Below are 113,845 nucleotides of genomic sequence, written 5' to 3' on the forward strand. Positions count from 1 at the left end.
ACGTGCTGCACTGCCCGTACTGCCATGGCTGGGAGGTCCGCGACCAGGCCATCGGCGTGCTGGCCACCGGGCCGCTGGCCGTGCACCAGGCGCTGCTGTGGCGGCAGTGGAGCGACCAGGTGACCCTCTTCCTGCACACCGGGCCTGAGCCCGACGCGGAGCAGCGCGAGCAGCTGGCCGCCAGGGACGTCGCGGTGGTCGAGGGGCGGGTGGCCGGCCTGGAGGTGACCGGGGATCGGCTCGCCGGAGTGCGGCTGGCCGACGGCACCGTCGTGGAGTGCCGGGCGCTGGCCGTCGCCACCCGTCTGACCGCCCGCGAGGACCTGCTCGCCGGGCTGGGGCTGGAGACCGAGGAGCAGGAGATGGGCGGCCACGTGATCGGCACCCGCATCCCGGCCGACGCGATGGGCGCCACGAACGTCCCCGGAGTGTGGGTCGTGGGGAACGCGGCCAGCGTGACCGACCAGGTCATCGTCGCCGCCGCGGGTGCCGTGCGGGTGGCGGCGGCCATCAACGCCGATCTGATCGCCGAGGAGACCCGCCGCGCCGTCACCGCCCGCCGCGCCGGCTCCGCGGCCGCCGAGTCCCACGGCGGGTCCCACGCCCAGTCCCACGGCGAGTCCCACGGCGAGTCCCACGGCGGGTCCGGATGGCATGGGACGGCGCTTCCCCCGGAGGAGTTCTGGGACGCCTTCTACGCCGAGAAGGCGCAGGTCTGGAGCGGCAACCCCAATGTCGCGCTCGTCCGCGAGGCCGCGGGCCTCGAGCCCGGCACCGCGCTCGACCTGGGCTGCGGCGAGGGCGCCGACGCGATCTGGCTCGCCCGCCGCGGCTGGCGGGTCACCGCCGCCGACATCTCCCACGTGGCCCTCGAACGGGCGGCCGAGCACGCCAGGGACGCCGAGGTCGCCGGCCGCATCGACTGGCAGCGCCACGACCTGGGCATGTCCTTCCCCGAGGGCTCCTACGACCTCGTCTCCGCCTGCTACCTGCACGCTCCCACGGACCTGCCGCGGGAGAAGATCCTGCGGGCCGCCGCCGCGGCCGTCGCGCCCGGCGGGGTGCTGCTCGTCGTGGGGCACGCGGGCTGGCCGTCCTGGGAGCACAACCCGCCCGCGGAGGTGCATCTCCCGACTCCGCAGGAGGTCCTCGACGCGTTGGAGCCTGCGGAGGGGGAGTGGGAGGTGCTCCGCAGCGAGGAGTTCGAGCGCACGCAGGACGGCCCCGACGGCCGGGCGGGCGCACGGAAGGACAACCTGCTCAAGCTCCGCAGGCTCCCCTGATCGATATCCGCGCCACGAGACGCGCTCCCGGGGGCCCGCGCTATGCGCAGCCTCCCGGGAGTGCGCGCAATGCGGAGTCTCCCGGGAGTGCGCGGTAGGCGGTGCCCTTGCCGCCGAGCCGCGTCGAAGGCACGCTCGCCGGGATGAAGGCGGACTCTCCCGGCCGCAGCGTCAGCGCGTCGCCCAGCAGGGCCTCGCCCTCGACGCACACGACGATCTGCGGCAGGCCGCCCGGCAGCTCATGCGTGCTCTCCCCGTCGAGATCGTGGCGGCTGAGGGCGAACTCGGGGGCGGGCGCCCGGTAGTGGTAAGCGCCGGGTTCGCCGGGCTCCGGCCGGACCAGGAACGGCTCGCCCGGCGTGAAGTCCACGACCCGCATCAGCTCGGGTACGTCCACATGCTTGGTGGTGAGCCCGCACCGCAGCACGTTGTCGGAGTTGGCCATGATCTCCACGCCGACGCCGCCGAGATAGGCGTGCGGCACCCCGGCGCCGAGGTAGAGGGCCTCGCCGGGGCGCAGGCTCACGTGATGGAGCAGGAGCGCCGCGACCACGCCCCGGTCGCCCGGGCAGGCGCGGGCGAGGCCGGCGTAGACCGCGAGATCGGCGTCGTCCGCGTCGAGCAGGGCCGCCTCGACCTCCGCGCGCAGCGGCAGAGAGGCGTCGTCGAGCATCTCGGCGAACACACGGCGCAACGCGTCCCCGGGCTCCGCGCTCCTCAGCGTGTCGATCCAGGACCGCAGGCCGGGCACCGCGAGCCGGTCGAGGAGATCGGCGGTGGCGGCGGGGGAGCGGAAGCCGCACAACCCGTGGAACGGGGTGACCGCGCAGACCATCTCGGGTTTGTGCGAGGCGTCCCTATACGTACGGGCGAAGTCGTCGAGGGGGATGCCGCGCGCCGTCTCGTCGGCGAACCCGGCCCGCGCCTGCTCGGTGGTGGGGTGGACCTGCAGCGACAGGGGCCGCGCGACGGCCAGGATCTTGAGCAGGTAGGGCAGCGCGGGACCGAAGCGGGCGGCGGACGGCTCGCCGAGCGTGCCGGCCGGGTCGGCGGCGATGAGCTCGCCGAGCGGGACGCCGCCGACGGTGGAGGGAGCGCCCGGGTGGGCGCCCATCCAGAGTTCGGCCTGCGGCTGTCCGGTCGGCTCTGTTCCGAACAGTTCCGGCAGGGCGGTCACCGAGCCCCAGTCATAGGGGCGGATGGTGGTGGCCAGGCGCGCGGGGGTGCGCAGGTCGGGCTGTGGCACGGCGTATGACTCCAATCGTGGTGAGTTGGAGCCTAGAACGGGAGGCGATGTCACGCGTAGCCGGGTCCCGCACCTCGGGTGAACAGCAGGCGTGGACTGACGACCATACCGGATGGCGACGGGCTCGACCAGCTCGGCCGGCCCAGCGGACCGGCCGCCCGAGCTGGAAGAGCAGTTCCTGCGGCCTTGCGACGGGAGTGCGAGCTAGCGGGCCCGCGGGCCGAGAATGACGGGCATGCTGCGAGTGCTGTTGCCCAGCAGATTGTCCAGCGGGCTCAGCTCCTCGGGCCGGGCCGCGGCCCTGATGGCGGGAAACGCCGCGAACAACGCCTCCAGCGCCACCTCGGCCTCGACCCGCGCCAGAGGCGCGCCGAGGCAGAAGTGCGGCCCGTGCCCGAATGCCAGATGCGAGGCCGGCGGACGGCTGATGTCGAACCGGTCCGCGTCCGGCCCGTACTGGTCGGGATCGCGCCCGGCCGAGGCGAAGCAGGCCAGCACCGGCTCCCCGGCCCGCAGGTGCACGCCGTCGATTTCGACATCGCGCATGGCGTACCGGAACGGGAAGTAGGCGATGGGCGAGTCCCAGCGCAGCGTCTCCTCGACGGCGGCGCTGAACGGGCACCGGCCCGAGCGCAGCAGATCGAGTTGCCCCCGCACGTTGAGCAGGGCGCCGATGGCGTTGGTGATGAGGTTGACGGTGGTGACGTGCCCGGCGATGAACAGCAGGTCGATGGTGGCGAGCAGCTCCGACTCCGACAACCGGCCACCGTCCTGCTCCCGCAGCGTGATCAGATCGGTGATCAGGTCCTCTCCAGGCGTCTGCCGGCGCTCCTCGATGATCTGGTGGAGCAACGCGTGCAGAGTGCCGCGTACCTCCGGGCCGTCCTCGAGGTCGCCGCTGACCTGCGCGACCGCATCGGTGAGCTCGTGCAGCCTGTCCTGGTGAGCGCGCGGGATGCCGATCATCTCGGAGATCACCTCGCGCGGCAGCGGGTAGGCGAAGTCGCGCCGCAGGTCCACCGGCTGGTCGGGCGGCAGCTCCGCGAGCCGGTCGATCAGCTCGGCGGTGATCGCGGCGATCTTGGGCCGCAGCTGCTCGATCCGGCGCGGGCTGAACCCGGCGGCCAGCGGCGCGCGGAGCCGCCGGTGATCCTCACCTTCGGCGTTCAGCATGGAGATGTCGGTGACGATGCGGAAGATCGCGCTCCCTGGCCGGGCGCTGCCGCGTTCCGCGGGGTCCCAATAGCGGATCTCCCTGGTCATGTCCGGATGGGTCAGCACGGACAGCAGGGTCGCGTGCCGGGTGGCGGCCCAGGCGTCCACGCCCTCGGCCGTCACGGGCACGAGCGGCCCCGCGTGCCGCAGCCGCTCGTTGTCGGCGTGCAGCTCGCGGGTCGCCGGGTCGATGACGAATCGGATCAGCTCGGTCATGGGTCACCCCGTTCGTTGCCGGCCGACCGACAGCGCGGCGATGTCGATGCCGGGGTCCTTGCCGAGGTAGAGATCGCGGACCAGCTCGCCGGCGGCCGGCGCGTTGCACAGGCCGTGGCCCGAGAACCCGGTCGCGTACAGGAACGCCGGAGGCCCCGGCTGGTGGCCGATGAAGGCCGTCTTGTCCGGGCTGGCATCCCGCAGGCCGGTGACGGCCGTGTGCAGGGCCACGCCGGCCAGGCTCGGGTACGTCACCGCGAGCTGAGCGGCCACCCCGCGCCGCCAGGCCGCCCGATCGGGGCCCGGATAGCCCATGCCGATGAGCAGGCGGTCGCCGCGCACCCGTACCAGCAGGCCGCTGGCGGCGTGCAGGGTGACCGGGATGTCCGGCGTGCCCGGCGGCAGCAGGTCGGTGACCAGCAGCTCCTGCTCGGTCGGCTCGACCAGCGGAAGGTCCACGCCCGCGCAGCGCACGAGCGAGGCCGACCACGCGCCGGCGGCGCACACGATCGCGTCGGCGGTGATCTCGTCGTCCGCCGTGAACACCCGGCCGCCCAGCGCGTCGAGCCCGGTGACCGGGCAGCCGGTACGCAGCGTGGCGCCCGCCAGCTCGGCCGCCTCGGCGTAGGCGGTGACGATGGCGGTGGTGTCGGAGACGTAGGCCTGCGGCGAGTACGCGGCGGCCAGCAGCGGCAGGTCGCCGATGAGCGGATTGTGCTCCCTGGCCTCCTCCACGCTGATCAGGCCCACGTCCACACCGGCGTCCAGCTGGGCGGGCAGGTCGGCCTCGAAGGCCGTCACCTGCTCAGGCTCGCTGAACAAGACCAGGTAGCCGACCTGCCGCAGCGGCAGCTCGGTGCCCGGCCTGGCCGGGAACGCGCGGTAGGCGTCGAGGCTGCGCACGGCCAGCGCCGAGCTGACGGCGTTGCCGGCGAAGTACGACCGGACCACGTCGGCGGTGGCGCGCGAGGCGCCGGAGCCGAGCGCGCCGCGTTCCAGCAGCATGGTCTCGACCCCGGCCTCCGCCAGGTGGAAGGCGATCGACAGCCCGATCACGCCGCCGCCGATCACCGCCACTTCCGTGTCGCTCATGCGCCCTCCCCCTCTTTCGTCGGTCGCGCGCTCATACCGTCGCCTCCACGCGGCGCAGGCGGTCGCCGGCGTGCCACGGGAACAGGTGCAGGTTCCAGCCGCCGAGGCAGTTGCAGTAGAGCGCCATGTGAGCCATGGCCGAGATGTAATCGGCATGGCTGTTGAGGCGATCCAGCCCGTCCATGAGCCGCTTGGTGAAGCCCCACAGCGTGTCCAGGCCGCAGTAGCCGAGGAACTCCGCCGGGGTGTGGGCGAGCTGCCGGGTCATCTGGCGCAGCCACGGCAGCGGCATGCCGTCCAGGGCGGCGCGCACGAGGCCGCCGTAGCAGCTGTAGCCGAGCGGACGGGTCTCGCCGTTGACGAACAGCAGCGTGGTCAGGACCGTCTCGTAGCTGCCGGCCTGCGACGGGATCCGGCCCGCGTGCAGGTCGACCAGCTCGCGCGGCGGGTGGAGCCAGATGCGCTCGGTCTCGGCGTGCACGTCGGCGATCAGGCTGTTGAGCTCCGGGTCGCCGACGGGCAGCCGGGGCAGATCGTGGCCGCCTGGCTCGCCGGCCCGGCGCACCTCGGCGATGATCGGCTCCTTGGTGGTGTAGACGGACTGCCACACCTCGCGACCGGCCTCGACGAGAGCGTCGAGATCCTCCGGGACGACCTGGCCGATCGGCGTGGCGGTCATCGGTTCGGTCAGCCGGCCGTACTTGATGCCGAGGTGCTGCAGCCGCGAGCAGAACAGTGTCCCGTCAGGGACGGTGCGCCGGTCCACGCGGTAGGCCGCGGGCGCGTGCAGCAGCGAATGGACCGGTGCGACGTGGTACAGGTGATTGCCCGCGACCAGGGCGTGGCCTTGCAGGCTGCGGTACGGCAACGCGTCCCAGAAGCACTGGGCCAGGGCCGGGTTGCGCTGGTCGAGTTCGGCCGCCACGGTGATCCCGAGGGCGGGCCAGGCTATTTCCACACGCTTCGAGTCGTTCACAATGTGTCACTCTAACGTCACGTTTTGTGTCGATTCGGGCGGGGGTGGGCGCTTTACCGGGTCATGACCGCGTCTGGGGGAGCGGTTCAGCCGCCGTCCACCGGTGCCTGGGCCATGGTGTGACGGCCGGGCCGGACGTCGCGCCGGCGGTGGGCGGAGGGTCGTTAGGGGGCGAGGGCGGAGGGTAGCCGACCTGCTCAAAAGGCGATGACGAGGGGTGGATCCCGATGCGTGCGAGAAAGGTTTACATGACGGCCGGGGAGCGGCAGACGCACCTGGCCGGGAAAGCGGCCGCGGCCGGGATGGGCTTCTGCGCCGGAGCCGCGATCGCCTACCTGTTCGATCCTGCGCGGGGACGCTCCCGCCGGGCCAAGAGCCGCGACAAGGCGGCGCATGCGAGGCACGAGCTGCGTGACAGCCTGGGCGTCCTCCGCCGGGACCTGGCCAATCGCAGCCGCGGCTCGGCCGCCGCCGTGCGCTACCGTGTCGCCGGCCGGTCGGTCGACGACCGCGTGCTCTACGAGCGCGTACGGGCCGAGCTGGGCCGCCACGTCAGCTACCCGCACGCGGTGGAGGTCCACGTCCAGGACCGCGTCGTGAGGCTCGACGGCGACGTGCTCGCCACAGAGGACGAGCGGACCAGGCGGGCGCTCCGGCACATCCCCGGCGTCAAAGGCGTCGAGGCGCACTGGACTCCCTACGATGACGCGGCGCAGTCGCCGCGGCTCCAGGGCGCGGGCAGGCGCCGCGAACCGGTGCCCGAGCTGCTGCAGCAGCAGTGGTCGCCGACCACCAGGTTCCTGGCCGGCACGGCCGCCGCCGGCATGATGGCGCTGCCGGGCGGCCTGCCCCGGCCGGTCGCCTGGGCCGTCCGCGGCGCCGGCGCGCTGCTGGCCGCCCGCGCGGCGACGAACCTGCCGCTGCGGCGCCTGACCGGGCTCAAAGCCGGCCGGCACGCCGTCGACATCACGGAGGGCATCTCGATCGACGCGCCTGCCGCGACCGTGTGGTCGCTGGTGAGCGACTACTCGGCCTTCCCCCGCTTCATGCCGGACGTGCTCGAGGTACGCCGCTCCGCCGACGGCCGGACGTCCCACTGGACGATCAGCGGGCCCGCCGGGACGCCGATCCGGTTCGACGCCACCGAGATCAGGCGCGAGGAGGGCCGGGAGATCGCCTGGCAGTCGGCCGAAGGCGAACTCATCGCCCACACCGGCTCGCTGTGCCTGGACGAGCAGCCCGACGGCAGGACCCGCGTCCAGGTGCGGCTCGCCTACAACCCGGTGGCGGGCGCGGCAGGCCACGCCGTGGCGCGGCTGCTGGGCGCGAACCCGGCACGCAAGCTGCGGCAGGACCTGATGCGGCTGCGGTCGTACGCCGAGAGCCGGCGGCAACCGGCCGGCTCGCGCTAGGAGGACGGTTGTGATACGGATCTGAGCGATCGGCGCGCACCCGCAGGGAGTCCGCATGTCCCACCGCAAGACCCGGCTGCCCGGCCTGCTGCCCGAGCACCTGGACGAGGAGCAGGCCGAGGTCTACCGCGCCATCGCGGCCGGGCCGCGGGCGGCGGGGCCGCAGGCGTTCGCCCTCGCCGACGAGCGGGGACGGCTGCGGGGGCCGTTCAACGCGATGTTGCTGAGCCCGCCCGTCGGCCTGGCGTTGCAGGCGGTGGGCACGGCGGTGCGGTACGGCTCGGTCCTGAGCGCCCGGATCAGGGAGATGGCGATCCTCACCGTGGCCGCGCACTGGGGCAGCGACTTCGAGCGTGAGGCGCACGAGGCCGTGGGCCGTACGTGCGGCCTCACCGAGTCCGAGCTCGCCGCGCTGCGCGAGGGCCGCTTGGCCGGCCTGGACGACCCCGCGGAGCAGGCCGCCGTGCGCGCCGCGGCCGCGCTGGCCGGCGCGGGCGAGCTGACCGACGAAGAATACGCCGGCGCGGTCGCGGCGCTGGGGGAGCGGGGCCTGTTCGAGCTGACGACCCTGGTGGGCTACTACGCCACGCTGGCCATGCAGCTGAGGGTTTTCGCGGGCGAGCACAAGGAGAGCGAGCCGAGCGACCGCTCAGGGGGCGAACCAGACCTCGCCCCCCGTTCTGACGTGCGGCGGCCGGCCGGATGAACGCGCCCCGGGCGGCTACAGTTCGATGCTGGCGTTGAAGTGCGCCAGGCCCTCGGCGAAGGATGCCAGCTCCTGCCGGCTCCAGTCCTTCAGCACCGTGGCCAGGCCGCCGAGCCGGACGTCGCGCTCCGCCGCCACCCGCCGCAGTCCCTCGTCGGTGATGCGGAGCTTGCGCGCCATGCCACCCTCAGGGTCGGGGATGCGCTCGGCCAGGCCGCCGCGCAGCAGCACGGCCGTCTGCCGATTGACCGTGGAGGTGTCGAGCACGAACGCCTGCGCGAGCTGGCCGATCGACATCGGCCCCTCGGCCTCGAGCCGCCTGAGCAGGATGTAGCTGCTGCGTTCGAGCCGTTGCTCGGCGGGGCCGGCGGCGTACACATTGCGGGCGTCGCGGGCCGGACCCATCACGCCGCCGGGTGGCAGGAGGCGGCGGGGGAGCCCGCCAGGACGTCGCTGTAGTGGCCGAGCAGCTCCTCGCAGACGCTCACCCAGTCGCGCTCGCGCACGGACTGCCTGGCCTGCCGCGCCATGCGGGCACGCAGACCGGCGTCGGCGGCGAGCGCGGCGACGGCGGCGCGGAGCGCCGACGGCTCGCCGTGCGGATAGAGCAGGCCGTTGACGCCGGGTTCGACGAGGTCGAGCGGCCCGCCCGAGTCAGGCGCGACCACGGGCACGCCGGAGGCGAGCGCTTCCTGCACGGCCTGGCAGAAGGTCTCGTTGCTGCCGGTGTGCACGAAGACGTCGAGCGAGGCGAGGACGCGGGACAACTCGGCCCCGGTGCGCAGGCCGAAGAACTCCGCCTGCGGCAGCAGCCGCCGCAGCCGCCCCTCCATGGGGCCCGCCCCCACGACGGCCAGCCGGACTCCCGGCAGGTCGGCCAGCGCGGCCAGCAGCTGGGGCTGCTTCTCGGCGGCCAGGCGGCCCATGTAGCCGACGATGGTCTCGCCGCCAGGGGCGAGCCGGTCGCGCAGACGCCGGCAGCGATGGCCGGGGTGGAAGAGGCCGAGGTCGACGCCGCGCCCCCACAACGCCAGCCGGGGGATGCCGCGGCCGGCCAGCTCGTGCAGGGTCGGCGTGGACGGGACGAGGGTCCGGGCGGCACCGCGGTGCATGCGGCGCAGCCAGGACCAGATGATCGCGTCCCCGCAGCGTAGGCCGTACTGGCGGGCGAACCCCGCCAGATCGGTCTGGAACACGGCGACCGTCGGCACGCCGAGGCGGCGCGCGGCGGCCAGCCCGGCCCCGCCGAGCACGGCGGGCGAGGCGAGATGGACGAGGTCGGGCTTGAAGCCGGCCAGCGTGCGCGCGATGCCGCGGCCGGGCAGGCCGACCCTGACGGAGCGGTAGAACGGCAGCGTGAGGCTGGGGACCGGGTGGACGGGGAAGCCGGCGTACGCAGGGGGAGCGGGATCCGGGGCGATCACCAGGGCGTCGTGCCCGGTGGCGGCCAGGTGGTCAAGGATGCGGCACACCGAGTTCGTGACCCCGTTCACCTGGGGCAGGAACGACTCGGCCACGATGGCGACCCTCATGTCCTGTTTCATCCCGTTCCAGAGCGACGTGCAGGTCACCGGCAGTCGCCCGTTGGGCGAATTCCCCGGCAACCCCATCCCTGTCGACCTGCGCCCAGAGCTCCCTCGCGATGAGCACCGTGAAGGCGGGCAGGAAGTCCCAGCTGCGCCGCGCCAGCCAGGCGGTGCCCGCGGTGGCCAGCCAGAACGCGCTCGCCCACGCGCTCGGCTCGGCGCCGGTCGGCTCCGGGGCGGGCGGCCGCACGGCGAGGCCGCGTGCGCCTAACTCGGCGGCGGCGAGCCGGGCGAGACTGCGGTGGCCGCGTTCGCTGGGGTGCATGCGGTCGACGCTCCACATGCCCGGCTCGTACAACGCGGGATGCCGGGCGAGGTCCAGGTGCGCGGTCCCGTGGCCGTGGGACAGGCCCGCCACGATCGTGTTGATGACGTGGATGCGGCGGGCGAGGGGGCGGCGCAGCAACGCCGGGATCCGCAACATCAGGCCCGGATCGGGCAGGGTGGCGGTCACCACGGTGATCCGGTCCGCGCTCAGCCGTGTCACCAGGTGCTCCAGATCGGCGGCGATCTCCGCGGGCCGGAAGTCGCCGCGCAGCGTGTCGTTCACGCCGACCAGCACGGTGACGACGGACGGGCGCAGGGCCAGAGCGCGCGGCAGCTGGTCGTGCACGACGTCGTGGACGCGGGCGCCGCAGGCGGCGAGGTTGGTCAACTCGGCGGGGGCCAGCGACTCGGCCAGCAGGCCGGCCCAGCCGCGCCCGGGCACGGAGTCGCCCAGGCCGACCGTGACGGAGTCGCCCAGGGCGGCGATGCGGATCATCGCACCTCCGTGTCGATCACGCTGTGCGCCCGCAGGAATCCCTGGACCGCCGCGGGCCAGCCGTACCGTTCGGCCTGAGCACGCGCCATCGAGCGCCGGGCCGGATCGGACAGGAGGGTCTCGATCGCGTCCGCGTAAGCGGCCGGGTCGTCGCGTACCGCCGCTCCCGCCGGGCCGACGACCTCCGGCAGGGCGCTGTCGCGGGACACCACGACCGGGGTCCCGCTGGCGAGCGCCTCCAGCGCGGCCAGGCCGAAGGTCTCCACCGGCCCGGGCGCGACGGACAGGTCTGCGGTGGCGAGCAGCGCGGACAGCTCCTGCCGGTCGGCCACGTGGCCGAGGAAGCGCACCGGCAGCCCCTCCGCCTGGCGCGCCAGCCGGGGCCGCAGTGGCCCGTCCCCGGCCACCACGAGCACCGCGGGCAGGCCCCGGCGGCGCAGCTCCGCCAGGGCCCGGATGGAGCGGTCCGGCCGTTTCTCCGGCGACAGCCGCCCGCAGTGGACCAGCAGCGGCTGACCGGGCGCGGCCAGGCGCGCACGCAGGCCGCGGTCGAAGCGCCCCGGGCCGAACGTGGTGAGGTCCACCCCGAGCGGCACGCGGACCAGGTTCGGCACGCCGAGCCTGGTGAACTCGGCCGCGGCCCAGCCGGTCGTGCACACCACGGTGTCGAAGGCGGCGGCCGTCGCGCGGTTGAGCGGGTCGGCGAGCCGGCCGAGGGGGCCGTACATGCGCAGCAACGCCGACAGGCTCTCGTGCGAGACCATGACCGAGCGCACGCCGGCGGCCCGCGCCCACGCGCCCGTCCACCGCAGCGTGGTGCGGTCGGACACCTCCAGCCGGTCGGGCGCCAGCTCCTCCAGCAGCCGGCGCAGCCTCCGCCGGCCGGTGATGACCCGGTAGCCGCCGAGACCCGGCACCACCGGGCCGGGCAGGGTGATCACCCTCCCGGCAGGGGTGAGCTCGTCGCCGGCGCTCGCTCCCGGCGTGATCAGAACGGGCTCGTGGCCCGCCGCCGCGTATCCGGCGCCGAGCTCGTGCAGGGCGGTACGCAGCCCGCCCGACGTAGAAGTGACGAAGTTCGCTACCCGAACGATGCGCACACCGGATTGCTTGCCGGGCACCCGTCCTAACGCGCTAATTCAGCATGAACCTGTCCATAATGGTGTTCAACGGACGCTCCGCGACCTTGTCGATGACCATCGCGGCGCCTACCGAGAACAGCGCGATCGGCCACGCCACCGGGCCGAGCGGCGTGGAGCCGAAGAAGTGGCTGAGGCCGGGCGTCTGCACGATCGCGGCCAGCGCCACCGCCGAGCCCACGGCGCTCAGCAGCACGGTCCGGTCCCGTCCCGCGGTCTGCACCGTCTGGGCCAGCTGGGTGCCGACGAGCGCGACCAGCCCGACCGTGCGCGCTCGCGCCGGTGTGCCGGTGAACTTGGCCAGCGTCCACCCGATCCCCGCGCCGAGCGACGTGATCACGGCACGCCGGGCGATGTCACGCGTGAGCGCCTGGCCCAGCGAGCTTTCCGGACCCTCCTGCAACAGGTTCGCCGCCTCCTCGGGCGAGGGGGCGCGCAGCGCGATGGCCAGCGCGGGCGCCAGGTCCGTGAGCATGTTGACCAGCAGCAGCTGGCGGGCCGACAGCGGGGAGGAGCCGGCGGCAAGCGCGCCGAGCAGGGTGAAGCCGATCTCGCCCAGGTTGCCGCCCACCAGGATGGCCAGCGCCTCGCGGACCGAGGCCCACATGGCGCGGCCCTCCGCCAGCGCCGAGACGATGGTCTCCAGCCGGTCGTCGCTCACGATGATGTCGGCGGCGGCCCGCGCCGCCGGGGTGCCGGTGAGGCCCAGCGCGATGCCGACGTCGGCCAGCCGGATCCCGGCGGCGTCGTTCGCGCCGTCGCCGGTCATCGCCACCACCTTGCCGATCCGCTGGAACGAGCGCACGACCCGGACCTTCTGCTCCGGCGTGCAGCGGGCCACCACGTCGACGGAGGGCAGCCGCTCGTCCAGCTCCGTGTCGTCCAGGGCGTCCAGCTCCGCGCCGGTGAGCACCCGTGGCTCGGCCTCGATCAGCTCGGCGGCGATGGCGCTGGCCGTGCTGGGATGATCTCCGGTGATCATGACGATCTGCACGCCGGCCGCGCGCAGGCGGGTCACGGCCGGGCTGGCGGTGTGCCGCACCACGTCGGCCAGGCCGAGCAGCCCGGCGAAGGTCAGGTCGGCCACGTCGCCGTCGTCGAGATCGTCGCGCCCCGTCACCGGGCGTTCGGCCACGGCCAGCACGCGGTGCCCGGAGGCGGCCAGACGCTCGACGTGTTCCTCGACGCGGTGCCGTTCCTTGTCGTCCAGAGGGCGCTCCTGGCCGTTCACCCGTACGCGGGTGCAGCGCGGCAGCACGGTCTCGGGCGCGCCCTTGACGCTGAGCAGCCTGGTCCGCCCGTTCTTGCCGAGGGTGGCGTGGAAACCCCTGGACGGCTCGAACGGCAGCGCCGCCAGCTCACGCCAGCCGTGCACCCCCGTTCTGCGGCTCACCCCGGCGGCCTCGGCGCCGGCGGCGACGGCCGCGTCGGTCAGGTGGCTGTGCTCGCCGTTGCCCTCCCGGCGGGGCGTCGCGCGCAGTCCGGTGGCCAGGACCGTGTCGAGATCGCCCAGCCTCCGCACGGACACCTCGCGGCGGGCGTCGCAGACGCGGGTCAGCCGGATCTCGCCCGCGGTCAGCGTGCCCGTCTTGTCGAAGCACAGCACCTGGACCCGGCCGAGCGCCTCGATGGTCCGCGGATCGCGTACGTGCACGCCGTGCGCCGACAGCCGGCGGGTCGCCGCCAGCTGCGCCGCGCTGACCAGCAGCGGAAGCCCTTCGGGCACCGCGGCCACGGCGAGGCTGACGCCCTCGGCGAGCGCCTGGCGCAGAGGCCGGCCGCGCACCAGGCCGGCCAGCGTCAGCACCGCCGCCGCACCGCCGGCGATCGGCGTGGTGGCCCGGGTGATCCGCGCCAGCCGGTCGGCCACCCCGCTGCGCGGGGCGCGCTCCTCGGCGGCGGCCAGGGCGCGGCCCGTCTCCGTGGCCTCACCCACGGCCACCACCACGGCCGTGGCCGTGCCGGCCGCGATCGAGGTTCCCTCGTACAGCATGGAGCGCCGATCGGCCACGTCCCTGGCGAAGACCGGCGCGGCGTTCTTGGCCACGGGGAGGGACTCCCCGGTCAACGCCGACTCGTCGGCCTCGAGCCCGACCGCCGCCACGATCCGGCAGTCGGCGGGCACCACCTGGCCCGCCGAGAGCACCACCACGTCGCCGGGGACCAGGTCGCGGGCGTCGGCGTCGTGTTCCTCGCCGTGACGCAGGACCCGCGCGCGGACGCGTACGTGCCCGGCCAGCTCGGCCAGCGTGCGCGCGGTGGCCACCCGCTGCACGCCGCCGGCCAGCGCCGACAGCCCCATCACGCCGGAGACCAGGGCCGCGTCCACGACAGAGCCCACCGCGGCCGAGCCCACCGCGCCGGCCGCGAGCACGGGCGTGAACGGGTTGGCCAGCTCCGCCGCCGTCTCGCGCAGCAGCGACGGCCGCCTGCCGTTGGCGGCGACCGGTGTCCGCCTGCGCGCCGCCTCCCCTTCGCTCAGCCCGCCAGGGCCGGTGTCCAGCTCGCGCAGCACCGTCTCGACCGGCATCGCGTGCCACGGCCGCGGATCGGCCGGAGTGAGGGCGGGCGTCAGCGTGGTACGCCAGGCACGCCAGGCGCCGTGGCCCATCGACAGGCAGGTCGCGACGTGCATCGCCGTCAGGGCGTTGCCCGCAGAGCGCGGGGCGGGAGAGGTGAGGGCGAACAGGGCGCCCACGCCGGTGCCGCCGCGGGCCAGCCGCACCCCGCCGGCGGCCACCTCGCGTGCCGCCGGGATGGCGGCGATCAGCGCGACCAGAGGCCGCAGATCGTCGTCGAGCAGCAGATGGGCGCCCCAGGGAGGCGGGGCCGGGGCGCCGGCCGCCGAGCCGGTGCGGGCCCCCGGGGTGACCCCGGCTCCGCAGTCGGCCTGCGCCAGGGCCTGGGGGTCGGAGGACACCAGCAGCACGCCCGCCCCGCCGGCCTGCAGCTCCCGCACCCGCTCCGCGCCCGCACCGGGCCGCACGATCACGCGCAGCCCGGCCTTGCGCGCGGCCGCCACGGCCGCCTCCGCGTCCGGCGAGCGCTGCCGCACGGTCTCGGCGCTCGCCTGCTTCTCGCCGTCGCGGGTCAGGGTGAGCCGCCGGCCGCGGGCCCGCAGCCGCCACGGCCCCTCCTCCTGCGCGGCCTCCGGCCGGTCGGGGTCGAACAGCCGGTAGAGCCACGTGGCGATCTCCTCATGGTCGGCGCCGGGCGCGGGCCGCACCTCGCCGATCGCACTGCGTGGCGACAGCAGGACGTCCTCGTCGAACACGACCGTGTCGATCCGGTCCAGGCGCCGCAGCGCCGCGCGGTCGGCGATCACCACGCCGCGGCGCGACAACACGAAGCCCAGCTCGGCCGCGAACGTTTCGCGTCCCGCGAACGCCGGCTTGGGCGTGCAGATCATCGCCGTCTGCAGGCCGCGCCGGGCGTTCATGCTCAGCAGCGAGCCGACCAGGCCGCCCAGCGGCGCACCGGCGAGCAACTGGTCGGCGTAGCGGTCGGCGGGGCCGGGCGGCAGCGGGACGGGCCGCTCGGCGGGGACCGCGGAGGCGGCGGCCTGCTCCGGCGTCCCGGTCAGGCGCTCGTGCACCGCCTGCCACGCGCTGTCCACGGCGTGGTTCTCCCTGATCTGCACCAGACGCTGGGCCGTGTCGACCACCAGCCCCGTCAGGCCGGGCGCCAGCCCTTTCACGGCGGCGCTCGCCACCGGCAGCCACGTCCTCAGCGCGGGAAGGGGGATCGCGTCGTCGATCGCGTCGCGGAGCCGCGGCAGGTTGTCGACCAACGACACCAGGCCGGCGACCTCCCCGGGCAGCGGGGTGCGGTGGAGGAGCCACTCCACGCCGGTCGCCGCGATGCCGCCCAGGTCCGCCGCCAGGACCAGCCCGGGCGGCGGTTCGGCGGCCACCCGCGACCCGGCCTTGGCCTCCGCCTCCTCCAGCGCCCTCATCAGCTCGGCGGTGTCGGCGGGCGGGTCGTCCAGCGCCACGATCGCCCGGCTCAGCGGCACGTTGACCCGGGCCCACCGCACGCCCGGGACCGCCTGCAGCCTGCCCTCGATCTCGGCCGCCAGGACCGGCTCGCGCAGCAGCTCCAGATGGATGCGGCCCGGATATGTCCAGGTCGAGCGCCCGCCGAGAGCGCCGACCGCGTCCGTCACACGGCGCAGGGTACGAGTGAGGTGTCCGAGCATGGGTGTCCCCGTACCCCGCCAGCCGGGATCAGTCGAGGACGTTCATTAAATCTCCATGAACAACGCCTTTACCGCACGCCCCTGCAGCCCGCTCCGTGCCCAGGCGGAAGCGATCACGCAGATCACTCCCGCCACTATTTAGGTTTGCCTAATTTTTGTGTACTTTGTACGCATGACTCAGCCTCCGAAGGCCGGGTGGACGCTGGCCGTGGTCTGCCTGGCCGCGGTTCTGCTCACCCTGGACATCACGATCGTCAACGTCGCGCTCCCGGAGATCGCGGGTGAGCTGCAGGCCCGTCTGGACGGCCTGCAGTGGGCCATCAACGGCTACACGCTCGCCTTCGCCGCCTTGTTGCTCACCGCGGGATCGGTCTCCGACCGCGTCGGCCGCCGCGCGATCTTCACGGCCGGGGTCGCGCTGTTCACCGCCGCCTCCGCGGCCTGCGGGGCGGCCTGGAGCCCGGGCGCGCTGACGGCCTTCCGCATCGCGCAGGGGGTCGGCGGCGCGATGATCATGGGCACCGCGATGGCGCTCATCGCCGGCGCCTATCCGGCGGGCCGCGCCCGGCAGGGCGCCATCGGGGCGTTCTCCGCCGCGGGCGGCGCGGCCGCCGGGCTCGGGCCGCTGGTCGGCGGCCTGATGGTGGACACGCTCGGCTGGCGGTGGATCTTCTGGATCAACCTGCCCGTGGGGGCGATCCTGCTGGCCGGGACGCTGCTGCGGCTGCGCGAGCCGGCCAGGGAGGCACCCGCCGGCCGGATCGACGTGGCCGGCGCCGTGCTGGCCGTCACCATGCTCTTCGCCCTCAACTACGCGCTGATCGCCGGTCCCGGCCAGGGCTGGGGCTCACCCGGGGTGCTGGCGGCGCTGCTCGCCGGTCTGGTGCTGCTCGGCCTGTTCGTCGCGGTGCAGGCCCGCCGCCCGCACGCCGTGCTGGACGTGCGCTTGTTCCGGATGCCGACGTTCACCGGCGCGGTGCTGCTGACGTTCCTGGCCAGGATCACCAGTTTCGGCATCCTGCCGTACCTGATCCTGTGGCTGCAGGGCATGCTCGGGCACTCTCCGCTGGAGACCGGGCTGCGGCTGCTGGCCCTGACCCTGCCCATCCTGATCGTCGCCCCGCTGGCCGGTCGGCTGGGGGAGCGGATCCCCGCGTCCCGGCTGCTGGCCGGGGGCTTCGCGCTGATCGCCATCGCCTTCGTCCTGATGGCCAGGGTGGGGCCGGACAGCTCGTGGCTCGTCGCGCTGCCCGGCTTCGTGCTGCTCGGCGCCGGCGGGGCCTTGGCCTTCCCACCGCTGCTGGGCGTCACGCTCGACGTCGTGCCCGGCGAACGGGCGGGCATGGCCTCGGGCCTGTCCAACACCTTCTTCCCGCTGGGCACGGCCACCGGTGTGGCCGCGTTCGGGGCGATCTTCACGACCCGGATCGAGGCCGAGCTCCCCGGGCAGGCCGCGGTGGTGGCCGGCGGCCGGTTCGACCTGGTGAGCCAGTCCGCCCAGGAGACGGCCAGGAACGCCTTCACCGGCGCGCTGGCCACCACCTGCCTGGTGGCCGCGGCCGCGGGGCTGGCCGGCGTGGCGATCTCACTGCTGCTCATCCGGGCTCGCGACAGGCGGCCGGTCCCCGTGGGGTGAAACCTAGGGAAAGCCCTAGGGCGTCCCCGGAGGCGGCCGCTGCCCGTTCCGTGCCAACCTGCGGGAATTCGATCCGCGCGGCCGCCCGGGCCCCTTCCGGCCGACAGGGCCGCGCCACGACGCCTGGGGGTGGGCAAGGCATGACCGAGGCATCAGAGACGATGGCGAAGCGGCTGGCCGACGCGGTGGAGTTGCCGGACTTCCTGCGCACCGCGGGCACGTTGACGCTCGCCGACCGGCGCACGCTGGTCCAGCAGGCGCTCGTGCTCATCGAGCAGAACTACGTGCACCTGCCGCTCAAGGCCGCGATGCACGCCGTGAACCCGGTCCAGCGGCTCAGGCTGCTGGCCCAGCGACTCGGCCGGCAGAGCGAGACGGGCATGGACCCGGAGTGGCGCTTCCACCAGGAGCTGTCAGAGATCTTCCACTCGATGCGCGACCTGCACACCAACTACCTGCTGCCGGTGCCGTTCTCCGGCAAGATCGCGTACCTGCCGTACCAGATCGAGGAGTACTTCGAGGGCGACGAGCCGCACTACGTGGTGACCAGGGTCGTCGAGGGCTTCTCCGCTCCCGGGTTCGGCCCCGGCGTGGAGGTGACGCATTGGAACGGGGTGCCGATCGAGCGGGCGGTGGCGCTCAACGCGGTACGCTTCGCCGGCAGCAACGCGGCGGCGCGGCACTCGCGCGGCCTGCAGTCGCTCACCCTCCGGCCGCTGCGCATCCACGTGCCGCCCGACGAGGACTGGGTGGTGCTCACCTACGTCAACGGCGACGGGATCTCCCGGGAGCTGCGGGAGAAGTGGCGCATCACCGAGAACGTGCCGCCCTTCGTCGACGCCGACGAGCTCAGCACCGCGGCCGTGGCTCAAGGGCTCGACCTCGGCACGGACGAGATCGGCCGCGCCGTCACGATGTTGTACGTGCCCACGTCGGTCACGGCGCGGGAGTCGCTGGCCTTCGCGGACCTGACGACCGAGCCCGCGGCGCCGGGCGCGGACGTCCCGACGTCCATGCCGGCGGTGTTCCGGGCCAGGAGCGTGGTCACCGCGTCCGGCACGTACGGCCACATCCGCGTGTTCACGTTCAACGTCAACAACCCCGACGGGTTCGTACGGGAGTTCGTCCGGCTCATCGAGCTGCTGCCGCAGAACGGGCTCATCGTGGACGTACGCGGCAACGGCGGCGGGCACATCTTCGCCAGCGAGTTCCTCCTGCAGACGCTCACCCCCCACCCGATCTCCCCGGAGCCGACGCAGTTCATCGCGACGCCGCTCAACCTGCGGATCTGCGGGCAGCACAAGAACAACCCGACCGGCCAGATCGACCTCACGCCGTGGTGCAGGTCGATGGAGCAGGCGCTGGAGACGGGCGCCGTCTACTCCGGCGGCTTCACCATCACGCCCGCCGACGGGGCCAACGCCATCGGCCAGCGCTACCACGGCCCCGTCGTGCTGATCACCGACGCCCGCTGTTACTCGGCGACCGACATCTTCGCCGCCGGTTTCCAGGACCACAAGATCGGCCCCGTCCTCGGCGTGGACGGCAACACCGGCGCCGGCGGCGCCAACGTGTGGACGCACCAGCTGCTCAGCACGCTGCTGGAGCTGCCGGAACCGGCCGCGGACACGCCGTACAGGCCGCTGCCGGGGCAGGCGAACATGCGGGTGTCGATCCGGCGCACCCTGCGCGTGCACGACCTCGCGGGCACCCCCGTCGAGGACCTCGGCGTCGTGCCCGACCAGCGGCACCGCATGACGCGCAGGGACGTGCTCCAGGGCAACACGGACCTGCTCGAACGGGCCGGGCAGCTGCTGGCCGGCCGGTCGGTGCGCCGCCTCGAGGCGCAGGTGGCCGCGGCGAGCGGCGAGCTGACCCTGCGGAGCCGGCTCGTGGACCGGGCCGACGTCTACCTCGACGGTCGGCCGCGACTGTCGGTGGACCTGGCGCAGGAGTCCGTGACGTTCCCCGTCCCGGGGATCGGCGCCGCCCAGGTGGTCCGGGTGGAGGGTTTCAAGGAAGGGGAGCTCGTCGCGGCCCGCACGATCGTCCGCTGACCCCGCTCACACGCGCAGCAGCGACGGCCAGGTCTTGGGCCCGACGACGCCGTCCTCGTCGAGGCCCTCGGCCTGCTGGAACCCGCGGACGAGCTCGACCAGGCCGGTGTCGCAGCGGGTGGACGTCAACCAGCCCTCGAGCCCGTCCTGGACGCCGGTGTAGGCGGCCCGCGGCACGTGACCGCGGGCGAACAGGCAGCCTCTGACCGTCTTGACGTCGGCGTTGTCGTCACCGAGGCGGATCAGCGGCAGGTTCTTCACGATGGTCTCCGTCCAGGATGGGTCCGGGTCGCCCTTGATGATGGCGGCGACGGACGCCCGGAAGTCGTTCATATCGAGGGAGTGCGGGTCCGGTTTGGCGGTGTTGACCTCCCGGTGCGCCTTCACCCGGGAGGCCGGCAGCCCGAACTCGCGGCACAGCTCCGCGCACAGCCGGATGTAGGCCTCGACCTGCGCCGCGGGCCAGGGCTGGAAGCCGTTGTTCTCCGCCTCGATGCCGATCGAGCTGGAGTTGTCGTGCCGCGGGGAGGTCGACGGGGCGTTGTGCCAGCACCGTCCGGCGGCGATGACGTAGATCCGCCCGGACCTGCCGAGCCCGAAGTGCGACAGCGGCCCGTCCAGTCCGGGGCGGCCGTCGCGCACCACAGCCAGCGACGGGTAGTCGCCGCCGGCCGGCGGGCCCGCGGTGTGGTGACAGACGATGCCCTGCACCTCGGGCTGCGGCCCGTGACCGCGGGTCTTCCATCCGGCCACTTCGGTCACCGGTCCGCCGGTGCGGCGGGCGACGTCGGCGAGCTGGGTCAGGAACGGCATGATCAGGAACCTTCATCGCAATCGTCGCGGGCAGTTGCTTACAGATCTTTAGCATGCCCTATCTCTGCGTGATCGCGAGAATCGGGGCGATCTTACGCCGACACCGTGATGACGACCTTGCCCGGGGCGCGGCCCTCTTCCTGATACCTGATGGCCGCGGGGATCTCCTCGAACGGGTACTTCCGGTCGATGACCGGGCTGACCTGGCCGTCCTCGATGAGTCCGGTCAGCGTGAGAAGGTTGCGCCTGTTCTGCTCCGCCGTGCACCCGACCACGTCTGTCAGCACCACCTTGTGGGGCAGGAACATACCGGCCGCCAGCGTGGCGAACATCCGCCCGGCCGGCTGGAACCAGCGGCCGGCGGGCCCGCCGACCAGGACGTGGATGCCCTTGGGCTTCAGGACCCGCCGGTAGGCCGACGCGCGCCGGCTGCACGCGTTGTCCACCACGAGGTCGAAGCGGCGGCCGAGCCGGGTGAAGTCCTCCTTGGTGTAGTCGACGACCTCGTCAGCGCCGAGTGAGCGGACCAGGTCCACGTTCCTGTGGCTGCAGACGCCGGTGACGTGCGCGCCGAAGGCCTTGGCGAGCTGCACGGCGAACGTCCCCACGCCGCCCGAGGCCCCGTTGACCAGGACCCGCTGCCCGGGCTGCAGCCTGCCGTCGTCGCGGACGGCCAGCAGCGCGGTGCCGGCCGCCAGCGGGACCGCGGCCGCCTCCTCGAACGACAGGTTCCGCGGCTTCGGCGCCAGCTCGGCCGCCTCGACGCGGACGTACTCGCCGAACCCGCCCTGCTTGGACATCGCGAACACCTCGTCGCCTGGCGCGAACTCGGTGACGTTCTTCCCGACCGCCTCGACCTCACCGGCCACGTCGGCGCCGAGGATCGGGATCGACGGCTTGCGCAGCCCGAGGCCGCCGGGCATGACCCGCGCGACGTACGGCTCCCCGCGCATCCCGTGCCAGTCGTAGGGCTGGACGGACGTGGCGCGCACCCGCACCAGCACCTCGCCGGGGCCGGGCTCGGGCCGGTCGACGTCCATGAGCTTGAGCGCGGCGGGCGGGCCGTACGTGCGTAGAACGAAAGCCTTCATCACATTCCTCCTCCGGGAGCGGTTGAACGTCAGTGTCGCCAAGACCCGCCCCCGGTCCAACGGCCGAAAGTACGACCTCCTCGGTGGCCGATAGGCCGGGCCGGCCGAGCCGTTCCGCCGATGAACCGCGACCGCCCCGGCGGTCACGATCGAGGCATGACCCTCCAGACCACCAGGACACGCCGCCCGGCCACCAGGGCAGGATGGCTCCTTCCCGCCGGGCTCATCGTTCTCAGCTTCGTTCCCGTGCTCGCCGGCGCCGTCCGGCTGACCGAGCTGGCCGCCGGCGCCGACGTCACGCCCGCGAACGCGCGGTTCGTCGCCATGCCGCTGCCGGTGATGCTGCACATCGTCGCCGCCAGCCTGTACAGCGTCCTGGGGGCGTTCCAGTTCGGCCGCGTCCGGCGGCGCTGGCACCGCGCGGCGGGGCGGATCCTCATCCCCGCCGGGCTCGTCACGGCGCTGTCCGGCCTGTGGATGACCCTGTTCCTGGCCCGCCCGCCCGGCGACGGCGATCTGCTGGCCGCCTTCCGGCTCGTGTTCGGCACGACGATGGCCGTCTCCCTCGTGCTCGGCCTGGCCGCGATCCTGCGCCGGGACATCGCCGGGCACCGCGCCTGGATGACCCGCGCCTACGCGATCGGCATGGGCGCCGGCACGCAGGCGGTGACCCAGGCCGTCTGGCTCATCGTGCACGGCGGTGAGCAGGACGAGGTCACCCGTGCGCTGCTCCTGGCCGCCGGCTGGGTGATCAACCTCGCCGTCGCCGAAGGGATCATCAGCCGGCGGCGGAGGTCCCGGGTCAGTGCTTGACGCGGTTGGTCTCGTACGCCCACATCGCGATCTCCACGCGGTTGCGCACGCCGAGCTTGGTCATCAGGCTCGCGACGTGGCTCTTGACCGTGCTGAGCGAGATGTGCAGCTCGGCGGCTATCTCGCTGTTGGTCCGCCCGCGTGCCACAGTGAGCAGGATCTGCTCCTCCCGGTCCGTGAGCGCCTCGATGGGCTGCGCGAGCGGCGCGGCCGGCCCGGCGCCGGCGAAGGCGCCCAGCAGCCGCGCGGTGATGCTCGGTGCGATCAGCGCGTCGCCGCCCGCGGCCGCCCGGATGGCCTGGGCCAGCAGCTGCGGACCCGCGTCCTTGAGCAGGAAGCCCCGGGCGCCGGCCCGCAGCGCCTCGTAGACGTATTCGTCCAGGTCGAACGTGGTGATGACCACCACGGCGAGCGGGTCGCCGACGTCCGGGCCCGCCAGCAGGCGGGTGGCGTCGATGCCGTTGAGGTGAGGCATGCGGATGTCGAACAGGCACACGTCGGGACGCAGCCGCCGGGCGAGCTCGACGGCCCGCCGCCCGTCGCCGGCCTCGCCGACGACCTCGATGTCCGGCTGGGCGTCGAGGATCATCCTGAGTCCGGTGCGGGCGATCTCCTGGTCGTCGGCCACGACCACCGTGATGTTCCTGTCGGGGATGGTGTTGCTCATGTCACCGCCCCGGTGCGGGGCAGCACGGCCGTCACGGTCCAGCCCCGGCCCGGGTTCGGGCCCGCCTCGCAGCTGCCGCCGAGCAGGCCGGCGCGTTCGATCATGCCGATGAGCCCGTATCCCGCCGACGAGATCGTGCGCGTGGAGCTGTTGTCGCCGTCGTCGCTCACCCGCAGGCGCACCGAGGTGTCGTCGGCGGCCACGCTCACCTCGATGCGCGTGGCGTGCCGCGCGTGCCGCCTGGCGTTGGTGACCGACTCCTGCGCGATGCGGTAGATCGCGGCGCCGACCGACGGCGGCAGGCCGTCGAGGTCGCCGCGGATCTCCACGTCGACGGACGGGCCGACGCGGGCCTGGCCGGCGAGCTGGGCGAGATCGGCGATGTGCTTGCCGGGGGCCAGCTCCGCGGGCTCGTGCCTGCGCAGGACCCGGACCATGGCCCGCATCTCGGCCAGCGTGCGCGACGCCTCGGCCTCGATCACGCGCAGCGCCTCGGTGGCGGCGCCGGGATGCGTGGCCGACGTCGCCAGGCCCGCCTGGGCGCGGATGGCCATCGCCGAGACGTGATGGGCGACGGTGTCGTGCAGGTCGCGGGCCAGCTGTTCGCGTTCGAGCAGTTTGACCTGGTCGAGCTCGCGCATCCTGGCCCGCGACCGGAACCGGAAGGCCACGCCCAGCGCGAAGGAGGAGAACATCACGGCGAACGCGCCGATCATGTCGGCGGGGGCGGCGATGCGGCCGGCGGCCACCGACATGGAGACGGCGGCCAGCATGACGGCGAACCCGATCGCGACCTCGCGTCCCGACCCCCACCGGAACAACGCGTACAGCACCACCAGCACGTAGGCCATCGTGTACATCTCGATGGCCGCGCCACCGGTGAACAACGGCGCCAGGCTCGTGGCGGCGAAAATGATCAGGACCATCAGCAGCGGCCTGGTGCGGCGCCACAACAACGTGAACGCCAGCCCGACGGTGACGGTCACCGACAGGGCCCGCCACGAAAGGTCCGGCCGCATGACCCCTTCGAGCACCGCGACCGGCACGAGCACTCCTACGAGCGCCCAGTCCCGCCACACCCGCCGTGGAGGGTTGGGGGCACGTGGCTCGTTCCATAAGGAGCGGAGAAGACCGTGCACCCCATCATGCTATCGAGACCCCGCACCTGCCTACGCGTGCTGGGCGGTGCTCTCGCGGCCACAGGCGTAGGCCACGGCGCGGTCCGGGCCGAGCCGCTCACCGGCGCGGAACGCCCCTGAGAACGCCCGCCTGCCCAGTGCCAGGCACGCCTGCTGCTCGCAGCGCTCGTGCCAGACGGCGTGGTAACTCAGCCGCTCCGGCGCGGCGCCCATCACCCGCCACAACACATGAGCGGCACCCAGCAGCTCCGCCGCCCGCTCATGCTCCCCGCGTCCGCCCGCCGCCCACGCCAGCACCTCCAGGCACTGGGTGAGGCACCATCGGTCGCCGATCTCGCCGGCGAACTCGGTGGCCGCCGTCACCAGCTCCTCCGCCCGCGAGCAGTCGCCCAGATTCCACCGCGCGACGCCGAGCGACATCTGGGCGTAGGCGCGGGAGACCAGCGCGTGGTGCCGCTCGCACAGGTCCAGCAGCTCCTCGCCGAACTCGGCGGCCTGGCGGGGGTCCTCGCTGGAGCCGTACGCGGCGGCGAAGTACAGGCTGTACAGCACGCCGTCCAGGTCCTTCATGGCCTGGTGGAGCACCAGGGACTCGCGCAGCAACTCCAGACCCCGGCGGCCGTCGCCGGTGGAGAACGCGGCCACGCCCTCGGCCATGAGCGCGCGCGGCAGGATCCGGTCGTTCCCGGCTCGACATGCGAGGTCACGGCACTCCCCGAGCCACGGCCCGGCCGCCGCCACGTCGCCCTGGCGCAGCGCGAGCAGGCCGCACGCCCACAGCGCCTGCCCCCGCGTGCTGGTGCTGTCCTGCACCAGCCTCAGGCCGCGTTCCAGCCAGTAGCGGCCCTCGGTGAGCGAGCCGGCCAGCAGCCAGTAGCACCACATCGCCGAGGCGGTGCCCAGGCCGAGGGGGGCGAGCGCGGGCTCGCACATGCACGCGTCGAGCGCCGCCCGCAGGTTGGGCAGCTCCCCGCGCAGCAGGTGGTAACGCTCGAGCTGGTCGGGAACCAGCCGGTCGATGCGGTGCCGCTCCACCAGCTCCCGGTAGTGGCGGACGTAGCGGGAGCGCAGGAGCCGCCGGTCGGCGGCCGGCAGCCGCTCGCTCCCGTACGCGCGCAGGCTCTCCAGCATGCGGTACCTGAGCCTGCCCTCCCGCAGTTCGCCGGCCACGACGGACTTGTCCACCAACCCGGCCAGCAGGTCGAGCACCTCCATGTCGTCGATGCCGTCGCCGGCGCACACCGACTCGGCGGTGTCCAGATCGACCCCGCCGGGGAACATCGACAGCCGCGACCACAACCGCCGCTCCCCGGCCGAGCACAGGCCGAAGCTCCAGTCCATGGTGGCGCGCAGTGTGCGATGGCGCGGCGGCGCGGAGGGGGCGTCGGCCGCCAGCACGTCGAGGCGCTCGTCGAGCTCGCGCGCCAGGTCCTCCAGCGTCGAGGTGCGCAGCCGGGCCGCGGCCAGCTCGATGGCGAGGGGGATGCCCTCCAGCCGCCTGGCCAGCCGCACCACCCACGCCTTGTTGCCCGGGTGCAGCGAGAAGCCGGGCACGGCCCGCGCCGCGCGCTCCACGAACAGGCGGACGGCGTCGTGGCGGGCGGTCTCCCGCAACCCGTGCCCGGGGTCGGGCACGGGGAGCGTGGGGACGGGCAGCACCTGCTCGCCGTACACGCCCAGGGTCCGCCTGCTGGTCGCCAGGATGCGCAGCCGGGGAGCGGAGCGCAGCAGCCGGTCGACGAGGCGGGCGCAGGCCTCGTGCACGTGCTCGCAGTTGTCGAGCACGAGCAGCATCCGCCGGTCCGACAGGTAGTCGATGATCACCTTCACCGGATCGGGCCCGGCGTCGCGCAGCCCCAGTGCCGCGGCGACCGTCGGCTCGAGAAGCTCGCCGGTCTCCAGGGAGGCCAGCTCCACGACCTCCACCCCGTCACGGAAACTGCCCCGGAGAACCTCGGCGAGCTTGAGCGCCAGCCGGGTCTTGCCGACGCCGCCCGGGCCGGTCAGGGTGAGCAGCCGGCTCGAGGCCAGCATGCGCCGGGATTCCGACAATTCACGCCTGCGCCCGACAAAGCTGGATTTGTCCGTCACGAGGCCGGCGGTCATGACGAGCTCCCGGAACGGTCCTGCTCGTAGACCCAGGCGGCGATCTGGGTCCGCGAGGTGAACCCCAGCTTGCACAGGATGTGCTCCACGTGCGCCTCGGCGGTGCGCTGCGCGATCACCAGGTGGGCCGCGATCTCCTTGTTGCTCATGCCCTGGGCGACGAGCGCGGCGATCTCCCGCTCCCGCCGGGTCAGCGGCGAGGTCTCGCGCGCCTGCTTGTCCCGCGGGGCGGCGCGGCCTATGGCGTAGGCGAGCGCCTCGGCGCAGCTCATCTCGGTGCCCTTGTGGAAGGCCGCGTCGAAGTCGCGCGCGCCCAGGCGTTCGCGCGCCACCGTCTCGGCGCTCTCGTGGAAGGCGGAGAGGTAGCCGAACAGCGGCCCGCCGAACGAGCGCCAGCTCTCCTGGGAGGCCCCGAGCAGCACCGCGGCCCGCTCGGCCTCGTCCTCGGCGGCCATCCAGGCCAGCGCCTCCATGCACAGCGCGATGCCCAGGCGGTCGTCGAAGGGCTGCTTGAGCTGGATGGCCTCGCGCTCCATCTCGACCGCCCGCGCCGTGTCGCCCTGCTTCCACGTCTCGATCCCGAACACCCACAGCGTGTACGACCGGAACCAGTGCTCGTTCTGGACCTCGCAGATCGTCAGGCACTCCTTGTAGAGGTCCGCGGCCTGCTCGGGGTGGCCCAGCAGGGAGTGCGCGGTGGCCAGGTACATCATCGCGTTGACCACGCCCATCTGGTCGTCCGCGGCGCGATGGGCCTCGATGGCCTCGCCCAGGAGGGTCACGGCCCCGGACGGGTCGCGCTGGATCAGGGCCGCGAGGCCGCAGACGTAGGCCGCGCCGGCGAGGACCAGCGGGTCCCCGTGCCGGTGACCCAGCTCCTTGCTCTCCTCCAGCATCGCTGTGGCCACGCCGAAGTCGCTCTGCAGGACCGCGAGCCTGGCGTTGACCAGCAGGGCCCTGGCGCGTGCGGCGGTGGGCGCCGGCTCGGCCGCGAGCAGCCGGTCGAGCCAGCTGCGCCCCTCGCGCAGCGCGCCGGCCGCGATCCAGTAGAACCGCAGCGCCGCGGCGATGACCAGGCCGGCCTCCGCCTCTCCGGGCGTGGTGAGGCAGTAGTCCATCGCCGTGCGGAGGTTGCCGTGCTCGGCACGCAGGCGGGCGAACCAGGCCACCTGGTCGGGCCCGTACCATCCCTCCTGCGCGCGGAGGGCGAGGTCCCGGCACCAGTCGCGGTGGCGGGCCTTCAGCTCCGCCTCTTCGCCCGACTCCCGCAGCCGCTCGCGGCCGTACTGGCGGATCGTCTCCAGCAGCCGGTACCTGACGCCGTTCTGCTGTTCCTCGCGCGCCAGCACGGACTTGTCCACCAGGCCGTTCACCAGGTCGATGATCTCCTCGACGGCGATGCCGTTCCCGCCGCAGACCTGCTCGGCCGCCTCCAGGTCCAGGCCGCCGGAGAACACCGAGAGCCGGCTCCAGAGCAGCTGCTCCTGCTCGGTGCACAGAGTGTGGCTCCAGTCGATCAGCGCCCGCAGCGTCTGCTGGCGTGGCAGCGCGGTTCGCGCCCCCGTCGTGAGCAGGCGGAAGCGGTCGTCCAGCCGGGCCAGCAGCTGCTGTACGGAGATGGCCCGCAGCCGGACGGCGGCCAGCTCGATCGCCAGCGGCATGCCGTCCAGCCGCCGGCAGATCCACGCCACGCTCTCCCTGTTGGCGTCGGTGACCTCGAAGCCGGGCAGCACGGCCTTGGCCCGCTCGGCGAACAGCCGCACCGCGTCGGACCGCCCCATCGCCTCGGCTGACGGCCCCGACGGCCCCGCCCCGTCGGCGTCCGGCACCGACATCGTCGGCAACGGCATCGTCCGCTCGCCGGCGACGCCCAGCGCCTGCCGGCTGGTGGCCAGGATCCGCAGGCCGGGGGCCGCGCGCATCAGCGTGTCGACCATGGCCGCGCACTCGTCCAGGAGGTGCTCGCAATTGTCCAGGAGCACGAGCATCTCCTTGTCCCGCAGGTGGTCGACGAGCACCTCGATCGGGGGGCGTACGGAACGGTCCTGGATCTCCAGCTTCTCCATGACGGCCGGGACGAGAAGCATGGGGCTCTCCAGCGCGGCGAGCTCGATCAGCCATACGCCCGCGTGGAAGGCGCGCCGCAGGTCGGACCCGACGCGCAGGGCCAGCCGGGACTTGCCGACGCCTCCCACGCCGACCAGCGTCACCAGCCTGGCCTCGGACAGCAGCCGTTTGACCTCGGCTATTTCGTGCCGGCGGCCCACGAAGGTGTTGAGCTCCGCCGGCAGACCGCCCGAGACGTGCGGCGCGGCCATGGTCATGATTGCTCCAACGACTCAGGCGCCCGGGTCACCATGCCGTGTGCCGAGCCCCACAACCCAGATTATGTCCGGGCCGTTTTACGGATCTCTCCCCTCGGTAAAACCCTGGTCGTGGTCAGGTATTGAGCGCGGAATGACGGCGGCTGTACGCGAAGTAGATGATCAGCCCCAGCGCGAACCACACGGCGAAGCGCAGCCAGGTCACCGGGTCCAGAAAGGTGATCAGCCAGAGGGAGAAGAGCACACCGATGCCGGGCACCACGGGCATGCCGGGCGTGCGGAACTCCCGGTGCAGGTCGGGACGGCGGTAGCGGAGCACGATCACGGCCGCGCACACCACCACGAAGGCCAGCAGGATGCCGATGTTGGTCAGCTCGGCCGCCTCCCTGATGGGCAGGAACCCGGCGATCAGCGCCGAGGCGACGCCCACGATCCAGGTGACGCGCGTGGGCACCCGCCGTACGGGATGCAGCCGGGCGAACCACAGAGGCAGCAGCCCGTCCCTGCTCATGGAGAACCACACCCGGGTGACGCCCAGCATGAACGTGAACATGACGGTCAGGATGCCGATGACGGCGCCCGCCGCGATCAGCGTGGCCAGGCCGGACAGCCCGGCGGCGGCGAACGCCGAGGAGAATCCGCTCTCCGGGTCGATGTCCCGGTAGTTCTGCATGCCGGTGAGGACGAGCGTCGCGAGCACGTACAGGACCATGGAGATGGCCAGGGAGTAGACGATGGCCTTGGGCATGTGCCGCCGGGCGTCCTTGGACTCCTCGGCGGCGGTGCTCATCGCGTCGTAGCCGAAAACGGCGAAGAACACGGTGGCCGCGCCGGTGATGGCCCCGCTGACGCCGAAGGGGAAGAACGGCGTGTAGTTGGCCGGGTCGATGAAGAAGAAACCGACCCCGATCACGAGCAGCACCACGGCCACCTTGATCGCGACCACGAACGTCTCGAACCTGGCGGCCGCCTTGATGCCCAGGTTCAGCAGGAAGGCGATCAGCAGGCAGAGCAGCACCGCGAACAGGTCCACCACGCGCCCGTCTCCGGTTCCCGGCGCGCCGAGCATCCACGGCGGCAGGGTGATGCCCAACTGTTGCACCAGAAAGCCGAAATATCCGGATATGCCGATGCCGACGACGGCGACGATGGCCGTGTACTCCAGCAACAGATCCCATCCGATGAACCACCCCACGACCTCGCCGAGCACCGCGTAGCCGTAGGTGTAGGCGGACCCGGCCTTCGGGATCATGCCGGCGAACTCGGCGTAGGAGAAGGCCGCCGCCGCGCTGGCCACCCCGGCCAGGAGGAACGACACGAGCACGGCCGGCCCCGCCGTCTGATTGGCCACCGCCCCGGCCAGGGCGAAGATGCCCGCGCCGATGATGCCGCCGATGCCGATCGCGGTGAGCTGCCACAACCCGAGCGCCCGGGACAGCTCACCCTCGTGCTCCTCCGCGATCTGCTCGACCGGCTTGCGGCGGAACACGCTCTGCGACGAAACCATCACGGCCTCCTTGTTCCCGCAGGTCTCCTCTCCGGCCCCTTTCCTGTACGGCCCGCGCCATACTGCCCGCGCTCGGGATTTGACGACTTCCAGAACGTGGTTTCGCGGCCCTCCGGCGGGCACCTGTGAACGCATGGATCGCACGGATCTGGAACGGCGGACCGTCACGGCTGCCGGCAGGTGGCCCATGACCGGCTGGCGGCGCGTCCCTCCGGGAGGGCGGCACAGCACACCGGTCGTCTGCGTGCACGGCGCCGGCGTGTCCAGCAGGGAGCTGCGGCCGCTGGTGGCGGCGCTGGGGGAGCACCTGCCGGCCTGGACCGTGGACCTGCCGGGTTTCGGGGAGAGCGCGAAACCGCCTCACCCGCTCGACCTGCCCGGGCTCGCCGACGCCCTGGTCTCCTGGCTCGAGGCCGAGGAGCTGCCGCCCGCCTGCCTGGTGGGCTGTTCGTTCGGCTGCCAGCTCGCCGTGGACGCGGCGGTGCGCCATCCGGAGCGGGTGCGCTCGCTCGTCCTCGTCGGGCCGACCGTGGATCCCCGGGCGCGTTCCTGGCCGCGCATGATCGGCAGGTGGCTGCGCAACTCCGTGCGGGAGAGCCCGCGCATGGCGCCGCTCAATGTCGCCGACTACCGGGACGCGGGGCTCCGGCGGGTCGTCGCCACGTTCCAGGAGGCGATGCGCGACCGCCCCGAGGACAAGATGCCCCGCGTCGCCGTGCCCGTGCTCGTGGTCAGAGGTGAGTACGATCGGATGGTGTCGCAGGACTGGGCCGAGCAGGTCACCCGGCTGATCCCGCGGGCCAGGCTGGTCGTCGTGCCGGGCATGCCGCACATGATCCCGTTCCGCGGGCCGCAGGCCCTGGTGCCGGTCATCACGGACTTCGCGTGAGGCTCGCGGGGAGCGGCCGGCCGCTCGCCAGGGCGGCGAACAGCTCCTTCCAGAGCGGCATCACGACCTGCGGGGTGTAGGCGTGCGCCGTCTCCGCCGCGGCGGCGCCCAGGCGCGCGCGCAACTCGCGGTCGCCCATCAGCCGGGCGAGGGCCTCGCCCAGCTTCTCGACGTCGCGCGGCGGCACCAGCAGCCCGTCCCGGCCGGGCGTCAGCACGTCCGCGGGTCCCGTGGGGCAGTCGAAGGCGACGATCGGCAGGGCGTGGCCCATCGCCTCGATCATCGCCATCGGCAGCCCTTCGATCCGCGAGCTGAGGGCGTAGATGGACGCTTTGGCCAGCTCCTCGTGGATGCGGTCGGTGCGGCCCATGAGCCGGATCCGCCCGCCCATGCCGTGCTCGTCGATCTGCTCCTGCAGGCGCTGCTGCGACGGTCCGGTGCCGAAGATCCGCACGGTCCACTCCGGGTAGGCGTCCGCGACCGCGGCGAACGCCGGGATGAGCATGTCGAAGCCCTTCTGCGGCACCAGGCGGCCGACCGCGATCACGGCCGGGTTGCTCTGGTCGGAGTGCTTGCGGTGCTCCATGTGCACGGCGTTCGGGATGCGCACGATCGGCGCTCCGGGGCTCAGCAGCGCCCGGTACTCGGCCCGGCTGGTCTCGGTCAGCACCGTGATCGCGTCGAAGCGGCCGTAGTGGCGGGCGATCTGCTCGCGTACGGCCGGATGGTAGGCGGCCAGGTTCATGTGCTCCTGCGCCACCCGGATGACCTTGCGGGAGGCGCGGCGGGCCGAGATCAGGTTCAGTGCCGGGCGGGTGGTGACCAGGATGCCGTCGGTCAGCGAGGACACGTAGTCCATGACCGTGGCCTCCACGCGTTCGGTGAAGTACTCGGCGGCGAACTCGCCGTACGGCACGATCTTGCCGCGGGCCCGCCGCCACACCTTGCGGGCCAGCGAATCGGAGGCCACCCCGTCGCGCTGGTCCACCAGCGCCGACAGCCGCACCTGCGGGTCGATGGCGAACTGCGGCTTGGTGCGCCGCCGCACCACGCTGACGATCTCGACGTCGTGGCCCGCCTCGGCCATCGCTCCGGCCTGGTTGACCACCGTGCGGATGGTGCCGCCCATGCCGTAGGCGTGCAGCAGCATGTACCGGATCTTCACGTCTGGTACTCCCACTTCATGAAGGGTGAGAGTACTGGCCTTTTCTGGGGATTGACTGGGAACCGAACACCCCGGTCTCGATGGAGGCGGCGGTCCCGGCCCGCCCAGGCCGTCTCGCGCGTCCAGGTCGGCTCTGCTGACCGCACTGGCTCCCCGCATCTCCACCTGGGTCTCGTCTCTGCTGACCGGAGGCGACCGCAGCAGCTTTTTCTACGCGGTCATGATCTCTGGCCGGTGCCCGGGCTACGAGATCGACTCGATGATCCCGGCGAACCTGATCGGAGCGTTCCCGCTGTTCTGGTACGGCGGCGCACCGCTGATCGTCCTGGCCTTCGCGGGCTGGTATGCGAGCGTCAGAACCGGTCGGGACCGGCTCGGCAGGATGGTCGGCCGCGTTGCGGCTGTGGTGCTGCTCCTCCGGCACCTTCCCCGCCTGCTGCTGCTCTTGGTCGATGGGGCGTTCGGTCCGGAATGCGTGGCCGCCTGGGGGCCGCCGGAACTGGTGAGCCTGCGGCTGGGCGGGGACCTCTACGTCCTGGTTCCCGTGGTGCTGATCCTGCTCGCGGTGCGGTCCCCGCAGCGGGCGTTCGTGCGCCGTGGCCGCTTCACCCGCACGGCGGCCACGGTCCTGACGGTGACGGCGACCCTGCTGGTCGTGGCGCAGGCGGCTCCCGCCGGCAACGACTTCCACGGCCTCGGCGGCATCGAGGGCTGGCAGGGCGCGCCCGACCGGGTGGTGCTGACCCAGGGGCACCGCCTGTGCGGCCTGGCCACCCCGCACGGCGGCGACGTCAGCGTGCAGGCGCCCGTGCGGGACGCCCCGCACGGGCGCCTGGGGGGCGCGCTGGGTTCGCTGTGCCCCGCGGTGGAACAGTGATCAAGCCGGTGCGGCAGAAGCACGCCACCGTGTTCACCGAGTTCTGGACCATCCATGGATATGAGGAAGAGTATGAGGGCGCCGACCCCGACCTGGTGGAGGAGCTGGTCGGCAGCGAGCCCGGGGCGCTGGCGATCTGGGCGGCCGACGAGATCGGCCACGCCTGCGTGACCGTCGAGTCCTACCGACGGCGGCCGCCGCTGGAGACCAAGGGGTGGGACGAGGTGGTCGAGGTCGGCTACGACAGCCCGCGCGGCACTCTGGCCCTCTCCGACCTCCAGGGAACGACCGTGACCGGCCTGACGGCGCCGTGGAGCTGCTGATCATGGTGTTCCCCGGAAAGGAGAAGAACCCGACGGCCTACCGATGAGAGGTCTGGGTCAGGCCCACTTCTCCGCGCCGGCGAACGGCATGTGCTCGCCCTCGACGTACCTCGGGAGCGGCTGGTAGACGTTCACTCCCGGGTCACCGCGCAGCAGCAGCGCCGACACGAACGGCTGCTGTTCGCTGGTGATCCGGGTCGAGGTCGGGATGTACCTGATCGTCAGGCCGCAGCGGCGCCTGGGCGAGGTGTTGGCGTTGGAGGCGTGCAGGATGTTCGGGTGGTGCACCTCCACGTCGCCGGGCGACAACACCAGGTCCACCGCCCGCGACTCGTCCACCGTCACCGCGCTCTCCGAGCCGAGCACGTTGTCGATGTCGTCGCGCTGCCGCAGCGCGTGCAGGTCCTCCTTCTGCGAGCCCGGGATCACCCGTACACAGCCGTTGTCCGGCGTGGACTCGTCGACCGCGAGCCACAGCGTGACCACCCGCATCGGCTCCAGCGGCCAGTACGCCCCATCCTGGTGCCACAGGACCGGCATGCCGGAGAAGGGCGGCTTGCTGATGTAATGCGCGGCGAACAGGGCGATATCCGGGCCGACGAACAACTCGGCGAGGTCCAGCAGCCGGTCGTCGCTCACCAGCCGCACCCAGAACGGGTCGCCGGCGACCAGCTCGGTGGCCAGGTCCTCGCCGAGCCGGTCGGGGTGCTTGGCCTGGAGCCAGGCGACGTGGTCGCTCGCTTCGGCGACCAGGTCGGGGTCGAGGACGTTCCGGAAGATCGTGTAGCCGTCGCGGTCGTAGTCCTGGAGGGTCCGCTCGACATCCTTGATCACCATGTACTCCTCTGCAGGGAAGGGCGTCGATCCGGATTCTTCGGTGACCGCGGTCCGAGTTACTAGTATTCGCCGCTCCATAACTATTAATTTCCTGACATGCCGACGATCCTGCGGTGGGTCGAATTCGCGGCCGGGTTGCCGTACCACGCGGCCCTGGTGCCGGTGACCGGCGGCCGCCGCGACCGGCCCGAGCCCCACACGCACGCCGATTTCCATGAGCTGGTGTTCGTGACGGCGGGGGAGGGCACCCAGCGCCTCGGCGACACCGAGATGCCGCTGTGTGCCGGTGACGTGGTGCTGGTACGGCCGCACGACCGGCACGAGTTCGCCGCCACGACCGCAACGGGCCTGCGGTTCGTCAACATCGCCTTCCCGAGCGAGCGGTGGCGGGCCTTCGCCGACCTCGCCGGGCTGGCCGGCACGGCGGACTGGGACCGGCGCGAGCTGCCACCGGCGGCGCGCGCCGACCTGGAGGGGCCGGTCGCGGCCGAGTTCGCCCGCGTGCTGGGCGCCTATTCCGGTGTGCCGCGCGTGCTCGACCTGGTGCGGCTCTGGACGGCGGTCGTCCCGCTGCTGGAGAGCGCTGACGGCACGGCCGTGGACCGGCGGCCCGGCTGGCTGGTGTCGGCCTGCGTCGCGATGAGCCGGGAGGAGAACCTACGCGAGGGGCTTCCCCGGCTGCTCGCCCTGGCCGCTGTGAGCTCGGGGCACCTCGCCCGCTCCATGCGCACGCACTACGGCTGCACGCCCGTCGCGTTCGTGGCCCGGCGGCGGCTGGAGCACGCCGCGCTGCTGCTGACCACGACCACGGAGAGCATCGGCGGGATCGCGCACCGGTGCGGCTTCTCCGGCCAGTCGTACTTCGGGAGGCTCTTTCAACGCGCCTACGGCATGGCGCCCCGCGACTACCGGGAGACCACGAGGCGGGCTGTGGTCCCGGCGGCTATGGACGCCCAAGATATCAAGTGATTAGATGACTTGCACTCGGGCCCGTTTTCATCTCCAGCCAGGACCACAAGTGAAACAGGAGGGCCGGGCATGATCCGGTCGCGTCCAGTGCTCATCGCCGCCGTCACTTCCCTCTTACTCGCCGGCTGCGGCTCCTCCGGCGACACCGCCGGGCAGCAGCAGCCCGGCAAGACCGAGCTGAAGCTCTACAACGACAAGGGCGCCTGGAGCAAATACTTCGACGAGATGGGCGTCCTGTCCAAACAGCAGATCGGCCTGTCGATGAAGTCGGTGGGTTACACCGACGAGCCGACGTACCAGGCGTTCATCAAGGCGTCCTTCCGCACGAACGTGAAACCCGACCTGTTCACCTGGACAACGGGCGGGCGACTGGCGGAGATCGTCGCCCAGAAGCAGGTGGCGGACACGACCGCGATCTGGCAGGAGGCCATCAAGAACGGCGACCTGTCGGCCGATCTGGCCTCCTACTACACCATCGGCGGCAAGCAGTATTGCGTGCCGTTGAACGCGGCCTACTGGGGCATGTTCTACAACAAGAAGCTCTTCGACGAGCACGGGCTGAAGCCGCCTGCGACCTGGGACGAGCTGATCCAGATCGCCGGCACGCTGAAGAAGAACGGCGTGCCCGCCTTCTACCACACCTCCGTGTTGTTCTCCTTCGTCTGGTTCGAGCAGCTCCTCGCCGGCACCGACCCCGACCTGTACGACCGCCTGTCCACCGGCCAGGCCAAATACACCGATCCCGGAGTGGTGGAGGTGATGAAACGCTGGAAGTCGATGATCGACGCGGGCTACTTCAACAACCCCGGTGACAAGACCGACCCCGGCGACGTGCTCAAGACCGGCAAGGCGGCGATGGTGTCGTTCGGGACGTGGTTCAACACGAGCATGACCCAGCGCGGCATGAAGCCGGGCACCGACTACGGCTTCTTCGTGATCCCGAACGTCAACGCGTCCCTCCCCAAGACCTCGATGATCTTCGAGAGCGGCCCGCTGTGCTCGCTGGCCAAGGCGCCCGATCCCGCGGCCAGCATGAAATACCTCAAGTGGTGGGTGGGGGCCGGCGCGCAGGAGAAGTGGGCCACCGCCAGGGGAGACGTCTCGGCCAACCCCAAGGTCGCCGTCGCCGACCAGGCCATCGCGGAGGTCGGCAAGGCCGCGGGCAGTGGCGAGTATCGGCTGGTCAACCGGTATTTCGAGGCCACGCCGCCACCCGTGCTCACCGCCGCGCTCGACGGCTTCAGCGGGTTCGTCGCCAAGCCCGACACCTACGAGAAGGTGCTCGCCGACATCCAGGCCGCCGCCGATGAGTATTGGAGCACGCACAAGCAAGGAAACTGAGCACGTCAGGGCGACAGGGCGGCTCGCCACGGGTCCGGCACCTTGTCCCCGTAGGCGATCTCGCGGGCCCCGGCGAAGGCGGCCAGCTCGGCGATCGCCCGCCCCACGGCGGTCGCCGTGTCCGCGGACGTGCCCGGCTCGGGGAACAACCCTTCGATCTCCAGCCGCGCCCGGCGCCGGTCCAGGCGCGGCACCAGCCTGCCGACCAGCCGCTCGCCGTGCAGGATCGGCATGATGTAGTGCCCGTACTGCCGCTTGGCCTTGGGCACGTACATCTCCGTCCGGAACACGAACCCCCACAGGCGCTCGGTCCGCTCCCGGTCGCAGATGAGGTTGTCGAACGGCGACAGCAGCGTGGTGCGCGGCTCCCAGTCGCGCTCCAGCAGGCCCAGGACGTCGCGGTGCACGTACCACCGCTCGGCGCCGCCCTCGACCTCGGCGGGCACGACCCGCCCCGACGCCTCCAGGTCGCTCAGCACCTCGGCGAGGCCGGGATAGCGGGAGCGGATGAAATGCCGCTCGATGTCGGCCGCGCGGGCCACGCCGAGTGCGCGCAGCGCGTGCTCGGCCGCCCGCGTCACCGCTTCCTCCCGCGGCAACGGCTCCAGCTCGGCCCAGTGCGGCAGCCCGCGCTCGGGCAGGTCCCACAGGCGGGTGCGTCCCTCCCGGCCCGCCACCATGACGTGGCCCTGGAACCACAGGAAGTCCAGCATCCGCTCGACGTTGCGGCCATGGGTCCACCCGCTCGACCGCCACGCGACGGCCGCGAGGTCGTCGAACCCGCCGACCGGCAGCGGACCCTTGTCCCGCAGCCGGTCGAGGACGTGCTGTCGTAAGGCGTCGTTCGCCGCCAGCCAGTCGCGGACCTGCTGCGCGTAGCGGGACTCGCCTGCCGGATAGACGCGCATCATCACCTGGTGGATGGGGTAGTCCTCGGCCAGCACGATCGACGCGGCGTGCGCCCAGTATTCGAACAGCCACCGCTCGCGCCACAGCAGCACGTCGACGTCGCCCGGGTCGTAGCCGCCGACTCTGCTCCAGAGCACCAGCAGGTGACTGCGTGCCACCACGTTGACCGGGTCGAGCTGCAGGCACCGCAACGTCCGCAGCACCTGCCGCAGGCCGTCGAGGTCATTGCCCGGGCGGGGACCGGCCAGGTGCTGGCAGGTCACGGCCAGCCGCCTCGCGGACGTGAGGCTGAGCGTCAGGGGGCGCGACATGGTCGTCAAGCATACTCGAAAAAGAGTTCGATCAGAGCTATTGGAAGGTGTATTCCTGGCGGTCGAAGTCCAGCGTCCAGGCGTACTCGGAGAGGAAGGCCTGCGAGATCAGCCCGTCGATCCTGACGCCGCCGAAGTCGGACCACGGCGCGGTCCTGCCCGGTGCGACGGACAGAAGGTGCGCCGGCTGCTCCAGCGGTCCCAGGCGCAGCGGGTGCGGCGCTGTGAGATGGGTGGCCGCGAGATCGGCACGGGGGATGCCCCAGGTGCGGTACTGGGACCTGGTCGCCAGCACGGCCGCCTGCCTGATCCTGCCGTGGTCCTCGATCAGGTGCACCAGGCCGGAGTCGACGAAGAAGGTGAGATCGCGCGGGCCGTGGCCGCCCTTCGCGAACATGAAGTGGTCGGCCCAGAGGCAGAACGGCACCCGGACGCCGTCCGGCGGAGGGTGGTGCCCGCGCGGGGCCAGGAGGAGATGACCGGCCGGTACATCGATGGTGGGCAGAAAGTGCCGCAGCAGGCAGGTGCCCATGATCACGATGTCCTGAGGGCCGGTCAGCGTGGGGAGGACGTCCACCGGCACGTTCGTCAGCGCCACGCCCCCGAGGTCCAGCTCCCGGACGAGGCCGGTGCGGACCGGCGTGCGGGTGACGCCGTGGAAGCGGCGGCCGGCCGGTACGGCCTCGACGCCCATCGCCGCCGCCCGCTCCAGGCCCATCACCAGGAACGCGCCTCCGGTGTCCAGGTGGATGAGCGTATGGCGCCCGTTCAGCGTGCCCTCGACGGCCGGCAGGTACGGCGCCAGCGGATGGTCGGCGAACGGCAGCGTGACGGGCCCGTCCGCCTTGACCGTCATCGGGTGGTCGCGCCGCAGCGCCAGACCGGGCGGAAGGCGCCGGCGGCGTAAGTGCTCGCACGCCTTGTCCACCCGGTCCAGGTGCACCAAGGCGTGCGCCATCGGCATGTCCAGCGCACGCGGCGGGCGCCGGAGCGCCTGGTAGCGGGCCAGCCCCCGCTCGAACCGCCCGCGCACCAGGTCGGCCAGGACGAGTAACCGCTCGGCGCCACGGTGCGGTCGCGCCAGGCGGGCGGCCTCGTCCACGTCCCCCGATCGCCAGGCCCGCCACGCGGCGCGGTGCCGTGGCGTGATCATTCCGGCTCCGTCTCGGACGGTGGGGCGGGGTCGTCGACCCCCGGCGAGCCGGGGCCGACGTCGAGGGCGGCGGACAGGATGGCGAGGAGCGGGATGAGGGCTCGCCCCACGATCTCGTACGTGCCGCGCCGCGGCTGCCGGATCAACCCGCCCCGCTGCAGCTCGCGCAGGTGGTGGTACAGGTGCCCGGTCGAGCTCTCGGCGCCCAGCGCGTCCTGCAGCTCGGCCCGCCCGCGCGGCCCGCCGGCCAGCGCCGCGAGCAGCGCCAGCCTGGCCGGGCTGCCCATCGACTCCAGAGTCGCCGCCGCGGCCGTCCAGTCGGCCGCCATGAGGTCGTCGACCTGGTGCTCGCCGGTCCACAGGAACTCGAACCCGCAGATGAACGCCGCCCCGCCGTACGCCACCGTGCCCCCAGTGCCGCCTTCCGCGGCCTGGTTCCGATAGTGGTGCACCAGGTCCAGCGCCGCCGACCCCACGCCCCGCCGTCCGACGTCGGGCGTGCCGGCGGGCGCCGCCGCCTGCTGCTCCAGTTGATCCATCCGCCGCTCCAGCGCGGCCAGACGCTCCTCCACTGCACCACCTCTCGTGTTTCCGGAATTACGGAAAAGCGTACGTATGTCGGTAGCGGAACGTCAAGGGGCAGCTGCTGCACGAGCTCGCCGACCATCTTCTTCCGCGCGCTGATCAGCGGCGAGCCCGTGGACCGCGAGCTGACCCGGCGCCTCGTGGACCACGTGATCATCCCGCTGGGAATCCCGGCCCACCCCGCACGCGAGCGTGATTCCGGCGCACGATAGAAGAAGGGCCATGCCGTTCAACCCCTACCTCGCCGACAAGCTGGCTTCGGTGCGTGGCCTGTCCCGGGAGGACCTTGCGACCGACCCGGCGGCCCAGCGGAAGATGACCGACTATCTGCGGGATCCGGCGGAGTGGACCCTGCCCCCGGACGTGGTGGTCGAGGATCTCTTGATCGCCGGCCCGCACGGCGACATCCCCCTCCGCACGTACCGGCCGCGTGACACGACTGCGACCCTCGCCCTGCTATGGGCGCACGGCGGCGGCTTTTCCGGCGGCGACCTGGAGATGCCCGAGGCCCACGTCGTGAGCGCCGAACTGGCCGCCCGGGCCGGCGCCTTCGTCGCCTCGGTCGGCTACCGGCTGGCCCAGAACGGGGTGCGTTACCCCGTACCGCTGGACGACGTCGACGCGGCCTGGCGCTGGCTCACGGCGGAGGCCATGCCAGGCGGGCGCGCCGCGCTGGGCGGCGCCAGTGCGGGAGCGGCCCTCGCCCTCGCGACCGCCCTGCGCGCCCGCGACCGGAGGTCGGCGGACCTGCTCCTCCTGGCCTATCCCTTCGCGCACTACCCCAACCCTGCCCTGGACGACGCGACCACCGCCGAGATGGCCACGTTGCCCCCGTTCATGCGTTTCCCCACGGCGGCGATCGAAGGCATGGTCCGCACCTACGTGGGCCGGATCAGCGACCTGCCACCCGACGCGCTCCCCGGCGCCGCCCGCCTCGACGGCCTGCCGGCCACCCACATCCTGCTGTCCGAGTACGACGACCTCCGAGCCTCCGGCGAACTCCTCCAACGCCAGCTCTGCGAAGCCGGCGTCCCGGTGAGCACGTTCCTGGCACGCGGAATGCCACACGGGCACCTCAACCGCACCCCGTCCCTCCGCGAGGTGGACGCCTCGCTCGACTACTTCGCCGCCGCCCTCGGCACGCTCTGACCGCCGCCTGGCGCGGCGCCGGCCATGGTCGACGGCTCGTACTTACCGTGCGTCGGTTGGGGTCGCCGTTGCCGCTCACCCGCCGTGGTGAGGGTCACCATGTTGCGCCTTCGGTCATCCGGGTCCGGCGTGCGCTCGACGAAACCCTGCCCGGCCAGTTCGTCGATCGCCGCCACGACATCGCGGTCCATGGTGCACCGGCGGCCGAGCTCGGCCGTCTCCGTGGAGACGGCGTTGCGTGACGTGCGTCGGCGGATCGGTCCGGGTCCCTACCTGGACACTGTCACTTCGATGCGAGCCGAAGTGACAGTTCCCACGTCATCGAAGTTTGGCAGTGCCCAACCGAAGTTCGGGTGTCGGAAGGTGCGTCGGCTGGGAACTAGGGCTTCAGAGGTTTGACGCATTGCCCAGTGATCTGGTTGTTCGGAAGGAAGCAGATGAGCGACACCCAGGACAACGCCCCCGCCAGCGCGCAGGGCGTGGATCGGATGGCGGCGGCCGGCTTTCCGGTCGCGCATGACTCCGTGACCGCGCATGGCAGTGAGAGCGAGAACCCGGCCATCGACTCGCCGACTCCGAAGACCGCCGGTCGTCCGCGCACGAACCGGGACTGGTGGCCCAACCAGCTCGACCTGTCGGTGTTGCGCGCGCACTCGTCCAAGGGCAACCCCCTGGCAGAGGGCTTCAGCTACGCCAAGGAGTTCGAGAAGCTCGACGTCGAGGCCCTCAAGCAGGACATCATCGAGGTGCTCACCACCTCGCAGGACTGGTGGCCGGCCGACTTCGGCCACTACGGCGGTCTCATGATCCGGATGAGCTGGCACGCCGCGGGCACCTACCGCATCCAGGACGGTCGCGGCGGGGCCGGCGACGGCGCTCAGCGTTTCGCCCCGCTCAACAGCTGGCCCGACAACGCCAACCTCGACAAGGCCCGCCGGCTGCTGTGGCCAGTCAAGCAGAAGTACGGCCAGAAGATCTCGTGGGCCGACCTGCTCGTGCTCGCCGGCAACGTCGCCCTGGAGTCGATGGGTTTCAAGACCTTCGGCTTCGGCTTCGGCCGCGAGGACGTCTGGGAGCCGGAGGAGATCTTCTGGGGTCCGGAGGACGCCTGGCTCGGTGACGAGCGGTACGTCACCGACACCGAGATGGTGCCGCACTTCGGCGCTACCGAGATGGGTCTCATCTACGTCAACCCGGAGGGTCCCCGCGGCAACGCCGACCCGGCTGCGGCGGCGCATTTCATCCGCGAGACCTTCGGGCGGATGGCGATGAACGACGAGGAGACGGTCGCCCTCATCGCCGGCGGGCACACGTTCGGCAAGACCCACGGCGCCGGCGTCGCGGACGACCACGTGGGGCCGGAGCCCGAGGCCGCGCCGCTGGAGGCGCAGGGCCTGGGCTGGCTGAGCAGCCACGGAACCGGCAAGGCCGGTGACACGATCACCAGTGGTCTCGAGGTGACGTGGACCGACCGGCCGACGCAGTGGAGCAACCGTTTCTTCGAGATCCTCTTCGGCTACGAGTGGGAGCTCACCACGAGCCCCGGCGGCGCGAAGCAGTGGGTCGCGAAGGACGCCGAGGCGATCATCCCGGACGCCCACGACCCGTCGAAGAAGCACAAGCCGACGATGCTCACGACCGACCTGTCGCTGCGCGTCGACCCGACGTACCAGAAGATCTCCCTCCACTTCATGGAGAACCCCGACGAGTTCGCGTCGGCCTTCGCCAAGGCCTGGTACAAGCTGCTGCACCGCGACATGGGTCCGGTCAGCCGCTTCCTCGGACCGTGGGTCGCCGAGCCCCAGCTGTGGCAGGACCCGGTGCCGGCCGTGGATCACGAACTCGTGGGTGACGCCGACGTCGCCTCCCTCAAGGCGAAGGTCCTGGAGTCCGGGCTCACGACCGCTCAACTGGTCTCCACCGCCTGGGCTTCCGCCGCGAGCTTCCGGTCCACCGACAAGCGCGGCGGCGCCAACGGCGCCCGGCTCCGTCTCCAGCCGCAGCGCAGCTGGGAGGTCAACCAGCCCGAGCAACTCGCGACGGTCCTGGGCACCCTCGAGGGCATCCAGCGCGAGTTCAACCAGGCCGGCGGCGCGAAGATCTCGCTCGCCGACCTGATCGTGCTGGCCGGCTCGGCCGGCGTCGAGAAGGCGGCACGCGAGGCCGGCGTGGAGGTGACGGTGCCGTTCCGCCCGGGCCGCACCGACGCCACCCAGGAGCAGACCGACGTCGAGTCCTTCCGGGTCCTCGAGCCGCGGGCCGACGGGTTCCGCAACTACCTGCGTTCCGGCGAGAAGACCCAGCCGGAGGTGCTGCTCGTCGACCGTGCCTACATGCTGAACCTGACCCCGCCTGAGATGACCGTCCTGATCGGCGGCCTGCGTTCCCTCGGAGCCAACTTCGGCGGTACCCAGCACGGCGTCCTCACCGACCGGCCCGGCGTGCTCACCAACGACTTCTTCACCAACCTGCTCTCCCCGGGCGCCCGCTGGAAGGCATCGGAGTCCGAGGAGCATGTGTACGAGATCCGCGACGTGGCCACCGATGAGGTGAAGTGGACCGCCACCGCGGTCGACCTCATCTTCGGCTCCAACTCGCAGCTACGAGCCCTCGCGGAGGTCTACGCCAGCCAGGACGCCCGCGACTTCGTGGCCGACTTCGTCGCAGCCTGGACCAAGGTCATGGAACTCGACCGGTTCGACCTCGCCTGACCCATCTCCACCCGACGAGCCCGGTCGAGCCACCGTGATCGGCCGGGCTCGTCCGCCACGGGCACCGCGCTCGGCGAGGGCGGTGCCACACCAGTTACCTGCCGGCGTGGCCCGCCTCGCGTACACCGCCCAGGTCCTCACCGAGGCCAACCGCCTATACTCGGCCTTGCTCCTCATGCGCGCCACCGTAACCCCGACGACGCTGGGCGGCGCCAGCCTCCCGCCGGCCGGACATACTGATCAGCCCCTACGTGATCCATCGCGACCCGCGCTTCTTCGACGACCGCTTCGACCCCGGCCGCTGGGAGCCCGGCCCGCGCCCACCGCATCCCGCGCAAGGCGTTTCTGCCGTTCGGCGCGGGCCGCGAAAGCGACAGGTCGGCACCGGAAATCTTGAGCGCCTCGCAGCGCGCACGGGCGGGCGAGCCGTGGGCCCCGACGACGCCGCCAGGGCATCGGGCCCGGCGACCCGTGGCAGGTCGCCGGGCCGGTAACCGGTGGTCAGCTCGGGATTGCGCTGCCCTCGCAACCTTTGCCGATCTGGCCCGTCTCGAAGTACCGCACCACGTCGGCGGCGCACTTGGGCACCCGGGTGGTCGACACGTGCACGTCGTCGGCGACCGTGTAGACGGTGCCGCCGATGGCGCGCCGTGTCTGCAGCGTCCAGTCGTAGACGGACATGAACTCGTGCAGGTGCCCCGCCAGCACCAGTGACCCGCTGCTCCGCTTCAACGTGGCCTGCTGCACCGGCAGCGGCCAGCCGGGACACATGACAGGCGGTCCCCAGGACCGGCCGGTCGCCGGATGGCGCTTCACGAGCTGCTGGTAGTCACGCCAGGCGGTGTCGAAACCGGCCCGGCTGCTGTCCTCGTTGCACGCGACGGCCAGGTTCATGGTCCTGTTCAGTGTTTCGGGCGCGCCGGGCACGGGCGTCCCCATCATCGGTGCGCCGAGCAGCTCCTTGACGGTGGGCGGGGCGGTGGTGCCCGTCGCGGTCCGCAGTTCGGCCAGCGCCTTGCCCGCGCGCACCCACTCGGTCGAGTTGCGCCTGGCGAGGTCGGCGACGGCCGAGCCGTCGATGGGCCGCTGCAGGTCGGTGTAGGTCTTGGGGCTCTTGTCGTACGCGCGGACCAGCTTCGCCACCTCCTCGCGCACCTTCCGTGCGGTGGCACCGAGACCGTAGGTCCCGTCGCGGCGGGCCAGCCAGGCGGCCATGCGCCCGAAGTTGCGCTCGGCCGCCTCCGCGCTGTCCTTGGCGTGCTCGTCAATACGGGTCCACGGCGGCGCCACGCTGTCCAGGAAGGCCCGTCCGGTGTGCCCGGGGAACAGGCTGCGGTACACCATGCCCAGATAGGTGCCCCAGGAGAAGCCGAGCAGGTTGAGTTTGCTCTCACCCAGCGCGGTCCGTACCAGGTCCAGGTCCTTGGCCACGTTCTCGGTGGTGAGCTGTCCGAGGAAGGCGGGGTCAGAGCGTCCGCACTTCTGGTTGGCGGCGACCTGGGCGTCGTATATCTTCCTGGCCGCCTCCTTGGTCAGCGTGCCGGGCTCCTGCGGGCCGTTTGGCGAGAAGGTGCAGGCGACCTTGGTGCTGTTCCCGACCCCGCGCGGGTCGAAGCCGATGATGTCGTATCGCTTGTTGAGCCCCGCCATCTCCTCGTTCCTGAGCGCGGCCCGAAGGACCGGGTCCAGGTATCCGCTGTTGCCCGGCCCGCCCGGCAGGACGGCAACGGCGCCGAGCCGGTGGGCCTCGTCCGTGGCGGCCAGCCGGGTCACCGCGATGTCGATCTTCCGCCCCCTGGGGTCACGATGGTTCAGCGGGACGCTGACCGTGCCGCACTCCAGGCGCTTCATCAAGGAGTGGAACGCCGCAACCTTGTCCTCCGCCACTCCCATGCTCCGGATCACCTCATCGGAGTAGGCCGGGCAGGATTTCCACTGCACGGACGACACGCCGGAGCTCGAGCTGGGGGTCGCGGTGGCGCTCGCCCTCGCGACGACGGTAGCGGTGGCGCCCGCCGCGGAAGGATGCGCCGCCAACCCCGCCAGCGCCAGTGCCGTCAGTGAAGTTCGGTACGTCATGCGGATCAGTAGTAGAGCGGCGGTTGTTTCCTTACCGTTTCTATGAGGATGGTCGCCCGCCCTACGCAGACTCTCAAGATCCACGCCAAACTGTCGGGATCGATGGGTCCAGACAGCGGCTGATGGGCAACCACCATGTCTGGCGTCGATGGACATGACAGCGGGACTTGCGGCCGACCTGGGCACTGTCATTCAGGTCAGCGTCTAATCAGGGCCACCGAACGACATTCAAAGTGACAGTGCGATCCGAGTGTGGTTCTAGCCACTGCCCTGCGCGGTCGAAAGCACTGCACCACCTCGCCCTCCGGCTCCTCTCGGATTCGTGGCGGTGGGCCGCCCGAGAGTTTCAGGTGGGTCGTCACGTGATGCGGCGCCAGTAGGCGAGCTGGTGGCTCGTGCTTTTGACCACACGCGGCGGGGACTCAGGTTGCGGCCAGATCTGCAGCAGGTAGCGGTCCACGACGGCTTCTTCTCGGGCCAACATATTCACCTTGTTGCCCTCGTCCATGTTCACGCCGTGATAGCGCAGCCGATACCACCCCGGTCCTGAGGACAACTTGGGTAGCAGGTGATCTCCTTCGCCTGACCATTCGGCTATGCGGAGCCATTCCGACTGGGCCCGGTAGCTGATCTCCACGATGTCCTCGTATCCGTCGGTGTCCGCTCCCGGTCCTCGTCAGACACGACTACCGAGAAGCCGACCGGACCGCTGGCCAGGCCCGTGGTCAGGAGTGCTTTGCCCTCCTCCGCTGACACCCGGATTATCCCCACGGGATGCTCAGGATGGTCAGCAGGACGGTCCTCCAGGGCCGGAAATTCCTCGTATCCGTCGACGGAGCTGACATTTCCCATGGTGCCCACACCCCTCAGAGAGAGCGATATGGCGCACCTGCCCAGCGCAGCCGTGACCGCATTCCTGACCTCGATCGCTCATCCCCGCCAGGTCCGTCGTCACCGATCCGCCTCCCGACTGTGCCTTGATTCGTAGCCGGCCCTTCTCCGGTGTCCGTTTGATGGCTGTCCGAGCATTGATCTTTCTGGGTGAGCGGAGGGCTCTGTCGGGCACTCCCGGTCAGATGACGTTGACGGCGTCCAGGAGGCGGGCGGCGAGTGCGGCGTCGCCGGTGATCGTCACATCGCTGTCGCGCCAGGACGACCGCTGTGTGCCCCAGTCGGGAAAGGTCAGTGCGGGGGCGGTGACGTGCGCGGCGACCGGGCCGTCGGACGGGGTCAGGACGCCCGCCTCGTCGATCCACCACGTTCCGCCGCCGGGGCCGGTGAGGGTCAGGGCGACGCGGGCGTCGAGCCCGGGGACTGGCGCCTGCGCGACCTGGTTGCTCAGCACGGCGATCATCCAGGTGAGGACCGCCCGCATTCGATCGGCGTCGGTGGGCGGCACGGGCCGGCCGAGCGCCGGGGCGATGTCGTGGCGCAGGTGGGTGTGGTGGTCGAAGACGAGGGCTCCGCCGATCATCAGGCCTAGGGGGTAACGACCGAGTTCGGCGAGCGGTACACGCACTCGGGTGATGGGCGTGCGCCGCACGACCTCGAGGAGCGTGGTGGCTCGCCGGCCGGCGAGCTGGTACTCGGCCATGACCCGCGCCCGGCTCCAGTCGCGTCGCCGGGCGACCGGGTCTTCGTTGAACTGTTCGAGACTCGGGGCCAAGGCCGTGCGCAGCCCGCCGGGTGTGCAGAAGCCACGCGCTGTGGCGCCGATGTGGGCGACGACGTCGGCGATGCGCCATCCCGCCGCGGCACTGGGTGCCGTCCATTCGCCGTCGCTGAGGCTGGTCGTGAAGTCGAGCATCTCGGTGCGTTCCGCGCGGAGGGCGGCGACCATGTTCCGCAGGTCCGCTCCGGGAAGGCGCTCGGTCATGTCGTCTTCCTCTCTTTGGTTTTCCGTGGTTCTCGGGTTTTCTGCGGGGTTTTCCGCGGTCGCCGAAGACAGCGGCGGGCCTGGTGTCGTTCTGGCTCGTCGCGCTGTGGAGGCCGGCGGGGCCGGGCTTCAGGCCGGGCGGCGGATGGCTCCCACGGCCGCGTCGTAGAGGTCGAACAGGTCGACCTGTCCGCCCAGGCGCGCCCACTCCTCGTTCGCTGCCTGGAGGCAGGTGATCGCCGCGGCCGCGATCGCGCGCGCCTGCAGGGCGCGGCGGTCGGAGTCGGGCAACCGCGGCTCGATCAGCGGTGCGAGCAGATCCTGCCAGCGACCCTGCTTCTCGGCGTGTCCGGCGCGCAGGGCGTCGTTTCCGAACAGCAGCGTGATCATCTCGAGCCGGCGCTCGGCCGTCATGTCAATCTCTTCCAGCACCTGGAACGCCGCGCGCAGTGACGCCCAGACGTCCTCGTCGGCCGGGCGCTCGGCGAGCCGCGCGGCGATCAGCTCGCCCTGTTCGGAGAGGCCGCCGAGCGCGAGGTCCTCCTTGTTGCGGAAGTAGTTGAACAGGGTCCGTCGGGAGACACCTGCGGCGGCGGCGACCTCGTCGAGCGTCGTGTCGTCGTACCCCTTGGCGGCGAACAGCTCGATAGCGGTCCGGGCGAGCAGGGAGCGGACCACGCTGCGGGTCTGCTCACGCAGAGATGCCGGTTTCTGGGTCATGCACAGATGGTACGACACTTCATGAAATGAATCAATTTGCACCCAGTGCACAAATGTGCGTAGGGTGTATGGCGTGACCAAGATTGATTACCGCCACCAGACCACGATCGTCACCGGGGCCCGCTCCGGTCTCGGCGCGGAGTTCGCCCGCCAGCTGGCCGGCCGCGGCTCGGATCTCGTGCTCGTCGCCCGCCGGGCGGACCGGCTGGAGAGCCTGGCCGGCGAACTCACCCGCGCCCACGGCGTCACGGTGACCGTCATCGCCCGCGACCTCGGCCTGCCCGACGCCGGCCGAACGCTGCGCGCCGACCTCGAATCCCGCGGCATCCACGCCACCGGGCTCGTCAACAATGCCGGCTTCGGCACCCACAACGCCCTCACCGACGAGGATCCGGACCGACTGCAGAGCATGATCGCGCTCAACGTCAACGCCCTCGTCGACCTCAGTCGCGCCCATATCGAGCCACTGACCTCCGCCGGCACCGGCGTCCTGATCAACATCGCGAGCCTGCTGGGCTTCCAGCCGATTCATGCGCCCGACCCGCCGCCACATCGCTCTGCACATGCGTTCCGGCAGCAATCGCATCGAGTATCTGCCATTATCGTATGATCGTTTTACTTACGTTCGTAAGACAATGGAGAGGGTGGCGTCGGATGGCAAGTGGTCTCTTGGAGCGATCGGCTCGGCGCTACGGATGCGTTCCAATGACTGTGCAGTCAGACAGAGAGCATCATGACTGGGCGCGTTTGTCGTGTACAGCCGGTTCGTGCGCGGGAACGAGGGTTGGCATGCCTTGCAGCCGTGTCCGGCTGCTCGAAGGTGAGCGTCAGCTCGGCATCCGGTTGAATCTGCGGACGATGCGGTCGAAAGATTCGGGCCGGAACGACGCGGTGTAGCGCGCTGATGCTTGCGGCCGTCGAGCCGGCGGTGCGCCGCAGTTTCGGGTTCCGGTCGGTGGCCGCCGCGACGATCACCTTGGCCACGACGGCGGGATCGTCGCCGCCGCTGGTATTTTTCGCCAGCACCTCGTCGAAGGTGCGCCGTCCCGAAGCGTAGAGCGGCAGTGGGGTGTCGGCCTGCACGCTGTGGGCCCCGAACGGCGTGTTGATCGGGCCGGGCTCGACGAGCAGGACCCTGACGCCGTGCTCGCGGACCTCGTGGTCCAGCGACCCGGAGTAGCCCTCGACCGCGTGCTTGGTTGAGACGTAGACGGCCATGAACGGGCTGGGGACGAACCCACTGAGGGAGGAAACGTTGATGATGCGTCCGCGCCGTTGAGCGCGCATGTGCGGCAGGACCGCCTTGGTCATCCGCATGACGCCGTAGACGTTGATGTCGAAGACGTCCTGCGTCTGGGTGACGGAGAACTCCTCGGCGGCGCCGGTGGCGCCGACGCCGGCGTTGTTGACCAGGACGTCGATGTGCCCGAACCGGTCGATCACCTGCTTGACCACTGAGGCGACCGATTCGTCGCTGGTCACGTCGAGGTCGAGGTAGGTCACGCCGGTGGGTGCGGTGACTCGCGCGGTGTTGCGGCCGGTTCCGATCACCTGGAAACCCGCGTCGGCGAGTGCGATCGCGGCCGCTTTGCCGATGCCGGAGGAAGCGCCTGTTACGAGCGCGACCTGCCGAGTTGCTGTCATCACGGGCTCCTGAAGTTTTGAATTACGTTCGTACGACCATATGGTGCAGTGGCTTCGAGGGCAAGGCCTTCTGGAAATTAAATTATGATCGTACTCTGAATGGGGTGCGGGACGAGGACCACCAGCGGGCCCGGCGGGATGAAGGAGGATGCGGCCCCCGGCCGGCTGCCGCGCGCAGCCGGCTGTGGGGCCGCACCGGGCAAACCGGCCCGGTCGGGCGTGCGGGCCGCTACGGGGCGATCGGCTGACCCGCGGTCGGCTTCGGCTTGCTGATCTGCCCTTCGGCGTCGACCACGACCACCTCGACTCCCTCAGCCGAGAACGGGGCCAGCGCGTCTTCCGGGGCGCCGGCGTCGGTCACCAGCGTCCAGGGCCGGGGCAGCTGAACCCAGGCGTGGAACGGACGTCGCCCGAGCTTGGCCGCATGCGCCAGCACGTAGGTCTTGTGGGAACTGCGGGCCATGAGCTCCTTGAGCCGGGTCTGCTGGAGGTCGGCCTCGCAGATCCCGCGGTCGGCGGTGACTCCGTCAGCCCCGAGGAAGACGCGGTCGAACGACATCCGCTCCAGACAAGCCTCGGTGGTGGGGCCGACGAACCCCTGGCTGAGGTGGCGCAGCCTGCCGCCGAGGCACTCCACATGGAGGCCTTCGACGTCGTCGAGCTCCTTGAGCACCGTCAGGCTCGTGGTCGCGATCAGGAGCTGGGTGCTGGAGCGCAGCTCGTGAGCCAGCGCCGCGACGGTCGAGCCGGCGTCGAGCAGCACGGACTCCCCGGCTCCGATCTGCTGGGCCGCCCATTTGGCGATTCCGCGTTTGGCCTCGAAGGCGTCACCGACGCGCTGGCGCAACGAGTCCTCGGGGTGGGCGACGACGGCCATCGCGCCGCCGTATGTGCGGGCCAGCAGCCCTTGCGCGGTCAGCCGGGCGAGGTCACGGCGGATGGTGGAGGGTGTCACGGCGAACGTCGAGGACAGCTCTTCGACACTGGCCAGACCGCTGGTCGTGGCCAGGCGCACGATCTCGGCGCGCCGACGGTCAGAGTTCCTGGGCAACGCTCTTCCTTCTCGGCTTGTCGTTCAACGTTCCGGGATCAGATCGCCGGGCTGGGAGACATCTGGGCGGCTTGCCGCAGCGCCTCGATCATGCTACCTACTTCGGCGGTGCCTTTCCCTGCGATGTCGAAGGCGGTTCCGTGGTCCACGGACGTCCGGATGACGGGCAGGCCCACGGTGATGTTCACCCCGGCCTCGATGCCGAGGATCTTCACCGGACCGTGGCCCTGGTCGTGGTACATCGCCACGATGAGGTCGTAGTCTCCGCGCCCCGCGACGAAGAACGCCGTGTCGGCGGGCAGCGGCCCGTGCACGTCGATGCCGTCGGCCTTCAGGACTTCGACGGCGGGAACGATTTTCTCGGCCTCTTCGCCGTAGCCGAACAGGCCGTTCTCCCCGGCGTGCGGATTGATGCCGCACACGCCGATGCGCGGGTTCTCGATCCCGGCGCGCCGCAGCGCCTCGTGGCCTCGGCGTATGGTTCGTTCCACCAGGCCGGGTTCGATCTTCGCGATGGCGTCGATCAGTCCAAGGTGCGTGGTGACGTGGATGACACGGATCTTCGGCGAGGACAACATCATGGACACCTCGTCGGTCCCGGTCAGGTGCGCGAGGAGTTCGGTGTGCCCGGGGAAGATGTAGCCGCCTGCATGCAGGGCTTCCTTGTTCAGTGGCGCCGTGCAGATCGCCTGCACCTTCCCGGCCATTGCCAGCTCGCTGGCGACTCGCACATAGTGGTACGCGGCCGCACCCGCCACGGGGGAGATCTGCCCCCAGGGCAGGTCTTCCGGCAGGAGCCCCAGGTCGATGACATTGACGCGTCCAGGCTGGAACACGGCGTCGGTCACCGTGTCGACCACCACGATCTCGGTGGCGGTCCCGAGGATGGAGGCCGCCTGGCGCAGCCGTACGGCGTCGCCGATGACGACGGGACGGCAGAGCTCGGCGACGTGGGGGTCCTGGAGGGCGCCGACAATGACTTCCGGACCCACACCGGCCCCGTCACCCATGGTGACGGCGATGATCGGAGTGGCCGCTGCGCGCGGCTGTCGGCCGACGGCGGCGGTGCTGATGCTCACGACGGGACCTTTCGCTTGGTTCAGGGGGAGAAGAGTGGGGTCAAGAGGTCCGAGGGAGTGCGGAGCCAGGGCCCTGACGATCTCGACGAGCGAGTCGCCCTCCCCGAAACTGCCCGGGCGGGTGACCACTGAACGGCCTTCGGGCGTCCGGGAGTGGACGGCTCCCAGGTGTATCTGCTCAACAGGTGTCAGTTCCCGCACCTGGAGGGCGTCGAGGACGCGCCGGGCGGTCTCTCCGCCGGTCAGCACGAGGTCCACCGGCCGCGCGGACGCGCGCACCGCGTCCGCGACGGTCTCGGCCAGCCGGCGCGCGATGTCACGGGAGGCCGCAGGGAGGACGGAGCCGGCGGAGTCGAGGAAGGCCACGACCGCCCGGTCGCCGATCGGGATGTGGGGGAGGGGCTCCCGGCCGGCAGGTGTGCCGAGGAGCGCCGTCACGGGCAGGGCAACGGGAACGGCTCCGGCCTCGGCCAGCCGGCGCACCTGTTCGGCCGCGACCGGCTCCGCGCTGCCCACCACGACGAGCGGCGCCGCGTCCCTGCGCCGAGCGGTGTGCGTCGGGGCGGGCTCATGCTCCTCGACGGCCGTACTGAGACTCCGCAGATGGCGCCCGAGCGCGTCGGCGAGCCCGCCGGATCCCACCAGTCGCACCGACGGCACGGCCAGCGCGGCACGCAGCACGGCGTCCAGATCCTGATCGGTCTCCGCGTCGCACAGCGCGATGCGCGCCTCCTCGGCGCACGAGGCAATCGCGTCGGAAAGACGATCCGATCGCACGGTCGCGAGGTCCAGCACGCGGGCCCGGAGCGGCGCCAGCGCTGCCTCGACCGACGTCGGAGCCGGGACGCCGTCCACCGCCCAGGCGTTCGCCCGGTGGAGGGCCACGCCGGCCAGGTGCAGCACGCCGCCGCGCACCACCCGATCCAGGCCAGGCAGGGCAGGGGTGACGATGATGCCGGCCCCAGGCGTCGTCAGCGCGGCCACTTCCGCCGCGACGTTGCCGCGCAGCAGCGAGTCGATCTTCTTGAAGACCAGCCGCGGACGCCCGGCGGAGGCCAGGGCGACCGCGGAACGCACCGCCGCGGCCGCCTCGGCGGGACGCAGGTGCCGGGAGTCGGTATCGACGACGAGGATGTCGGCGGAATCGCGCTCGCCCCGCACGGCGTGGTCAGTGAGAACAATCCTTGTGCGTGTTGTGCGCATCATGATGCGTGCTGCCACCTCGGCCGCACCCGACAGGTCGTCGGCCACGACGAGGACACCGTCCGCGGCCGTGCTGGGCTTGGGCTTCAAGGAACCCCCGATACAGTCAGGTATTGCACGTCAGGCAGGCTTCCGCAGTCCTCGCGAACCTCTTGCGCGATCCGCTCCGGAGTGAGGCGTGCACGTCCGCGCAGCCTTCGTCTTGAGCGGATGATGTCACAGCTTGCACAAAATGCGCTAGACCTCTTGCGCGAAGTGCGCAGGCGTGTAATGGTGCAGCAACGTCGTTGTGACGTGGGAAACATCCGGTCCTGGCAGGCGGCCGCTGCTGAGAGGCGCACCGCTGCGGACGGTTCAGAAAGCGAGAACCCCAGTGACTCATCTCGGAAGCGCCCCCCAGTTCTCCCGTCGCAGTCTTCTCCGTCTCGGTGCTCTCACAGGCGCGGCCATGACCCTGAGTCCCCTCGCCGCCTGCGCGGGACCGGGAACCGCCCCCGGCGCGGGATCCGGCGCCGGCTCCACCGCCGGCCCGGGGATCACGCTGGCGCTCAACCGCTCGCTCGTGTCGCTGGACAACAAGCTCAACCAGTTCGATGCCGCCGTCACCGTCCAGCGCGGCGTCCGTCAGGCGCTGACCTTCATCGATCCGAAGCTCACCGTGCAGCCCGTCCTGGCCGAGAGGTTCGAGCTGACGGCTCCCACCGAGTGGACGGTCAAGCTGCGCGACGGCGTCCACTACTCCGATGGCAGCCCGGTCACGGTCGAAGATGTCTCAACCGCCCTGCAGATGTACCAGAAGGTCCTCGGATCGTTCCTGGCCGGCCTCTTCCCCGAATGGCCGACCGTCACCCCCGTCGACGCGAGCACCTTCAAGCTCGTGACCGAAAACCCGGTGCCGACACTCGACTACCTGATGGCGAACATTCTGATCACCCCCGCTGCCGCCAACAAACCGGAGGAGCTCCAGGGCGGCATCGGATCGGGCCCCTACGTCGTCACCTCCGCGAACCGGGGCACCGGTGAGTACACGCTGCAGGTCAACGGCAAATACTGGGGTCCCGCGCCCGTGATCAAGACCGTACAGGTCAGGTTCCTCCCGGAGGAGGCCAACCGCGTCGTCGCCCTGCGCAGCGGCGAGGTCGATCTGATCGACTCGATCTCCCCCGATGCGATCAGCCAGCTCTCCGGCCTGAGCGACGTGGAGATACAGCAGGTGCCGAGCACGCGGATCAGCCAGCTCTTCTACAACTTCCGCAAGCCCTCCGGGCACCCGCTCGCCGACGTGCGCGTGCGCGAGGCGCTCAGCTACGCCATCAACGGTCCCGCCCTGATCAAGGACGTCTTCGCCGATTCGGTGACCCAGGCCCGAGGCGTGGTGGCGGACACCCTGACCGGGGCGGTTCAAACGGGCGAGTACGTCCACGACCCGCAGAAGGCCCGGCAGATGCTCGACGCCGCCGGAGTGAAAGATCTCAAAATCAAGATGATCTGGGAGACCGGAGAGTTCGCCAACGACACCAGTGTCATGGAGGCGGTGGTGGAGATGCTCAAGGCGGTCGGTGTCCAGGCCGAACTCCAGCAGTTCCAGCCGGGCGGCGAAATCTCCAAGTGGCGGCAGGGCCGGGCCGGCGACTGGGACGTCCTCGGCAACGGCTATCCCGGCCCGACGGGGCTGGCGCTGACTCCGCTGCAGGGCATGTTCGCCGGCACGGCGGAAAAGGAGGCCACCCGGGACACCTACCATGGCTACGTGATCCCCAAGATCACGACCTTGCTGCAGAAGGCCTCACAGGAAACCGACAACACGGCCAGGGAGCGCCTCCTCGCCACCGCCCAGAAGGAGATCTGGAACACCTGGCCCTGCATGTGGGCCTTCGTCCCCAAGACCGTCATCGCCCGGCGCAAGCGCATGCAGAACGTCCTGCTCAGTCCCACCAACTCCTACGACCTCGCATCCGTCCGGCTGAGTGGATGAGTCGTGATCCGCTACGTCGCCCAGCGTGCCGGGCAGAGCATCCTGGCGATCTTCCTGACCGTCTCCGCGGTGTTCGTCCTCGTGCGGCTGGCACCGGGGGATCCGGTGGCCGCCTACGCCAGTCCCCTGGCCACCACTGCCGAGCTCGAACGCATCCGGGTCCAGTTCGGCCTGGACAAACCGCTCTTACAGCAGTACGGAATTTTCGTGCGTGACCTGTTCGGCGGCGACCTGGGCACGTCCTTCTCCTTCCAGGCCCCCGCCCTGGACGTCGTCCTCAGCCGGATGCCGTACACCGTCATGCTCGCCGTGTCCGCCATCCTGTTCGCCGCGGTCGTGGCCATCCCGGTCGGTGTCTGGATGGCGCGGCACGCCGACACCGGCCGCGAGCTGGGGGCCAACGTGGCCATGATCGCCGGCCAGTCCATGCCGGAGTTCTGGAGCGGCATCATGCTGCTGACCATCTTCGCCGTGCTCGTCCCCGTCCTCCCGGCATCCGGCTTCACCAGTTGGGCCGGCATGGTGCTGCCGACCGTGACCGTCGGCATCCTGCAGATCGCGCTGATCTCCCGGATGGTGCGCCGGGAGATGGGGGCCGGCTTCGCGGCTCCGTACCTGACGATCGCCCGCTCCCGTGGCGTCTCCGAACGCGGCCTGACCTGGCGCTACGCCATGGGCAACTCGGCCATCCCGGTGGTGACCGCGCTCGGCACCCGCTTCGCCGCCATGCTCAACGGCGTGGTGGTGGTCGAAGTCGTCTTCGCCTGGCCGGGTGTCGGATCGCTCGTCGTGCGCGCGCTGGAAACCAGGGACTACCCGCTGATCCAGGCCACCGTCCTGGTCACGGCCATCCTGACCGTGGCTGTCCAGCTCCTCATCGATCTCACCTACCCGCTGCTCGACCCGCGGGTACGACTCGGGAAGGCGGTGGCCTCATGACCGCCCCGCGCATCGGCACCGCGGCCGGCGCCGCCGACGGCTTCGGCAGCCGGAGCACCGCGGAGCCCCTCGCGCGGCCCAGCGCGGTCTCCGCCAAGGATCTCGCCCGGTCCGCGGCGGTCCGCCGCCGCAAGAGCGCGCGGCTGAAGACATGGGTCGGCTCGGTGTGCGTGGCCCTCGTCGTCGTGCCTGTCGCCCTGGCCAACATCCTGCCGATCCCCGGGCCGGACGACCAGAGCCTCGGCCTGCGTCGCCTGCCACCGCTGGCCGACGGGCACCTGTTCGGAACCGACCAGCTCGGCAGAGATCTTCTCTCCCGGGTCCTGCACGGCGGCCAGGTCTCGCTCACCGTCGGCGTGCTGGCCATCGTCGTGTCCGGCATCATCGGTCTCATCGCCGGCGCCGCGGCCGGATTCTTCGGTGGCTGGGTCGATGCCATGGTCTCGCGCCTGCTGGAAGCGCAGCTGTCGCTGCCTCTGCTGTTGATGCTGCTGCTCATCGTCGCGCTCTTCGGCCCGTCCATTCCGGTCATCACCTTCGTGATCGCGATCGCGCAGTGGCCGGAAGTGGCCCGCCTGACCCGTTCTCTGGTGCTCGTCGAGCGGGAGAAACCGTACGTGGCCGCGGCCCGGGTGCTCGGCCTGCATCGCATCACCATCCTGTTCCGGCACGTGCTGCCCAACGTCGTCAAGCAGGCCACGCTGGTGATCCTGCTGTTGCTGGCCCAGGCCGTGCTGCTGGAGAGCGCGCTGAGCTACTTGGGCGCCGGCCCGCAGCGCCCGTTCGCCACCTGGGGCCGCATCATCTCCGACGGCCAGGACTACATCACGACGTCGTGGTGGCTGGTCACGCTGCCCGGTCCGGTCATCGTGCTGCTTGTCGTCGGTGTCAACCTGCTCGGAGACGGGCTGCGGGACCGAGTCCGCAGGCGGAAGGAAAGGTGAGCCGGGCATGACAGCCGAGTTCGACGGGGCCGATCCTCCCCTGCTGGAGGTCGAGGACCTACAGATCGAGCTGATGACCGAAGCCGGCATCGTCCGCGCCGTCGACGGTGTCAGCTTCCTCATCCGCCAGGGCGAAACCGTGACGATCATCGGCGAATCGGGATCGGGCAAGTCCACCACGGCCATGGGCATCCTGCGGCTGCTCCCCCCGGAGCTGGCGGTCCTCTCTGGCAAGGCCCGCTTTCAGGGAGTCGACGTCATCGCCGACCCCGGCGCGGTACGCAAGGTGCGCGGGCGTACCGTCTCGCTCATCCCGCAGGATCCCATGACGGCGCTCAGCCCCGTCCACACCATCGGGCAGCAACTCCGCGAGGCCGTGCGGCTGCGCCAGCGTGGCCTGTCCCGGTCGGAAACCGTCTCGCGGTCCGTCGACCTGCTGGCCCGGATGCACATATCGGATCCGGAGCCCCAGCTACGCAGGTATCCGCATCAGCTGTCAGGAGGCATGCTGCAGCGTGTGCTCATCGCGATCGCGCTCGCCGGATCGCCCGGGCTGCTCGTCGCCGACGAACCGACCTCCGCCCTGGACGTCACCGTCCAGGCAGGCATCCTCGACCTGCTGCTCGAAGTACAGGAGAACACCGGCATCGGCATCCTCATGATTACTCACGACATCGGCGTGGCCCGGCTCGTCTCGGACCGCATCCATGTCATGAAGGACGGGCGATTCGTCGAGTCGGGCGAGGCCGAGCAGATCGTCGACGCACCCCGCGACCCGTACACCAGGAAGTTGCTGACAGCGGTCCCACGGCTGGGCCCCTGGGACGAAGACGGCGAGTCCCTGGAAGCGTCCCTCGACGACGCCGTGGGAGAACCCCGATGACCGACGCGTTCCTCGAGGTCGACGGCCTCGTCGTGGACTATCCCGTCGCCCACGGCGTGTTCCGCGCGGTCGACAACGTCAGCTTCTCCGTGCGGCGGGGCGGCACCCTGGCCATCGTGGGGGAGTCAGGCTGCGGCAAGTCCACGATCGCCCGGTCGATCGTACGGCTGGTCAAGCCTGCCGCAGGCCGCATCGTGGTGGGCGGCACCGACATCGCCCAGCTGAGGGAGAAACAGCTGCGCCCGATGCGCACCCGGGTACAGATGATCTTCCAGGACCCGTACGGATCGCTCGACCCGCACCTATCGGCGGAGGAGATCGTCGCGGAACCGCTGCGGGTGCGCGGAATGCGCGACAGACGCGCCCGGGCCAAGGAGGCGGCCAGGCTCATCGACCAGGTCGGCCTGCCCGCCACGGCCCTGGAACGTCGCCCGCCGGAGTTCTCCGGCGGCCAGCGCCAGCGCATCGGCATCGCCAGAGCCCTCGCCTCCAAGCCCGACCTCCTGGTCTGCGACGAGGCGACGAGCGCACTGGATGTGTCCGTGCAGGCGCAGGTCCTGGCCCTGCTCGTGAAGATCCAGGCCGAGACCGGCCTCACCTATGTCGTGATCTCCCACAACCTCGGTGTGGTCAGGGAGATCAGCGAGGACATCGTCGTCATGAGCAAAGGGCGCCTGGTCGAGTCCGGCCCGACCCGGACGGTGCTGGCCGCCCCGGCCCACCCCTACACGCGCGCACTCCGCAGGGCCGCGCTGGATCCGGCCACGATGCACGGGCGCAAGCCGCGCCACCTGGTGCGGGCCCCGTCCACTACGCAGACCCCCGGAGCACCCGTTCAGCGAGGAACCGACCGATGACAACTTCCGTACCGGCGATCTCCCTACCGGCGGCGACACCGTCCGGGGCGCACATCGGGCTGTCCCGGCTGGTGCTGGGAACCATGACGTTCGGCGACACGGCCGACGCGAAAGAGGCCGCGCGCATGCTGGACGTGGCGCTCGACTCCGGCATCACCGGTGTGGACACCGCCAACGCCTACGCGGGCGGCGCGACCGAGTCCATCCTGGCACCGCTGCTCGCCACCCGGCGCGACCGGGTCGTCCTCGCCACCAAGGCCGGTATGCCCCATCCGGACGCCCATGATCACCCGCCGTTGTCCGCCAGAGGATTGCGAGCGAGCCTCGAAGGCAGCCTGCGCCGCCTGCAGGTCGACCACGTCGACCTGTTCTATCTGCACCAGCCCGACCGCCGCACGTCGCCGGCCGAGACGCTCGGCGCGATCGCCGAGTTCGTCGCCGAGGGCAAGATCAGCGCGCTCGGCGTCTCCAACTACGCTGCCTGGCAGATCTCGGAGATCAACCATGCCGCCGACGCCGTCGGCGCGCCACGGCCTGTCGTCGCCCAACAGCTGTACAACCTCCTGTCCCGCAGGGTAGAGGAGGAATACCTGGAGTTCGCGCGGAGCACCGGCCTGACCACCATGGTCTACAACCCGCTCGGCGGGGGCTTGCTCACCGGGCGTCACACCTTCGACCATGACCCCGCCGCCGGCCGCTTCGGCGACTCCAAGCTCGCTCCCCTGTACCGGCAGCGGTACTGGAGTCCGGCGCTGTTCGAGGCCGTCACCGCCCTCGGCGAGATCGCCGCGCAGTCGGGCATCTCCCTCATCGAGCTTGCTCTGCGGTGGCTGCTCCATCGCGACGGCGTGGGGGCCGTCCTGCTCGGCGGTTCCAAGGCCGAACACCTGCGCGCGAACATCGCGACCGCCGCGGCCGGGCCGCTTCCCGAGGATGTCGTCGCAGCCTGTGACCGCGTGGGGGCGGCGCTGCGCGGCCCCATGCCCGCCTACAACCGATGAGAGCCGACCGCCGAGGAGAAGACCAGCAGTGAGCATCACCGACTTCACCGCCAGGATCCGTGCCCGGGAGCCCGCACTGGGCTACTGGTCCGTCCTGGATTCGCCGGTGTCCACCGAACGCATCGCACGCCTCGGCTACGACTACGTGTGCCTGGACGCCCAGCACGGGCTGCTGGGCTACTCGGGGCTGCTGAGCGGCCTGATGGCGATCGACGCGGGCGGCGTGTCCGCGGGCCTGGTCAGGGTCGAGGCGAACGACCCCGGCCACATCGGCCGTGCCCTGGATGCGGGCGCCGCGGGTGTCATCGTGCCTCTCATCGACACCGCCGACGACGCCGCGGCGGCCGTCTCCGCGACCCGCTATCCGCCGAAGGGGCGCCGCTCGTACGGCCCGATGCGCTCGGCGCTCCGCATCGGGCCGCGCCCCGCGGACAGCGACGCCACAGTGCTGGTCCTCGTCATGATCGAGACGGCACGGGGGCTGGCGAACATCGAGGCGATCTGCGCGACCTCCGGCCTGGACGGCGTCTACGTCGGCCCGTCCGATCTGTGCCTGGCTCTGGGCGGCGCCTTCCCCGGCGACCCCGCGATCGCTTCCCCGTTCGAGGACGCGCTGGTCACGGTGCGCGAAGCCGCCAGGTCCGCCGGCGTCGCCGCCGGCATCCACACCCCTGACGGCGGGACCGCCGCCAAGCGCCTGGCCGAGGGATACACCTTCGCCACCATCGCCTCAGACCTCGTCCACCTCGAACAGGCCGCGAAGTCCCACCTAACCGACGCCCGAGCCCAGTCTCGCCGAGGAGAACAGTGAGCCAGCCCGTCGTTCCCGACCATCTGCCCATGGACGGCATGATCCGCGTTCGCGACGACGATCCGGACCGCCATGAGGCGTATCTGATCGCGCCTGCCGTGCAGAACCACGCGGCCAACATCATGTCGCTACGCGACGGCGCTCTCGGCTGCGTGTGGTTCGGCGGCACGCAGGAAGGCGTCTCGGACATCTCCATCTGGTTCTCCCGGCTGCAGAAGGGGACGGACACCTGGTCCACGCCGACGCGGCTGTCCGACGACCCGACGCGTTCCGAGCAGAACCCGGTCCTGTTCCCCACTGCCGCCGGAGAGCTGTGGCTGCTGTACACCGCCCAGCACGCAGGCAACCAGGACACCGCCGAAGTCCGTTGCCGCATCTCGCACGACGACGGTCACACCTGGGGACCCGTGCACACCCTCCTGCCCGCCACGAGCCGCGGCGGCGTCTTCGTCCGGCAGCCCGTGCTCGTGCTGCCGTCCGGCCGATGGCTGCTGCCCGTCTTCAACTGCGTCACCACATCGGGGAAGCGCTGGGCCGGCGACCGCGACACCAGCTCTCTCATGGTCTCCGACGACGAGGGACGAACCTGGCGCGAACAGCCCGTCCCGGACAGCGTCGGCTGCGTCCACATGAACGTCCACCTGCTGGCCGACGGCACGCTGCTCGCCCTGTTCCGCAGCCGCTGGGCGGATTCGATCTACGCGAGCCGGTCGGAAGACGAGGGCATGACCTGGAGCGTTCCCGCTGCCACCGAGCTGCCCAACAACAATTCCTCCATCCAGTACGTCACACTGCGTGACGGCCGGCTGGCGCTGGTGTTCAACGCCAGCAGCGCGGCCGACGCCACCGAGCGCCGGGTGTCCCTGTACGACGAGATCGACGATGACGGCCTGGCCGCGACCCCGGCGAGTCGGTCCGGCGACGAGCCGGCACCCGCCGGGAGCGATGAGCGGACCGCGTTTTGGGGCGCCCCGCGTGCGCCCATGACCCTCGCGCTGTCTGGCGACGGAGGGCGCACGTGGCCGATCCGCCGCGATCTGGAGGTAGGCGATGGCTACTGCCTGACCAACAACTCCCGCGATGGCCTCAACCGAGAGTTCTCCTACCCGTCCATCCAGGAAACCGCCGACGGTGACCTGCACATCGTCTTCACCTACCACCGTCGCGTCATCAAGTACGTCCGAGTACGACCCGAGTGGGCCGCCCGCGCCGATGGCATCTGACGTGCCGATGGACGCCGCGCCAGACCGCCACACCGGACAGACCTCGGACGAGCCGCAGCACGCGGTGGTGACCGGGGCAAGCTCCGGCATCGGCCGGGCGGTCGCCACACGCCTGCTCCGCGAGGGCTGGAGAATCACCGGGATGAGCCGTACCCGCCCTCCGGAGCACCGCCAGGACACCCCGGCCTACTCGTGGCTCCAGGCAGACCTGACCGACCTCGACCAGCTGGCCGACGCATCGGCCGCGGTGGGCACCGTCGACGCCATCGTTCACTCGGCGGGCGTGCAACGCTCCGCGCCGCTCGGACGCCTCTCGGCCCAGGACGGCGCCCTCATGTGGCGGGTCCACGTCGAGGCCGCGACCGTTCTGGTGAACGTCCTCGCCGGCGCGATCCGCCCAGGTGGCCGCGTTGTGCTGATCGGAAGCCGCACGATGGCGGGCGCGGCGGGCAAGAGCCAGTACGCGGCGACCAAGGCCGCGCTCGTGGGCTTGTCCCGTTCCTGGGCCATGGAACTGGCCCCGCGTGGGATCACCGTCAATGTGGTCGCCCCCGGCCCGACCGACACCCCCATGCTGCGTGATCCCGGACGTGCCGCCACTCCGCCACGGGTTCCGCCGCTGGGCCGGTTCATCAGGCCCGAGGAGGTCGCGGGACTGACGGCCTTCCTCCTCGGACCGGAAGGAGGCGCGGTTACCGGCCAGCACCTGGTGATGTGCGCGGGCGCATCACTGTGAACTGGCAGCTCCCGCTCCGTGGCAGTGGGCGAAGGAACGGCGGGTGAGGATGGTGAGCTGCCTTCGGGCTCGATGATCGCTCGGCAGTCCTCGCCCGGCCCGGCGCTCACCACGTGGCCCGCGATCAGCTCAGGCCGGCGGCGCGGCTGGCCGGCTGGACCCCGTCGTATGCGTACGCGACATGTCGGGCAGTGATCCATCGGCAGCACCCGATGGGTCGGACAGACCGCGGCCCAGCCCAGCTTCCACCACACCTGCCACCCCGAGGCTGCCAAACACTCCGAGCAAGCCCGGCTGCCGAAGAGCTTCACCCACTCACGAGCCTCCGCCCTGCGGAGTGACTCCTTGTCGACCACGCGGACGCCCGCCAGGTTCACAGCGGAGCCGTTGAACACACCCAGGTGTAGATCGCGTACGATCTCGGCGCCCACTCCTGTGGCAGCCGTGATGGCCAGGTGCACCTCCGCAGTCGCAACGATGCCGTAGGCCAACGAGCGAACATCGCCCGGCACCGCGCGTACATGCAGTTCCAGTGACTCGACGATCGTCCACGGCGGGCATCCGTTCCGCACCGCAGATCAACCCAAGAGGCGAACGACTGGCGCCTCTGGTCAGCGAATTGACATCTTTCTTGAGAGGAATCGGGAGGATGGCCGGGCGGGCAAGTGGCAGCTCAGGGCGCTCTGGGGCTGGCTACTCGATGATCTTGTCATTGACTGGGGCTGTGGTCAGGGCTGTGACAGGTTGAATGAGACGCGGTCCGAAGTTGTCCCATCGAAGGTGGCAGTTTTCTTGGTGTCAGGCTCGGTTTCCCGCTCCCCAGTAGAACGGCCCAGAGGTTGAGTGAATCTTGATGCGCCATCCGATCCGCTCGAGCTGTCGTTCGAGGTCCGGCGGTTGTTGCGGGACTTTGACGATCCGGTAGGCGGTCCCGTCCAGGAGCTGGCGTTGTATTGTCGCGGATTGCTCGCCTTCGATGAGTTCGTCGGCGGTCCGGTAGCCGTCGTCGACGAAGAATACCCGCCCTTCCGGTTTCAGGCAGTCGGCCACCAGCGACCAGAAGGACGCGAAGCGTTCGGGCGGAACATGTGACAGCCAGAACCCGAAGAAGACGACGTCGTAACGACGGTCCGGCTTCCAGCGGAACAGGTCGGCTGACACGAATTGCACCCGCTCGTTCTCGCCCACCCGGGCCGAGGCGATGGCGAGCATTTCCGGGGACGCGTCCACGGCGGTGACATCTGCGGCGTGCTGGAGCAGCTGGGTGGTCCATATGCCTGGGCCGCAGGCGAGTTCGAGCACGCTGCCGGTCGGCCGGAACGCATCGAGCGCCGCCGACAGCTCAGCGGCTCCGGGAAAGGGTAGAGCGTGGCGCTCGTATTCCGCGGCAACCGCCCGGTAGTAGACGACCTGTTCGTCGAGTAGTTTTTGCAGGTTCCCGCCATCAGCCGAGTTCATGGATCGACTATCACAAAATCATTCGCCGGGCTGCAACACCGACAACGTCGACGTCCAAGAAGAGGTCTTGGGGTTGGGGCAGCACATGTGGTGAGCCTTGGCTGACCGTGTCGGCGATACGGAGGGGGGTGAAGCCGGCATCGGACATGATCAGAAAACTACCGATTAGTTCGACGTCCCGTCTGCCCCGTCCATGCCGTGAGCTTCTCTCGGTAAGTCCCCCCCGGCGAGTGCAACGGTCTCCCCGTGGCGTAGTCCTTCGCTGGCCCCGCGACGATTGGCGGCAGATGAGTGCCAAGGAGCTCGGTCGAGACGTCAGTCCACGCCGCACCAGTAGGCGAGCTGGTGGCTCGTGCTTTTGACCACACGCGGCGGGGACTCAGGTTGTGGCCAGATCTGCAGCAGGTAGCGGTCGACGACGGCATCTCCCGTGGCCAAACTGTTCACTTTGGCGCCTTCGTCCATGTTTACGCCGTGATAGCGCAGCCGATACCACCCCGGTCGCGAGGGCAACTCGGGTAGCAGATGATCGTCTTCACCCCACCATTCGGCTATGCGGAGCGATTCCGACTGGGGCATGAAGCTGATCTCCACGATGTCCTCGTATCCGTCGGCGTCCGCTCCCGGGTCCTCATCGGCCACAGTCACTGAGAAGCCGACCGGCCCTGTGTGCAGGCCCGTGATCAGAAGAGCTTTGCCTTCCTCCACCGCCACCCTGATAATCCCCACGGGGTGCTCAGGATGGTTGTCAGGACGGTCCTCCATGGTCGGGAACTCGTCGTATCCGTCGGCGAGGTAGGCCTGCCGGTAATGGACATGGAGATCGAACGACGCGGTCTGCGCGGTGGCCATGCCGCCAAGAGTACGATCATGAGCTGACATTTCTCATGGTCCGGGCACCACGGGCGGCCGACGCCTCCCGGGCAGCGAGGAACTCATCCAGCAGCGTGAAGAGGACCTCGATAACCTTGGCCTCCTCTTCCCGGGTCAGTTCCCACTGCTCCCACCCGTCGGGGAGAGCGATATGGCGCACCTGCCCATGCCAGCCGTGGTTGCAGTCCTGGCCCCGCCGAGCCACCAGCCACTCCCGCCAGCCGCCCAGTCCAGGACCTCCATGACGCAGCGCGTGCTGGTCATAACCGTCCAGGAAACCCTCAACCCCAGCAAGCCTCGAGCCCACCACGAACATGCCCAACCGCTTGGCCACGTGGGCGAAGTACTCACGTTCGCTCATTCCTGCCAGGTCCGCCGTCACCGATCCGCCTCCTGACACACCGCCAACTTGATCTTGATGGCAAGGATCGCCGGGATGTGGGCATTACCTCCGAAGATTTCCGCATTCGGAAGGGCTGCGTCGCCCAGCTATGCCTCAATCACGATCTGTTGTCACTGGAAGGAGGACCGGACGCTTGTGATCGTCTGCCAAGGGCGTAGGCCTGAACCGCGAACAGTGGACCCGCTACGTACCCGCCCTGCCGTATCAAGACCCCTGCGCTCAGTGATCGAGGCCAGGCCCTTGCAGTCCGGGAAGGCGGGCCGCTCACCCCCGCGTGCACCCATCTTGATGAGAACAGCGTCGATCTCGGCGACGCCCAGCCAGCGGGCGTCCGACGCCGCCGCGGCCTCTCAAGACCGTTGAGGCAGCACCCGCTTGAGAGACGGCGTAACTGATACAGTCCGGGACTGCTGTAGATCATTTGGACGCGGCTCCCACGTTTCGGAGGACTACTCGATGCGCCGTTTATCGGCTTTCTTATCCGCCGTGCTCATAGGTCCGGCGGCGACGCTCGCCGTTCCGGCCGCGGCGGAGGCCGCCGTTCCCGATGTGGTGAGCGCCGTGCGTAACCAGCTCGCCAAGGGCGCGAGCGTGACGTTCACGCAGTACGGCCACATCGAGATCAACAACAGGAACAAGTACGACAATCACACGGCCCGAGTGTTCCGCTACCATCCGATGCAAGAGGGAACGCTGGTCCTCGGCCGGCGCGGTGTCGTCGCGGCGAGTATCAAGCGCCGGGTGGACTTCGACCGTGACCTGCTCCCGCTCGCCAAGGAGCATGCGGAAGAAGGCGACCCGGTCTCTCGCAGCCTGATCGCGCAGACGCAGCCGCACCGCTGGATCAACACCAAAGGCCGGTTCTACAGCACCGGGCGGCTGTGGACCGCGGACCTGCCCGAGGGAAAGACGTGGGCGCGGCGCGGCGACCGCAGCGCCGGCTCCACGGCCTTCGGCGACCAGATCATCAATTTCTTCGAGATCGCGACACTCAAAGCGCTGATCGCCGATGCCGATGAGAAGAAGTTCAACCTGCCGAACCCCGCGGGGAAAACTCCCGACCGCAAGCGGACCGGGTTCTACCGGGGCACTCTCACCTTCGCCGAGTTGTACGACCTCTCAGCCACCTTCCGGCAAGTAGCAGGGAAGCGGCCGGACGCGAGTTATGCGAACACGGTCGTGGGATGGAGCATCGTCTTCGACGCGAAGGGGCTGCCCTTCAAGTTCGGCTCAGGCTTCAGCACGCAGGAAAAGGAAAAGTATTACACCCAAGGCGGCGCCACCACGGATATCGTGAGTTGGGGCCCGGCCAGGACTCTTGCGGCGCCCAGCGCGAGGCAGGTCGGTGCCGTCCGCGCTCCCGTCGATGGCCTGCCCGAATTCGACGACCTGGTGGAACTTGCCAAGGTGGACGCTCCGCCCTCGAAGCGTTAGCCGCCAGGTCCCGGTGGGGATGCGTGGGCCTGCCCAGAGCCGCTCGCGTACCGGCGGGCCATGGGGTCAGGTGGGGCCGACGTGAGCCGCTTCCGGCGAGCCGACCTGGGCGAACAGGACGCGGGCGCGCCGCCATGCCGCCTCGGCCGGCATCCGGTCGCCGCGGGCCCACTGCACGTCCCCGAGCGCGCTCAGCGCGCAGGCCTGCCACAGCGGCGTCTGGATAGCCGAAGATCCGCAGCGCGTCGGTCAGGTGGCCGTACGCCTGCTCGTGCTCGCCCCGCCGATGGTGCAGCAGGCCGAGCGCGACCCGGATGCGCCCGCGCTCAGGTGCGCTGGTCTCGCAGCGTCTGCAGCAGCTCGCCAGCCCGGGTCTCGGCAGCAGCCTCCGCCGCGCCTGCTGTCGGGCGGTCTGCGCCGCGGCCTGGGCGACGGCGAGCCGATCAACGTACGTCGCCGAGCTGTTCGGTGGCGGCCAGGTCCTCGCGCAGCTGCCCGGCCTCGCTCGCGATCGCCGTGTCTGGACGCAGCGAAGATGACAGTGGAGCCTGCTCCTAACCTGGGCGCTGTCACTTCGATAGGTGTCGAAATATCGGCGCTCGCGTCATCGAAGTTGGCAGTACCCGGTCGTACATCGCAAAGACAAACTGGCGATCTTGCGATAGGTGGCGCCAGGGTGTAACCATTGCGCCGATCGCCAGGTTGCACACCCGCTGGACTAGTGAGTCGTCGCCGGTTTCGTCAGCGGGCGTTTCGCAGGCGCAGGAGATGCCCGGTGATGTGGTCACGGGCCGCGGTGACAGCGCGAACTGCGTGCTCGTCGATGCCTTGTGGCGGGCGGGTGCCCTTGAAGAGCAGGGTGGCGTAGCCGTGCGTGGTGGACAGGTGCACGTAGACGAAATCGGCGGTGTCGGCCCAGGAGGTGTCGGCGGGCAGCACGTCCGCGGCCAGGCGCATGAGGGCGGCCGTGAGGTGGCGGCTCTGCTCCTGGACGGTCGGGCGGTGGGGCTCGGCGAAGTCATAGGAGTAGACGAGGTCGAGGCCGGCGCGGTGCTCCAGGACGAAGCGGGTGTAGGCGCCCGCGGTGGCAGCGAGCCGGTCCACGGGATCGGGCCCCGCTCGCTCGGCCGCCTCGACGAGAACGTCGGTGATGTCGCTGATGATGGCGGCCGCGCAGGCGGCGAGCAGTGCCTCCCGATCGGGGAAGTGACGGTACGGCGCGGCCGATGACACGCCGACGCGGGCGGCGACCTTCGCCACGGAGAAACCGGTGACGCCCGACTCGGCCAGGAGCGCGAGACCTTCGCGGATCAGCTCAGAGCGCAGGTCGCCGTGGTGGTAGCCGCGTTTCTGCGTCGTGGGTCTGCTCACGGCGAACGATTCTCCTCCCTTTCCAATGTTAGAGTACTCTTACTTATGTTAGAGCACTCTTACATCTGCGGGAATGAGGACGCATCATGGAGCAACGGACACTCGGACGGCAGGGGCTGGCGGCGTCGGCGCTGGGATACGGCGCGATGGGCATCTCCCTGGCTTATGGGCCGTCGGATGAGAACGAGGGGATCGCGACGATCCGTCGGGCCCACGAGCTGGGCGTGACGTTCTTCGACACGGCCGAGCTGTACGGGCAGGGCGAGAACGAGCGGATCGTCGGCGCCGCGCTCGCACCGATACGCGACGAGGTCGTCATCGCGACCAAGTTCGGCTTCGACTTCACCGGCACCAGAGAGGGCGGTGTCGACAGCCGTCCCGAGCACATCCGCGAGGTCGTCGACAACAGCCTGCGTTACCTCGGTGTCGACGTCATCGACGTGCTCTACCAGCACCGCGTCGACCCCAACGTGCCGATCGAGGACGTGGCCGGGACGGTCAAGGAGTTCATCGACGCCGGCAAGGTCCGCTACTTCGGGCTGAGCGAGGCGGGGGCGAACACCATCCGTCGCGCGCACGCCGTACAGCCCGTCTCGGTTCTGCAGACCGAATACTCCCTGTTCGAGCGGGACGCCGAGATCCTCTTCCCCGTCCTGCGCGAGCTCGGGATCGGGTTCGTCGCCTACTCGCCGCTCGGCCGGGGTTTCCTCACCGGGCAGGCCAAGCCCGGCGCCGAGTACGACCCCACCGACATGCGCACCTGGGACGCCCGCTTCCAGCCGGGCAACTACGAGAAGAATCTGGAGGCCACCCAGCGGCTCGCCGACCTGGCCGCGACCAAGGACGCCACCGTCGCCCAGCTCGCCCTGGCCTGGCTCCTGGCCCAGGGCGACGACATCGTCCCCATCCCCGGCACCCGCAGCATCCAGCGGCTGGAGGAGAACGTGGCCGCCGCCGACCTCACCCTCGACGACACCGACCTGAAGCGCATCGCCGAGATCCTCCCGACCGGCGGCTTCGGCGCCCGCTACCCCGAGGGCATGCTCCCCACTTGGGACTGACCCCGCTGACCGGGCACGGCCTTTTCTCCAATTCGGGTACGGCTCGGACACCAGCCGACAGATAGACGCGATGCCGGGGGCGGGTCCCGCAGGGCAGCGGATGCCGGGCGACGCGCAAGACCGGATCAGGCGCGGCCAGGCGCTGGGGGCTGAAGGCCGCGGCATCAAGGCTTAGGGACGCCGCCCCGCCCAGGGCGACCCTTTGCACGGGGCCCGCCCGATACCTCCACAGCACCACCACACAACGGGCCGCGACAGCGTCAGTCCTGGGCTCCGGCGTCGATGCTGCCGACGGTCAGGTCGGTCAGCGCCGCGATGGCCTCGGCGACGGTGGCCCGTCCCCGGTTCAGCTCCGCGGCGATCGCCTCGGCCGCGCCCAGTGCTCCGACGCAGCGCAGCCGGAGGGCTTCGTGCGTGAGCCCGGAGTACGGTCGCAGGGCGGTGGCCATCAGGTCCGCGTAGCCGTCGAGCAGCTCGCGCTCGATCGCCTCCATCTCCTGGTTCCCCTTGAGCGCGGCCGATATGGCGGTCCACTCCGGCATGTCGGTGGCGCAGGCGAAGTAGGCGGCGCTCAGGACGCGGGCGATCTCGCGGGGGACGGCCGGGGCGTCACGCAGGGCCTCCTCGGAGGCGGCCCGGTGCCGCTCGTCGAGCCGCCGGTAGAGCGCGATCAGCAGGCCGGGGCGGGTGCCGAAGTGGTCGTAGACGATCGGCCTGCTCACGCCGGCGGCCTCCGCCAGGCTGAGTAGCGTGAGGCTGTCGGTGCCGTGGGCGCGCACGATCGCCATGGCGGTGTCGAGCAGTTGCTCCCGCCTGGCCGGCTTGGACAGGCGAGTCGATCCCGTGGTCATCGTCCTCCCTTGCGGTGCCTCCCAGCATAAGCTACAAAATGTAAGTTACAGAATGTAGGTTAGCGAGAGGACATCACCGTGGAGCACTCCGTACTGATCATGGGCGGATCCGGCCAGGCGGGCGCGGGGACCGCAGCCCTCCTGCGCCGGTGGTATCCGGAGCTGCCGCTGACGATCGCGGGCCGCGATCTCGGCCGCGCCCGGCGGGTCGCCGACGAGCTCGGCGGCGCGACAGCCGTGACCATCGATCTGCGGCGAGGCGACCTCGGCCTCCAGGAGGCCGACGGCTACTCGGCGGTCGTGGCAACGGTGTGGGACAGCCACCTGAACGGACTGCGTTACGCACAAGACCGCGGCCTGCCGTACGTCAGCATCTCCAGTGGCCTGGTCGACATCGGCCCCGAGGTTGTCGCCGCCGGCCTGCGAGCCGGCGCGGCGCCGATCCTGCTGGCCAGCCACTGGTACGCGGGGCTCGTCGTCCTCGCGGTGCTCGGCCTCGCCAGGGAGTTCGACCGGCTCGACACCATCGAGGTCAGCGGCGTGCTGGACGAACAGGACAGCGGCGGGCCCGCGGCCACGGCGGACATGGCACGCCTGCTGGCCGCCACCTCGGCGGGGCACGTCCGCCGCGACGGCGTCTTCGACTGGGTCAGCGGCCCCGACGCGCAGGTGGAGGTCACCAGCGTCGACGGCGCCGTGCTGCCCGGCCAGATCGTCCCCATCCTCGACGTGCCGAGCCTGGCCGTCGCGACGGGCGCGCCCAACGTCCGCTTCGCGTTCGCGATCGGTGAATCGGCGGGCAGGCGGCGCGGCGGGCCCGCGTCCACGGAGGTCAAGATCGACCTCGAAGGCGTGGACCGCGCGGGCGCACCACTCAGGACGAGCCGCTACCTCCTCCACCCGGAGGGGCAGCGCCCCCTGACGGCGCTCGGCGTCGCCCTCGGCGTCGAGCGACTGCTCGGCCTGCGCGGCGACCCCGTGCCGCCCGGCCTCCATACCCCTGAGGCGTTGATCGACCCCGGCTACGCGGCCGAGCGGATGGCGGAGATCGGCGCCACCCTTACCGGCGCGCACGGCGATCACTGACTCCGCCGATCGAGAATCGCGGGCGGCGCACCCGTGAGATGACCTGGTTCATGATGGCTCTGTCGGCACGGGCCGCCCCGCCGGGCTCGCCCGGGCGTCTCGACACCGAGGACGGCGACCGCGGCCCGACCGCCCCGCCTAGCTCGCGGGCACGGACGTCACTTGACGCGCGTACATCCAGCCCTGACGCCTCGGCCATCATCCACGGCGGACATCCGTTCCGCAGGGCCATCCGATCCACCCGCGACGCGAACGACTCGCCGTACGCCGGTGCCACCACCAACGCCAGCCGCCGGGGCCAGAGCGCCGCCATCTCCCGAGCCGAACCTCCTGCCGTACACGTCCCCACTGTCACTCCGATGGCCTACCGGCATGTCCGCTTCCAGATGGCGTGACGGACTGTCATCTTCAAGGCCGTCAGACACGCCGCATGCGTTCGCGATGGCTCTTGACGTATCAAATGAACGGTCTTTTAATTCGCAGATGGGGCGGATCGCAGGTGTTACCGCCGCCGAGACCCGTGAGCGGCTGCTGAGGGCGGCCGCCGAGGTGTTCGCCGAGCGCGGTTACGACGGCACGCGCGTGGCTGACATCGCCGCGGCCGCGGGGGTGAGCAACGGCGCGCTGTACGCGCACTTCGGCTCGAAGGCCGACCTGATCGTGGCGGCGTTGCGTGCCCACGGGCCGCGGCTGCTCGCCGACCTGTTCGCCGCCGACCCGGACCGGCCCATCACCGATCTGCTCCTCGTCGTCGGCCGATGGTTGCCCCGCCGCCGCGAGGCCTGCGGCTACCTCATCGTCGAGGCGCTCGTCGCGGCCCGCCGTGACGAGGACGTCGCCCGGCCGATGCGCGACTACATGGGCGAGCGCGCCGACTGGCTGTCCGGGCTCATGCGCGTCGCGCAGAACGACGGCGAGCTCGACCCCGCACTGTCGGCGGATGCGCTGGTCCACTTCTGCCTGCTGCTGGCGATGGGCAGCGCGCTCGTCACACCCGACCTGCACGCGGTCGACGACCGGGAGTGGAGCGCGTTGCTCACCCGGGTCGTCAGGGCCTTCGCCCCCGCCGGCACCTCAGCACAGAGGGGAGCGTCACAGTGAAAGTGAAGATCGACTCCGAGCGTTGCCAGGGACACGGCCGCTGCTACGACCTCGCCCCCGGCCTGTTCGGCGAGGACGAGGAGGGTTACGGGCAGGTGCTCGGCGACGGCGCCGTACCGCAGGAAGAGGCCCAGGCGGCACGCCTGGCCGTGGCCAACTGTCCGGAACGAGCGATCGAGATCCTTTAGGAGGTGTGGCATGGCCATCGACGACCGCTTCGCCCAGGATTTCCGGGAGGCGCGCGGAGACCAGCCCTTCGGCACGCGCAATGAGATCGTCACCGGCCCGGTCGCGGACTGGGCGACGGACTTCTCGCACCTCGAGCCCGAGTGGGCGGCCGATCCGTACCCCATCCAGGACGACCTGCGCCAGCGCTGCCCGATCGCGCACACGGGGCGGTTCGGCGGCGGCTGGCTGCCCACGCGCTACGAAGACGTCGCGGCCATCGCGTACGACACCGAGCGCTTCTCGTCGCGGTCCATCATCATGAGCAACTTCCGGCCGCCGCGTGAGCTGGCGCCGGTCGGCGGCACGCCGCCGATCTCGTCCGACCCGCCGTTCCATCATGACGCGCGCAGGCTGCTGCTGCCGGCGTTCACCAAGAGCGCGGTCGCCCGGCGGGAGGCGGCGACCCGGGCGTTCTGCCACGAGCTCATCGACGCGCTGGAGGGTCAGGAGGTGGTCGACGCCGCCGCCGACTACGCCCAGCACATCCCGATGCGGGTCATCTCCGACATGCTGGGCTTCCCGCCCGAGGACGGGCCGCGCTTCCGCGAGTTCATCGAGAACGCCCTCGAAGGCGTCAACCTGCCGCCCGAGGAGCGCATCGTGCGGATGGGGCAGCTGTTCGACTACCTTCTGGCCCAGATCCGCGACCATGTGGACCATCCGCGCGACGACCTGACGACCTACTTGATCAACGCTGAGCTGTACGGCAGGAAGCTCGCCCCCGACCACGTGGCCGGCACGATGGCGCTGCTGCTCATCGCCGGCATCGACACGACCTGGAGTGCGATCGGGGCATCGTTGTGGCACCTGGCCAAGACCCCTGCCGACCGGGAGCGCCTGGTCGCCGAGCCCGGGCTGCTGCCGACGGCGATGGAGGAGCTGCTGCGGGTGTATGCGCCGGTGACGATGGCGCGGCTGGTCAAGGAGGACATGAGCTGGAACGGCGTGGACATGAAGGCCGATGATTGGGTGCTGCTGTCGTTCCCGGCCGCCAACCGCGACCCGGCGCAGTTCGAGCAGGCGGGCGAGGTGGTCATCGACCGCGAGGTCAACCGCCATGTCGCCTTCGGCCTGGGCATCCACCGCTGCGTGGGCTCCCACCTGGCGCGGATGGAGCTGCGGGTCGCGCTGGAGGTCTGGATGGAGCGCCTCCCGGTCTTCACCCTGGCCGATCCTTCGGCGGTGACCTGGGCGGCGGGCCAGGTCCGCGGCCCGCGCACCCTTCCCCTTCGCCTCGCCTGACCGCCACCCGCCCGCTACCTGAGCCGGCGGGCGTCGACCACGAGAGTGATGGCCACGCCGGTGAGCGCCAGAGCGAGGGCCGGGGCGATCGCCAGGCGGGGGGCGGCGATCAGCAGCGGCACGGCGTCGGTCACCATGCCGCCCCAGTCGGTCACCGGTGGAGGCAGGCCGAGGCCGAGGAAGCTCAGCGACGTGGCCGCGATCAGCGTACGCGCGAGGTCGGCGGTGGCGACCGTGAGCACCGGCCCGGCGATGTGCGGGCCGATGGTGCGGCGTAGCAGGTAGGACGGGGAGGCGCCCAGGGCGCGGGTGGCCAGGACGAAGTCCGACGTGGCCACGCGCCGGGTGGCCGTGTGGGCGACGAGGCCGCAGTTCACCCAGCCGAACGGGACGAGCGCGGCCACCATCGTGCCCGGGCCGGGCGGCAGCACCCCCGCCAGCGCCAGGGCGAGCGTGAGGCCGGGCAGCGCCAGCGCCACCGTGGCCGCGTGCCGCAGCAGCCTCTCCGGCAACCCGCCGGCCAGTCCCGCCGCGGCGCCGGCCAGGGTGCCGAGTGCCGTGGTGATCGCCGTGATGGCGAACGCGGTCACGAAGGAGACCGCGCCGGCCGCCGCCGTCCTGGTGAGCAGGTCGCGGCCGAGCTGGTCGGTGCCGAGCCAGTGCCGCGTGCTGGGCGGCAGCAGGGCGAGGGCCGGGTCGGGCAGGTACGGGTCGTGGGGGGACAGGAGCGGCGCGAGGCCGCAGAACGCCACGATCGCCGCCAGGATCGCGATCCCCGCACGGCCCGTCCCTGGCGACGCACTCCTGAGGCGCCGGGTGGGGTCAGGGCCGTTCATGGGCGGCGCACCCGCGGGTCGGCCGCCGCCAGGCACAGGTCCGCCAGCGCCAGGAGCAGGACCGTCGCCGCCCCGATGACCAGCACGTATGCCTGCACCACCGGCACGTCGCGCTGCCGGATCGCCGAGATCGCCAGCTGCCCCACCCCGGGCCACGAGAACAGCGTCTCCACCACCACGGCGCCCGCCACCAGGTCGGCCAGCACCGCGCCCCCGGCCGTGATCGCGTTCGGCGCGGCCACCCGCAGCGCGTGCACCGTCACGGCGCGCCGCGCGCTCAGCCCCTTGGCGGCGGCCAGCCGCACGAACGGCAACGCGAGCGCCTGACCCAGATCGGCGCGCAGCAGCCGGGTCAGCGTGGCGGCGCCCGCCAGCCCGAGCGTCAGCGCGGGCAGCACCACGGCGCCCGGCCCGCTGCCGCCCCCGGTCGGCAGCGCGCGCAGGCCGACCGCGACCACGCTGATCAGCAGGATCCCGACGATGTACGGTGGCACGCTCGCCACCACCACCGTCACCGCCGTGATGACCCGGCCGCCCAGCCCTCGCGGCCGGAGCGAGGCGAGCAGGGCCAGCCCGGCCGCGACGAGCGCCGCCGCGCCCGCCAGCCGCAGCGTCGCGGGCAGGCGGGACAGTATCTCGCCCGTCACCGGGGACCGGTCCACGTAGGACAGCCCGAGGTCGCCGCGCACCACATCGGACAACCACCGCACGTACCGGACCGGGAGAGGCAGCTCGAGGCCTAGTTCGGCACGCAGCGCGGCGATGCTGGCCGCCGTCGGCTGGATCCCGCCGCGGCGCAGGATCTCCTCGGCCGGATCCCCGGGCGCCAGCGAGGTCAAGAGGAAGACCAGCACCGACAGCACCAGCAGCACGAGCAGCGTCTCCATGGCACGCCGCAGCAGGAACCGCACGTCAGCCCGACGGCGTCAGCTTGCCGAGATCGATGACATACGCCGCATTCTGCACGACCCCGCCGACTTCGGTGGTCGTCACCACGGGATTGTCCTGGTACGCCAGCGGGATCATCGGCCGGTCCGCCGCAAGCAGCCGCTGCAGGCGCCGGTACAGGTCCCGCCGCCCGGCCTGGTCGGTCTCGGTCGCGGCCTGGTCGACGAGCGTGTCGAACTCCTTGCTGCGGTAGCGGAGCTTGCGGTCGACGTTCCAGGCCGCGTCCGAGCGCAGGAAGCGGCGGAACAGGTAGTCGGCGTCCCCGTTCGGCACGCTGTACGCGCTGAGGAAGACGTCGTAGTCGCCGGCCTCCATCACGGCCTTCGTCGCCTCGGCCACGGTCACCTTCGCGGGCAGCCCCGCCTGTTCGAACGCGGCCCGGAGCACCTCGGCGATGTCGGTGTACGGGAACTGACCGGTCTCGGCGGACGAGATCAGAATCGTGACCGGCGCGGCGGGCCGGCCCGCCGCGTCCACCAGCGCCCGAGCCTTGGCCGGGTCGTAGGCGGCCGCCACGGTCGGATCGGACAGCTCGCCGAAGACCGGCGACAGGAATGCGGCGCCCGTCTTGGCCGTGCCGGCGAGCAGCTTGTCCGCGATCGTCCTGCGGTCGATGGCCAGCTCCGCCGCCTCCCGGAGCCGCGGGTCGGAGAAGGGCTCACGCGAGCCGTTGAACGTGAGGTAGTGCGTCAGGACGGACGGACTGCGGACGACCCGGAACCGGCTGTCGGCGGCGACGGCCGCGACCTGCCCGGACAGCAGCGCCCCCTTGTCGATCAGCCCGTCGACCTCGCCGGCGCGCAGCGCGGCGACCCGCGCGTTGGCGTCCGGGATCACCTTGACCACGATCTTCTTGTACGCCGGCGCCGCCCCGTAGTAGTGCGGGTTGGCCGCCAGCTCCGCCTGCTGCCCCTTGGTCCACCGTGTCAGCGTGTACGGCCCGGTCCCCACCGGGTTCCCGGCGAAGTCCCCGGAGGCGGCGAACGCCTTCGGCGACTGGATCATGCTGTAGAACCCGGCCAGCCGCCCCGGCAGATCCGCCACCGGCCGCCGCAGCTCGAACGTCACCCGCCCGCCGTCCGCGCGCACCTCCTCCAGCTGCCCGTAAGCCGCCTCCATCCCGGCGTCGAGGCTGAAGAACGCCGACTGCCGCGGCGCGATCCGCAGGAACCGCTGGACGTTGGCCACCACCGCCTCGGCGTTCAGCGCGCTCCCGTCGCTGAACCGCACGCCTTCCCGCAGGGTGAACGTCCACCGCCGCCCTCCGTCCGCGCTCTCCCACGCGGTGGCCAGGGCGGGCACCGGCCGCAGCCTGTCGTCCACGCTCACCAGCGGCTCCCACACCCGGAGCGTCTGGTGCGTGAAGTAGGGATCCTGCGGTCCCGCGACCAGGTCACGGGGAGCCGCCAAGGTCAGCAGGCCGGCGTCCTGCGGGGTCTCGGGCGAGCCGCCACACCCCGACAGGACCATCCCTAACAGCATGGCCGGCACCACGATCGCGGCTCGTCTCCGCACCCTTGTCTCCCCTCAGCCACTCAACCCTCAGCAACGATAATGGTTTTCATCATTGGTGGAAAGCGGACTGCCGCATTGAGAAGATCCGCAGATGCATGCCTTAGGCAAGGCCGCCGTGGCGGGGCCGTCATCGGGGCTCGGCGTCGCTCCGCACGGTCTTGTACACGCCGTAAAGGGTCTCCACTCCGCCGAGGACCATCAGGACCAGGCCGATCTTCGACGGCGTGAAGATGAAGATCTCCTCGTCGAGGCCGAACAACCACAGCGCCGTGCCGCCGACGAAGGTGGCCAGACCGGTAAGGAGCGTTTTACGCGCGGAAGTCATGCCGGAAACGTTAGTGAAGAGCCAGGTCGACGATCTTCCTGCGCGTTGAGGAGATCGGTGTACATCTTTCGGGTGACGCTCAGCTGCCGAGGAGGCGGGCGGCCTGCTCGCGCATCTCGACCTTGCGGATCTTCCCGGTGACCGTCATCGGGAAGGAGTCGACCACGTGCACGTAGCGGGGGATCTTGTAGTGGGCCAGCCGTCCCGCGCAGAACTCCCTGATCTGCTCGGCCGTCAGCGGCTCGGCGCCCGGCCGCATGACGATCCAGGCCATGAGCTCCTCGCCGTACTTCTCGTCCGGCACGCCGATCACCTGGACGTCGTGGATGGCCGGGTGGCCGTACAGGAACTCCTCGATCTCGCGCGGGTAGATGTTCTCACCGCCGCGGATCACCATGTCCTTGATGCGGCCGACGATGCTGACGTAGCCGTCGGCGTCCATGGCGGCCAGGTCGCCGGTACGCATCCAGCGGGCGGCGTCGATGGCCTCGGCCGTGGCCTCCGGCCGGCCCCAGTAGCCGAGCATGACCGAATAGCCGCGGGTGCACAGCTCGCCGGGCTCGCCCCGCGGTACGGTCAGCCGGGTCTCCGGGTGCACGATCTTCACCTCGATGTGCGGCATCACGCGGCCGACGGTCTCGGTGCGGCGGGCCAGGCCGTCGTCCGAGCGGGTCATCGTGGAGACGGGTGAGGTCTCGGTCATCCCGTAGCAGATGGCGACCTCGGTCATGTTCATCTCGCTGACCACGCGCTTCATGACCTCGACGGGGCACGGGGAGCCCGCCATGATGCCGGTTCTGAGGGTGGAAAGATTGAATTTTCCGGACACGGCGAGTTCGGCGATGAACATCGTCGGCACTCCGTACAGGGACGTGCACCGCTCCCCCTGCACGGCCCGCAACGTCGCCTCCGGGTCGAAGCCGGGCGACGGCAGCACGATGCACGAGCCGTGCGAGGTCGCGCCGAGGTTGCCCATGACCATGCCGAAGCAGTGATAAAGCGGCACCGGCAGGCACACCCGGTCCCGCTCGGTGTAGCCGAGGAGTTCGCCGACGAAGTAGCCGTTGTTGAGGATGTTGTGGTGCGACAGCGTGGCGCCTTTGGGGAAGCCGGTGGTGCCCGACGTGTACTGGATGTTGATCGGGTCGTCGAACGCCAGCTCCGCCGCCCGCGCCCGCAGCGCCGCCGGGTCGCCGCGCCGGCCGCTCTCGACCAGCTCGTCCCAGCCGTCCTCGCCGATGAAGATCGCGTCCGCGAAGCCGATCTCGCCGATCATCGCGCGGTAGTCGCTGGTCTTGTGCGTGACCGCGCTGATGAGCAGCCGCATGCCGGACTGCTGGACGACGTACGCCAGTTCATGGGTGCGGTAGGCGGGATTGACGTTGACCAGGATCGCGCCGATCTTCGCGGTGGCGTACTGGACGAGCACCCATTCGGCGCAGTTGGGCGCCCAGATGCCGACCCGGTCGCCCTTGGCGACGCCCCTGACCATGAGTCCGAGCGCGACCTCGTTGACGGCGGCGTCCAGCTCGGCGTACGTCCAGCGGCGCCCGGCCGCCACATCCACCAGCGCCTCGCGGTCACCGAATCGCGCCACCGCGCGCTCGAAGTTCTCCCCGACCGTCTCGCCCAGCAGGGGCATCTCCGACCCGCCGGAGGTGTACGAGACCATTGCGTCAGCAACCATGCACGCAGGATCTCCCGGGACCGAGCCCGCCGCCACCCCCGTTCGGGGGTAGCCTGCCGCAGCCGGGCTCGTCCATGCTGGTGACATGGCCGCACTGCACGTGCCCGCCGAGGCGCTCCACACCGCCGTCGGACGGCTGCGCCGGGCGACGGGGCTGCCCGTCGCGTTCGGCGGCCTGGTGCCGGACGGGCGGCACGGCGTCACGCTGACCGAGTTCAGCGGCACCCTGACCGGCGCGCTGCGCGGCCTGGTCGTCAGCGCGGGCAACGGGCTGGGCGGCCGCGTGATCACCACGGCCCGCCCCGGCGCCGTCGACGACTACGCCGCCGACCCGCGCATCAGCCACGAGTACGACAAACCGGTCACCCTCGAGGGGCTGCGGGCGATCGCCGCGGTGCCGGTCACGGTGCACGGCACGGTGTCCGGCGTCCTGTACGGCGGGATCCGCGAGCCCTTGTCGATCAGCGACCGCGTGGTGGACGCCATGACCCAGGTCGCCGCCCGGGTGAGCTTCGAGGTGACCGTGCGCCGCGAGGTGGAACGCAGGCTGGCCGAGCTGGAGACGGCGGCCATCACCCGGGCCGCCCGTGAGACGCCGACCGCGGGGGAGTGGGAGGCTGTCCGCCTGGCCCACGCCCAGCTCAGGGCCATCACGCAGGAGATCGGAGACGCCGGGATCCGAGCACGGCTGGCGGACGTGTGCGACCGGCTGGCCCGCCCCGGCGGCCGCCCTGCCGACGACCAGCCGAACCCGCTGTCGCCACGCGAACTGGACGTGCTGGCCCTGGTCGCGGTCGGCTGCGGAAACGCCGAGACAGCCGGTCGGCTCGGCATCCGCCCGGAGACGGTCAAGAGCTATCTGCGTAACGCCATGCGCAAACTGGGCACCCACACCCGCACGGAAACCGTCATCGCCGCCCGCCGCCGCGGCTTCCTCCCTTGAGCTACGTCACCTCGTCGAGCAGGCCGCTGAGGAGGTCTCCCAGGCGTTCGGTGTCGTCGGCGATGGCGATGAGCACGACGCTCACGCCCAGCTCGGGCAGCCGGGCCAGCCGGGCTCGCAGCCCCCACCAGCCGCCACCGTGCCGATAGACGCGGTGCCCGGCGTGCGTGCGCACTCCCATTCCCCAGGCGTAGTCGATCGGCGTTCCGTCCTCGAGGCGGCCCGGGGTTTGCAGGAGGGCGGAGATGCCGAGTTCGTCGGCGTTGAGGGCCTGGCTCCACCGCAGGAGGTCTCTGGCGGTGGTCCACACGCCTCCGTCGCCCAAGGACAGCGGTGCCGGATGCCGGCGTGCCAGCGGCGCCGCGCCGGGAGGTGCGGGGGCGGGGCCGGGCCAGTAGCACGTGTCGTTCATCGCCAGGGGGGCGAAGAGATGGTGGTGCGCGAAGCCGGGCAGGGGCTGATCGGCTGCCCGTTCCACTGCGGCGGCCAGGCAGACGTATCCCGCGTTCGAATAAACGTACTCGCTGCCTGGCCTTCCTTGGAGGGCGGGGAAGCGGGTGAGGGCCCGGATGACGCCGTGGCTGGTGCGGTCGCCGTTCATGAGGGCGTCGATCTCGGCATCGGGTGGCAGGGCCGCGATGTGGTGCAGAAGATGCCGGAGCCGGACGGCCTCGGCCCATGCGGGGAGCTGGGGCAGCCAGTCCGACACGGCGGATCCCAGGTCCAGCGCGCCCTGCTGGACGAGCAGCGCGGCGCAGGCGGCGGTGATCTGTTTGGACAGGGATGCCGCGTAGACGGGGGTCGTGGCGGTGAGGGTGCCGCCGGTGGCCGTGAGTCCCTGTGCGTGGAAGAGGGGTGGGTCGTCGCGGTGCTGCAGCCCGAGGACGAGCGGCTCGCCAGGGTGGTAGCCGGCTTCGGCGATGCGCTGCGGCAGTCGCGGCATGCGCAGGTCCCTTCGTCGTGCAGTGAGCGGTGCAGCCGGCCACCGCCTCCATGCTGCCGCGCATCGCCGCGGCGGCCGCCTCGGGGGGCGCTGCTCGACGGCGTCCCGCCCGGCATCAGACCGTACTCGATGGCGCTCGGCAGCAGGCTCGGCGTGCTCTGCCGCAGGTAGGTGCCGTCTCCTTGACGGACCTCTATGATGCCCAGCACGTCCAGCGCCGTGAGCGCCTCCCTGACGGTGGAGCGGCCCACGCCGAGTGTCTCCGGCAGCTGTCAAGGAGGACATGAGCTGGAACGGCGTGGACATGAAGGCCGACCGCTGCGTGGGCTCCCACCTGGCCCGCATGGAGCTGCGGCCCGGCGACGAGGTCGCGTTTTGCGTGCGGATGTCCTGCGACCACCGCGCACAGCGCATGCGGTCCGCGAGGGCGGGTAATGACCGCCCACCGAGTGAAGGATGAGTGGCATGCGATGGTGGATGGGGCTGAAGGGCCGGTTCGGGCGGAAGGGGCGGCGGTTACGGGCCACGGCCCGGCAGCGCTTCGGCTGGCAGAAGCTGCGACCGGGCCAGCAGGAGGCGATGGAGCACTTGCTCAACGGGCGTGACGTGCTGCTCGTCATGCCGACCGGGGGCGGCAAGTCGGCAGTTTACCAACTTCCCACGCTGCTGCTCGAGGGACCGACGATCGTCGTCTCGCCGCTCATCGCGCTCCAGCGTGACCAGGTGACCGGCCTGCTCAAGGTCGACGCGGGCGGCGCCGTGGCGGTGAACTCGACCTCCTCCGTGGCGGCGGGACTGGAGAAGGTGACGGCCGGGCACGCGGCGTTCGTGTTCCTGTCCCCGGAACAGCTCGCCAAGCCCGACGTCGTCGAACGGCTCGCGCAGGCCGGACCGTCGCTGATCGCGATCGACGAGGCCCACTGCGTCTCCTCCTGGGGGCACGACTTCCGCCCCGACTATCAGCGGCTCGGGAAGGTCATCGAGCGTCTCGGACATCCGCCGGTAGTGGCGATGACCGCCACAGCCGCGCCGAACGTCCGCGAGGAGATCGTCGGCTCGCTCGGACTGGCCGACCCGGTGGAGATCGTCAGGGGTTTCGACCGGCCGAACATCTCGCTGGAGGTCCGGCGGTTCGTCCGCGCGGAGGACAAGAGCCAGGCGCTGGTCGAGCACGCCGCCTCCCGCGGCGGTCTCGGCCTGGTGTACGTCGCCACCCGCAAGGAGAGCGAGGAGTACGCCACGGCGCTGGCCGCGAGGGGACGCCGGGCCGAGCCCTACCACGGGGGCATGCGGGGCGCCGAACGCACCCGCGTGCACGAGCTGTTCACCCGGGGAGACGTGGACACCGTCGTCGCGACCTCGGCTTTCGGTATGGGCATCGATCGGCCCGACGTGCGCTACGTGCTGCACGCCGAGCCGCCGGAATCGCCCGACGCGTACTACCAGGAGATCGGCCGGGCCGGCCGGGACGGCGCGCCCGCCTCGGCGGTGCTGTTCTACCGGCAGGAGGACCTGGGCCTGCGCCGGTTCTTCGCCGGCGGCCGAGCTGACCGCGAGGCGCTGCTGCGCGTGGCGACGCTGGCTCGCCAGCACGCCGGTACGGTGCCCGCGGGCGAGCTGGCCGCGCTGCTCAAGGTGAGCACGTCACGCCTCACCATGCTGGTCAACCTGCTGGAACGGGCGGGCGCGCTCTCCGTGACCGACACCGGCGACCTGCGCTACACCGCTGGCAGGATGACGCCGCAGCAGGCCGCCGCGCGGGCGGTCGAGCTGGACGAGACGCGGCACCGAGTCGACGACTCGCGGATCGACATGATGCGCGGCTACGCCGAGACCAGGGGGTGCCGCCGCCGGTTCCTGCTCGAATACTTCGGCGAGCCGTACCCCCGCAGGTGCGGCGCGTGCGACACCTGCGCGAGCGGTCAGGCGTCCGAGCCGGTGCCCCTGCCCGGCAAAGGGGCGTTCCCCGTGCGGGCGAAGGTGACGCACACGATGTGGGGGCCGGGGACGGTCATGAGCCGCGAGCATGACCGGATCACCGTGCTGTTCGACTCGGTCGGCTACAAGACCCTGTCGCTGGCGGTGGTGGAGGACGTACTCCGCCGGACGTAGGTCCGGCTCACGCGGCCTCAGTACCCCCGGACCTGCGGCCAGGCCAGTTCGAAACCGTCGGCCGCGAGCTCGTTCTGGAACCGTTCGAGCAGCGCCGGGTCCTGGTGCACCTGTGCCGGTTCGAGCCGGTTGTCCAGGCAGTGGGCGGCGAGCGCCCCGGCCGCCTCGCCGACGTTCCACTCGACCGGGTGCAGGCGGTAGCAGCCGTTGGTGATGTGGGTGGTGCCGATGTTCTTCCCGGCGGCCAGCAGGTTCCGCACCCGCACGGGCAACAGCGCGCCGAGGGGTATCTGGAACGGGCAGCTGGCGACGTCGATGTAGTTGTCGCCGCCGGTGGACGGATGCAGGTCGATGCGGTACATGCCCACCCCGACGGTGTCCGGATAGGCCACGGCGCCGTGCTCGCCCCGGACGGCGAGGGACAGGTCGTGCTCCACCACGGTGCGGTGAGCGCGGATGCGCCGGGACTCCCTGATGTAGGGCTCCTTCGCCAGTCCGTCCACGCTTCCCATCACGTCGGGGCGCAGGCGCAGTCCCGGCCACCCGGCGCCGCCGTCGGGCCGGGGCGCCTCGGTCTGCAGCCAGTAGAGCATGCTCAGAGCCAGTTGCCGGGCGCCGTCGAGATGCTTGTCCCGCTCCGCGTCGGAGACGCCGATCAGCGGTCCGGGCAGATAGTCGATCATCGGCCAGTTCACCACGGTGACGTCGCTGACCGCGAAACCGGGCGCGAAGAGCTCGCGGGCGAGGATGCGCCGGAACACCCACAGGTCCTTGTCCCCGGGATCGCGGCTCTGGTCGGCCACGATCGGCCCGGTGGCGGCGTGCGGCACGAAGGTGCGCGGCACCGGTTCCAGCGTGCGCGGGTCCGGCGCCACGAGGCTGAGCAGGCGGTCCGGCCAGAAAGGCGGCCGGTAGTCGCGCCAGAACCCGTACTGGCTCGGCCGGTCGACGGTGTGGTCCTCACCCTCCCGGTGCTCGACCGCGAACACCCAGGAGAACGCCTGCATGTTGTCCGGCTGGGCGTGCGCGGGGGCGCTCGGCTCACCGGTGTCGGCCTGCGACTCGAACCCGGTCACATGCTCGACCCCGGCGAGCGGCAACACATCACCCAGCTCGGTCGCGTCCAGGACGTACGGTGCGCTCGCCTCCACGCGTTCGCCGTCCGGCCCCTCGAAACAGACCGACGCCACGCGATCGCCGGCCGCCTCGGCGGACACGGGGCGGTGTCGGCGCCAGATCACCAGCCGGCCCGCCGCGAGGTAGGGGCCCACCATGGCGTCCAGGACGGCGGCGGCGACACGGGGTTCGCAGCAGAGCCGACTCACCCGGCCGAGCCCGGGATTGAGGTCGGTCACGGCACGGGCCGCCGGGATGAGCGGATACCAGGTGCGGTAATGGTCGCGGATCGCCTGACGCAGCGCCCGGTAGGAGCGGGTCGCGCCGAACTGCTCGATCCACGGGTGCTCATCCGGCGGCACGCCTTGGCTGGTCAGCTGCCCGCCGAGCCAGTCGCCCTCCTCGGTCAGCAGCACCGTGCGACCACGTCGCAACGCCGCGAGCGCGGCGGCGACCCCACCGAGGCCGCCTCCGACGACCAGAACATCGGCCTTCCAGCCAGTCACGCGTCGATCCCTTCTCCGGTGTTCAACTCGAGCGCCGCGTCCAGCAGGCTGCGGGTGTATTCGTGGCGCGGGGAGCCGAGGACGTCGCCGGCCGGCCCCTCCTCCACGAGCACGCCGCCGCGCATGACGGCGATGCGGTCCGCGATCTGGTGCACGACGCCGAGGTCGTGGGAGATGAACAGCATCGACAGGCGGTGACGTTGCCGCAGGTCGACCAGCAGCCGCAGGACCTGCGCCTGAACGGACACGTCCAGCGCGGAAACGGCCTCGTCGCACACGAGCAACCGCGGCCTGACGGCCAGCGCGCGGGCGATGCTGACCCGCTGGCACTGCCCGCCAGACAGCTCGCCCGCCCGCCGCCCGGCCACACTGGGATCGAGGCCGACGTCGTCGAGCAGCCGGTGCAGCTCGGCGGTACGGTCGCCGCCCGGGGCCGAGCTCGGATGGGTGCGCCAGACCTCGTTCATCATGGCCGCGACGGTCATCCGGGGGTTGAGCGACGATCGCGGATCCTGGAACACCATCTGCACGGCCCGCTGCAGTGCCGCCGGCCGCCGCCCGGCCGGCCCCAGCCGTTGACCGTCGAGGAGGACGGACCCGGAGTCGGGCCTGACGAGGCCGACGACGGTGCGCGCCACCGTCGTCTTGCCCGAGCCCGACTCGCCGACCAGTCCGACCGTCTCCTCATGGCCCACGGTGAGGCTCACGCCGTCGACCGCGACGACCTGTCTCGACCTGCGGGAGCCGCGCCGGCCGAAGCTGACCCGAAGGTCGCGTACTTCCAGTAGCGGGCTGCCGATGATGTCGCTCATGACCCTCCGGAACTCGATGACGGGTTCAGCTCCTCGGCGAAGTGGCAGGCGCTCCAGCGGCCAGGTGCGACCGCCCTGGCCGCCGGCTGCTCGGTGCGGCACCGGTCGCGCGCCAGCGGGCAGCGGGGGTGGAACGCGCAGCCGGCCGGCCGGTTGGCCGGCGTGGCCGGGGTGCCCGGGAGCGGGTGCGCGATCGCGGTACGTGTCCGGACCGCGGGAACGCTCTCGACCAGCGCGCGCGTGTAAGGGTGGGCGGGCCGGCGCAGGACGGCCGCGGTCGGCCCGCGTTCGGCGACCCGCCCGGCGTACATGACGACGATCTGGTGCGCCACGTGCGCCACGACCCGCAGATCGTGGCTGACGAGCAGCATGGCCAGCCCCTCGACGTCCTGAATCGAGCGCAGCAGCCGCAGGATGCGGGCCTGCACGGTGACGTCCAGCGCGGTCGTCGGCTCGTCGGCGAGCAGCAGTGCCGGGCTCCCGGCCAGAGCCATGGCGATCATGGCGCGCTGCCGCAGGCCGCCGGAGAACTCGTGCGGGTAGTTGCCGAGCCGGCGAGCCGGCTCGGGCACCCCCACCCGGTCGAGGAGCTCGACCACTGTGCGGCGCACCTCGTCGCGGCGCCCGCCGGACCGGCGGAGGATTTCCCCGACCTGCCGGGCGATCGTCTGGGTCGGATTGAGCGCCGCCAGCGGGTCCTGGAAGATCATCGCGATCTCGTGGCCCCGGAGCCGTCTGCGCCGGGCCGGGCCGGCCTGGAGCAGATTCTCGCCGCGCCAGCGCAGCGCCCCACCGGTCGTGGCTCCGTCGGGGAGCAGGCCGATGACGGCGTTCGCGGTCATCGTCTTGCCGCTCCCTGATTCGCCGATGAGCCCGACCGTCGTCGCCGACGGGATGTCGAACGACACCCCGTCGACGACACGGACGGCGCCGTCCCTGCCGGGCAGGTCGACGACGAGCTCGTCGACCCGCAGCAGCGGGTCACCGGACGGGCGGGTGGATGTGGTCGCTTGCGCCGACACCGACGTCATGAGCCGTTGACCTGCATGCGGGAGAAGTCCGGCAGCCCGTTCGGGTCCGGCGTGACGCCGGAGAGGCGGTTGTTCCAGGCATAGGCGTACTTGACTGCCATGGGAAACATGCCGACCGCGTCATCCCAGATGATCTTGCTGGCCTCGCCGTACAGCCTGACCCGCTCGTCCTTGTCCGGGCTCGCCCCGGCCGCGGCGAGCAGCTTGTCCAGCTCCGGGTTGCAGTAACCGTTGCGCTTGGCCGCGCACGGGTACAGCCGGCCGAGCGTGTTCGCCCCGTCGAAGGTGGGGTTGGACAACTGCTGGAAGTTGATGTCCCAGTTCAGCGCGAGCAGGTCCTTGGTGAAGACCGCCTGCTCCTTCTCCAGCAGGTCGACCTTGACGCCGATCTTCGCCAGGTCGGACACCACCGCCTGGTTGAACTGCCGGAATTCGGCGTTGGCGAACTGCAGCCGGAGCTTGGTGCCGAAGTCGAAGCCCGCCTTGGTCAGCGCGGCCTTCGCCGCCTCCGGGTCGTGCTGGATCGGCTTCTGGGGTACGTATCCCAGGGTGATCGGGGAGACCGGCGCGTCGGCCAGGCTGCCTGTCTGCGGGTACAGCTGCTTGATGATGGTGGCGAAGTCGACCGCCTGCCACAGCGCCCGCCGGATCGCGGCGTCCTTCAGCTCGGGCGTGGAGGAGTTGAACCACATGGTGAAGACGGCGGTGCTCGGCACCGTCTGAACCTTGAGGTTGGGGTCGTTCTGCGTCTGCGGCAGCTGGTCGTCCGGGATGCCCCAGATGAGGTCGGCCTCGCCGGTGCGCAGCGCGGTCAGCCGTGCCGCGAGCTCGGGCATCTTGCGGATGGTCACTCGCCCGACCTTGGGCGCGCCGCCGTAGTGGTTCGGGTTGGGCACGAAGACGACCGTTCCGGCGGAGTCGAACTTCTCCAGCTTGAACGGCCCCGAGCCGACCGGGTTCTGGAAGAACGCCTTGTCCTCGCCGGTCACGGTCTGCGGCACCACGTAGAAGATGGCCAGCTTGTACGGGACGGCCGCGTCCGCCTTGGGCGCCTTCAGCACCACTTCAGCAGGAGAGGTGGCCGTCATGGTGTACCCGGTGAAGTTGGCGGCGTTGGTGCTCTTGAGCTCCTGGAAGCGCTTGAACGAGGCGACGACGTCCTCGGCGGTGAGGTCGGTGCCGTCGCTGAACTTCACGCCCTGGCGCAGTGCGAACGTCCACTCGGTGGCGGTGGCGTCGGACTTCCACGACGTGGCGAGGTCACCCTCGAGAGTGCCGTCCGGCTTCGGCCGGGCCAGCCGGCTGAAGAGGGCTTGCGAGGTCAGCTGGGTGCCTGTGGCGCCGCCGCCCTGAGGGCTGGCCGGGTCGAGGTTCTCGATCGGATAGGTGCCGGCGACGTTGATCTCGCCGCCCCCGGCGCCCGCCGGGCCGCCGCCGGTGGCCGAGCTGCATCCGCTCAGCGCGACGGCGACGGCGAGCGCGGCCACGGCCACGCGCCGGGTGCTGCGGAGGGCATTACGAAGGGAGCGGAGCTCCCGAGCGGGGAAGAGGGCTCTGGTCATCGATGCCTTCCCTTACTGGGGGGTGTTTTTCCGAGCCGGGCGCGTCACCTGACGACTCCGCGTCCGTAGCGGGCGGTGAGCTGGTCGCCGAGGATCGCGATGCTGATGATCAGCAGCGACAGCGCGATGCCCGGCAGAGTCGAGATCCACCAGGCGGTGGCGAGGTACTCCTTGCCGTTCGCGATGGTCTGGCCCCACGACACCGAGGAGTTGGGCAGGCCGATGCCGAGGAAGCTGAGCCCGGCCTCGGCCAGGACCACCAGGGCGAACTCCAGCGTCGCCAGAGCCACCACGGGACCGGCGGCGAACGGCAGCACATGGCGCAGGAGGATGAACCTCCGCGGCACCCCGAGGACCCGGGCCGCATCCACCCAGGCCCGTTCCCTGATGGACAGCGCGACGCCGCGGGTGACCCGCGCGAAGGAGATCCAGGCGGTCGCGGACAGCGCCACGACCACGACCACGACACTGCGCTCGAAGGCGCCCGCGATCACGATCGTCAGCAGGATCGCCGGGAACGCGAGCAGGATGTCGATGCCGCGGGCGAGGACCGTGTCCAGCCAGCCGCGGAAGTAGCCGGCGACGGTGCCGACGGCGGCGCCGATGACGCAGGCGGCCACGACCGTGGCGATGCCGATGATCACCGACGTGCGCGCACCGTAGACGACCTGGGCGAGCACGTCGCGCCCCAGAGCGTCGGTGCCGAGCCAGGCGGTCCCGCCGGACGACAGGCGCGATCCCGGGCTCAGCAGGCGGTCGGTGAGCGAGGCGCGGACCGGGTCGTAGTCGATGAGCAGCGGGCCGAGCCCGCCGACGACGGCGAACACCGCGAGCACCGCGTACGGGGTCCGGCGCCACCACCGCCTCATGACGCACCCTCCAGCCTGATGCGCGGGTCGAGCTGGGAGTAGAGCAGATCGGCCACGAGGTTGAACACCATGACGATGCCGGCGATCAGGAACGTGGCCGCCTGCACCACCGCGTAGTCCCGGTTGGACACCGCGTCCACCACCAGCGAACCCAGGCCAGGCCAGGCGAAGACGTTCTCGACGATGACGGCGCCGCCCATCAGGCCGCCCATGTGCAACCCGACCACGGTGACGACGGGGATGAGCGAGTTGCGCAGCGCGTGGCCGAGCAGCACCTGCCGCTCGGTCAGGCCCTTGGACCGGGCCGTCTGGATGTACGGCTCCCGCATGGTCTCCGCAACACTGCTCCTGGTCAGGCGGGCGACCACCGCGGTGAACGGCAGCGCGAGCGTGACCGCGGGCAGGATCAGGTGGGCGGGTGAGCCGGCCCCGGCGCTGGGCAGCAGCCGCAGCGCCAGCGCGAAGGCGAGGATCAGCATGATGCCGACCCAGAACGTGGGGAACGACTGGAGGGCGATCGCGCTCGCGGACACCGCCCGGTCCACCACTCCGCCGGGGCGTCCGCCGGCCACCAGCCCGAGCGTGAGACCGAGGACGACGGCGATGGCGGTGGAGGCGAGCATCAGGTCGGCGGTGGCGGGCAGGCGCTCCGTCACCGCCTCCATCGCCAGCGCGTTGAGCCGGTAGGAGTCACCGAAGTCCAGCCGGACCACGTCGGCCAGATAGCCGAAGTATTGGGTGAGCAGCGGCTGGTCGAGGCCGAGCCGCGCGGTCAGCTCCGCCACCTGCTCGCGCGACGCGTCAGGACCGAGCATGATCGTCACCGGGTCGCCCGGCGCGACGCGGACGATGAGGAAGATGAGTGAGGCCGCGCCCCACATCACCAGCACGCCGACGAGCAGTCGTTGGACGATGACCCGCATCATGGCCGTGCCCGTCGTTCGCCGGGGGCCGGTGGGCCCACGGTCGCGCCTGGGGTGAGGGGGCACTCGACGCTCTCCTGGCAGGCCGTCTCCTCGGGTGTCTCCAGTAACCGCGCGAGCAGGCGGGTGGCCTGCCGGCCCATCTGCTCCCGCGGGACCACCAGGCCGGTCCAGGGAGTGCCGGACCCGCGTGCGCCGGCGGAGTCGCCCAGCACGACGACGCTGAGGTCTCCGGGGACCGACAGCCCGTGCCGCCGGGCGTGCGCCAGGACCTCCTCGGCGAGCATCTCCTGCTCCGCGACCACACCGGTGATTCCGGCGTGCTGGATCTCCTCCAGCAGGCCCGCCGCGTCCTCGGGGGACTCGAGCGTCCACACCGGGCCCGCGAGCCGCCGGGTCCCGCCGGGCGGCATCGCCCGCCGGAAGCCCTTCTCCCGGTCACGGCTGGGTTGCGCGTCGCCGTCGCCGATGCGGGCGTAGGCCACGCGTTCGTGCCCCAGCGCGAACAGTTGCTCGGTGAGCTGCTGGGTCGCCCCGGCGTAGTCGGCGGCCACATAGGACACCGGCGGGCCGGACACTTCCCGGTGCCCTACATAGACGAACGGATAGCCGGAGTCGCGGAGCCGCTCGATCTCCTCGACGTTGGGGTCCCGGCCGAGCAGCAGCGCTCCGTCGGTGATCGACAGCCGGGTCGACCCGTCGCGGAAGATCTGGCGCTCGCCGCCGGCGCTGGTGAACAGCAGCAGGTCGTAGCCGAGCTCGGCGGCCGCCTGCTCCATGCCGAGCAGGAAGGGGAAGTAGAAGTCGACGCTGGTCGTGGGGAAGACCGGCTCGAACGTGTGCACCCCGATGATCTTGTTGCGCCCGCCGGCAAGGGAGCGGGCCGAGGCGTTGGCGACGTAGCCCCACTCGCGTATGGCGGCCAGCACCCGTTCGCGGGTCGCGGGGCTGATGCGCACCTCCGACTCACGCTCGTTGAGCACCAGTGACACGGTGGCCTGACTGACCCCGGCGAGGCGCGCGATGTCGGCCTGAGTGGGCCGGCGCACTGGTCCGCGGGTCATCCACGCCTCCATGGTTATGCGCTACAACGCGATGGACGCTGAGTTTCTGCGCGTTACGTGGAGATGTCAAGAGACCTGGAGAAATCGGTGGTAAGTGCGCTCCTCACAACGCGGCGGAAATGCTAATGCCTATTAGCCTCTGGCGTTCGGGCAAGATCCCGGATAGCGTCCGGGGCACGCTTTTGAGGAGGTGACATGGCCATCGCGCCGCGGGCGTCACCACGCTGATGCTGACCGGCACGAACGGCGAGGGGCCGTTGCTGCCCTCCGACGGCGTGCGAGCCGGCCTCCACGACCTGCTGGGCAGGGACGTCGCACCAGCGGGCTCGTGAACCCCCCAACCCGCCCTGTCTCCTGAAGGAGAGTCGAGTGAGCACCCCCATCAGCCGCCGCATGTTCACGCTCGGCCTCGCCGCCGGCGCCGGCGCACTCGCCCTTCCGTCCCCCACGCAGGCCCACGCCCGGACGACGGGCCGCGCCGAGCCGTTCTTCGCGGAGACCACCTTGTGGGACTCCGCTGTGGACCCGCTCGCCAGCTACCACGTCCACGCGCTGGCCGTCCTGCCCGACGACACGATCCTGGCCTGTACGGAGGGCCGCCACGAGATCTGCGACGCCGGCCCGCACGACCTGCTGGTACGGCGCAGCACCGACCGGGGCGAGACGTGGAGCCCGACCCAGACGGTCGCACAGGCGGTCAACGGCGAGATCTGGGCCAATCCCACCTTCGTCGTCGACCGCGTCACCGGCGAGGTGTTCCTGTTCCACAACTTGTGCGAGCAGCTGCCCGGCAACACGAGTTGCTCGGCCGACTCCAGCACGATGTACGTCATCTCCAGCACCGACGGCGGCGCCACCTGGAGCGAGCGGCGCAGCCTCGCCGGGCTCTTCGACCACTTCCCGTACAACTGGGCGATGCACGGCCCGGGGCCGGGCCACGGCATCCAGCTCCGCTCCGGCCGGTTGCTGCTGACCGTCGGGCACCGGACCGTCATCACCGGCGTGCCGGCCGTGGAGCGCAACTACGGCGCCTCGACCGTCTACAGCGACGACCACGGGCGCACCTGGCTCTCCGGCGGCGAAATACCGCTGGGCGGCGGCCTGCCGGCCGTGGGTGAGGCGCGGCTGGTGGAGCGGGCGGACGGGACGGTCGTCGTGAACAGCCGGCCGGGGTCGGGCAACGACTGGCCCCGTGACACCGCGGTCAGCGCCGACGGCGGCCTCACCTGGTCGAAGCCCAGGATGGACTTCAGCCCCGGGCTCTTCAACGGCGTCGACACCGGCCTGATCCGATACACCGGGGGTCCTCACAGCAGTGAGGTCGACCGGGTGCTGTTCAGCTGGCCCGACGCGCCGATGCGGTGGAACATGACCGTCGCGGTCAGCTACGACGAGGGCCACACCTTCCGCTACCGCCGGTCGATCAGCCCGATCCGGGGGTACTACTCGGACCTCGCACGGCTCTCCGACGGCACCATCGTGCTGCTCTACGGCTGCGACGGCGACCTCGACGGCAGCCCGCGGCGGGTGGCGGTGGCCCGGTTCAACCTGGAATGGCTCACCCAGGGCCGCGACAGCCTGGCCACCGGCCCGGCGCTCACCGAGCACACGCACGACCTGGGACGCCCCGCGAAAGAGGCCACCGTCTCCGGCGGCACCGTGACCGTGGTCGAAGAGGCCACGGCGCGTGACGGCGCCCGCGCCGCGTTCGCCCCCGGCGCGACGGGCGATTTCATCGAGTACACGTTCGTGGTCCCCTGGGGCGGCTGGCACGAGCTGTGGCTGCGCTCCTACAGGTCGGCCGACGGCGGCCTGGTCACGGTGACCGTGGACGGGCGGACCCCGCGGAACTCCACCCTCGACCTCACGGCGTTCCGCGGCGACGGCTACGACGTCGTGCTGCTGGGCAAGATGGCGTTACGGCCCGGCCGGCACACCATCCGGTTCAGGTCTGCCGGCGCCGGGCGGGGCGGCGGCAGGGCCATCGGGCTGGACCAGCTCAGTCTGGTCCGGGCGCCGCACCCGGCGGACGTGCGCGAGGAGGTCACCGTCGACAACGGCGGGCTCGGCTTCCAGGTCACCGGCACGTGGCCCAGCAGCCGGGGCATCCGCGGCTACTACGGGTTCAACTACCTGACCCACGCGAAGGGCGACGGCACCAGCGTGGCGCGGTGGCGACCGGCGTTGCCCGGCGAGGACCGCTACGAGGTGCTGGTGTCCTACTCGGCCGACCCCAACCGGGCCACCAACGCGACCTACGTCGTCCACCACGCCGACGGCGTCACACCGGTCGCGGTCAACCAGCGGGAACGCGGCATGCCCGACGCGCGCACCGGCGAATGGGTGTCGATAGGCACCTACCGGTTCCGTGCCGGCCTGGACGGATACGTCGAGCTCAGCGATGCGGCCGACGGCGTGGTCATCGCCGACGCTGTCCGATTCCGGCGGGAGCCGCGATGACGACCGAGATCGGCCCCGGGACCGGCACCGAGCCCGGCACCGAGGCCAGTCTGATGGCGACGGGCGGCGGCGGGCCGGTGGTGCCGAGCCCGGCGGCGGCGGTCGCGCTGCGCCCGCTGCCGCTGTCCGCCTGCCGCCTGGCCGACGGCTTCTGGGCCCGCCGGATGGCCGCCAACCGGGCGGCCCTCCCCGTCGCCTACCAGCGGCTCAGTGAGACCGGCCACCTCGACAACCTGCGGATCGCGGCCGGTGAGACGACCGGGACCGCGAAAGGCGCCGTCTTCTGGGACTCCGACGTCTACAAATGGCTGGAGGCGGTGGCCTGGGAGCACGCGCGCCGTCCCGACCAGGCGTCGCGTGACCGGCTTCGCGAGTTGAGCCGTACCGTCGCCGCCGCCCAGGGCGACGACGGGTACCTCAACTCGGTGATGCGGTTGCGCGGCGAGGAACGATACGCGCGGCTGTGGATGAGTCACGAGCACTACTGCGCCGGCCACCTGTTCCAGGCGGCGGTGGCGGCGGCCAGGGCGACGGGCGAGACCGGGTTGCTGCGGGTCGCGACCCGGCTGGCCGACCATCTGGCCGGCACGTTCGGCCCCGGCGCCCGTACCGAGCTGGACGGGCACCCGGGGGTCGAGACGGCCCTGGTCGAGCTGTACCGGGAAACCGGCGTGCGGCGATACCTGGACCTGGCCCGCCACTTCGTGGACACCCGGGGGTACGGGCACGCCACCAAGCCCGGCTTCGGCCCGTCGCACTACGCAGACCCGGCGCACTACGCCGACCGGGTGCCGGTACGCGAGGCCGCCACGGTGGAGGGGCACGCGGTGCGCGCGGTCTACTTCGCCTCCGGCGCGAGCGACGTGGCGATCGAGACGGGCGACGACGAGCTGCTTGCCGCTCTCCGCCGGCGGTTCGACGCGATGCGCCGGCAGAAGCAGCACGTCACCGGCGGGGTCGGGTCCCGGTGGGACGGCGAGGCGTTCGGCGAGCCGTACGAGCTGCCGCCGGACCGGGCGTACGCGGAGACGTGCGCGGCGATCGGCGTCCTGCAGTGGGCCTGGCGGCTGCTGCTGGCCACCGGTGAGTGCGGGTACGCCGACCAGGTCGAGCACGTGCTCTACAACGCGGTGCTGCCCGCGGTGTCGCTGACCGGGGCGGAGTACTTCTACGTCAACACGCTGCACCGGCGTACCGGCGCCAGGGGTGAGGTGCAGCGGTCCCCGGCGCACGGCCGGCGTCCCTGGTTCAACTGCGCCTGCTGTCCGCCCAACGTGATGCGCACCCTGGCCGCTCTGCCCGCCTACCTGGCCACAGGAAGCGCCGACGGTCTGCAGGTGCACGTGTACGCCCCGGGTTCGCTGCGCTCGGGCGGGTTCGCCGTGGAGATCGACACCCGGTACCCGTGGGACGGCCGGATCGCCGTGACCGTGCGCGAAGCGCCACGGCGGCCGGTGGAACTGGCCCTGCGGGTGCCGGACTGGGCCGAAGGAGCGGCTCTGGATGGCCGGCCCGTCGCGGCCGGTGAATACGCCCGGACCCGGCGCGTCTTCCGTGCGGGCGACCGGGTGCTGCTGGAGCTGCCGATGACCGCCCGGCTCCTGCAGGCCGGCCCGCGGGTGGACGCCACCCGCGGCTGCGTCGCCGTCGCCCGCGGCCCGCTGGTGTACGCGATCGAACAGGCCGACCAGCCGCCCGGCGTCGTCCTGGAGGACATCCGCATCGACCCGTCCGCCCCACTGCGGCCCGAGCACCGGCCGGACCTGCTCGACGGGGTGACCGTGCTGCGCACCCAGGGTCTGGTGGTCGCCTGCGAGGCCGCGACCCCTTACCGCCGGTACGGCGAGCCGGCCGCCGCCGCGAGAGCGGTGCCCGTGACACTCATCCCGTACTACGCCTGGGCCAACCGTGGCCCGCACGCGATGCGGGTATGGATACCGACCGACCCCGCCACGTGAAGGACCACATGACCGACTACGCGAACATCCAGGCCTCGCTCGCACGGGGCTGGAACACCTGGGACACGCGCAGCGTGCTCACCCAGGTGCTCCTCCCCGACGCGCTTGGCCTGTCACTCGGACTGAAGGAGTACTACCGGGGCACGTCGCTGCGGACCGCGCAGATCGGCCGCCGCACGGAGGGCGCGGAGACCGTCACCCTGGGCCGGCACGCCTACGACGGCGGCTACACCGAGGCGAGCGTGACGTGGGCCGGCATCACGATCCGGGTGCAGACCGCGCATGCGGGAGACGACCTGGTCGTGCTGGTGACGCCCACCGCCAACCAGCAAAAGAGCGCCCTGCTGACGGTCGGCGTCGGTTACCTGTGGAACCGGCCGGGCTCCGTCAGCCGCGACGGCGATCGGATCATCGCCACGGGGCCGGGCGGGAGCATCGACGTCCACGGCACCGCCGCGCACGTCGACGACCCGTATACCGACATCGACGGGCCGTACCTGGCGATGGAGCTGACCGGCGCCCTCGGGATCAGCACCGGCCGCGCCCGTGACCTGCGGGAGATCGCGGCGATCGTGGCCCGCGCCGCCGACGGGATCGGCGAGGCCGGCACGGATCCGCTGGCCCAGCACCGCGAGATCGTCAGGGACGCCATCTCCTGGAACACCATCTACGAGCCGGCCGGGTCCCGGGTGATCACCACCGTCAGCCGGCTCTGGAACGTCGGCAAGCGCGGCGGCTACGCGCTGTTCTGCTGGGACGCGTTCTTCAACGCGCTGCTGGCGGCCGTGTCGAGCAAGGAGCTCGCCTACGTCAACACGGTCGAGATGCTCCGGGCACTGACCCCGGAGGGCTTCGTCCCGAACGTCGAGCAAGGCACGGGCCGCAAGACGTACGACGGGTCGCAGCCGCCCGTCGGCTCGCTGGTCACCCGGGAGCTCTACCGCAGGTACGCCGACCGCTGGTTCCTGGAGGAGGCCTTCGGCCCGCTGCTGTCCTGGAACCGCTGGTGGTGGCGGGTACGGAGGGACGGTGATCTGCTGTGCGCCGGCTCGACGTACTTCGACCCCGAGTTCCCCTCGCCGCAGGACATCCCACGCATCCACCAGCACTTCGGCGCGACCTGCGAGACGGGCTGGGACGGGCATCCGGTCTTCGACGACGTGCCCTTCGACCAGTCGAAGAGCCTGCTCGCCGCCCACGACGTGGGGCTGAACAGCCTGTACGCGGCCGACTGTGAGGCGCTCGCCGACATCGCGGACATCCTGGGCGACCGGGCGGCCGCCACGGAGCTGCGCGCCCGGCACGCGGCCGTCGTGGCGGCGATGGAGTCCCTGTGGGACGAGCGGAGCGGCATCTACCGCAGCAGGCGCACCGACACCGGGCTGCCGACCGAGCGGCTGTCCACGATGAGCTTCTACCCCTTCCTGGCCGGCGTCGGACTCGGCGAACGGGCCGCGCGGATGGTGTCCGGTCACCTGACGACCGGCGACGGCTTCGGCGGCGAATGGATCCTGCCCTCCTCGCCGCGCAGCGAGCCGGTGGATCTCAGCGAGGGCAGCTACTGGTCGGGCCGGGCGTGGCCGCCGGTGAACTTCCTCGTCTACCTGGGCCTGCTGCGCGCGGGGGAGCGGGACGCGGCCGCATGGCTGGCCGAGGGCAGCTCCAGGCTCGTGCTGAAGGAATGGAACCAGCACCGTCACGTGCACGAGAACTACTCCAGCATCCATGGCGGCGCGTGCGACAAACCCAACAGCGAGCCCTTCCAGACCTGGGGCGCGCTGCTGAGCCTCATTGTCCTCCTGGAACGCGGCGAGGTGGACTTCTTCATGAAGGACGGCCTGGCGTGAGCGCGGCGCGCAGCTCGGCGGCGTCGACCTCGGCGGGCGGCAGGCCGGACGCGGCCGCGAGGGCCGCCGCCGTTCCCGCGGCCTGACCCATGGCCATGCACTGGGCCATCGATCGGACGGACGCGTGCGCGTCGTGGGTGGCCGACAGGCACCGGCCGGCGACGAGCAGTCCGGGCACGTCCTGGGGCAGCAGGCACCGGTACGGCACGCCGTAGGTCATCCCGGCCGGCTCGCCCCCGACGTACCGCCAGATGGTGGACGAGCCGGCCGCGTGGTCCTCGATGGGCGCCCCGCATTGGGCGATCTCGTCGGGGAAACGGCGGCCGGACAAGACGTCCTCGCGGGTCAGGACGTACCTGCCGATGAGGCGGCGGCTCTCCCGCACGCCGATGCGGACGGAGATGCCCAGCAGATACGCCTGCGCGTACCCGGGGACCCGGGCCTTCAGGAAACGCACGTATTCGCGTACCTGACGGCGGCCCTCCCGCTCGGCCGCGGACAACTCCCACGGGTCCAGCGGGTTGACGTCGCTGACGCGCGTCATGTTCGTGTGGACCACGCCCGGGAGCACCGTGCGGTGCGCGGAGCCTTCGGTCCGCGGCAGGGCGAACTCGCCCGACGCGGCCGCCTCCCGCATCAGCCGGTGCAGCTCCGCGGTCGGTGTCGCGGCGAGGTCCACGTTGCCCAGCCGGAAGGTTGCGGTGAGCGGCTGCACCCGCTGGTCGCCGTCGGGGCGTTCGACCGCGGCGCCGGCCCGCCACGCCAGCTCCGCGTCGCCGGTGGCGTCCACGAACACGGCCCCGATGATCCGCCGCGCGCCCGCCTTCGTCTCGGCGACCACCTCGGCGATCCTGCCGCCGTCCATGACCACGCGGCTGATCGTGGCGTGCAGGAGCGTCTCGGCGCCCGCCTCCTCAGTCAGCTCGTCCCAGGCCAGTTTCAGCGCCTCCGGCTCGTACGTCACGCCGGTGCCCGCTCCGTAGGTGTTGGGCCGCTCGAACGCCTGCTCCCACGACAGGAGCCGCTCGCACAGCTCCCAGCCGATCCCGCCCACCACGCGATCGGCCCGCCCGGGAGCGTAGAAGCCGTAGAACGTGTCGAGCACCGCGGCACCGGTTCCGCCCAGGAACCCCGACGCCTCGACGAGCAGGGTCCGGGCGCCCGAGCGTGCCGCGGCCACCGCGGCGGCGCACCCGGCCGATCCGCCGCCGACCACCACGACGTCGCCGCGCCACAGGACCGGGACGGCCCGCACCTGTTCGACGGTCAGCCTCACCGCAGGTGCCACCCTCCGTCGACGGGGACGACCGCGCCGGTCGTACGCCGGGCCGCGGCCGACAGCAGCCACATCACCACGTCCGCGACCTCCTGCGGCGTGCACGCCGTGCCGCCGAGCGGCATCAGCTCGGCCATCCGCGCTGCGATCTCCGGGGAGTCCAGCGCGCGCCGGGCCATCGGGGTGTCCACCAGCCCGGCGGCCACCAGGTTCACCCGCACTCCCGCGGGCGCGGCGTCGAACGCGGCCGAGCGCACGAGCGGGATCAGCGCGCCCTTCGCGCTGGCGTACGCCACGGTCCGGAAGTCGTGGTCCAGCGACGTGGCGAGGGCCGACCCCACGATCACGATCGACCCGCCCCGCCCGAGCCTCGGGATGGCCGCCCTGAGCAGGCGGAAGGCGGACTCGTGGTTCACCCGGTGCACCTCCGCCCACGCCTCGTCGGTGCAGCCGGTGATCGGGCCGTCGCCCAGCCGGCGGCCTGACATGCCGATCGCGTGCACGACGCCGTCGAGCCCGCCGAGCGCCGCGTGCGCCTGGGAGATCGCCTCCTCGGCGCCGCCGGGCCGGGTGACGTCCGTCGTGCTGACGTCCACGCCGTACACCTGGCCGCCGGACGCGCGCACCGTTTCGGCGCACGCGCTGCCGATGCCGCCCTCGCGACCCGCCACGAGAACCCGCATCGTCATCTCCCTTCCGCGCGCAGCGTCCCGGCCGCGCGCCGGGCGAAGTCGAGGTACGCCGCCTCGAACAGCTCCGAGCTGCGCTCCTCGCCCACCAGACGGGAGCTGGTGATGACCGGCGGGACGATGCCGTCGGCGGCCAGCAGGCGGGCCGTGCGCACCTTGATCTCGTTCACGATCGCCACCGCGGTGAACGTGCTCACCGGGCCGATGGGCTCGTCCACGCCGCCCACCTGGCACAGCGCGTCCCCGACCGGCGAGCACAGGTCGATGACGACGTCCCCGTGGTCGGCCAGGCGGGTCCCGCTCGGGTGGCGTGCCGGACCCGCGTTCGACTCGGCCAGGGACGTCACGACGATCACCGGGAGGCCGGCCTTCCTGGCGCCGATGGCCATCTCGATGGGCACGGCGTTCAGCCCGCTGACGCTGAAGACCATCAGGCTGTCGCGCGGCCGGAGCCGGAAGTTGGCCAGGATCTGGTCGGCGAGCCCTTGGACGCGTTCGATGAACATGGCCTGGCGCTGTCCGTTCGCGCCGACCACTTGGTTGTGGAAGGTCATCGAGAGCTCGACGATGGGATGGAACCCGGGGAACGATCCGTACCGCGGGAAGATCTCCTCGACGGGCATCCTGGAGTGGCCGGTGCCGAACGCGTAGACGACGCCGTCACCGGCGATCGAGCGCGCGGCCAGCGCGGCCGCCCGCTCGATGGCGGCCTCCTGCGTCCGTCGGACCTCCTCCAGCACCTTCTGCGCCGCGGAAATCCAGCTCATGGTCATCAGGAGTCTCCATCTGTGTGATCGACGTGAGGCGCCGCCATGAGCGCGGCACCGAGCGCGCCCATTAGTCCAACCTGTCTAGACTGGTGCCCTGAAGTTAACTTCGTGCCGGTACATCGTCAAGAGACCCGATGGCCCGGATGCCTGTCTAGACTGTCCGTATGCATAAGGGTCGAGCATCCCGGGTGCGGCCGTGACGAGGAGATCGATCCCTCGGCACCAAGCCGTCGAGCGGCACCTGCGCAGCCGGATCGCCAACCTGCGTCCCGGGGACGCGGTGGAGTCGGACGCGGAGCTGTCCGCCCTGTTCGACGTCAGCAGGATGACCGTGCGCCAGGCCACCCAGCGCCTCGTCGAGGAGGGGCTCATCTACCGCGTGCCGGGGGTCGGCACCTTCGTGGCCGAGCCCAAAGTGCATCGCGACATCGCGCGGCTGCGCTCGTTCACCGAGGAGATGGCCGGGCGCGGAGCGGTGGCCCGCTCACGGATCCTGGTGGCGGAGCTCCGCACCGGCACCGCCGACGAGGTCGCCGCGCTCCACCTGCCCCCGCGGACGAGGGTGACGCACGTGCGGCGGCTCCGGCTCGCCGACGACAGACCCGTCGCGATCGAGGACGTCGTGCTCCCCATGTCCTGCGGCGCCGTGCTGAACGAGGACCTCGAGCGCGGCTCCTTGCACGACGCGCTGCGGGCCCTCGGCGAGGTCCCCACGAGCGCCACGGGGACACTCGTCGCCGTCAACGCGGGCGGCGAGGACGCGAAGCTGCTCGAGATCGCCCCGGGCGCGGCGCTGCTCGTCGAGGAGCGCCTCATCCTCGACCAGAACGGCCAGCCCCTGGAGAAGACCCAGACCCGGTACGCGGGCGAGGAGTTCGTCTTCCACGTCACGCTGGCGCGCTAGCGAACGGAGCCCTGACGTGACGGAGGTCATGACGGTCCTCGGGCCGGTGGCGGCATCGGAGCTGGGATACCTCGACGCGCACGAACATCTCTTTCTGCGCACCCCCGCGCTGCCCGGCGAGGAGTTCTGGGACGAGGCGAAGTCCACCGCCGAGGCGGCCACGGTGCGCGCCAGCGGGATCGGCGCCGTCGTCGATCTGACGCCCGTCGGCCTCGGGCGGCGCCCGGCGGCGCTGGCCAAGCTGGCCGCCGGAACGGGGCTGCACGTCGTGGCGGCGACCGGCTATCACCGCTCGGCGCACTACCCGGCCTGGCACTGGGCCCGCGAGGTCTCCGACGACGTCCTCCTCGACGTCGTCCTCACCGACCTCACGATCGGCATCGACGAACGTGACTGGGCGGGTCCGCGGCCCGTGCCGTCGACGGTGCGGGCCGGCATCGTGAAGCTCGGCGCGTCGTACCAGCGCATCACGGCCGAGGAGGACCGATGGTTCCGCGCCGGGGCCGAGGCGGCCCTGCGCACCGGTGTGCCGGTGGCGGTGCATTGCGAGACGGGGACGGCCGCCCACGAGATCCTCGACCGGCTGGCCGTCCTCGGCGTCCCCGCCCACCGGGTCCTGCTGTGCCACACCGACCGCAACGCCGACCTGGAGCTGCACCGCGAGCTTGTCGCTCGCGGCGCCTACCTGGTCTACGACACGGTGGGCCGGATCAAGTACGGGCCCGACTCACGCATCCTGGACCTCATCGAGGGCATGGCCGCCGCCGGGTTGGCCGATCACCTCTGCCTCGGCACTGACGTCGGCCGTCGCTCGATGCTCCGCGCGTACGGCGGAGGACCGGGCATGGACGTCCTCGGCCGGGTCTTCCTGCCGCGCCTCGAACGCCGGCTCGGCCGCGCCATGGTCGATGTGATCATGAGGGACGCGCCCGCCGCCCTGTTCTCCGGCGCTCGGCCGCGTACATAGAGCCGCGGCTGACTGGGCACACCAACGCCGTGCCCCATGTGGGTGGCCAAGAAGGTCCTCCAGCAGAGAGGTGTGGCATGACATGCCGTCTGTCGTACTGATCGGCACCCTCGACACCAAGGGTGAGGAATACGCGTGGCTGCGCAACCGGCTCGTGGAGCAGGGCAGCGACGTGATCGTGGTCGACGCCGGCGTCGGCGCGCACGACGCCCTCGTCGACGTTTCCAACGAGCAGGTCGCCGCGGCGGCCGGGCATGACGTGCGGGCGCTCAGGGAGGCGGGCGACCGGGGCGCCGCCGTGACCGCCATGGGCGAGGGCGCGGCCGCGATCCTGGCCGGGTTGCACGCCGACGGCCGCGTGGACGCCGTGCTGGCGCTGGGCGGCAGCGGCGGCTCGTCCATTGCCGCGCGGGCCGTGCGCGACCTGCCGATCGGCGTGCCCAAGCTGATCGTCTCCACGATGGCCGCCGGCGATGTGTCGCCGTACGTCGGGGCCAAGGACGTCACGCTCATGTACAGCGTGGTCGACATCGCGGGCGTCAACCGGGTCTCCCGGGCCATCCTCGGCAACGCCGCCGCCGCGGCGGCCGGCATGGCCAGGGCGTACCAGCTCGCCAAGGCCGTGCGGACCGCGGCCGGTGAGGAGCGGCCGCTGATCGGCGCGTCGATGTTCGGGGTCACCACCCCGGCGGTGGACGCCGCCCGGGAGCGGCTCGGCGAGCTCGGCTACGAGGTGCTGGTCTTCCACGCGACCGGCTCCGGCGGCCGCGCCCTGGAGGCTCTGGCGGCCGGCGGCATGCTCGCGGGCGTGCTCGACCTGACCACCACCGAGCTGGCCGACGACCTCGTGGGCGGCGTGTTGTCGGCCGGACCCGAGCGGCTCACCGCTGCCGGCGCGCACGGCGTGCCGCAGGTGGTGGCGCCCGGCGCGCTCGACATGGTCAACTTCGGCCCCCGCGACACCGTGCCCGCCGCGTTCGCCGACCGCCTCCTGTACGTGCACAACCCGACCGTCACCCTCATGCGCACCACCGCCGAGGAGATGCGCGAGCTCGGCCGCCGGGTGGCCGCCAAGCTGCGGGAGGCGAAAGGGCCGGCGGCGTTGTTCCTGCCCCGGCGCGGGGTTTCGGCACTGGACGCGCCCGGCGCCGCCTTCGCCGACCCGAAAGCCGACGCGGCCTGCTTCGAGGCCATGGAAGAGGGCCTGCGCGGCTCCGGCGTCGCGGTCGACGACCTCGACCTGCACATCAACGACCCCGCCTTCGGCCGCGCCATGGCCGAGCGGCTCCACGACCTGATCACCGGAGGTGCCTCGTGAACAGGCAGGACGTCCTCGACAGGCTCCGCGCCACGGTCGCCGCGGGACGACCGATCGTCGGCGCGGGCGCAGGTACGGGCCTGTCGGCCAAGTGCGCCGAGGCCGGCGGCGTCGACCTGATCATCATCTATAACTCCGGCCGCTACCGGATGGCCGGGCGCGGCTCGCTGGCCGGGCTCCTGCCGTACGGGGACGCCAACCGGATCGTCGTCGAGATGGCCTCTGAAGTGCTGCCGGTCGTCCGCGACACCCCCGTGCTGGCCGGGGTCTGCGGGACCGACCCGTTCCGCGTCATGCCGCTCTTCCTCGACCAGCTCAAGGCCATGGGGTTCGCCGGCGTGCAGAACTTCCCGACGGTGGGCCTGTACGACGGGCTCTTCCGGCAGAACCTGGAGGAGACCGGCATGGGCTACGACCTGGAGGTCGAGATGGTCCGGCTGGCCTGCGAGCGCGACCTCGTCACCGCGCCCTACGTCTTCGACGAGGACCAGGCGCGGGCCATGGCCGAGGCCGGCGCCGACGTGCTGGTCCCGCACGTGGGGCTGACCACCAAGGGCAGCATCGGCGCGGGCACCGCGCTGAGCCTGGACGAGGCGGCCGAGCGGGTGCAGGCGATGCGGGACGCGGCGGCCGCCGTGCGGCCCGACGTGCTCGTGCTCTGCCACGGCGGGCCGATCGCCGAGCCCGAGGACGCCGCCTACGTGCTGTCGCGCACCAAGGGCGTCGTCGGCTTCTTCGGCGCCTCGTCCGTCGAGCGGCTGCCGACCGAACGCGCCATCACCGAGCAGGTCCGAGCCTTCAAGTCACTGAGCTTCTGAGGAGTCTGTCATGCACGTCAGCCCCGACAGCGTGCCCACGATGGCCTTCGACTGGGGGTCCATCAAGTGGTTCGTCACCCCGTCGGCCATCCCGGGGGCGAGCAGTTCCCTGGGCGAGGTCATCGTCAACCCCGGCAAGGGGCACGCCCGCCACAACCACCCCAACGCCGAGGAGGTCATCTACGTGATCTCGGGGGAGGGGCGGCAGATGGTGGACGACGGGGAGGAGTTCGCGATCAGGGAGGGTGACAGCGTGCACATTCCGGCGGGCGCCTACCACTCGACGTTCAACATGACCTGGCGGCCGCTGCGGCTCATCGTCACGTACACGCCCGGGGGAGAGGAGAAGGCTCTGGAGGCCGCCCCCGATCTCACGTTGCACGAGGCGGGCAGCGTCGCGGAGTGGCGTCAGGCCTGACGCCACTCCCGTGGGTCAACGCGGGACGAAGCCGCGGTAGACGACGCTCCGCCACCGGCGCACCGGCCACTCCCGGTCCCTGATGCCGCTCAGCACGAGGGCGGCGACCCCGCCGGTGAGGACGATGCCGATGATGATGCTCATGGCGAGCATGAAGGCGATTTCCATGACGATCCCTTCGTCAGACGTTCGCGTCTGAACTTGTGCGCCGTGGAACAGGACTCTTCCGCGCCCTATTCCGTCAGAAGGAGTACGGGCCGAACCTGCCCCAGGCCACGAAGGCGGCCAGCGCGAGCAGTACCACGTTGGCCACGATCATCTGGGGCTCCTTGCGGCGGGCGTGCGTGACCGCCGCTCCGATCATGACCACGACCAGGCCGGCCGCGGCCAGGGGCGTCAGCACCGGCACGATGCCGAGCGCCGCGGGCAGGATCAGTCCGATGGCGGCCAGCAGCTCCAGCGTGCCGATCGCCTTGACGGCGCCCGCGGAGAAGTCCTCGGTCCACGCCAGGCCGGAGGCGGCCAGCTTCTCCTTCGGCTGGCTGATCTTCATCAGTCCGGCGGCGAGGAACAGGAGGGCGAGCAGGCCGGCGACGATCCAGAGAGCGACGTTCATCGGTATTCCGATCCATGGGGGGTTGACTTGAAGATTCAAGTGGAATGTACGCCTATAGACTTGAAGCGTCAAGCGAAACCTGGGTGCGATCACTTGAGAGTTCAAGTTAGAGTGGGCGTCATGGACAACGCATCACCGCAGGAGCCGCGCTGGCTGACCGAGGAGGAGATGGAGAGCTGGCTGGCGCTGACCAGCGTGCTGATCAGGCTGTCGGCCGCGCTGGACGGCCAGCTCCAGCGCGACTCCGGGATCAGTCATTTCGAATACCAGGTCATGGCGATGTTGTCGATGACCGAGGGGCGCACTGTGCGGATGAGCGAGCTGGCGGCGCTCTCCGACGGGTCGTTGTCCCGCCTGTCGCACGTGGTCAAGCGGCTGGAGAAGCGCGGCTGGGTGCGCCGCGAGCCCGACCCCGCCGACGGCCGCTACACCCTGGCCATCCTCACGGTGGACGGCTGGAAGAAGGTCGCCGAGACCGCCCCGGGACACGTCGACGCCGTGCGCCGCTACGTTTTCGACGCCCTCACCAAGACCCAGGTCCGGCAATTGCGTGACATCGGCCGCCGCATCTCCCTCGCCATCGACCCCGACGAGACCTGCCTCGGCGGCCGCTGACCCCACGCCTCCAACCTCGCCGCCCTCAGCAAGGAGCCCCCTCATGACGTCCCTCTTCAACCCGGACGTGCCCGCTGGCGCGTACGACGCGTTCCTGCCGGGTGCGCTGCCCCTGGCCCGCGCCCACCGAGCGTGGACGCCGGCGGACGGCCCCCTGCCTGCCCTGTACATCAGCCACGGCGCGCCCCCGCTCTTCGACGACCGCCTCTGGATCGACGAGCTGTTCGCCTGGGCGCTGGCCCTGCCCAAGCCGAAGAGCATCCTCATCGTCTCGGCGCACTGGGAGGCCGCGCCGCTGTCGCTGTCCGACCCGGCGGCGCACACCCCGCTCGTGTACGACTTCGGCGGGTTCCACCCGCGCTACTACACCATGCGGTACGACACCCCCGACGCCACCGGCCTGGCTCGGCGCGTGGCCGCGATGATGCCCGACGACGAGCCCGTCCACCAGCACGCCGGACGCGGGCTCGACCACGGGGCGTGGGTGCCGCTGATGGCGATGTATCCGCCGGCCGACATCCCCGTGCTCCAGCTCAGCCTGCCCACCCACGACCCGGCCAGGCTCCTGGACCTCGGCGCTCGGCTGGCCCCGCTGCGGGAGGAGGGCGTGCTGGTGATCGGGTCGGGGTTCATGACGCACGGGCTGCCGTTCGTCACCAGGGAGATGCTCGAAGGCGCGGTCCCGTCCTGGTCGTCTGACTTCGACGCCTGGGCGGCCGACGCGCTGGCCCGCGGCGACGTGGAGGAGCTGGCCGCGTACCGGACGCGGGCGCCCGGCATGCCGTACGCCCATCCCACGGTCGACCACTACATCCCGCTGTTCATCACGCTCGGCGCGGGTGGCCGGCCGGACCGGTGGGTCCGCACCGTCATCGACGGCTACATGATGGGCTTCTCGAAGCGCTCGCTCCAGACCTAGGGCATCGGGAGCAATCCTTCCTGGCGCACCGGCCAGGTGTCAGGGAAGCCGGGCGCCGGCGGGCCGCCGTCCCAGCCCTTGGCCATGAGCGCGACCGCCCACAGGAGGCCGCCGTTGCCCGGCAGGTAGACGGGAAGGGTGTTCGTCTGCCTGTTGTGCCCGTTCGGCAGGTACGTGTTCTTCGCGACCGGCATCAGCAGGGCGTCCACGGCGATCGCCGGCTCGCCCAGCCGGGTGGCCGTCATGGCGATGGCCGGATAGTCCCAGCCCCAGGTCGTCTCCCAGCGCCAGGTCGCCAGCACCGAGCGCAGCGTCGCCCGCATGGTCTCCCGGTCGATGAGGTGGGTGGGCGGGACGACGCCGAGGGCGTAGAGCATCGACGGGTGGTCGTCCGGCACCGTGTATGGCGGCGCGTCCATGGCCGCGTACACCCCGTCCCTGATCCGGGGCCGGGCCATGCCCGCGGAGACCTCGTCCCACAACGGGTCGGGGGCGAGGCCGAGCAGGCGGCGCCAGTCCTGGGCCACGGCCAGCGCCCAGGACCAGTAGGCCAGCTCGAACGTCGGGTTCACGGCGCTCGCCCGCACATCCGCGTACGACTCCTGCGCCGGCACCAGCGGCGGCCCCAGCCCGTGACCGGCGGGACCCCTGACGGCGAAGGCGGCCATGAACGCGGCCGTGTCCAGGACAACGTCCGCGTACCGCTCCACCGCCCCGCGGCCTCCGCCGGCGCGGCGCACCAGCTCGGCCAGGAAGATCGGGTGCGGTTGCTGCCACACCAGGAACGGCCCGATCGGGCTGGGGCTCTCCCGGCCGTCCGGGCCCACCTGCTTGGGCCAGCGCGCGCCCGGGCAGCCCTGCGCCCTGGCGGTCCCGCGGGCTCGCTGCCGGACCGACTCGTACCAGCCGAGGCTGCGCTCCAGCAGCTCGGGCCGGCCCCACAGCGGGAAGTGGGCGGCGTGCCACCAGTGCATCTCCAGGTGGAAGCGGCCCCGCCAGCTGTTGGTCATCAGCCCGGTCTCGGCCGGCGGGGAGGAGCCGGCGCAGTGGATCGCCGTGAGGTACTGCGACAACACGATCCTGCGTTCCAGCTCGGGCGCGCGGTCGTCGCGGCTGTCCGACAGCTCCACGGCGCCGCCCGTGCTCCAGAACCGAGCCCCGCCACGTCGTAGGAGGTGGCGTCGAGCACCCGCCGCACCGTGAACCCGCCCGCCGAGCGCCGCAGCACCGACGCGTGCGCCTCCGGCCGCGTCCAGTCCGCCGCGTTCCCCCACGCCTGCGACCCGTAGGGGAACGCCATCCGCACCGCCAGCCCGCCGACGGCCAGCAGCGGCGACTCGACACGCACGGCCAGGACGTCACGCCCCGGATGGCACGCGGTGGTGACCAGGACCGGCGCGCCACGCAGCCGGTAGCGGCTGGTGATGGTGCCGGTCCATAGGTCGAGCCGCTGGCGCACGTCACCGAGGTCGCCGGGCGTCCACGGACGGCCGCCGGGTCCGGCGAGCCCGACGCGGCCGAGGTCGAGCCGGTGCGGGTTGGCCCGCAGCCACGACTCGGCGGCCGACGCGGGCTTCTCTCCCGTGCCGCTCAGGTCACCGGCCATGTCCACGTACGGCACCGGCCCGCGCGGCGTGTCGTACACCCGCGTGGTCTCGGCCAAGTCGTACGAGCCGGGAACGCTGTGCCAGCCCCAGGACGCCATGGTGGCCAGCAGCGTCCCCGGCGGGGCTCCCGTGCGGTCCTCGACCGGGTGGGATTCCGGAAAGGTCTGCAGCCCGGTGACGTCGACCGTGTAGCAGAGCTCGCCGTTGCCGACCGACAGCGGCGACTCCGGCACGATCCGCGTCACCTCGACCGCGTGCCTGCCGGCAAGCGCCCGGCGGTCGATCGTCACTGGATCGCCGCCCCGACCTGCTTGACGAAGCCGGCCGCTGCCTCGGCGGGCTGCTGCCGGTCGAACAGCACTTCGGCGTTGATCCGGTCCAGGATCTTCGGCGTGTCCGTGGAGCCGGTCGAGCCGATGACCAGCGGCGGTCCCGCGTTCGGCGTGAGCGCGTCGATAAAGGTGACCAGCATCAGCCGCAGCGGCTGGCCCACGGCCTTGCTGAGCGCGGTGAGCCCTGGCGTCACGCAGCTTCTCCGTCATCGTCCACCAGTCCACCACCGTCTTCTCTCTGATGCCGACCTTGCCGTCAGCGGTGTAGAGCGCCTCGCCGCGCTGGCGCGAGTAGACGGCGAGCATGTCGGTCCTGGTGGGGTCGGCCAGCGCGAACGTGCCGTCCGGCAGCTTTCCCGAGCGAACGGGCGGGGCATCCGCCGTCCGGTCAGGCGGAGGCGAGCCCGCGTCCGAGCGTCCGATCGAGGGCGATGCGGGTGAGCCAGCCCAGGCCGGCCGTGAAGAGCGGCGGCCACACGATCGGCCCGAAGGTGTAGCCGACCAGCACCACGAGCGGGATCCACACGCGGTTCACGGCCTGGTGGAGAGCGCTGGGCGGGCGGACCCCGGCGAGCCGCGTCAGATCGGGTAACAGGAAGAACACCAGCGCGGCGGCCGTGGTCGGCAGGCCGTACTTCTGGCTTTCGAAAACGGCGAACGCGGCCAGGAACAGCGCGGAAGCGCCCCAGGCGATCCGCTTCGGCCAACCGCCTCCGCCGGGGGTACGCGGCGGCGCGGCGTCGGGCGGGTGTTCAGTGGTCATGCGCACAGCGTACAGATGATCTTCGCACCCGCGCTGCGGCGGTCAGGACACACGTCGATACAGACCCTGGGTGCGGCGCTCCCAGTCCTCCTGGGTCAAATGGGCAAACCGACGCCGCACTTCGGCTTCGGCGACGTGTTCCTTCACCGGTGACGCGATCAGCCGGCTGGAGACGTACCAAGGGAATCTCGGCTGAGTTCGCGCAGCCGGCGGCGCAGTTCCAGGGCGCGGTGGAAGTAGTGGGAGGCCAGCGCGGTGCGGCCGGAGGAGCGATACAGGTCGCCGAGCGCCTGGAAGGCGGCCGCCTCGCCGCTGCGGTCGCCCAGCTGCTGGAAGATCTCCAGCGAGCGCCGCAGCTCATCGCCGCCGTGCGATCGGTCGCCGCGGGCCGCCCGGAGGCCGCCCAGGCCCTGCAGGGCGTACGCACCGCAGTGCCGGTCGCCCAGCGTCTCGAAGATGTCCAGCGCCCGGCCCTGGTAGCGCATCGCCTGGTCGGGTTCGGCGGCCAGGTCAGGCAGGCGGCCCAGGTGCATGGACACGCAGCCCTCGCGGTGGGTGTCGCCGAGCTCCCCGGCCAGCCGCAGCGCCTCGCCGAGCCACCGGGAGGCCTGCCCGAGGTCCTGCAGCGACAGGTACACCCGGCCGATCGCCTGGCGCGCGTACGCCTCCCCGCTCGTGTCGTTCACCGCCAGGAACATGGCCAGCGCGTGCCGGAAGTAGCCCAGCGCCCGCAGGTGCCGGCCCGAGAACTGGTTGACCGCCCCCAGCCCGCAGATCGAGATCGCCTCGCCGCGCGTGTCGCCCAGCTCGCGGAAGATCACCCGGGCCTTCCGTACCATTTCGTCGGCTTCGGCGTACCGGTCCTGGTAGAGGCAGACCTGGCCGAGCCCGCGTAACATGGCGGCCTCGCCGCGGCGGTCGCCGGCCGCGCGGGCGCTGTCGAGCGCGATCCGGTGGGTGGTCTGCCAGTCGTCGAGGCGGCAGTGCAGGTCGAAGTACGGCACGAGCGTCGCGGCGAGCCCCCACGCCGATTGCACCAGCCCGGCACCGGCCGCCAGGCGCACCGCGTCCACCAGCGACTCGCGCTCGGCGTCGAACCAGGACAGCGGGTCGGCGGTCAGCCGGCCGAGGGTCTCGCGCTCCAGGCTCCAGCGGGGCGCCGCCTGCGACGTCATGCTGAACAGCGTGGTCGGCAGACGGGACGTGGCGTGCTCTGCGGCCGACATCCACCCGCCGAGGACGCGGGTGAGCGCCTCGCGTTCGACCTCCCCGCCCGCCTTCTCCCTGGCGGTGCAGCGGACCAGGTCGGGCAGGCGGTAACGCGGCTGGCCCAGGGGGTCGGTGCCGACCAGCCGCAGGAGGCTCACGTCCACCAGCGTGTCCACGACGGCGTCCGCGCGGTGCCGGTCGAGCACGGCGTCGGCCACCCAGCCGGGCACGGACGCCGGGCCGAGCAAGCCGAACGTGCGCAATGCCTGGGCCGCCTCGCCCGGCAGCCGGCGGTAGCTCAGGTCGAAGGAGGCGCGTACCTCCAGGTCGCCGGCGGACAGCTCGTCGAGCCTGGTCGCCTCGTCCGCCAGCCGCTGCCGCAGCACGTCGAGCGACCAGCCGGGCCGTCCGGCCAGGCGCGCCCCGGCGACCCGGATCGCCAGCGGCAGGTGCCCGCACGACTCCAGGATCGCCAGCGCGGCCGCCCGTTCCGCGGCCACCCGGTCGGCGCCGGCGATCCGGCCCAGCAGCTCCTCGCCCTCCTCCGGCGACAGCACGTCCAGTTCCAGCAGCAGCGCCCCGGGCAGCTCGGTGATGCGCCGCCGGCTCGTCACGAGCACCGAGCTGCCGCTGCCGGGCAGCAGCGCGCGCACCTGGGCGGCGTCGGCGGCGTCGTCGAGGAAGACCAGCATCGGGCGCTCGGCCAGCAGGGAACGGTATAGCGTGGCCCGCTCGTGCGCCGACGCCGGCAGGGCCGCCTCCGGCACGCCCAGCGCACGCAAGGCCTCGGCCAGCAGGTCGCCGGGGTCGGCGGGGGTCTGGCCGGTGCTGCCCAGGCACAGGTGCAGCTGGCCCTCGGGGTAGTGCGCTCGTACGGCGTGGGCGCAGTGGACGGCCAGCGCCGACTTGCCCACCCCCGGCGGGCCCACCACTACGGCGATCGCCGGCGGCCCGTCCGCCGCCTGGTCTCGAGGAGAAAGCGCGCCGGTGAGCGCGGCGACGGCATCGGTCCTGCCGGTGAAGTCGGGCATGTCGGCAGGTAACTGATGAGGCGCGGGAAGGGCGTGCCCGGACTTCGCCGCGACCAGCGCACCGGCAGGGTCCGGAGGAGGGTCGCCGGCGAGCACGGCGGCGTGCGCGTCACGCAGGTCCTGCCCCGGCTCGATGCCGAGCTCGTCGATCAGCTGCCGCCGGATCGTGGTGTAGGCGTGCAGCGCCTCGGCCCGCCGCCCGCTGCGATGCAGCGCGAGGATCAGCTGCTGCCACAGATCTTCCCGGTAGGGGTGCTCGGCGATCAGCTCCCGCAGGTCCTCGATCGCCGAGGCGTACTCCTCGCCGGCCATCTTCGCGGCCACCAGCGCCTCGGCCGCGCCGAGCCGCGCATGGGCCAGCGCGCGTAGCCGCCCGTCCCACAGCGGGCTGGCAGGCAGGTCGCCCAAGGGGTTGCCGCGCCACAGCGCCAGCGCGGCCCGAAGGTGCCCTGCCGCCTCACCTGCGCTCTGCGCCGCCCGAGCCCGGCCCACCAGGTCCTCGAACAGCAGCACGTCCAACTGCTCGGTCGCCGGCTCGATCGCGTACCCGGAGGGGTGCGCCACGATCCGCGCCCCCGCCTCGGTCACGGCGGGGCGCAGAGAGCTCACGTAGGTACGCAGATTCGCCACGGCCGACGACGGGGGGTTCGCCGGCCACAGGATCTCGATGAGCACGTCCGAGCCGACCACCTGGTTCGCCTCCAGCAATAGCGAGGCGAGCAGCAGTTTGGGTTTCTTACCGGCGATGCGGACGATTTGTTCCGGCGTCCGGACCAGCAAAGGCCCGAGAATGCCGAAATTCGGCAGGTCAACCACTACGAACGCACCTACTCCTCAGCAGACGCAGTCGCGCCCATTCGTCGGGTCGTCGTTCATGCCGGCTCGGCCTTTATACCGATTTTGGATGTTCTCTGTATGCCGTATTTCCAATCTGGGTTCCCAACACGAGTGCTTCGCGTGTTTCACCTGCAGAAAGGATCCGTATGAGACCCAGAGGGGTGCTTACGGTGGGGTTCTTCCTGGTGGCCGGACTCATGTCGGGCCAGGTCGCCGTCGCGGGACCGCTCGCGCCGACGCCGGCACCGTCTTCCACGCCGTCCCCCAAGCCGGACCCGAACGACCCGCCGGACACCGTCGAGGTCCCGCCCGTGTCGACCCTGGCGACGCCGGCCTTCCATCTGCCCTTCCCGTGCGGCCAGAGCTGGACGGGCAACTCCAGCAACAGCAGCGCCCACCGGTCGTACGAGATCGACTTCAACCGGGGCAGCACGGCCGACGCCGACCTCGGCGACACCGTCGTCGCCGCCGCGGCCGGCACCGTGGTCATCTCGGCGCACCAGGGCTCGGCCAACGGCTTCGGCAACCTGGTCAAGATCGACCACGGGGGCGGCTGGCAGACGTTCTACGCGCACCTGAACGTGCGCTCGGTGAGCGCGGGCGCCCGGGTCAGCCAGGGCCAGAAGATCGGCACGCTCGGCAAGACCAGCAAGCCGGGCAACAACATCAGCCCCCACCTGCACTACGAGGTGCGCCAGGGCACCGGCTACCCCGGCAACATCCGCAAGGCCGTCTTCAACGGCGTCACCTTCGGCTACCCGAACCAGACCCTGACCTCCAAGAACGCCTGCGGCGGCGGTGGCGGCGGTGGCACGAACCCGCACACGCCCCAGGAGGTGTGCGGCAGCGGCTACAAGGTGATCGACTCCGCGGCGCTGGGCACGGCGGGCACCGCCTACCTGCTGTACAACACCGGCAACGGCAACAACTGCGTGGCGACGATCAAGAAGACGTCGCTCGGCACCGCCTCGGCGGCCAGCGCCTTCCTGGAGGTCGAGGGCAAGCCCCGGGTGACCGACAGCGGCAACTTCGCCTACTACGCCGGACCGGTCCGCGCGGCCGCGGCCGGCAAGTGCGTCAAGTGGGGCGGCAAGGCCGGCTCGGCCACCTACACCAGTCCGTTCGAGCACTGCGGCTGACGCCCTCAGCCCGGAGCGGCCGCCGTGCCCGCCTGCGCGCGGCGGCCGCTCCCTCACTCGTTCATCACACGTCGAGGAGAACATCTGTGCAGCCCCGATTCCGCCGCTCAGCCCTGGTGCTGGCCGGCGCGTTACTGCCGCTCCCGCTGCTCATGGGCCAGGCGACCGCGGCCGCCGACCCGATCGCCGGCGCGTTCGCCAAGGCGGCCACCACCTACGACGTACCCCGTGACCTGCTGGTGTCGCTGGCGTACGCCGAGACCCACCTGGACGGGCACGACGGCGCGCCCAGCGCGAGCGGCGGCTACGGCGTGATGCACCTGGTCAGCAACCCCAAGGCGGATGCGCTGGCCCGCGCGGCCACGCTCACGGGCCAGAGCGTCGCGAAGCTGAAGAGCGACGACGCGGCCAACATCGCCGGCGGCGCCGCCGTGCTCCGCGCCCACGCCGACGACCTCGGGGTGAGCGCCGCCGCCCGCAAGGACCCGGCGCAGTGGTACCAGGCGGTCGCCACGTACGGCAACGCCTCCTCGCCCGACGTCGCCCGCCTGTACGCGGACACGGTCTACGACCTGATGGCCGAGGGCGTGCAAGCCACCACCCCGGACGGCGAGACCGTCACGGTGCAGCCGCGTGCCGTCGAGCCGCAGCGCGGCCCGTACGCGAAGGCCAAGGACCTGGACGGACCCGCCGCGTTGGCCGCGAACACGGACTACCCGGGCGCCAGGTGGGTGCCGGCGCACAGCAGCAACTACGCGGTCTCCCATCGCCCCACCAGCGACACGATCGACCGCATCGTCATCCACGTGACGCAGGGTTCGTATGCC

Annotated in this window: 101 protein-coding genes and 2 pseudogenes (2 of these 103 cut by a window edge); 45 read left to right on the forward strand and 58 right to left on the reverse strand. The window is 71.4% G+C overall.

The annotated features are described in order from the left end of the window. Positions 1-1,283 carry the 3' portion of a bifunctional NAD(P)/FAD-dependent oxidoreductase/class I SAM-dependent methyltransferase gene (locus OHA25_RS35120; protein ID WP_327581204.1) on the forward strand. Its footprint begins 382 nt before the window's first position, so only the last 1,283 of its 1,665 coding nucleotides appear in the window; its start codon lies off the left edge, out of view; its stop codon occupies positions 1,281-1,283. A 40-nt stretch (positions 1,284-1,323) separates the two neighbouring features. Here OHA25_RS35120 and manA read toward each other — a convergent pair whose 3' ends face one another. The 4 genes from manA to OHA25_RS35140 all read right to left on the reverse strand — a co-directional run bounded on the left by manA (position 1,324) and on the right by OHA25_RS35140 (position 6,028). Continuing rightward, the gene (gene manA / locus OHA25_RS35125; RefSeq protein ID WP_327581205.1) at positions 1,324-2,529 is read right to left on the reverse strand and encodes a mannose-6-phosphate isomerase, class I; all 1,206 of its coding nucleotides are present in this window, start codon (positions 2,527-2,529) and stop codon (positions 1,324-1,326) included. Between the two features lie 204 nt (positions 2,530-2,733). After that, complete coding sequence (locus OHA25_RS35130) at positions 2,734-3,960, reverse strand: cytochrome P450 family protein (RefSeq protein WP_327581206.1); 1,227 nt, start codon at positions 3,958-3,960, stop codon at positions 2,734-2,736. Between the two features lie 3 nt (positions 3,961-3,963). Further along, positions 3,964-5,052, reverse strand: a complete 1,089-nt coding sequence (locus tag OHA25_RS35135; RefSeq protein WP_327581207.1) for an NAD(P)/FAD-dependent oxidoreductase — start codon at positions 5,050-5,052, stop codon at positions 3,964-3,966. 31 nt (positions 5,053-5,083) lie between these two features. Next, entirely contained in the window at positions 5,084-6,028 is a 945-nt protein-coding gene (locus tag OHA25_RS35140) for a hypothetical protein (RefSeq protein WP_327581208.1), read from the reverse strand. 227 nt (positions 6,029-6,255) lie between these two features. Between OHA25_RS35140 and OHA25_RS35145 the strand changes: the two genes are divergently transcribed. Beyond that, the gene (locus tag OHA25_RS35145) at positions 6,256-7,440 is read left to right on the forward strand and encodes an SRPBCC family protein (RefSeq protein ID WP_327581209.1); all 1,185 of its coding nucleotides are present in this window, start codon (positions 6,256-6,258) and stop codon (positions 7,438-7,440) included. 55 nt (positions 7,441-7,495) lie between these two features. Continuing rightward, positions 7,496-8,146, forward strand: a complete 651-nt coding sequence (locus OHA25_RS35150) for a carboxymuconolactone decarboxylase family protein (RefSeq protein WP_327581210.1) — start codon at positions 7,496-7,498, stop codon at positions 8,144-8,146. 15 nt (positions 8,147-8,161) lie between these two features. Here OHA25_RS35150 and OHA25_RS35155 read toward each other — a convergent pair whose 3' ends face one another. Genes OHA25_RS35155 through OHA25_RS35175 form a run of 5 tightly spaced genes read right to left on the reverse strand, consistent with a single transcriptional unit; the run spans position 8,162 to position 15,799 of the window. Continuing rightward, on the reverse strand, positions 8,162-8,551 hold the full coding sequence (locus OHA25_RS35155) for a MarR family winged helix-turn-helix transcriptional regulator (RefSeq protein WP_327581211.1): 390 nt from the start codon (positions 8,549-8,551) through the stop codon (positions 8,162-8,164). After that, the gene (locus OHA25_RS35160; RefSeq protein WP_327581212.1) at positions 8,551-9,678 is read right to left on the reverse strand and encodes a glycosyltransferase family 4 protein; all 1,128 of its coding nucleotides are present in this window, start codon (positions 9,676-9,678) and stop codon (positions 8,551-8,553) included. Before OHA25_RS35160 ends, OHA25_RS35155 begins: the two co-directional genes overlap by 1 nt. Further along, a complete protein-coding gene (locus OHA25_RS35165) occupies positions 9,602-10,495 on the reverse strand; it encodes an SGNH/GDSL hydrolase family protein (RefSeq protein ID WP_327581213.1) in 894 nt (297 codons plus the stop codon). The genes OHA25_RS35160 and OHA25_RS35165 overlap by 77 nt, the downstream gene beginning before the upstream one ends. After that, the gene (locus OHA25_RS35170) at positions 10,492-11,595 is read right to left on the reverse strand and encodes a glycosyltransferase (protein WP_327581214.1); all 1,104 of its coding nucleotides are present in this window, start codon (positions 11,593-11,595) and stop codon (positions 10,492-10,494) included. The genes OHA25_RS35165 and OHA25_RS35170 overlap by 4 nt, the downstream gene beginning before the upstream one ends. A gap of 34 nt (positions 11,596-11,629) precedes the next feature. Next, positions 11,630-15,799: an HAD-IC family P-type ATPase gene (locus OHA25_RS35175; RefSeq protein WP_327581215.1), complete on the reverse strand. Its 4,170-nt coding sequence runs from the start codon at positions 15,797-15,799 to the stop codon at positions 11,630-11,632. Between the two features lie 205 nt (positions 15,800-16,004). Between OHA25_RS35175 and OHA25_RS35180 the strand changes: the two genes are divergently transcribed. Both OHA25_RS35180 and OHA25_RS35185 read left to right on the forward strand, forming a co-directional pair. After that, complete coding sequence (locus OHA25_RS35180) at positions 16,005-17,468, forward strand: MFS transporter (RefSeq protein ID WP_327581216.1); 1,464 nt, start codon at positions 16,005-16,007, stop codon at positions 17,466-17,468. Between the two features lie 140 nt (positions 17,469-17,608). Continuing rightward, positions 17,609-19,525, forward strand: coding sequence for a S41 family peptidase (locus OHA25_RS35185; RefSeq protein WP_327581217.1), 1,917 nt, complete (start codon positions 17,609-17,611; stop codon positions 19,523-19,525). A 6-nt stretch (positions 19,526-19,531) separates the two neighbouring features. Here OHA25_RS35185 and OHA25_RS35190 read toward each other — a convergent pair whose 3' ends face one another. Continuing rightward, positions 19,532-20,338 (reverse strand): peptidoglycan recognition protein family protein, encoded by an 807-nt coding sequence (locus OHA25_RS35190; protein WP_327581218.1) that lies wholly within the window; start codon positions 20,336-20,338, stop codon positions 19,532-19,534. A gap of 92 nt (positions 20,339-20,430) precedes the next feature. Then, positions 20,431-21,429: an NAD(P)-dependent alcohol dehydrogenase gene (locus OHA25_RS35195; protein ID WP_327581219.1), complete on the reverse strand. Its 999-nt coding sequence runs from the start codon at positions 21,427-21,429 to the stop codon at positions 20,431-20,433. Between the two features lie 156 nt (positions 21,430-21,585). Here OHA25_RS35195 and OHA25_RS35200 point away from each other — a divergent pair, with 156 nt between their 5' ends. Continuing rightward, the gene (locus tag OHA25_RS35200; protein ID WP_327581220.1) at positions 21,586-22,242 is read left to right on the forward strand and encodes a DUF2306 domain-containing protein; all 657 of its coding nucleotides are present in this window, start codon (positions 21,586-21,588) and stop codon (positions 22,240-22,242) included. Here OHA25_RS35200 and OHA25_RS35205 read toward each other — a convergent pair. The 5 genes from OHA25_RS35205 to OHA25_RS35225 form a co-directional block, all read right to left on the reverse strand. Further along, complete coding sequence (locus OHA25_RS35205) at positions 22,232-22,909, reverse strand: response regulator transcription factor (RefSeq protein WP_327581221.1); 678 nt, start codon at positions 22,907-22,909, stop codon at positions 22,232-22,234. The genes OHA25_RS35200 and OHA25_RS35205 overlap by 11 nt on opposite strands. Further along, positions 22,906-24,048 (reverse strand): sensor histidine kinase, encoded by a 1,143-nt coding sequence (locus OHA25_RS35210; protein ID WP_327581222.1) that lies wholly within the window; start codon positions 24,046-24,048, stop codon positions 22,906-22,908. The genes OHA25_RS35205 and OHA25_RS35210 overlap by 4 nt, the downstream gene beginning before the upstream one ends. 30 nt (positions 24,049-24,078) lie before the next feature. Continuing rightward, entirely contained in the window at positions 24,079-26,154 is a 2,076-nt protein-coding gene (locus OHA25_RS35215; protein WP_327581223.1) for an ATP-binding protein, read from the reverse strand. Then, the gene (locus OHA25_RS35220; RefSeq protein ID WP_327581224.1) at positions 26,151-28,478 is read right to left on the reverse strand and encodes an ATP-binding protein; all 2,328 of its coding nucleotides are present in this window, start codon (positions 28,476-28,478) and stop codon (positions 26,151-26,153) included. The genes OHA25_RS35215 and OHA25_RS35220 overlap by 4 nt, the downstream gene beginning before the upstream one ends. Before the next feature lie 115 nt (positions 28,479-28,593). Next, entirely contained in the window at positions 28,594-29,985 is a 1,392-nt protein-coding gene (locus tag OHA25_RS35225; protein ID WP_305917085.1) for an amino acid permease, read from the reverse strand. Positions 29,986-30,118: 133 nt separating this feature from the next. Here OHA25_RS35225 and OHA25_RS35230 point away from each other — a divergent pair, with 133 nt between their 5' ends. Continuing rightward, on the forward strand, positions 30,119-30,874 hold the full coding sequence (locus OHA25_RS35230; protein WP_327581225.1) for an alpha/beta fold hydrolase: 756 nt from the start codon (positions 30,119-30,121) through the stop codon (positions 30,872-30,874). On the opposite strand, the gene OHA25_RS35235 is transcribed toward OHA25_RS35230, so the two are convergent. Then, positions 30,858-32,039 (reverse strand): glycosyltransferase family 4 protein, encoded by a 1,182-nt coding sequence (locus OHA25_RS35235; protein ID WP_327581226.1) that lies wholly within the window; start codon positions 32,037-32,039, stop codon positions 30,858-30,860. The two genes, OHA25_RS35230 and OHA25_RS35235, sit on opposite strands and share 17 nt — an antisense overlap. A 220-nt stretch (positions 32,040-32,259) precedes the next feature. Between OHA25_RS35235 and OHA25_RS35240 the strand changes: the two genes are divergently transcribed. Together OHA25_RS35240 and OHA25_RS35245 are read left to right on the forward strand one after the other, a co-directional pair. Further along, a complete protein-coding gene (locus OHA25_RS35240; protein ID WP_327581227.1) occupies positions 32,260-32,916 on the forward strand; it encodes a hypothetical protein in 657 nt (218 codons plus the stop codon). Continuing rightward, positions 32,913-33,239 carry a hypothetical protein gene (locus tag OHA25_RS35245; protein WP_327581228.1) on the forward strand — a complete coding sequence of 109 codons (327 nt, stop codon included), beginning with the start codon at positions 32,913-32,915 and terminating at the stop codon, positions 33,237-33,239. Before OHA25_RS35240 ends, OHA25_RS35245 begins: the two co-directional genes overlap by 4 nt. A gap of 57 nt (positions 33,240-33,296) precedes the next feature. Here the strand turns inward: OHA25_RS35245 and OHA25_RS35250 are convergent, their stop codons facing one another. Further along, a complete protein-coding gene (locus OHA25_RS35250; RefSeq protein WP_327581229.1) occupies positions 33,297-34,076 on the reverse strand; it encodes a phytanoyl-CoA dioxygenase family protein in 780 nt (259 codons plus the stop codon). Positions 34,077-34,172: 96 nt separating this feature from the next. Between OHA25_RS35250 and OHA25_RS35255 the strand changes: the two genes are divergently transcribed. Further along, complete coding sequence (locus OHA25_RS35255) at positions 34,173-35,045, forward strand: AraC family transcriptional regulator (RefSeq protein ID WP_327581230.1); 873 nt, start codon at positions 34,173-34,175, stop codon at positions 35,043-35,045. A gap of 69 nt (positions 35,046-35,114) precedes the next feature. After that, positions 35,115-36,386, forward strand: a complete 1,272-nt coding sequence (locus OHA25_RS35260; protein WP_327581231.1) for an ABC transporter substrate-binding protein — start codon at positions 35,115-35,117, stop codon at positions 36,384-36,386. Between the two features lie 5 nt (positions 36,387-36,391). Here OHA25_RS35260 and OHA25_RS35265 read toward each other — a convergent pair whose 3' ends face one another. The 3 genes from OHA25_RS35265 to OHA25_RS35275 are packed head-to-tail and all read right to left on the reverse strand — an operon-like array spanning position 36,392 to position 39,331. Further along, a complete protein-coding gene (locus OHA25_RS35265) occupies positions 36,392-37,606 on the reverse strand; it encodes a winged helix-turn-helix domain-containing protein (protein ID WP_327581232.1) in 1,215 nt (404 codons plus the stop codon). Positions 37,607-37,643: 37 nt separating this feature from the next. After that, positions 37,644-38,759, reverse strand: coding sequence for a retropepsin-like aspartic protease (locus OHA25_RS35270; RefSeq protein ID WP_327581233.1), 1,116 nt, complete (start codon positions 38,757-38,759; stop codon positions 37,644-37,646). After that, entirely contained in the window at positions 38,756-39,331 is a 576-nt protein-coding gene (locus OHA25_RS35275; protein ID WP_327581234.1) for a helix-turn-helix domain-containing protein, read from the reverse strand. The genes OHA25_RS35270 and OHA25_RS35275 overlap by 4 nt, the downstream gene beginning before the upstream one ends. A gap of 235 nt (positions 39,332-39,566) precedes the next feature. Between OHA25_RS35275 and OHA25_RS35280 the strand changes: the two genes are divergently transcribed. Further along, positions 39,567-40,493, forward strand: coding sequence for an alpha/beta hydrolase (locus OHA25_RS35280; protein ID WP_327581235.1), 927 nt, complete (start codon positions 39,567-39,569; stop codon positions 40,491-40,493). On the opposite strand, the gene OHA25_RS35285 is transcribed toward OHA25_RS35280, so the two are convergent. Next, a complete protein-coding gene (locus OHA25_RS35285; protein WP_327591086.1) occupies positions 40,463-40,750 on the reverse strand; it encodes a MarR family transcriptional regulator in 288 nt (95 codons plus the stop codon). The two genes, OHA25_RS35280 and OHA25_RS35285, sit on opposite strands and share 31 nt — an antisense overlap. Positions 40,751-40,930: 180 nt before the next feature. On the opposite strand from OHA25_RS35285, the gene katG reads away from it, so the two are divergent. Next, positions 40,931-43,204 (forward strand): catalase/peroxidase HPI, encoded by a 2,274-nt coding sequence (gene katG / locus OHA25_RS35290; protein ID WP_327581236.1) that lies wholly within the window; start codon positions 40,931-40,933, stop codon positions 43,202-43,204. Between the two features lie 501 nt (positions 43,205-43,705). Here katG and OHA25_RS35295 read toward each other — a convergent pair. The 4 genes from OHA25_RS35295 to OHA25_RS35310 all read right to left on the reverse strand — a co-directional run bounded on the left by OHA25_RS35295 (position 43,706) and on the right by OHA25_RS35310 (position 47,879). Beyond that, positions 43,706-45,283: an alpha/beta fold hydrolase gene (locus OHA25_RS35295; protein ID WP_327581237.1), complete on the reverse strand. Its 1,578-nt coding sequence runs from the start codon at positions 45,281-45,283 to the stop codon at positions 43,706-43,708. A gap of 358 nt (positions 45,284-45,641) precedes the next feature. Continuing rightward, on the reverse strand, positions 45,642-45,920 hold the full coding sequence (locus OHA25_RS35300) for a hypothetical protein (RefSeq protein WP_327581238.1): 279 nt from the start codon (positions 45,918-45,920) through the stop codon (positions 45,642-45,644). 435 nt (positions 45,921-46,355) lie between these two features. Further along, on the reverse strand, positions 46,356-47,159 hold the full coding sequence (locus OHA25_RS35305; RefSeq protein WP_327581239.1) for a maleylpyruvate isomerase N-terminal domain-containing protein: 804 nt from the start codon (positions 47,157-47,159) through the stop codon (positions 46,356-46,358). 129 nt (positions 47,160-47,288) lie between these two features. Continuing rightward, positions 47,289-47,879 (reverse strand): TetR/AcrR family transcriptional regulator, encoded by a 591-nt coding sequence (locus tag OHA25_RS35310; protein WP_327581240.1) that lies wholly within the window; start codon positions 47,877-47,879, stop codon positions 47,289-47,291. 64 nt (positions 47,880-47,943) lie between these two features. Between OHA25_RS35310 and OHA25_RS35315 the strand changes: the two genes are divergently transcribed. Further along, positions 47,944-48,489, forward strand: a complete 546-nt coding sequence (locus tag OHA25_RS35315; RefSeq protein WP_327581241.1) for an SDR family NAD(P)-dependent oxidoreductase — start codon at positions 47,944-47,946, stop codon at positions 48,487-48,489. 107 nt (positions 48,490-48,596) lie between these two features. On the opposite strand, the gene OHA25_RS35320 is transcribed toward OHA25_RS35315, so the two are convergent. The 3 genes from OHA25_RS35320 to pdxA all read right to left on the reverse strand — a co-directional run bounded on the left by OHA25_RS35320 (position 48,597) and on the right by pdxA (position 52,946). Continuing rightward, positions 48,597-49,523 carry an oxidoreductase gene (locus tag OHA25_RS35320; RefSeq protein ID WP_327581242.1) on the reverse strand — a complete coding sequence of 309 codons (927 nt, stop codon included), beginning with the start codon at positions 49,521-49,523 and terminating at the stop codon, positions 48,597-48,599. Between the two features lie 229 nt (positions 49,524-49,752). Beyond that, positions 49,753-50,574, reverse strand: a complete 822-nt coding sequence (locus OHA25_RS35325) for a DeoR/GlpR family DNA-binding transcription regulator (protein ID WP_138718968.1) — start codon at positions 50,572-50,574, stop codon at positions 49,753-49,755. Positions 50,575-50,612: 38 nt separating this feature from the next. Then, positions 50,613-52,946 carry a 4-hydroxythreonine-4-phosphate dehydrogenase PdxA gene (gene pdxA / locus OHA25_RS35330; RefSeq protein ID WP_327581243.1) on the reverse strand — a complete coding sequence of 778 codons (2,334 nt, stop codon included), beginning with the start codon at positions 52,944-52,946 and terminating at the stop codon, positions 50,613-50,615. A gap of 358 nt (positions 52,947-53,304) precedes the next feature. On the opposite strand from pdxA, the gene OHA25_RS35335 reads away from it, so the two are divergent. Genes OHA25_RS35335 through OHA25_RS35375 form a run of 9 tightly spaced genes read left to right on the forward strand, consistent with a single transcriptional unit; the run spans position 53,305 to position 62,225 of the window. Continuing rightward, positions 53,305-54,831 (forward strand): ABC transporter substrate-binding protein, encoded by a 1,527-nt coding sequence (locus OHA25_RS35335; RefSeq protein ID WP_327581244.1) that lies wholly within the window; start codon positions 53,305-53,307, stop codon positions 54,829-54,831. A gap of 3 nt (positions 54,832-54,834) precedes the next feature. Next, a complete protein-coding gene (locus tag OHA25_RS35340) occupies positions 54,835-55,770 on the forward strand; it encodes an ABC transporter permease (RefSeq protein ID WP_327581245.1) in 936 nt (311 codons plus the stop codon). After that, entirely contained in the window at positions 55,767-56,714 is a 948-nt protein-coding gene (locus tag OHA25_RS35345; RefSeq protein ID WP_327581246.1) for an ABC transporter permease, read from the forward strand. Before OHA25_RS35340 ends, OHA25_RS35345 begins: the two co-directional genes overlap by 4 nt. A gap of 7 nt (positions 56,715-56,721) precedes the next feature. Next, positions 56,722-57,597 (forward strand): ABC transporter ATP-binding protein, encoded by an 876-nt coding sequence (locus OHA25_RS35350; RefSeq protein WP_327581247.1) that lies wholly within the window; start codon positions 56,722-56,724, stop codon positions 57,595-57,597. Further along, complete coding sequence (locus OHA25_RS35355; protein WP_327581248.1) at positions 57,594-58,454, forward strand: ABC transporter ATP-binding protein; 861 nt, start codon at positions 57,594-57,596, stop codon at positions 58,452-58,454. The genes OHA25_RS35350 and OHA25_RS35355 overlap by 4 nt, the downstream gene beginning before the upstream one ends. Then, a complete protein-coding gene (locus OHA25_RS35360) occupies positions 58,451-59,455 on the forward strand; it encodes an aldo/keto reductase (RefSeq protein ID WP_327581249.1) in 1,005 nt (334 codons plus the stop codon). The genes OHA25_RS35355 and OHA25_RS35360 overlap by 4 nt, the downstream gene beginning before the upstream one ends. Positions 59,456-59,483: 28 nt before the next feature. Further along, positions 59,484-60,266 carry an HpcH/HpaI aldolase family protein gene (locus OHA25_RS35365; protein WP_327581250.1) on the forward strand — a complete coding sequence of 261 codons (783 nt, stop codon included), beginning with the start codon at positions 59,484-59,486 and terminating at the stop codon, positions 60,264-60,266. Continuing rightward, entirely contained in the window at positions 60,263-61,489 is a 1,227-nt protein-coding gene (locus OHA25_RS35370; RefSeq protein ID WP_327581251.1) for a sialidase family protein, read from the forward strand. Before OHA25_RS35365 ends, OHA25_RS35370 begins: the two co-directional genes overlap by 4 nt. A gap of 7 nt (positions 61,490-61,496) precedes the next feature. Next, positions 61,497-62,225 (forward strand): SDR family NAD(P)-dependent oxidoreductase, encoded by a 729-nt coding sequence (locus OHA25_RS35375; RefSeq protein ID WP_327581252.1) that lies wholly within the window; start codon positions 61,497-61,499, stop codon positions 62,223-62,225. Between the two features lie 218 nt (positions 62,226-62,443). On the opposite strand, the pseudogene OHA25_RS61545 reads toward OHA25_RS35375, so the two are convergent. The 4 genes and pseudogenes from OHA25_RS61545 to OHA25_RS35390 form a co-directional block, all read right to left on the reverse strand. Then, positions 62,444-62,797 (reverse strand): annotated as a pseudogene (locus OHA25_RS61545) (hypothetical protein); the annotation flags it as partial. Between the two features lie 226 nt (positions 62,798-63,023). Beyond that, entirely contained in the window at positions 63,024-63,683 is a 660-nt protein-coding gene (locus OHA25_RS35380; RefSeq protein ID WP_327581253.1) for a class I SAM-dependent methyltransferase, read from the reverse strand. 315 nt (positions 63,684-63,998) lie between these two features. After that, complete coding sequence (locus OHA25_RS35385) at positions 63,999-64,535, reverse strand: hypothetical protein (RefSeq protein WP_327581254.1); 537 nt, start codon at positions 64,533-64,535, stop codon at positions 63,999-64,001. A gap of 16 nt (positions 64,536-64,551) precedes the next feature. Then, positions 64,552-64,938, reverse strand: coding sequence for a hypothetical protein (locus OHA25_RS35390; protein ID WP_327581255.1), 387 nt, complete (start codon positions 64,936-64,938; stop codon positions 64,552-64,554). A gap of 582 nt (positions 64,939-65,520) precedes the next feature. Between OHA25_RS35390 and OHA25_RS35395 the strand changes: the two genes are divergently transcribed. Then, entirely contained in the window at positions 65,521-66,393 is an 873-nt protein-coding gene (locus OHA25_RS35395) for a hypothetical protein (protein ID WP_327581256.1), read from the forward strand. A gap of 741 nt (positions 66,394-67,134) precedes the next feature. Here OHA25_RS35395 and OHA25_RS35400 read toward each other — a convergent pair. Next, positions 67,135-67,764 (reverse strand): TetR/AcrR family transcriptional regulator, encoded by a 630-nt coding sequence (locus tag OHA25_RS35400; RefSeq protein ID WP_327581257.1) that lies wholly within the window; start codon positions 67,762-67,764, stop codon positions 67,135-67,137. Between the two features lie 86 nt (positions 67,765-67,850). On the opposite strand from OHA25_RS35400, the gene OHA25_RS35405 reads away from it, so the two are divergent. After that, entirely contained in the window at positions 67,851-68,825 is a 975-nt protein-coding gene (locus tag OHA25_RS35405; RefSeq protein WP_327581258.1) for an aldo/keto reductase, read from the forward strand. A 260-nt stretch (positions 68,826-69,085) separates the two neighbouring features. Here OHA25_RS35405 and OHA25_RS35410 read toward each other — a convergent pair whose 3' ends face one another. After that, entirely contained in the window at positions 69,086-69,676 is a 591-nt protein-coding gene (locus OHA25_RS35410; protein WP_327581259.1) for a TetR/AcrR family transcriptional regulator, read from the reverse strand. Positions 69,677-69,754: 78 nt separating this feature from the next. On the opposite strand from OHA25_RS35410, the gene OHA25_RS35415 reads away from it, so the two are divergent. From OHA25_RS35415 to OHA25_RS35435, 5 genes are all read left to right on the forward strand, one after another. Then, entirely contained in the window at positions 69,755-70,762 is a 1,008-nt protein-coding gene (locus OHA25_RS35415; RefSeq protein ID WP_327581260.1) for a hypothetical protein, read from the forward strand. Positions 70,763-70,812: 50 nt separating this feature from the next. Beyond that, on the forward strand, positions 70,813-71,157 hold the full coding sequence (locus OHA25_RS35420) for a hypothetical protein (RefSeq protein WP_327581261.1): 345 nt from the start codon (positions 70,813-70,815) through the stop codon (positions 71,155-71,157). Positions 71,158-71,245: 88 nt separating this feature from the next. After that, entirely contained in the window at positions 71,246-71,863 is a 618-nt protein-coding gene (locus tag OHA25_RS35425; RefSeq protein ID WP_327581262.1) for a helix-turn-helix domain-containing protein, read from the forward strand. After that, on the forward strand, positions 71,860-72,051 hold the full coding sequence (locus OHA25_RS35430) for a ferredoxin (RefSeq protein WP_327581263.1): 192 nt from the start codon (positions 71,860-71,862) through the stop codon (positions 72,049-72,051). The genes OHA25_RS35425 and OHA25_RS35430 overlap by 4 nt, the downstream gene beginning before the upstream one ends. A 10-nt stretch (positions 72,052-72,061) precedes the next feature. Further along, complete coding sequence (locus OHA25_RS35435) at positions 72,062-73,333, forward strand: cytochrome P450 (RefSeq protein ID WP_327581264.1); 1,272 nt, start codon at positions 72,062-72,064, stop codon at positions 73,331-73,333. A gap of 14 nt (positions 73,334-73,347) precedes the next feature. Here the strand turns inward: OHA25_RS35435 and OHA25_RS35440 are convergent, their stop codons facing one another. The 5 genes from OHA25_RS35440 to OHA25_RS35460 form a co-directional block, all read right to left on the reverse strand. After that, complete coding sequence (locus OHA25_RS35440) at positions 73,348-74,169, reverse strand: ABC transporter permease (protein WP_327581265.1); 822 nt, start codon at positions 74,167-74,169, stop codon at positions 73,348-73,350. Then, on the reverse strand, positions 74,166-75,080 hold the full coding sequence (locus OHA25_RS35445; RefSeq protein ID WP_327581266.1) for an ABC transporter permease: 915 nt from the start codon (positions 75,078-75,080) through the stop codon (positions 74,166-74,168). Before OHA25_RS35445 ends, OHA25_RS35440 begins: the two co-directional genes overlap by 4 nt. Position 75,081: 1 nt before the next feature. Next, a complete protein-coding gene (locus OHA25_RS35450; RefSeq protein ID WP_327581267.1) occupies positions 75,082-76,632 on the reverse strand; it encodes an ABC transporter substrate-binding protein in 1,551 nt (516 codons plus the stop codon). 127 nt (positions 76,633-76,759) lie between these two features. Next, positions 76,760-76,957: a DUF5708 family protein gene (locus tag OHA25_RS35455; RefSeq protein ID WP_327581268.1), complete on the reverse strand. Its 198-nt coding sequence runs from the start codon at positions 76,955-76,957 to the stop codon at positions 76,760-76,762. 79 nt (positions 76,958-77,036) lie between these two features. Next, entirely contained in the window at positions 77,037-78,644 is a 1,608-nt protein-coding gene (locus tag OHA25_RS35460) for an AMP-binding protein (RefSeq protein WP_327581269.1), read from the reverse strand. An 85-nt stretch (positions 78,645-78,729) separates the two neighbouring features. Between OHA25_RS35460 and OHA25_RS35465 the strand changes: the two genes are divergently transcribed. Beyond that, complete coding sequence (locus OHA25_RS35465; RefSeq protein WP_327581270.1) at positions 78,730-79,587, forward strand: LuxR C-terminal-related transcriptional regulator; 858 nt, start codon at positions 78,730-78,732, stop codon at positions 79,585-79,587. Between the two features lies 1 nt (position 79,588). On the opposite strand, the gene OHA25_RS35470 is transcribed toward OHA25_RS35465, so the two are convergent. Together OHA25_RS35470 and OHA25_RS35475 are read right to left on the reverse strand one after the other, a co-directional pair. Next, positions 79,589-80,530, reverse strand: a complete 942-nt coding sequence (locus OHA25_RS35470) for a serine hydrolase domain-containing protein (protein ID WP_327581271.1) — start codon at positions 80,528-80,530, stop codon at positions 79,589-79,591. A gap of 179 nt (positions 80,531-80,709) precedes the next feature. Continuing rightward, positions 80,710-80,799: pseudogene (locus OHA25_RS35475) on the reverse strand (GntR family transcriptional regulator); the annotation flags it as partial. A 14-nt stretch (positions 80,800-80,813) separates the two neighbouring features. Here OHA25_RS35475 and OHA25_RS35480 point away from each other — a divergent pair. Both OHA25_RS35480 and OHA25_RS35485 read left to right on the forward strand, forming a co-directional pair. Continuing rightward, positions 80,814-80,990, forward strand: coding sequence for a hypothetical protein (locus OHA25_RS35480; protein WP_327581272.1), 177 nt, complete (start codon positions 80,814-80,816; stop codon positions 80,988-80,990). Positions 80,991-80,995: 5 nt separating this feature from the next. Continuing rightward, positions 80,996-82,642, forward strand: coding sequence for a RecQ family ATP-dependent DNA helicase (locus OHA25_RS35485; protein WP_327581273.1), 1,647 nt, complete (start codon positions 80,996-80,998; stop codon positions 82,640-82,642). 17 nt (positions 82,643-82,659) lie between these two features. Here the strand turns inward: OHA25_RS35485 and OHA25_RS35490 are convergent, their stop codons facing one another. From OHA25_RS35490 to OHA25_RS35520, 7 genes are read right to left on the reverse strand one after another with little or no spacing between them, the layout of a single operon-like run. Continuing rightward, positions 82,660-84,264: an FAD-dependent oxidoreductase gene (locus OHA25_RS35490; protein ID WP_327581274.1), complete on the reverse strand. Its 1,605-nt coding sequence runs from the start codon at positions 84,262-84,264 to the stop codon at positions 82,660-82,662. After that, positions 84,261-85,076 (reverse strand): ABC transporter ATP-binding protein, encoded by an 816-nt coding sequence (locus OHA25_RS35495; RefSeq protein WP_327581275.1) that lies wholly within the window; start codon positions 85,074-85,076, stop codon positions 84,261-84,263. The genes OHA25_RS35490 and OHA25_RS35495 overlap by 4 nt, the downstream gene beginning before the upstream one ends. Next, complete coding sequence (locus OHA25_RS35500) at positions 85,073-86,107, reverse strand: ABC transporter ATP-binding protein (protein WP_327581276.1); 1,035 nt, start codon at positions 86,105-86,107, stop codon at positions 85,073-85,075. Before OHA25_RS35500 ends, OHA25_RS35495 begins: the two co-directional genes overlap by 4 nt. Continuing rightward, positions 86,104-87,669, reverse strand: coding sequence for an ABC transporter substrate-binding protein (locus OHA25_RS35505; protein ID WP_327581277.1), 1,566 nt, complete (start codon positions 87,667-87,669; stop codon positions 86,104-86,106). The genes OHA25_RS35500 and OHA25_RS35505 overlap by 4 nt, the downstream gene beginning before the upstream one ends. A gap of 44 nt (positions 87,670-87,713) precedes the next feature. Next, positions 87,714-88,538 carry an ABC transporter permease gene (locus OHA25_RS35510; protein ID WP_327581278.1) on the reverse strand — a complete coding sequence of 275 codons (825 nt, stop codon included), beginning with the start codon at positions 88,536-88,538 and terminating at the stop codon, positions 87,714-87,716. Next, positions 88,535-89,464, reverse strand: coding sequence for an ABC transporter permease (locus OHA25_RS35515; RefSeq protein WP_327581279.1), 930 nt, complete (start codon positions 89,462-89,464; stop codon positions 88,535-88,537). The genes OHA25_RS35510 and OHA25_RS35515 overlap by 4 nt, the downstream gene beginning before the upstream one ends. Further along, positions 89,461-90,525 (reverse strand): LacI family DNA-binding transcriptional regulator, encoded by a 1,065-nt coding sequence (locus tag OHA25_RS35520; RefSeq protein WP_327581280.1) that lies wholly within the window; start codon positions 90,523-90,525, stop codon positions 89,461-89,463. Before OHA25_RS35520 ends, OHA25_RS35515 begins: the two co-directional genes overlap by 4 nt. 369 nt (positions 90,526-90,894) lie before the next feature. Between OHA25_RS35520 and OHA25_RS35525 the strand changes: the two genes are divergently transcribed. From OHA25_RS35525 to OHA25_RS35535, 3 genes are read left to right on the forward strand one after another with little or no spacing between them, the layout of a single operon-like run. Continuing rightward, a complete protein-coding gene (locus OHA25_RS35525) occupies positions 90,895-92,985 on the forward strand; it encodes a golvesin C-terminal-like domain-containing protein (protein WP_327581281.1) in 2,091 nt (696 codons plus the stop codon). Then, positions 92,982-94,943 carry a glycoside hydrolase family 127 protein gene (locus OHA25_RS35530; RefSeq protein ID WP_327581282.1) on the forward strand — a complete coding sequence of 654 codons (1,962 nt, stop codon included), beginning with the start codon at positions 92,982-92,984 and terminating at the stop codon, positions 94,941-94,943. Before OHA25_RS35525 ends, OHA25_RS35530 begins: the two co-directional genes overlap by 4 nt. A gap of 8 nt (positions 94,944-94,951) precedes the next feature. Further along, entirely contained in the window at positions 94,952-96,790 is a 1,839-nt protein-coding gene (locus OHA25_RS35535) for an MGH1-like glycoside hydrolase domain-containing protein (RefSeq protein WP_327581283.1), read from the forward strand. On the opposite strand, the gene OHA25_RS35540 is transcribed toward OHA25_RS35535, so the two are convergent. Genes OHA25_RS35540 through OHA25_RS35550 form a run of 3 tightly spaced genes read right to left on the reverse strand, consistent with a single transcriptional unit; the run spans position 96,768 to position 99,528 of the window. Next, entirely contained in the window at positions 96,768-98,066 is a 1,299-nt protein-coding gene (locus OHA25_RS35540) for an FAD-dependent oxidoreductase (RefSeq protein ID WP_327581284.1), read from the reverse strand. The genes OHA25_RS35535 and OHA25_RS35540 overlap by 23 nt on opposite strands. After that, positions 98,063-98,749 carry an SDR family oxidoreductase gene (locus OHA25_RS35545; protein ID WP_327581285.1) on the reverse strand — a complete coding sequence of 229 codons (687 nt, stop codon included), beginning with the start codon at positions 98,747-98,749 and terminating at the stop codon, positions 98,063-98,065. Before OHA25_RS35545 ends, OHA25_RS35540 begins: the two co-directional genes overlap by 4 nt. Positions 98,750-98,751: 2 nt before the next feature. Beyond that, entirely contained in the window at positions 98,752-99,528 is a 777-nt protein-coding gene (locus OHA25_RS35550) for an SIS domain-containing protein (RefSeq protein WP_305917021.1), read from the reverse strand. A 193-nt stretch (positions 99,529-99,721) separates the two neighbouring features. Here OHA25_RS35550 and OHA25_RS35555 point away from each other — a divergent pair, with 193 nt between their 5' ends. From OHA25_RS35555 to OHA25_RS35575, 5 genes are all read left to right on the forward strand, one after another. Continuing rightward, positions 99,722-100,429 carry a GntR family transcriptional regulator gene (locus OHA25_RS35555; protein WP_327581286.1) on the forward strand — a complete coding sequence of 236 codons (708 nt, stop codon included), beginning with the start codon at positions 99,722-99,724 and terminating at the stop codon, positions 100,427-100,429. Positions 100,430-100,445: 16 nt separating this feature from the next. After that, positions 100,446-101,396, forward strand: coding sequence for a phosphotriesterase family protein (locus OHA25_RS35560; RefSeq protein WP_327581287.1), 951 nt, complete (start codon positions 100,446-100,448; stop codon positions 101,394-101,396). Positions 101,397-101,478: 82 nt separating this feature from the next. Further along, positions 101,479-102,714, forward strand: a complete 1,236-nt coding sequence (locus OHA25_RS35565; RefSeq protein ID WP_327581288.1) for a Tm-1-like ATP-binding domain-containing protein — start codon at positions 101,479-101,481, stop codon at positions 102,712-102,714. Continuing rightward, a complete protein-coding gene (locus OHA25_RS35570; RefSeq protein WP_327581289.1) occupies positions 102,711-103,532 on the forward strand; it encodes a phosphoenolpyruvate hydrolase family protein in 822 nt (273 codons plus the stop codon). The genes OHA25_RS35565 and OHA25_RS35570 overlap by 4 nt, the downstream gene beginning before the upstream one ends. Before the next feature lie 10 nt (positions 103,533-103,542). Further along, a complete protein-coding gene (locus OHA25_RS35575; RefSeq protein ID WP_327581290.1) occupies positions 103,543-103,950 on the forward strand; it encodes a cupin domain-containing protein in 408 nt (135 codons plus the stop codon). Positions 103,951-103,965: 15 nt separating this feature from the next. On the opposite strand, the gene OHA25_RS35580 is transcribed toward OHA25_RS35575, so the two are convergent. After that, a complete protein-coding gene (locus tag OHA25_RS35580; RefSeq protein ID WP_327581291.1) occupies positions 103,966-104,118 on the reverse strand; it encodes a hypothetical protein in 153 nt (50 codons plus the stop codon). Between the two features lie 73 nt (positions 104,119-104,191). Continuing rightward, positions 104,192-104,566: a DoxX family protein gene (locus OHA25_RS35585; protein WP_305917015.1), complete on the reverse strand. Its 375-nt coding sequence runs from the start codon at positions 104,564-104,566 to the stop codon at positions 104,192-104,194. A 120-nt stretch (positions 104,567-104,686) separates the two neighbouring features. Between OHA25_RS35585 and OHA25_RS35590 the strand changes: the two genes are divergently transcribed. Together OHA25_RS35590 and OHA25_RS35595 are read left to right on the forward strand one after the other, a co-directional pair. Further along, complete coding sequence (locus tag OHA25_RS35590) at positions 104,687-105,181, forward strand: MarR family winged helix-turn-helix transcriptional regulator (protein WP_327581292.1); 495 nt, start codon at positions 104,687-104,689, stop codon at positions 105,179-105,181. Between the two features lie 43 nt (positions 105,182-105,224). Beyond that, a complete protein-coding gene (locus OHA25_RS35595) occupies positions 105,225-106,100 on the forward strand; it encodes a dioxygenase family protein (protein ID WP_327581293.1) in 876 nt (291 codons plus the stop codon). Here the strand turns inward: OHA25_RS35595 and OHA25_RS35600 are convergent. The 4 genes from OHA25_RS35600 to OHA25_RS35615 form a co-directional block, all read right to left on the reverse strand. Next, a complete protein-coding gene (locus OHA25_RS35600; protein WP_327581294.1) occupies positions 106,097-107,230 on the reverse strand; it encodes a hypothetical protein in 1,134 nt (377 codons plus the stop codon). The two genes, OHA25_RS35595 and OHA25_RS35600, sit on opposite strands and share 4 nt — an antisense overlap. Positions 107,231-107,993: 763 nt before the next feature. Beyond that, a complete protein-coding gene (locus OHA25_RS35605) occupies positions 107,994-108,233 on the reverse strand; it encodes a hypothetical protein (RefSeq protein ID WP_327581295.1) in 240 nt (79 codons plus the stop codon). A 194-nt stretch (positions 108,234-108,427) separates the two neighbouring features. Beyond that, on the reverse strand, positions 108,428-108,802 hold the full coding sequence (locus OHA25_RS35610) for a hypothetical protein (RefSeq protein ID WP_327581296.1): 375 nt from the start codon (positions 108,800-108,802) through the stop codon (positions 108,428-108,430). Positions 108,803-108,960: 158 nt separating this feature from the next. Then, on the reverse strand, positions 108,961-111,858 hold the full coding sequence (locus OHA25_RS35615) for an AfsR/SARP family transcriptional regulator (RefSeq protein WP_327581297.1): 2,898 nt from the start codon (positions 111,856-111,858) through the stop codon (positions 108,961-108,963). A gap of 167 nt (positions 111,859-112,025) precedes the next feature. On the opposite strand from OHA25_RS35615, the gene OHA25_RS35620 reads away from it, so the two are divergent. Together OHA25_RS35620 and OHA25_RS35625 are read left to right on the forward strand one after the other, a co-directional pair. Then, positions 112,026-113,018, forward strand: a complete 993-nt coding sequence (locus tag OHA25_RS35620) for a M23 family metallopeptidase (RefSeq protein WP_327581298.1) — start codon at positions 112,026-112,028, stop codon at positions 113,016-113,018. Between the two features lie 86 nt (positions 113,019-113,104). Beyond that, a protein-coding gene (locus OHA25_RS35625) for an N-acetylmuramoyl-L-alanine amidase (RefSeq protein ID WP_327581299.1) crosses the window boundary here: on the forward strand, positions 113,105-113,845 show its 5' portion. It continues 711 nt past the right edge of the window; 741 of the gene's 1,452 nt are visible here — the first part of the coding sequence; the start codon lies at positions 113,105-113,107; the stop codon falls past the right edge of the window.

Origin of the sequence: Nonomuraea sp. NBC_00507 (assembly GCF_036013525.1) — a bacterium.
In the GTDB taxonomy this organism is placed as follows: Bacteria; Actinomycetota; Actinomycetes; order Streptosporangiales; family Streptosporangiaceae; genus Nonomuraea.

What these genes read in the sequence shown, in the direction of transcription:
- OHA25_RS35130 (WP_327581206.1), bottom strand. Translation starts at nt 3,960, where the DNA reads ATGACCGAGCTGATCCGATTCGTCATCGACCCGGCGACCCGCGAGCTG.
- OHA25_RS35135 (WP_327581207.1), bottom strand. Translation starts at nt 5,052, where the DNA reads ATGAGCGACACGGAAGTGGCGGTGATCGGCGGCGGCGTGATCGGGCTG.
- OHA25_RS35145 (WP_327581209.1), top strand. Translation starts at nt 6,256, where the DNA reads ATGCGTGCGAGAAAGGTTTACATGACGGCCGGGGAGCGGCAGACGCAC.
- OHA25_RS35150 (WP_327581210.1), top strand. Translation starts at nt 7,496, where the DNA reads ATGTCCCACCGCAAGACCCGGCTGCCCGGCCTGCTGCCCGAGCACCTG.
- OHA25_RS35155 (WP_327581211.1), bottom strand. Translation starts at nt 8,551, where the DNA reads ATGGGTCCGGCCCGCGACGCCCGCAATGTGTACGCCGCCGGCCCCGCC.
- OHA25_RS35160 (WP_327581212.1), bottom strand. Translation starts at nt 9,678, where the DNA reads ATGAGGGTCGCCATCGTGGCCGAGTCGTTCCTGCCCCAGGTGAACGGG.
- OHA25_RS35165 (WP_327581213.1), bottom strand. Translation starts at nt 10,495, where the DNA reads ATGATCCGCATCGCCGCCCTGGGCGACTCCGTCACGGTCGGCCTGGGC.
- OHA25_RS35180 (WP_327581216.1), top strand. Translation starts at nt 16,005, where the DNA reads ATGACTCAGCCTCCGAAGGCCGGGTGGACGCTGGCCGTGGTCTGCCTG.
- OHA25_RS35185 (WP_327581217.1), top strand. Translation starts at nt 17,609, where the DNA reads ATGACCGAGGCATCAGAGACGATGGCGAAGCGGCTGGCCGACGCGGTG.
- OHA25_RS35190 (WP_327581218.1), bottom strand. Translation starts at nt 20,338, where the DNA reads ATGCCGTTCCTGACCCAGCTCGCCGACGTCGCCCGCCGCACCGGCGGA.
- OHA25_RS35195 (WP_327581219.1), bottom strand. Translation starts at nt 21,429, where the DNA reads ATGAAGGCTTTCGTTCTACGCACGTACGGCCCGCCCGCCGCGCTCAAG.
- OHA25_RS35200 (WP_327581220.1), top strand. Translation starts at nt 21,586, where the DNA reads ATGACCCTCCAGACCACCAGGACACGCCGCCCGGCCACCAGGGCAGGA.
- OHA25_RS35205 (WP_327581221.1), bottom strand. Translation starts at nt 22,909, where the DNA reads ATGAGCAACACCATCCCCGACAGGAACATCACGGTGGTCGTGGCCGAC.
- OHA25_RS35215 (WP_327581223.1), bottom strand. Translation starts at nt 26,154, where the DNA reads ATGACCGCCGGCCTCGTGACGGACAAATCCAGCTTTGTCGGGCGCAGG.
- OHA25_RS35220 (WP_327581224.1), bottom strand. Translation starts at nt 28,478, where the DNA reads ATGACCATGGCCGCGCCGCACGTCTCGGGCGGTCTGCCGGCGGAGCTC.
- OHA25_RS35225 (WP_305917085.1), bottom strand. Translation starts at nt 29,985, where the DNA reads ATGGTTTCGTCGCAGAGCGTGTTCCGCCGCAAGCCGGTCGAGCAGATC.
- OHA25_RS35230 (WP_327581225.1), top strand. Translation starts at nt 30,119, where the DNA reads ATGGATCGCACGGATCTGGAACGGCGGACCGTCACGGCTGCCGGCAGG.
- OHA25_RS35240 (WP_327581227.1), top strand. Translation starts at nt 32,260, where the DNA reads ATGATCTCTGGCCGGTGCCCGGGCTACGAGATCGACTCGATGATCCCG.
- OHA25_RS35250 (WP_327581229.1), bottom strand. Translation starts at nt 34,076, where the DNA reads ATGGTGATCAAGGATGTCGAGCGGACCCTCCAGGACTACGACCGCGAC.
- OHA25_RS35255 (WP_327581230.1), top strand. Translation starts at nt 34,173, where the DNA reads ATGCCGACGATCCTGCGGTGGGTCGAATTCGCGGCCGGGTTGCCGTAC.
- OHA25_RS35260 (WP_327581231.1), top strand. Translation starts at nt 35,115, where the DNA reads ATGATCCGGTCGCGTCCAGTGCTCATCGCCGCCGTCACTTCCCTCTTA.
- OHA25_RS35265 (WP_327581232.1), bottom strand. Translation starts at nt 37,606, where the DNA reads ATGTCGCGCCCCCTGACGCTCAGCCTCACGTCCGCGAGGCGGCTGGCC.
- OHA25_RS35270 (WP_327581233.1), bottom strand. Translation starts at nt 38,759, where the DNA reads ATGATCACGCCACGGCACCGCGCCGCGTGGCGGGCCTGGCGATCGGGG.
- OHA25_RS35280 (WP_327581235.1), top strand. Translation starts at nt 39,567, where the DNA reads ATGCCGTTCAACCCCTACCTCGCCGACAAGCTGGCTTCGGTGCGTGGC.
- katG (WP_327581236.1), top strand. Translation starts at nt 40,931, where the DNA reads ATGAGCGACACCCAGGACAACGCCCCCGCCAGCGCGCAGGGCGTGGAT.
- OHA25_RS35295 (WP_327581237.1), bottom strand. Translation starts at nt 45,283, where the DNA reads ATGACGTACCGAACTTCACTGACGGCACTGGCGCTGGCGGGGTTGGCG.
- OHA25_RS35305 (WP_327581239.1), bottom strand. Translation starts at nt 47,159, where the DNA reads ATGACCGAGCGCCTTCCCGGAGCGGACCTGCGGAACATGGTCGCCGCC.
- OHA25_RS35310 (WP_327581240.1), bottom strand. Translation starts at nt 47,879, where the DNA reads ATGACCCAGAAACCGGCATCTCTGCGTGAGCAGACCCGCAGCGTGGTC.
- OHA25_RS35320 (WP_327581242.1), bottom strand. Translation starts at nt 49,523, where the DNA reads ATGACAGCAACTCGGCAGGTCGCGCTCGTAACAGGCGCTTCCTCCGGC.
- OHA25_RS35335 (WP_327581244.1), top strand. Translation starts at nt 53,305, where the DNA reads ATGACCCTGAGTCCCCTCGCCGCCTGCGCGGGACCGGGAACCGCCCCC.
- OHA25_RS35345 (WP_327581246.1), top strand. Translation starts at nt 55,767, where the DNA reads ATGACCGCCCCGCGCATCGGCACCGCGGCCGGCGCCGCCGACGGCTTC.
- OHA25_RS35350 (WP_327581247.1), top strand. Translation starts at nt 56,722, where the DNA reads ATGACAGCCGAGTTCGACGGGGCCGATCCTCCCCTGCTGGAGGTCGAG.
- OHA25_RS35355 (WP_327581248.1), top strand. Translation starts at nt 57,594, where the DNA reads ATGACCGACGCGTTCCTCGAGGTCGACGGCCTCGTCGTGGACTATCCC.
- OHA25_RS35360 (WP_327581249.1), top strand. Translation starts at nt 58,451, where the DNA reads ATGACAACTTCCGTACCGGCGATCTCCCTACCGGCGGCGACACCGTCC.
- OHA25_RS35375 (WP_327581252.1), top strand. Translation starts at nt 61,497, where the DNA reads ATGGACGCCGCGCCAGACCGCCACACCGGACAGACCTCGGACGAGCCG.
- OHA25_RS35380 (WP_327581253.1), bottom strand. Translation starts at nt 63,683, where the DNA reads ATGAACTCGGCTGATGGCGGGAACCTGCAAAAACTACTCGACGAACAG.
- OHA25_RS35385 (WP_327581254.1), bottom strand. Translation starts at nt 64,535, where the DNA reads ATGGCCACCGCGCAGACCGCGTCGTTCGATCTCCATGTCCATTACCGG.
- OHA25_RS35405 (WP_327581258.1), top strand. Translation starts at nt 67,851, where the DNA reads ATGGAGCAACGGACACTCGGACGGCAGGGGCTGGCGGCGTCGGCGCTG.
- OHA25_RS35410 (WP_327581259.1), bottom strand. Translation starts at nt 69,676, where the DNA reads ATGACCACGGGATCGACTCGCCTGTCCAAGCCGGCCAGGCGGGAGCAA.
- OHA25_RS35420 (WP_327581261.1), top strand. Translation starts at nt 70,813, where the DNA reads ATGATGGCTCTGTCGGCACGGGCCGCCCCGCCGGGCTCGCCCGGGCGT.
- OHA25_RS35425 (WP_327581262.1), top strand. Translation starts at nt 71,246, where the DNA reads ATGGGGCGGATCGCAGGTGTTACCGCCGCCGAGACCCGTGAGCGGCTG.
- OHA25_RS35435 (WP_327581264.1), top strand. Translation starts at nt 72,062, where the DNA reads ATGGCCATCGACGACCGCTTCGCCCAGGATTTCCGGGAGGCGCGCGGA.
- OHA25_RS35440 (WP_327581265.1), bottom strand. Translation starts at nt 74,169, where the DNA reads ATGAACGGCCCTGACCCCACCCGGCGCCTCAGGAGTGCGTCGCCAGGG.
- OHA25_RS35455 (WP_327581268.1), bottom strand. Translation starts at nt 76,957, where the DNA reads ATGACTTCCGCGCGTAAAACGCTCCTTACCGGTCTGGCCACCTTCGTC.
- OHA25_RS35460 (WP_327581269.1), bottom strand. Translation starts at nt 78,644, where the DNA reads ATGGTTGCTGACGCAATGGTCTCGTACACCTCCGGCGGGTCGGAGATG.
- OHA25_RS35465 (WP_327581270.1), top strand. Translation starts at nt 78,730, where the DNA reads ATGGCCGCACTGCACGTGCCCGCCGAGGCGCTCCACACCGCCGTCGGA.
- OHA25_RS35470 (WP_327581271.1), bottom strand. Translation starts at nt 80,530, where the DNA reads ATGCCGCGACTGCCGCAGCGCATCGCCGAAGCCGGCTACCACCCTGGC.
- OHA25_RS35480 (WP_327581272.1), top strand. Translation starts at nt 80,814, where the DNA reads ATGAGCTGGAACGGCGTGGACATGAAGGCCGACCGCTGCGTGGGCTCC.
- OHA25_RS35485 (WP_327581273.1), top strand. Translation starts at nt 80,996, where the DNA reads ATGCGATGGTGGATGGGGCTGAAGGGCCGGTTCGGGCGGAAGGGGCGG.
- OHA25_RS35495 (WP_327581275.1), bottom strand. Translation starts at nt 85,076, where the DNA reads ATGAGCGACATCATCGGCAGCCCGCTACTGGAAGTACGCGACCTTCGG.
- OHA25_RS35500 (WP_327581276.1), bottom strand. Translation starts at nt 86,107, where the DNA reads ATGACGTCGGTGTCGGCGCAAGCGACCACATCCACCCGCCCGTCCGGT.
- OHA25_RS35505 (WP_327581277.1), bottom strand. Translation starts at nt 87,669, where the DNA reads ATGACCAGAGCCCTCTTCCCCGCTCGGGAGCTCCGCTCCCTTCGTAAT.
- OHA25_RS35510 (WP_327581278.1), bottom strand. Translation starts at nt 88,538, where the DNA reads ATGAGGCGGTGGTGGCGCCGGACCCCGTACGCGGTGCTCGCGGTGTTC.
- OHA25_RS35515 (WP_327581279.1), bottom strand. Translation starts at nt 89,464, where the DNA reads ATGATGCGGGTCATCGTCCAACGACTGCTCGTCGGCGTGCTGGTGATG.
- OHA25_RS35520 (WP_327581280.1), bottom strand. Translation starts at nt 90,525, where the DNA reads ATGACCCGCGGACCAGTGCGCCGGCCCACTCAGGCCGACATCGCGCGC.
- OHA25_RS35530 (WP_327581282.1), top strand. Translation starts at nt 92,982, where the DNA reads ATGACGACCGAGATCGGCCCCGGGACCGGCACCGAGCCCGGCACCGAG.
- OHA25_RS35535 (WP_327581283.1), top strand. Translation starts at nt 94,952, where the DNA reads ATGACCGACTACGCGAACATCCAGGCCTCGCTCGCACGGGGCTGGAAC.
- OHA25_RS35545 (WP_327581285.1), bottom strand. Translation starts at nt 98,749, where the DNA reads ATGCGGGTTCTCGTGGCGGGTCGCGAGGGCGGCATCGGCAGCGCGTGC.
- OHA25_RS35550 (WP_305917021.1), bottom strand. Translation starts at nt 99,528, where the DNA reads ATGACCATGAGCTGGATTTCCGCGGCGCAGAAGGTGCTGGAGGAGGTC.
- OHA25_RS35565 (WP_327581288.1), top strand. Translation starts at nt 101,479, where the DNA reads ATGCCGTCTGTCGTACTGATCGGCACCCTCGACACCAAGGGTGAGGAA.
- OHA25_RS35575 (WP_327581290.1), top strand. Translation starts at nt 103,543, where the DNA reads ATGCACGTCAGCCCCGACAGCGTGCCCACGATGGCCTTCGACTGGGGG.
- OHA25_RS35580 (WP_327581291.1), bottom strand. Translation starts at nt 104,118, where the DNA reads ATGGAAATCGCCTTCATGCTCGCCATGAGCATCATCATCGGCATCGTC.
- OHA25_RS35585 (WP_305917015.1), bottom strand. Translation starts at nt 104,566, where the DNA reads ATGAACGTCGCTCTCTGGATCGTCGCCGGCCTGCTCGCCCTCCTGTTC.
- OHA25_RS35590 (WP_327581292.1), top strand. Translation starts at nt 104,687, where the DNA reads ATGGACAACGCATCACCGCAGGAGCCGCGCTGGCTGACCGAGGAGGAG.
- OHA25_RS35595 (WP_327581293.1), top strand. Translation starts at nt 105,225, where the DNA reads ATGACGTCCCTCTTCAACCCGGACGTGCCCGCTGGCGCGTACGACGCG.
- OHA25_RS35610 (WP_327581296.1), bottom strand. Translation starts at nt 108,802, where the DNA reads ATGACCACTGAACACCCGCCCGACGCCGCGCCGCCGCGTACCCCCGGC.
- OHA25_RS35620 (WP_327581298.1), top strand. Translation starts at nt 112,026, where the DNA reads ATGAGACCCAGAGGGGTGCTTACGGTGGGGTTCTTCCTGGTGGCCGGA.